This window comes from Pirellulales bacterium, from assembly GCA_036267355.1.
In the GTDB taxonomy this organism is placed as follows: Bacteria; Planctomycetota; Planctomycetia; order Pirellulales; family DATAWG01; genus DATAWG01.
In genome coordinates this window covers 57,672-147,800 of the sequence record DATAWG010000025.1, presented here as the reverse complement: position 1 = coordinate 147,800, position 90,129 = coordinate 57,672, and the positions used below count along the sequence as shown (strand labels likewise).

Sequence of the window (90,129 nt, the reverse complement as noted above, 5' to 3'; positions counted from 1 at the left end):
AGGACAGGTAGGCTCGATCCTCGTCGATGAACAGGATCATTTTTTCTTTCCAAGTCTTGCGGCAATCTTGTTCTTCGCCATCTTCTTCTGCATCTTCGGCGATTTCGTCGCTGGTTGCCGCACCATGCCTCGACCTTTGTTGGCCATCAGTTTTCTCCCTCAGTCAGACGCCCGATCCTTTCCGCAACTGCCTGGCCCATAGCGTGAGCCAAACGACCACCAGGGCCATCAGCCAAATGCACATCTTGAATATCGAGACGATCCAAAATCCAACATTCTGAACGTACTCCCAACTGACGCCAGGCCCAAGGAGCGATTGAAACCAAGGCGGTCGAGCTGACATGAGGCCGAGAAATACGAACCAAACCAGGGTTAGAAACCCAATGGCGATCAGCACCGTCCACCATCCGGCGACGGCTGCTGCTCTGACCCTCTTTTGAAAAGCGTCATTCATGGTGATGCCTCTTCTGCCGGTCAATCACCGATGGCCTGCAAATAACGCTCCGCGGAGCGCAGAATCGCCGCCTTGCCATCCCGTTCGATCACTGTATCCCAAAATGCTCCATAGACCGTGTCGTAGTCGAATGGCTCGACCGCCTTGACGATCCGGTCGACTGCTGACGCCGACAGCGGCACGTAATTGGGATAAGAGTACATAAAGCTGACGTGTGTTCGATTGGGAGCAACTTGGATGATATCGCCCGTCAAGAGTGATCCTTTGCCGCCAGCGCCGCCTTGCCAATGAAGAACGGTGCCGCCGTCGAAGTGCCCGCCGCAGCGGATCAACGTCAGACCCGCACTCAACAGCTTCGTTTCGCCTGTCCAACATACGACGGCCTTATCGGGTCGCATTATCCACTGTTGATCGTCAGCATGAAGATAAATCGACACGTCGCCGAAAGCCCTACTCCATTCGACCATTGAGCAATAATAGTGCGGGTGCGAGATGGCAATCGCCGAAATGCCGCCGAGTGCGTTGATCATCTCGACGATAGCTGGATCGAGTAAGGAAACGCAGTCCCAAAGGATATTTCCGCCCGGCGTTCGCAAGAATAGCGCCCGCTGACCGATGGCGAAGTGAGGCTCGATGCCGATGCCAATCAGGCCGGACCGCTCGAATCGGATCGAGTTTCGATGGCTCAACCGCAAGCGGTCCAGCGTTGTCCACTGTTGGCCCGTCGCCTTCACGTACTGCCGGTCATCATCGCAGATAGCGCAGGCGTGCGGCGGATCAACGGTCTGGGCGTATTGTGTTCCGCATGTCGAGCAGATGAAGTTCGGCATGTTTCCGTGACGTGTTATCGGCGGCATGGTTCGATCGCACAATCTGGTGTTGCGACCATCCTACCATATCGCCGATGACGCAAGCGACCAGCCACACCGCCACGACTTTCCACCCTGGAAAATCCGGCAGAGTCGCGGCGGCCTGGTCCAATGTGCGGCCATGTCGCTTTGCTGGGGTGATTGGTGGTGGCGGTGCGGAGGACTGCTGCGCGGTGATCCACATCACAAAGGATGTAATGCTGGTTTTGACTGCCCGATGACAACTGGTTGAATCAGATTTTCCGCAGGCGGTCACTGGGCGTTGCCGCCATCGCGCCCTCGATACAAGCGGCATGGTGCCAGCTCGCCGGGGAGTTTTCCGCAGGTTTGGCAAAAATCTCTGTGAACCCACCGACACCCTGCTGCGTCTAAGTGGTTGAATAGCCTGCTGCCGGTTGCTGTCGCGGCCGGGTCGGATTGCAACAACTCTTTTGAATTTGGTGATTCCAATGGTTTGGTCACGGCCCAGTTCGATTCAGGAACGCATGGGGACGGGTTATTCCGCGCTCGCCGCGGATAATCTGCAATTCCCATTGCGCCTGTGACGCTCGGCCAAACCAAGTACGCGAACAAACTTGAAGGCCTGGTGTCAAAGCGACATCGGGCCTTTTTTCGTTGAATTGCTCGAAAACCCGGGTTGGTAGCTGAGACGGTATAGCGCCTGGTTGAAGCCCAGGAGACGAGGATTCGAGCGCCTCCCGACCCACTCGTAGAAAAAACATGCGGCTCGTTCGTCTATCGGCTTGAGGATTCCGTCCTTTCAAGATGGAGAGACGGGTTCGACTCCCATACGAGCTACTTGGTGCGGCTAAGACTTCGGGAGGTAGGGCAACGGCGGCCCGCCGGGCACCATGTCCTCATGGTCGTGGGAGCACGAGAGCGTGGGTTCGACTCCCACCCCTTCCGCTAGTGCTGACAACTATATGGTGTCTGTGGTGTAGCGGATTCTGCACGGGCTGGCTGTGAAGGGAGAAGATGGCGGTTCGACCCCGCCCAGATACCCTTACTTGAAAGGACGGATCAAAAATGGTCGCGAAGATGCTCGATCGCCCGACGCTGGTGCTCAACCGCAACTGGCAGCCAGTGAACGTGGCCACCGTGGCCCGGGCGCTCGTGCTGCTGTGGAATGAATCGGTCCGCGTGGTCGATTCCGACGACTATCGGCTCTACAGTTGGGCCGATTGGTCAGCGCTAAAGCCGCGCGATGGCGAACCGTTCATCCAGGCGATTCGCCAGCGGCTCCGTGTGCCGGAAGTAATCGCGCTAGCCAGTTACGACCGGGTGCCGAGCGCCGCGGTGAGCTTCAGCCGTCGCAATATCTTCAAGCGGGACCACTGGACCTGCCAATATTGCGGCGTGCAGCCGGGCGGCGACGAGTTGTCGATCGACCATGTTGTGCCGCGGTCACAGGGTGGAACCTCGACCTGGGAAAACTGCGTGCTGGCTTGCCTGGCGTGCAACAAGCGGAAGGCCGACCGCACGCCGCGGCAGGCTGGCCTCAAGCTGCGCAAGGAGCCGGTTCGCCCGACCTGGAAGCCGCTGTACGCCCGGCACGAGGCACGGATCGAAAGCTGGTCGAAGTTCGTCAGCGAGGCGTACTGGAACGTCGCGCTTGAGAGCTGATTGTTAGCGAGCCCCGGGGTCTTGTAACAGCAGAACCCCGGGCTTTACACGGGCGTGCTCCTGGGAGAGCAGCCAGCCTCCAAAACTGGCGGACGGGGTTCGACTCCTCGCGCTCGTGCTGATTGAAAAATGCCGACGTGGCTCGACTGAGAAAGACACCGGTTTTGTAAACCGGTCGATGCTGGCGCGAATCCAGTCGTCGGCTCTTGGTGTGGTGTGTCCCGATGGTGTACCGGATCGCATTGGACCCTCCGAAGGTCCAGGCCCTGGTTCGAGTCCAGGTCGGATATTGCGATTGATGGCCTTGCGAGTGTGCCGGACAGCACGGCAGTCTTCGAAACTGCAAGACGTGGTTCGATTCCTCGGCGGGGCATTGAAAAATTGCGAGTTTTTGTCCTCGGAGTGTGCCGGATTCGCACGCGACCCTGCGAAGGTCGAAGACAAGGTTCGATTCTTGGCGAGGACATACCCAACTCAGTCTACCGCCCTGCGCTCGGCTGCCGCCAAAGCAGCCGTGCTCGGTTGCTGGTCGAAGACCAGGTTCGATTCTTGGCGAGGACACTGAAGCACCTGACGCTGGAGCCAGACGGGCACGGCAACCGCCTGCAAACCGGTTTGAAGTGAGTTCGACTCTCACCGGCGTCTTTGATTGTGATTTGAAGAAAACGTCCGACGCGGCTGGGCCTATGGCGACGAGCTTTAGGGGACTTGAGTCGCGCGAAATTCCACGATCGCCATGCGGTTTGAACTCTGCGATCCAGAAACTCGAGCTTACGTTTTGCAGAATTCGCTCGACGATTGCAGACAGCGCTCGACCTCCTGGAACCTACAACGGCGGTTCCGCTGGGCGACCGAACGGTCTGCGACGAATCAAGCGCGCCAGCGCGCTGCGACGAATCGAGCGCGCCAGCGATTCGAAACTGCTGCAAACCGGCACAGATATTCCCGTGCGGCGCGACGAATGGCCGCTCGCCGGTCAATCCAAAATCTTGCTCGTGTCGGCAACGATTTTCTGGATCGTTTCATCGGTCAAACCACCGGCCGGCAAGGCGTAGTTGACCACGACTTTTCCTTGACGGTAGATGAGCACCGTCACATCGGCCTCGGGATTCAGCTTGTAGCTCTTCGGTCCGGCGGCGTGTTCGGCGGGAACGACGAAGGCGACATGCTCGACTTTGTTCGACTCGACGAATTTTTCGGCCGTGCCGGCCAACTCCTTCGGTTCCTGACCGAGCAGGCTCACGAACGAGCCCATCTTCTTTGCTTCATTCTTGGCCACGACGTCGTCGAGTTGCCTGACGAGCGCGGCGAGGGCCGCGTCGGCTTGGTGGGCAAAGATCATCACCATCGGCCGATTCCCCATCCGGCAGCGGTAGCAGAGCTTTTGGCCGACCGCGACGCCGTCGTTCGGAGCGCCGGCGGCTTTGGTGACCGTGAATGCACCGAGAGATTCACCCGGCTGCGGTCCGCTCTGCAATTCGGCCGCATGGCCGTTGCCCGCTAGCAAGCCCACGGCCAACAAACCAGCCAGCATTGGAACGAAAGCGAGATGGTTCAATCGCATTTTTGCAATTCCTTGGTAGATGAAGAAGGCGTCGAGCCCACCATGGGCACGACAACGAAGCACGTTCGCGCAAGCGGGGCAGAGGGAGCGGCGTGGCGAACCTGGCGGGAAAACGAGCCGACGTTGGTACGGCTATGCCCCATAGCGGTAATTGGCCGCAATCTGCGAAGGCATCGACAGCGCCTATCGTAGCGCGCCGGCGAGCAAATGCAAATAGCGATGGCCGGCGGTGGAACGGGATCAGCGTGTCGAAGGAGCGGCTATCTGCAACATCTAGGCTCGGCCGAAAACTAACTTCCGCTTTTCGAACCCCCCTCATCCTGGAACTCGGTCGCTGTGAGAAGAGGGGCCTATGGAGAAGTCGTTTTTTGGCCGAGCCTTAACCGCTTGAGAAAAAAGAAGCGCCCCCTGCGCTCGATGATATCGGTTGCTTCCACTGCCCCCATAGCCACATTGCCGGATCGCACATCGGCGCTGCAACTTGCCGGGACTAATGATTTTTCCGGATATCGGTCGAACGCGGGGGCGCAGGGGATTTGCGAATCGGCGACACGTGTCGTGCGCCGCATTGTCATCGGGAATTAGGAGAACGGGGAGCCCGATCCACGGATCGTTCCCCCCACGAATGTATGACGCTCTTCCGAGGTATAGCCGAATGGTTCCGCAAGTATATCGGGCCAGAATGGGGGTGTCAATGAAAATGTGACAATCGAGAAATTTTTGTCTTCATCGCGGATCCCGGGCCGATTGATGCAGTAAGCGCAGCGGTTATTTGGGCATTGGAAGCGCTACAATCGGATCATATTCGCGTCCGGCGTGGAGAGCAGGGCCCTGGAGGAAAAGGATGGCGTATCCGTTCACGATTTTAGCCGAAACGGCCGGTCACGTAGTCTTCCGTTTCCTTCAGGATCGGCTTCGTGAAGAGCTCGCCGGTCGGGCCGTATTCGATCAGCCGCCCGAGATACATGAAGGCCGTAAAATCGCTCGCTCGCGACGCCTGCTGCATGTTGTGCGTCACCATCAGCACCGAATACGAACCGCGCAATTCTTGGATTAGATCTTCGATCTTTCCGGTGGCAATCGGATCGAGCGCGGAGCAAGGTTCGTCGAGCAAGAGCACCTCGGGTTCGGCGGCAATTGCCCGGGCGATGCAAAGCCGCTGTTGCTGTCCTCCGGACATGCCGAGCGCGCTTTCATGCAGCCGGTCTTTGACTTCGTCCCACAGCGCGGCGCCGCGGAGGCTGCGCTCGCAAACTTCGTTGAGCACGCTGCGGTTGCGCTGGCCGTCGATGCGCAGCGAATAGACGACGTTTTCGAAAACGCTCATCGGAAACGGATTCGGCTTTTGAAAGACCATGCCCATCCGCTTCCGCAACTCGATCACGTCGACAGTGGTGCGATAAATCGAATCGCCGTTGAGGCGGATATCGCCGTCGATGCGCACCGTGGCCAAGAGATCGTTGAGCCGATTGACGCTGCGGAGCATCGTCGATTTGCCGCAGCCGCTCGGCCCGATCAGCGCGGTGACTTGGTTCTTGGGGATCCGCATCGAGATGTCGTAGAGCGCCTGCTTCGCGCCGTAGAACAAGTTGAAATGATCGACCTCGACGACCGCTTCCTCGCGCGCCATGGCGGGGTGCACTTCCGTGCCAACGATCTCTCCGCGCGTGATCGCGTTCAGCCGGCCCGCGGCGGGGGGCGACTTCGCGGCCGCAGCCGGCGGCAACAAATTTGGCGGCTCGGCGAGACTCGCGGTCCCGGCGGTCGGCAGCACGGGCTGCGTTGGATCCGCCGGCGCGGAATCGGGTGTTTGCAACGGCTTTTGCGTTTTCAAAATGGCGTTCATGGCAACCGCTTCGCAAGCGGAAGCTCACTTTCTTGTTGATCGAAGGTGCCCGGTCGCTTTCCGGCAGTTTTCGTGCCGCGGGTTCAAAACTGATCCGTCATGAATTTTCGCCGCAGCCTGCGGCGCAATCCGATCGCGCCCAGATTCAGGACCGCCACGATAGCGATCAGCAGCAGCGTCGTAGTATAAACCATCGGCTTGGCGGCCTCGCTATCCGGACTCTGAAACCCGACATCGTAAATCATATACGCGAGGTGCATAAAACTGCGATCGGGATGAAGATACGGAAACACCGAATCCAGCGGCAGATCGGGCGACCACTTCTTCACGCCGACCAACATCAGCGGCGCCACTTCGCCCGCCCCCCGCGCCATCGCCAAAATCATGCCCGTCATGATCCCCGGCATCGCTCGCGGCAGAACGATCCGGCGAATCGTTTGCCAATGGCTTGCTCCGCAGGCATACGACCCCTCGCGCATTGAATTTGGCACTGCGGCGAGCGCTTCTTCGGTGGCCACGATCACGACCGGCACGGTCAATAGTGCCAGGGTGAGCGCTGCCCAGAGCAATCCCCCCTTGCCGAATGTCGGATCGTTACTCACCAGGCTAGCGCGGTAGAACCCATGGAAGAATGGCGAGGTGACGATCATCGTCACCACCAACCCGAGCGACGCGAGCCACAGCGCCACTGACACTCGGCGCAAGCGTGGGCGTCCGGCGGCGAGCGATTCGGCCATCGCCGGACGGCTCGCGAGGCCGATGAAAAATGCCGCGACCCCGGCGGCGACTGCAATGGCCAATAGCATGAACCATGTTCCCTCTGGCCAGGGATCCTCTGGCCCGCCGTCGATGAATTTTCCGACGCCGTAGCAGAAGAACCCCAAGCCGAACGCACCGAACACGATGCTCGGCACTCCCGCGAGGTTGTTGATCGCGATGCGCACGGCGCTGGTGATCGGGCCGGGCTTGGCGTATTCCCGCAGATAGAGCGCCGCCAACACGCCGAACGGCACGGCGAAGAGCGTCATGATGAGCGTCATGGCGACCGTGCCCCAAATCGCCGGAAAATATCCGCCGGCGCGATTCGATTGCAGCGGATCGTCGAGCAAGAATTCTCGCCAGCGCGAGGCGTAAATGCCGAGTTTGCTCCACAAGCCGAGTTGATTGGCCGGATAAGCGCGAACGATGTCTTCGAGCGCGATGTCTTGCGCCGGCCCCTGCACCGGTTTGACGCGCAACCGGTAGCGAGCGTTTTCCGCCTTTAGCCGATCGATTCGGCCCAGGATTTCCTTGAATTGCGATTGCCCCCAGGCTTCCATCTCGGTGCGGCCCGTGACAGCGGCGGCATAGTGGGGCGAATCCTTGCCGTAATCCAGCTCGGCTTGCACTTGCTCGAGCGTGGCTTGTTTCATTTTCCGGCGAACAGCCCCATTCTCATCCTTGTCGATCGCCACGCGCTGGCGCCAGCGTGCGCGCACCTCCGGATGCGCCTGTCGGAATTGTTTCCAGGCATCGGCCGGCGACGCCGAAACGACCTTGCCGTCGACCAATAGCGCCTCAAGCCGGCCGTAGAATCTACCGATTTCGAGCCGTTCGATCGTCAATGCCCAATCGGGCCGAGTTTCTTCCGCCACGCGAAAATCGTCGGCCCATCGAAATGGAGCATGCGTCAGCTCGAAATTGCCGACGCGAACCAGCCGTCGTGTGGCCCAGCCTCCGTCCGCCGCGATCCCATGCCGAGCCATGGCGGCCATCGGCGACGGCAGCTTGTCGAGCGCATCGGCCTCGGGTCGATACCGCTCCGATCGCGCGGTCTCGCCGAGCAGCACGCTGCCGTCGGCCAGTTTCAATTCCACCAGCGGCCGCGGCCAAAACGTGCCGATCCCTTGATAGACCACAAGGACCAGCAATCCGACGATCAGCAGGATCGCGATGGCCAGCGCTCCGCCGGTGAGCCATAACTGCGGTTCGCCGTGCGCCAGAAGTGTTGCATGGGATGAGCCACGTCGGCGCGGCCGCGGCGACGTCGGCGCGGCGGAGAATCCGGAGCCGGCAGCAGTCGGAGACCCGGAGCCAAGCGGAGGCGATGTTTTCGAGCTCATGCGGCCTCCGCGGATCGCTTAGAGTTCATAGGCCCTCCGGCGGAATCGCTGCCGAACCACTTCCGCCACCGTGTTGACGACGAAGGTGATGATGAACAGCGCCAACGCGGCTACATACAACGTGCGCAGGTGGGTCGTGCCCACCGCCGCTTCGGGCATTTGCGTGGCAATCGCGGCAGAAAGCGTTTGGAAGCCGTTGAAAATATTGATATCCATGAGCGGCTGGCCACCGGCGGCCATCAAGATGATCATCGTCTCGCCCACGGCGCGGCCCAGCCCGATCATCACGGCCGAGAACAGCCCGCTCATGGCGGTCGGAATGACGACGTGCATTGCCGTCTGCCAATGCGTGGCTCCGGCGCCCAGCGATGCCGAACGCAAACTGGCCGGCACGGAGGAAAGAGCGTCGTCGGCCAGCGTGTAGATCAACGGGATGATGGCAAAGCCCATTGCCAGCCCGACGATCAGCGCGTTGCGCTCGTCGTATCGTCCGACGAAAGTTCCACGCGGATCGATCTTCACCGCGTCGAGAATCCATGCCACGCCGAACACAAGCACCACGGTTGCCGCGATGCCGAAAATGAATTTCAACAACTCGGCGACGGCGCTGCGAGTTCGGCTCCATGATGCGGAGATGCCGCGCAGCCAAGGATCGATCGTGCGATTGATGAGCACCGCGACCAGTAGGGCCGTGAACGGCAACAGCAGCATGATCCAGCCCGGCAATCCGCTGCCCAGCCGCCCGGTAAGCCAGGCTTTGATATCGCCGTCGAACAAATAAGTTTGAACGAGCGGGCCCAAGGCCGCGGCCGCCACGACGCCTGCCGGGATCGCCAGCAGCAGCATCGCTGCGAATCGCCAGCGGGCAAAACGGAGCGTCAAGCCATGCGGCAGGAGTTGCCACACATAGGCCCCCGCTAGCAACGCGAGGGGTACTGTCACCAGTCCGGCCAGAACCTCCGGCACGATTCCGGAAACAATCGGCGCTACGACCAGCCCGGCCAAGAACCCGAGCACGACACTTGGCAAGCTCGCCATCAGTTCGACGGTGGGTTTGATTCGAGCCTTGGTGCGCGGATGAAGAAACTCGCTCGTGAAGAGGGCCGCCAGAAGGGCCAACGGCGCGGCAAAGATCATCGAATAAAACGTCGCCTTGAAGGTGCCGAACACGAGCGGCATCAGCCCCAATTTCGGCTCGAAGCCGCTGCCGCCCGACGTTTGCCAGATTTGCTTCGGCGCCGGCTCTCCCTCGTACCAAACCGGCAAGAACAGCGCGGAGAACGAGCCATCCGGATAACCGGGGTCGAATTTCCAAACCGTGGCCCTAGCGCCCGACACCGCCAGCAGCCGGTCTCCCTTGGGCGAGATCGCGACGCTTTCGACCGGCGCCGGCGCTTCCGCACGCAAATCGAGGATCGTTTTCTCCGTGGTGATGAACAGCAGTCGCGTCCGCCCGTCGCCAAACCCCACCGCCGCTTCGCGGTCGCTGCTCGAAGAGGCGATGCAAGCGACCGGGCTTCCCTCGGCAGGGAACCGGGGGCCATCGATCAGCCGCGTGGTATCTTGGGTATGCCCTGCCTTTTGCCCGCTGCCGAACTTCCGCGCTTCGGGCGGCTGAACCGGAAACCAGGTCCGCACGCGGCCGCTCGAATCGCCCGCCAAAAACGTGGTGCCGCCCAAGAGCGGCGCAAGCGCCGTCAGCGTCATGCCCGATTCGCCGAGAAGATTGCGATCCTCCATCAAGCGTGGATGATCGAGATCTCGCGTTTCATAGCGCAGCAACCGGCCATTGCTCCACGCGATATAGAGATATTCGCCGAGGCCCCCTAGCCGCAGAAATTTCGGAGGCCCATCAATGTCGGCCGGCAGTGCCACTTCGACCGGAGTCGAAAGCGTGGAAACATCTTCGCCCGCGAGCAAGTCGTGCCGGGTTTCGACCGACGCAATCCGCAGCACGCCGGCGGTTCGTGAGTGGTCCGCCGCCTTTTCGCTTTCGGTAAACCAGCAAAACACGGATCCGCTCGCCGGCTCGACCTGGTCAACCAATTGCACGGCGGCTTTGCCTTCGCCGGGCTCGATCGGATCGTCCAATTTGACGACGAGCTTTTGCCGGCGATACTGCCCGGTCGGAGTGCGGGCGACGAGGCCTCCGTCCCATTCCGCGGTCGCGCCGACCGCCATCTCGCGCACCACGGCCGGAACGTCGGGCGGATCGACAAACCGCGTTTCGAAACCGATCCGGCCCGTTTGCAATTTGCCGTCACGAAATCCGAACACGGCCCGCTGGCCGTCGGTCGCCAGCGCAACGGCCGTCATACCGGCCAGACCGGTTTGCCGCGGCGAAAGATTGTCGAGCACGTGGCCGTTGTCGAGACGAAACGAGCGCACGCGGCCATCGGCGAACAATGCCCAGGCGAGCGAGCCGAACTCGTCGATACCGAGCCGAATCGGCGGCTCGCTGAAGTTCGCCGGCTTGGTTCCAGTCGCATTCGCGGGGGCTGCGGCGTCGATGGCCCCGGGCAATTCGCGCGTCGATTCGACCTTGGCCGGCAAAAAGAGCGGGATCACTTGCGACGCAAGAAACACGCACACAAGCAGCACCGCGCCGATCGTGCCGATGCCACCGACGGCAACCAGGCTTCGCGCAACGCGATCGCCGGCCGTGACCATCCACGACGTTTTCCGTCGGCGGCTCCGGCCGGTGAACGTCCGTTGTGGATCGCTTGGCACGTTTGCTATTCCGACAGCCCGACCATTTTCAATCCGCGGGCGGCCACTTTTTCCGTCAACGGCAGAAACCCCTCGCGGTCGACATCTTCCTGGCCATTGCGGCTCAACACGTATTTCAAGAATTCCGCCCGCAAAGGATCGAGCTGACTCCCCGGCTTGTAGTTGACGCTGATATACAAGAAGCGGGCCAGCGGGTATTGGCCGCGATAGGCATAATCCGGTTCGGCGGGAACGAATTTCTTCCCTTCCTTGAGCGCGAGGGGAATGGCCCGCACGTCGGCCGTTTTGTAGCCGATGCCGCTATAACCGATGCCGTATTTATCGCTCGCGACCCCCTGCACGACCGCCGAGCTTCCCGGTTGCTCCTTCACCGAATCTTTGAAGTCGCCCTTGAACATGGCATGTTCTTTGAAGAATGCGTAGGTGCCGGAGGCCGAATTGCGGCCGTAGAGATTAATCGGTTTGTCTTTCCATTCGCCGGTCATGCCGAGATCGCCCCACGTGAGGACGTCGTTGGGATATCCACCCTTGCGAGCCTTTGAGAAGACCGCGTCGATCTGCTGAAAGCTCAGGCCTTCAATTGGATTGTCTTTATTGACATAGACGGCGAGCATATCGATGGCCGCCGGCAAGGTGGTCGGCTTGTAGCCGTATTTCGCCTCGAACTTTTCGATTTCTTCTTTCTTCCAATCGCGGCTCATGGGGCCGAAATTGCCCGTGCCTTCGATCAATGCCGGCGGGGCGGTGGCCGAGCCCTTGCCCTCGATTTCCGCCCGCACATTGGGATAGATCTTCGTAAAGCTTGCCGACCAGTGGTCCATCAGATTGAGCATCGTGTCGGAACCGACGCTCTTGATCGAACCGGAAACTTCGGTCGATGCTTTTTCGTATCCGGGTAGCTTCGGATCGAGATCTCCTGCGCTGGCCTTCTTTTCTGGCGCCGATTCGTCGCCGGCCGCGCGGGCGACATTGGTCGTGCGGCAGGCAAGCGCGAATGCCAGCGCTGCCGCCGCGGCAACCAGCAAGGCCTTCCTTTTAGCGATCGCGGCAGCGAGCAAGCGCTGGATTCGGGCGCCGCAACGAGCGTTTCGCAACATCGGTTGGTCTCCAATTTTAAGTGCCGGCTCGGCGGATATTTCCGTCGTTTGCCGCCGCGCGAGTTATCACAGTCTAGGGCCCAATTGTTAGGGAAACATTAGCGGATGCGGGAAATCGCGATTGGACTGCACGCGGCCACGATTCGCGTGGCGTAAAGCAACACTTTCGAGCGGGTTGCCTCGGTCAACCCGCTCGCCCGCGACCGCCGAATCAAAGGGCGTTGGCCAGAATTTGATGCATCGCGGCGAGATACTCGCGGGCTTCATCCGGCGGCATAATAAGCGGCGGGGCGATGCGCACGACGGTGCCGGCCAACGGGCCGAGCAGATGGATCGCGCGACCCTGGTCGTCGCCCAAATAGCAGGCGGCCACGGCGGCACGGGCCGTTTCCGCGGCCGAGCGATTGCCGGTCGCGATGAATTCGATCCCCCACACCAATCCTTCGCCGCGCAAATGAGCGACCGCTGCAAGCCGGGCAATTCGTTCGAGGCCCTCCCTCAATACCCCGGCAAGTTCGGCGGAACGCTGCAGAACATCGGTCGACTCGAATTCATCCAGCGTCGCCAGCACGGCCGCCGCGGCCAAGGGATTGCCGCTGTAGGTGTCGCTCCCCTCGCCATAGTCGAGCGCGGCCAGAATATCGGCCCGCCCGGCGACGACCGCGACCGGCATTCCGTTGCCCAATCCTTTGCCGAGACACAGCAGGTCGGGCTCGAGGCCGTAGTGCGTGAAGGCGTACATCGGGCCGGTGCGGCCGAAGCCGGATTGGATTTCGTCGAGGATGAACGCGATGTCGTGTTCGCGACAAAACCGCTGAAGCAGCTGCAAATATTCAGGCTGCGGGTGAAACGAGCCGCCGCCTCCCAAATACGGCTCCGTTATCAGCGCGCGGATTCGCGATCCGTGTTGCCGCCACTCGTCGGCCAATTCGGCTGCGTAGCGGCTCAGGTCGAGCGGCTGGGCCCGGCGGGCGGTGTCGATGCATTCCTCGCTGGGGAAGCTGATGAACCGCACGCGCGGATCGCGCTCGGCGTCTTTTTCGCTGCCCGTGGTCGCCCCCGCCAATCCTTTTTTGCCGTGGAAGCCGAAGCGAGTGGCGAGGATGATTTTCTCGGAGCCGTTGTCGCCGGCGGTCTGCCTCTCGCCTTGAGTGCCGCGCCGTGCCAATGCCGCCCAAAGGGCCTTTTGCACCGCCTCGCTCCCGCTCGCGGCCCACAAAACCTGTTCGCACCGCTGGCCGCCAGGCTCGCCGCGCAGATTGTCGATCAGCCTTTCGGCCGCTTCAATTTCAAGCTCGCAAGTGGCGTTGTAGGTTGTCAGCGGCGTTGCGACCGTGAACCCGCTGCGCTCGGACGGAAGATGGTCGAGCCCCAAGTATCGCCACACCGCCCGCCACCACGCGATCGGATTATGACCGAGGTTGGCCACCAACACGCCGGAGGTGAAGTCCGCTAGTTTGCGCCCGTCGCAAGTCCAATGGTAGCAGCCGGCACTACGAGCGATCGCGGCCAGGCTCGGCGTGAACGTGCGTTGAGCTCGCGGCTCGACATCGGCCAGCCGGCGACGCAGGTCGTTCGACAGATCTTCGCTCGGATGTTCGATCACATGCGGTTCGGATGTTTTTGTCATGGGTAGAGTCGTTGGTGGCATCGATAACCCTGGAGCCCGCGGCGCTAGCAAAGGAGTGAGACGCCCGCCACTCGCTTGCTAGCGCGACGGGCTCCGAGGTGTTTTAACACGCGGCGTCTGCCATTCGCCTCACACCGGGCCGGCGTACAACAAGTCCGGCTCGCTCCTGCCCGGCGAAAAAAGCGCCAATCCGCCCGCGGGATGGTTGACGTACACCACCGCATCGGGCAATCCCGCGGCGCGGCGGGCCAAAATCGCTTCCATCGCCTGCACCGCCGCCACCACCTGCCGATCGGCCGACAGGTCGTTGTAATCCAGCGATCGTGCGGCTTCAAGGCGCCCCGGGCGCTCGGTCTGCGGGCCGCCGAATTCCACTCGGGCCACTTCGCGCACGAACCGCTCGATGGCTTCGAGCCCGTAGCCGCGCGCGGCCCGCTCACCCCACGGCTCGAGAACTTCGGCGTTGTAGTGATGGTTCGGCGTGATTTTGCGCGGCTGGGGCGTGCGGCCTTCGATCGTGCATTCGACACCGCGCCGCCGACCATGGGCGGTCCACACGCCATTGTCGAAGCGGAATTGCACTTCCTGCTCGACATGGCCGGGGAAATTGTCGGGCGTGACCCAGCTCGTGTGAATATCGAACGCCGCCTCGCGGCCGTCGGCGTATTCGTAGACCAATCGCAATTGGGTCGAATCCCAGGTCGGGCCATCCGTAGGGCCGATGATCCCGCGCTGCCCGGTGCAGGCCACGCTGCGCAGGTGGCCGCCGAACGTGAAATCGATCAATTTGATGTAATGCACGGCGACATACGTGCCGGGATTGCGGCCCCAAATCCATTCGACAAATTGCCCCTTCCCGATCGCTTTCGGCTCCAGCAGCGAACAGTAGCCGTGGTTGACATGCTGCAATTCGCCATCGGCCACGAGCGTGCGCATCCGCTTGTGATCGGGATCGAGCAACTTGTGATAGACGACTTTCGCCAGCACGCCATTCTGCCGCGCGAGGCGAACGAGCTCGTCTAGCTCCGCCAGCGACAACACCGACGGTTTTTCCACCAGCAAATGTTTTCCGGCAGCGAGGATCGCCCGGGCAGCCGCGAAATGGCGATCGTCGGGCGTGGCAACGCAGGCAAAATCGAGGGAACCGCCATCGTCGGACCGAGCATCCGATTTCTCAGCCAGGAGCATTTGTTCGATGGCATTCGGGCCATGAAAACTGACGAACGGGCCGATCCGATCACGGGCCGATTCGCGATAGGCTTCGGCCCGATTACCGGTGCGGGTCGCGACGGCCGCCAACTCGACGCCGCAAATGCCGCCGATCGACCGTTCGCACAAGCCGCCGCGATGCAGTGATTCGAAAACGGGGCGATACGTTTCGTCGAAAATCATCCCCATGCCGACCATGCCGGCGCGGAGCAATTTGCCGCATTGCGCGGAGGCGGAAGTTGGTGGTGTTTGCGTGGACATGGGCGCAAGGATATTCGACCGCCGGACGGAAAACCAGCGGCGACACGCGAAACCGCAAGCGCGGTGCAACGCCGTGCGGATGCGATCGGCGGAGAACTCGCCGCTATTCGCCGCAGGTGCGCGATAATTCGCGCAGATACTCGATCGCTTCGTCGAGGTCGGAGCATTCGACCGATCGCTGCCGGCCGCGGCGATCGCATTGGGCCAGCAGCACCAAGTCGTCGTAATTCTCGTCGGCTTCCAAGCGGCGGCGGGCACGGGCTCCCAAGGTGCCGTCGGCCAAGCCATGCCCTTCCATGTGATGCTCGATCAGCCAGGCGGTGCGCGGCGTGACGTGGCCGGCGAGCGCTTCCAGCCCGGCCGCCACATGGTCGTGCGGATCGATGCCTTTGCCGACGTCGTGCAGCAGCGCAGCCAGCAAAAACTCCTCGTCATACGGCTGGGCATCGCAGGCCAAGTCGAACACTTGCAGGCTATGATAGAGCGCATCGCCTTCGGGATGCCATTTCGGACTTTGCCGCACCCGCTCCAGCGGCAACAGCAGCATTCGATAAATCTGAAACCGATCCACCTTCGACTCGGCTTCGAGCACGGCCTGGTCCAAGATGATAGCGGGATATTCGGCCTGCAAAAGCTGCTCGAGTTCGGCGATGCTTGCTCGCTCGATCGGCTTGCCGGTGATGGAACTGGTGAAGGCGAAATTGGCCAGGTTCGTTGCGTAGACGGTTAGTTCGAAGGGGAAGCGATCGGGGATGTGCACGTGCGTGAAGATCCGCTCGTCGCCATGCTTGCGCACCCGCTTGCGTTCGACTTCGTACTCAAGTCCTTCGTCGTCGAGCAAGCCGCTGACGGCCTCGAGGTTGTCGGCGAAAACGTGCAAGTCGATGTCGGAGCCCTGTCGGACATGGCCCGTCAGCGTGCTGCCGATGAGCCGGGGACGATAGGCGCGGAGAATGCGCATTAGCCGCAGAGCCTCGACGCGCATTTCGCGCAGATTTTCGATGCGGCGGTCGCCTTCGTGCAGACGCGCGAAAGTTTGGATCTGGTCGCGGATTTCGCGATTGGTGGGCAGATCATGGGGCTTGACCCAACTGCCGCACAAGCGCCGGGCCGCCTTGAGCTTGGCCCGAAAGTATTCCGATTCCTGCCGACCGTACATGAGCCGGGCGGCTTCCCAGGCAATTTGGCGACGAAGACGATCAGACGGCATCGGCAAGGGTGCCCGGCCGGGTGCTGAAGAAAAGTCCGGTCCGGGGCGATTGCAAAAAGTATAGTGAGCCGCGCGGAGAAGGCAAGCCAGGGGGAGGCTGTGAGGCTTGAGACGGTGAGGCTTTGAGGTACGACAACGGACGACGAAGAGGGCTCACGCGAAGTCGCGGAGTCGCCGGGAAAGAGAGGAGAAGGGATTTGCAGCGATCACAGAAGAGGAAGCTACCTGAGGAAAAAACTCTTCTCTCAGTCGTCTCCGCGAACCCTGCGGCTCCGCGTGAGACTGCTTCGTCTGAACGCCAAGAGGGCTATTTCAGTTCGTCTTTGGCGAGATGGCGCCAGTGAATGTCGCGGATGGCGCCGGTCGTGTGCCAAGTGGCGATGCCGAGCGGCTTCGAGGCGGAAACTTCGCTGCGAATCGAAACCTTCACCTGATCGAGTGGTTGGTCGACCTTTTGCTCCTTGTCGATCCAACAAACAATGCGCACCTTATTGACGCGCACGCGGATCGTATACCAGCGATTGTCGTCGAACTTCATGTCGCTGCTGGTGTTGTTTTCCGAAGCATCGTCGCCATTGATCGAAGACAGGCCCACCAGCCCGCCTCCCCAACCGCCGACGATAAACGTGCACGGATCGTCGCCGACGGGAAAGGTCAGCCCGCAAAAGAAATCGGAGCCGTCGATGCGTTCGGCCTGGAGGCTAATTTCGTAATCGGTTTTCGGGAACGGGCCTTTCCAAGTGATCCCGCTGCAACCCTCGCCCGCGCCGATAATGATCGCGCCATCCTTGACCGAGATTTTGCCTTCGGTGCCGAAATCGCTTTCCTTCCAATCGCCAAGCGACTTGCCGTCGAAAAGCGAAGTCCCATGAACCACGTCGACCGCCGGAGCGGTCGAGTGGTTTTGGGTTGACTTCTGGTTTTGATCGGCCGGCGCCGGCTTTTTGGGCGGCGGAGGCGGCGGCGGCGGAGGCGCCGTGTTGCCTGGCGGTGGCGGCGGAGTCGGCGTGGCCGTCTTGGCCGGAGCCGATGTGCTGCCGTTGGCCGGAGCCTTTGGCGGCGCCGGTGGAGCTGGCGGGGTGGGGGTCTTTGGGGTCTCGGTCTTCGACGGCGCGCTCGTCTTCGGTGGCTCAGGTTTCTTTGGCGGTTCCGGTTTTTTCGGCGGCGGCGGAACGGCTCCCTGATCCGACGGCGATTTCGTCGAGTTGGGGGTCGGCTTCGGAGGAGGAGGAGTCGGCCTGGCGATCACGGGCGGTTTGATATTGGGCGGCAACGTGCTCGGTTCTTCCGTCGGAGGCGGCGGCATCATCGGCCCGGTTTCGGTGGTCGCTGGTCCGCTCGCGGCGGGTGCCGCGCAGTTCGTGCAGCCTGCCGCGCAGGATGTGCAACTAGGCGTGCAGCAGGTCTGGCACTCGTCGCAACAGCGATGCCGCCGACAACAACGCCGCCCGGCCGATGCGTCTTGCGCAATCGCCAGAAACAGCAGTGCCGCCAGCGGAATCGCAACAAGCATTTGTCGCATGTCGAGGTTCCTTCTGGGTTGAAGAAGTGGAAAAAAAGGGGTCAACAACCCAATGCTACGCCGCGGCGTTGGCCGACGCAACCTTTACGACTGCGCAAGATAGGCAATTTGCAGCTGCCTCCCCCGTTGAGGCTGGTCCCGAGAGTGAGCCACACGGAAACGATCCTTAGAACCGCCGAATCTGTTGCGAGAAGTCGGGGCTATTCGGATGGAGCTCGGCCATGTGGTTGATCCGAGCCGTCGATCGCGTTTCGGCAAATGTGCCCGCCTTTTGGATCAGGCCGCGGTCGTACAGCAATCGATCCGAGAGGCCGGGAAAAAGCACTTCGTAATTATAGGGAATTTTATCCGGCAAAACGTGGTTCAGATGGGCGATCAAATTGGTTTCGCAATTGTTGGTCAGCGTGTTGTAAAACTCCGGCTTAACGGAGAGCTGGTTCGCCCGTTGGAGCATATCGACGAATAGCGCTTGGCATTGGTTGGGCGAGAGCTTTGCCCGATAAACGTAGACATCGTCTTTGCGGAAATTCGATCGCAGGCGGATCAGATCGCGTTCGTCGCCGGCAATATAGATGATTTCGTTTTCGTTGATAAAGTTGTAGAGCGGCTGGAACGGCTGCCCGCGCAAACGGCGCACTTCGATCGAAATCGCCAGATAATCCTGACCGCGGAAACCGAAGCTGACGAACGTGTGTGCGACTTTCGGCAGACCCGAGAGCGGAACAAGGATATAGTCCACCGAATCGAGCTTCGTCAGGTCGTAGGTGCGTTCTTCGAAGCGGAGGTCAAAATCGGTGTCGCTGCGATAGTTCGAATCGCGAACGTTGTGAACATGCACCCACGGTCCGTCGAAATCGGCTCCAGCCATCCGCGCCAATTCAGGGGCCCAGTCGCGATCGGCCAGTGGCGTCAAGCGGCAGCCGGTGACGCCCAGGGCTCCGAGCACCGCTAAGATCGGCAGCCAAAATGCAGCGCGCCGCCCCCATGGCGCCGACAAATACGCCGACGAACGCGCCGCCGAATGCCTCGAATTAGGCGCACTGTCGGGCGGGCTAGCGTCCATGCTTGCCGTGGGTTAAAGGCGGGAGCGGGCTGCGGGCCCTGGGGGGACCAATTCTTACCGCGACCGCTTGAAATTGACAATGCAGATCGACAGTCGCGCGGGCGGAATGCGGTCGATTGTTAATTTCGAGAGCATCGGGGTTTTAGAAGATTTGTATCAATGGTGGGTGGAATCGTGTTTTGGCGATAATGCGCGGCATCCATTGTTTTCGACTCAATCGGGCATAGCGCACCACCTTTGACTGCAAATTCGGAGGGGTTGGTGCGGCGAGGGGCGTCGGCCGTGAATTTTTTTCCGTTCTTCGGCGCCATCAAATCGGAGCCACTCAACGACCACATCCGCCGCTATCCGCTTCGCCGAAATTGAGCCGCTTCGCCGCGCCCGAACCTGCTCATCCGCTGCGTTGACGAAATCTGGCTGGAGGGCTACGATCGTAATGGAGATGGTGGTTCGAAAAAGACGCCGCTGGCCATTGGCCGGCAACGACTTGCAACGACATCGCTTTGCCCCACATTGATCTACCGCGACCGCTCCAACCGCTGAATTAGGTCTCGCCAAAGAAAGCAAGGGGGATGATGCGTAGCATGAGCAATTCCCCCAAATCCGATTGATCCTGCGGGCCATTTTTTGTCCCGGCCAGTTTTTATCTCTTACCGTTCGTTTGGAGGGAAGTTGCCATGCCGCTTTTTGAAGTTGAAACCGAGGCTCATATCATCATCACCTGGGCAGCCGACGACGATGCCGCCACGGAAGTCGTCAATGAGGCCTATCCCGGTGAAAGGTTGATCCGGATGACCAAGCGTCCACGCGATACGTGGGTAATCTCCAAGTCGGCCCTTGGGCTGACCGGCCGATACGACCCCTGCAACACTGCCCGCGAATGCCTCTCGAAGGCGTCGGGCGATAAGGTGCATGCCATCCGGCTTTACATGCACGAGACGGGCACCGACCTGGAGCGGGCGCGCAAAGTGATCGAGTCGAACATGGTCATGGGTTGGTAACCCGAGACCGGCGACGATGTGCATCGCCGGCCCTTCGGCCGGCTGTCTAATTGCTGAAATTACCAAATCGATACAAACGGACACATGCCCATGCGCCCCGTGGTGTTGCGCTTCGTGGCAACGATTCTGGCGTTCGCGGCAGCCGGCGCGACGGCGATCTGCGCGGCTGATGCCGCGGGAAATGCACCCGCTGCGGCGCCATTGGTTCAAGCGAACTCGGCCCAACCGGTCCAACCCACGCGGGTCGAATCGCCTCTTAAAACGGTGCCGGGCCGGGATTGGCCCCTGGTGCGCGGCGATGCCCTGGCGACCGGAGTCGCAGTGTCGACACTTCCCGATTCGCTCGAATTGGTTTGGAAATACGCGGTTCCCAAAGGGGCTTTTGCCGCCACGCCGCTGATCGTCGACGGCACCGTGTACATCGGCGATCTCGACGGCGCCATGCGGGCCATCGACTTGGCCAACGGGGCCGAAAAATGGAAGTTCACCGCCCAAGCTGGCTTCAACGCCTCGGCCGCGTATCGTCGAGGCCGGCTTTATCTTGGCGATTCCGACGGCTTGTTTTATTGTCTCGATGCGGCCGATGGAAAAGTGGTCTGGACATTCAAGACGGAAGGAGAAATCGATTCCAGCGCGAATTTCTTTCACGACAATGTCCTCTTTGGCTCACAGGATTCGACGCTTTATTGCCTGGACGCTAAGAGCGGCAAGAAAGTTTGGACGCTGACGACCGCCGATCAAATCCGCTGCCCGCCGACGGTGGTCGACGATCGAGCGTTCGTGGCCGGCTGCGACGGCAAGCTGCATATCATCGACGTGACAAAAGGGGAGTCGGTGGCCACGGTCGATATCGAGTCGCCCACCGGTTGCACGCCGGCGGTGCAAGGATCGGTCGTCTATTTCGGGACCGAAGCGGGAACGTTTTTCGCCATCGATTGGAAGCAGGCAAAAATCCTCTGGCAATGGTCCGACAAGGTGCGCAGCGATGCGCTGCGCTCGAGCGCGGCCCTCACGCCCCAGGCAATCATCTTCGGCAGCCGCGATAAGCGCGTGCGGGCCCTCGACCCCGCCACCGGCAAAGTGATTTGGGAACACGCCACGCGCGGCCGGATCGATTCGTCGCCGGTGGTGGTCGGCGAGCGATTGTTTTTGGGCGCTTCCGACGGCCGCGTTTACGGCTTGGATCGCCGCACGGGAAAATCGGTTTGGCAATACGAGGCCGGCGGAGAATTCACCGGTTCGCCGGCCGTCGCCGACCACCGGCTGGTTATCGCCAGCGAGGACGGGATAGTATACTGTTTTGGAGCGAAGTGACGGTGGCGCTTGAATCGCACCGTGCTCCGCAACCCACCGCCGCGCCACGCACGCTCCCGTCACGTACCCTCCCGCCACGCACTCTCCCGCCACTGCGCAACCCTCCTGCGGTGCTTCCATGACAACCGAAGCGACAAAAACCGAAGTTGGCAGCTATTTCATCGCCAACTACCCGCCGTTCTCGCAATGGACGCCCGCCGCCCTGGCCGACGTCCGGCAAGCGATGCAATCGCCGCCGGCCGATTTGCCATCGGGCCCTGTGCCGCTCGGGCTATATTTGCATATCCCGTTCTGCCGCAAGCGCTGTAAGTTTTGCTACTTCCGCGTCTACACCGATAAAAACGCGCACGAAGTGGAACAGTATGTCGCGGCGCTTTCGCGCGAGATCGAACTAGTCAGCCGGCTGCCGGTGATGGGAGGCCGGCCGTTTCGCTTCGTCTACTTTGGCGGCGGAACGCCATCGTTCTTGAGCGCCAAGCAACTCACGTCGCTTGTGGATCGTCTGCGGGCCAACATCAATTGGAACCATGCCGAAGAAGTCACCTTCGAATGCGAGCCGGGCACGCTTTCCGAGCCGAAAGTGCACACGCTCAAGGATCTCGGCGTGACGCGGCTCAGCCTTGGTGTCGAGAATTTCAGCGACGCCGTGCTCAGCGAAAATGGCCGCGCCCACCTGTCGGGCGAAGTCTACAAATCGTGGAAATGGATCCAAGACGCCGGCTTTGCCAATGTGAATATCGACCTGATCTCGGGCATGGTCGGCGAGACGTGGGACAACTGGCGCGATTGCATCCGCCGCACCATCGAGCTCGGGCCTGACAGCGCGACGATTTACCAGATGGAGCTGCCGTTCAACACGCTCTATTCGCAAGACATCTTGGGCAACCGGATCGAAACGCCTGTGGCCGATTGGCCGACGAAGCGAGCTTGGTTCGACTATGCCCTCGACGAATTTTTGGCGGCCGGCTATTCGGTGTCGAGCGCCTACACGGTGGTGAAAGACAAGAGCAAGGTGAACTTCAGCTATCGCGACAATTTGTGGCGCGGCAGCGATTTGCTGGCCACCGGCGTGGCCAGCTTTGGGCACATCTCGGGCGTGCATTATCAAAATCTGCCCGATTGGCCGCAGTATGTGGGCGCCTTGGATCGGGGCGAACTGCCGCTGGGGCGCGGCATGCGTCCGTCGCCGCATCAACTATTGATCCGCGAAATGATCTTGCAGCTCAAAACCGGCCGCTTGGATGCCGGCTACTTCCGCGATAAATTCGGCGTTGAAATTCTCGACCAGTGGCGCGACGTGTGGGAGCAGCACCAGGCCGACGGCAATTTGGAAGTCGATGGCGACGAGATCCGGCTCACCCGCGCCGGCCTGCTCAACGCCGACGGCTTGCTCCCGCCATTCTTCGAACCGGAATTCCGCGGCGTGCGCTATACGTGATCCGCCGGCGCGTCGCTGCCGTATTCTATTGTTCGACATTCACCGTTGGCCTTGCTACGATCTTGGTTCGGTTGCTCGCGGTGTTTTTTTCTTATCGGCCGAGGCGACGAAGTATGATGGCACTCGATTTTTTCCGTAGCGCCCGCTCTTTGACCGTTGGCGCCGTCGGTTGCATTGCCCTCGTTTTTGCAACCGCCGAGATTGCCGCGGCGCAGGAGTGGACTCGCTTTCGCGGGCCGAACGGGTCGGGGCAAAGCGACGCCACGACGATTCCGGCCCAGTGGACCGAGAAGGATTACAACTGGAAAGTGGAATTGCCCGGCGCGGGGCATTCGTCTCCCGTGCTGTGGGGCGACACGATTTTCGTAACCTCCGCCGACCCGCAAAGCGGGACTCGCTATGCCTTGGCCCTGGCGGCCGCCGATGGCCACACGCTTTGGAAAAAATCATTCCCCGCCGCGCTCTACCATATCCACACGCAAAACAGTTTCGCCACCGGCACTCCGGCCGTCGATGCCAAGCACGTCTATATCGCCTGGGCGACGCCCGAGGACTACCTGGTTTTGGCGCTGGATCACGATGGCCGCGAGGCATGGCGGCATAGCCTCGGGGCGTTCGAAAGCCAACATGGGTTTGGCTGCTCGCCGATCGTCGTCGACGACATGGTCGTGATCAGCGACCAGCAAGACGGCACCGAGGCCCGCACCGGCCAAGCGCCGAAACCCAAACGGCACAAAGGGGGCAAGAACGGAGCAGGTGGCAGTTCCTCAGGCGACGCCGCGCTCGAACCCTCCGGCGACGAAGATGGCCGCAGTTGGATCGTGGCCCTCGATGCCGGCAGCGGCGCCGTGCGCTGGAAAACGCCGCGGCGATCGAGCGTTGTCAGCTACGCCACGCCGTGCGTTCGCCCGACGGCCAGCGGCGGATCGGAACTGATCTACGACAGCCGATCGCATGGCTTCAGCGGCATCGACGTCGCCACGGGCCATCTCAATTGGGAACTGCCTGTGTTCGATCGCCGGGCCGTCGATTCGCCGATTCTCGTTGGCGGCTTGGTGCTCGGGGCGTGCGGCGTGGGCAGCGGCAACAACACGCTGTTCGCCATCCAGCCGGGCGACGCGGGCCATGAACCCAAGATCGTCTATAAGATCGACAAGGCCTCGGCCGCGTATGTGCCTACGCCGGTGGCGAAGGGAAATCTGGTCTTCATTTGGAACGATCGCGGCATCGTCACGTGCATTGACGGCCTAAGCGGCGCAATGAAATGGCGGCAACGCGTCGGCGGCAATTATTCCGGCTCGCCGGTGCGGGCCGCCAACCGGCTCTATTGCATGTCGACCGAGGGCGAGGTGCTGGTGCTGGCCGCAGGCGACAAGTATGAGGAACTGGGCCGCAACCCGCTGGGCGAGGCGACCCGCGCCACCCCAGCCATCGCCGGCGGCCGCATGTATCTGCGAACCGATTCGCATCTGGTGTCGATCGGCGGAAAATAATTTTCCCCACGGCTCTCACCCCGCCACCGACAATCGGCAACGCCGACGGATTCCCTTGCTGCCGCTGCGGGCTCGGCTGCACGGCGGGATTTCTTATGCGGCCTATGCTTTTCGGCCGATAACAGGCGATGGACCGCAATAGGCGGCCGTTGTTGTCGCGCCAACCAAAAAAGTTCTCCAGCCGCCGGCCTGCGCCGATGCTCGTTATCGTCAGCGATCTTCGTCTTGGCGACGGTTCGCTGGCAGCGACGCTTCCTAGGGCGGCAATGGAATTGCTTGCCGCGAAATTAAGGGCGTTGGCGTTCGCCGCATCGTTTCGCCCCGGCGGCGACTATCGGCCGGTCGAGACCATCGACTTGGTGCTGCTCGGCGACATCCTCGATTTGATCGGTTCGGCCCACTGGCTCGCCGGCGACATACGGCCATGGCACGATCGGTCGAGCGCGGCGGCGTTCGACACCCTCTGCCGAATCGCCGCCGACGCGCTGGAGCACAATCGAGCCGCGCTGGAAATCTTGCGCCGGTTGGCCCATCGTCGCGCGATCAGCGTGCCGCGGCAGCGACCGGCGACGCACACCGCTTCAACCGCGGCGGTTCGCCAAACCGTGCCGGTGCGAATTCACTACATGGTCGGCGATCGCGATTGGCCGTTGCATTTGCCAGGAGCAAATTGCGCTCGGCTGAGAGCGGTTGTTGGCGAGCGGATGGGGATCGTCCAGCGGGCAACAGCGGTCTTCCCGCACGATCCGGGCGAAAGCGAATTTTTGTCACAGGCCCTCGCTCGGCATCGAGTGCTTGCCCGGCACGGCGATATTTACGATCCGCTGCATTTCGAAGTCGATCGCAATACCAGTAGCTTGGGCGACGCGCTGGCGATCGAGTTCTTGGGCCGCTTCCAACTGGCGCTGCGCGGGCGGCGCGGCGAATTATCGCCACTGGTGCTGGCGGGGCTCGAGCAGGTGGCCTCCGTCCGGCCGATGTTCCTCGCCTCGGCCTGGATCGACGCCGTGCTCGAACAAACTTGCGAAAGCGCGGATTTGCGGTCCCATGTGCGACTGTTGTGGAACCAACTCCTCGACGAGTTTTTGGAGTTGCCGGCGATCCGCTCGCGCCAAACTTGGAATCCGATTGATCTCGTTGACGCTTTGTCGACAGCGCTGCGATTCAGCCCGCGGCGGCAATCTGACAGCCGTCGTTCGATCGGCTCCCGCGACATCGATTGCTTCCGCGGCGGCGGAAATTCGGCTCAGGAATATTTGGGCCATGCGCGGGCCGAGGACGCCGTTCGCCACGATCGCGTGCGGCACGTTGTTTATGGGCATGCGGCGGAAACGAGCTGCGCGCCGCTCGACGCCGATTTTCCGGCCGAGCGCGCAGTTGCCCATGGCTTCAACGTCGGCTCGTGGCAACGAGCCATCTCGCCGGATGCCGCTTCGGTGACGAACGACACGCTTTCGCTAGTGGCGTTCTATCGCGAGGGCGAGTGCGGCGGGCTGCCGTTCGAAACCTGGAGCGGCAGTTGGCGGCGGCCCAGCGAACGAGTTTTGCGATTCGATCCGCCCCACGCGGCAGTGGATCAATCGTGCCGGCGGATTTGCAGCACGACGCTTTCCGATTCCGTGCCCGGCAGCGGATAGGTGGCCAGCTTCGAGAGCCGGAGGCCGTTCAACAGTCGCCGCTCGCGGGCATCGGCCCGCTCTTCGACCCAAGCCGGACCCTTGAGCACGAGTATTCGCTCGAAGCGGTCCCAATGCGGATTGAACCAAGTCAAGAGTTTCGAGAGCGGGGCAACGGCCCGGACCACGAGCGTGTCGAACCGCAGCCGCTGGATCACGTCTTGGGCCGGGGCGTGATGCACCAGTAGTTTCAGGCCAATCTCATCGACGATGGCCGCGACGGCCTTGGCCTTTTTGGCCACCGAATCGCACAGCGCGACATCCAGATCGGGGCGCAGCACTGCCAACACGATCCCCGGCACGCCCCCGCCGGTGCCCACGTCCAAAACCGATTCGCCTGACTCCAAAAACCGCTCCAGCCATTGGCTATCGACGACGTCGCGGGCCACGAATTTTTCGTAATCGGTGTGCCGCGTCAGGTTGAGCCGCGTGTTCCAATCCCAAAGTCGTTGGCAATATTTTTCCAACAGCGCGATCTGATCGTCGGTCAATTCGATCGCGTGCCGGGCAAGCGCGGCCGACAAGCTGTCGGGATTCGGTGTTTCGGCGTTCGAGGTGTCTAGCGATGACATGCTTCGCAGATCCAACGCGGTCGGTGGCGATTCGCAAACATGGCAAATTCACGAATTTCAACCCGCAACACAACCCCAAATCGGCTTTCCGAGCCACGAGCCACTAACCACGAGCCATTTTCAGACACTCCAACCGCGCCAAAATCTCTCTCAACCGTTCTGCCACCGCGGCCAGATCGGAAAACGTTCGCCCTTCGACGAAAATCCATTGCAACCAGTTGATGCCCGATAATAGTGTCGTGCTGCGGTCGAAAACGCCGACCAAACGGCGTTCGTCGGCCGATAGAGGTCGAACGGATTCGTAGGCGGCCAGACCGGCTTGCCAAACGCTGGCATCGTCGCCGGCCATGCTCCCCAGCAGCCGGGCAACGTCGCCGGCGACATTGCCGACCCGCATTGCGCCAAAATCCACCAGCCCGCTAACCCGGTCGTCTTCGAATAATACGTGATCGTGCCAGATATCGCGGATGCAGGCCTGGAGCGGGACACGTAGCGGTTCGGCCTCGGTGAGTCGATGTCGAACCATGGGCGCAACTTCCTCAAACAGCGGGAGCCAGCGGCGAGCGAGTTGGCCGATCGCGATTCGTGCTGCGTCGTTGCTTGGAACCCCAGCGAGCGACGCCGCATCCACTGCGGCCACGATCGTATGCCAGCGGCCCGCCCGCAAGGCATCGATCTGCTCGCTCCGCTGGCGAATGCCCGGCGACGGCCCCGAAGTCGCGGTGCCGCCGCCGAATTCCGCGGCGGCGATGTGAAAACGGGCCAGGGCAATAAGCGCCGCTTGGAGTTTTTCGGTCCGGCGGAGCGGAAAATAATCGGCCCGGCCGGGGAGCCAGGGCGACAGTTCCCATAGCCGTTGATCGTGCTCGACGAAACTGCTGCCCCGGCGGGTGCGAATCGGCGCCGGCACGATCGAAAAGCCGTGGCGAGCGACGTGTTCGAGCACCGCGTCGATCCATTTCAATCGCGCTGGCCACGCCGGATCGGCCTGCGGCGGCCAACTGCGCAGGCAAAGCACTCCCCGCTGGGTTGCAAGCCGCCAGAACTTCGCCCCGCTGAATCCGCCGGCCCCGCCAAGCGAATCCACGGCGAGCGGCCGGCAGTCGTCGCCATAGCTCTCGAGGATCCAGCGAACAAGCCGGTTCTCGCTCGAAAAAGCCTCGTTTTGTCCCGTGACCGTATCCGTTGCAAACCCCCCTCTTTTTTCGCTTGGCTCCGCCCCGCCAAAATTATAAGCTGATTCAGGGCCCCCATCGTCCGAAAACCTTTGGCGACGGCCTAACCCATCACGCTAACCCCTCACCCTATCCTTGGCCAACCGCGACAACCATTACGAAGCGGCCTTCGAGGAATTCTTGCGCGTGCGCCAGATTCCGTATGTCGCGGTCGACGAATCGCGGCGTACCTTGATGGCCGAAAGCTCGCTAAAAAGCCTCGATTTCATCGTCTCCATGCCGCAGGGAGGCTCTTGGCTGGTCGATGTCAAGGGCCGGCATTTTCCCTCCGGCGAGCAAAAGCAATATTGGAAGAATTGGTCGACACGCGACGATGTGCGGAGCCTGTCTGCCTGGCAGCGATTGTTCGGAGCGAATTTTCGGGCGATGTTCGTGTTCGCCTACGAAGTGCTCGGAGACCGATCGCCGCTGCCGGTCGAACAGTTGTTCGAATTCCGCGGCCGGCTGTACGGATTCGTGGGGCTGGGATTGGAAGAGTATGCATTTCATGCCCGTCCGCTGTCGAGCGCCTGGGACACGGTGGCGATGCCCGCCGCTCGCTTCCGGCAGCTTGCGATTCCCATTCCCGCGCTGCTCGCCGCCGGCTGATCCGCGTGGATGATCGGGGGCGGTGATCGCCGCAAATTTTCTTAACGATTCGCCTATCGCGGGCCGGTCAATAAACATCGACAAGGGGCTTTCCCAATACTTCCGCTCTCGGCGCGATGCCCAATCCCGGTGAGAGCGAGGCAGCCATGCGGCCGCCGGAGCGCTGCGGCGCGCCCTGGGCGGTGCTCACGGTGACGTAGCTGTTGAAATCGGTCGAGCTGAAGAGAAACTCCGGCGGCGTGCTATGGGCCAGGTGCGCAATCGCGGCGGTTACGATGTCGCCTCCCCAACTGTCTTCGATCGTCATCGCGATGCCCATCGCCACGCACAGATCGCGGGCCTGGCGGGCCTTGGTCAGCCCGCCGAATTTGCTGATCTTGATGTTGACGACATCCATCGCCCGATCCTGGATTGCCCGCAGCAGCGTCGACATGCCGTCGATACATTCGTCCAATACGAAGGGCTGCGGCGTTTTGTGCCGAACCGACAAACATTCTTCGTAGCTCACGCACGGCTGCTCGATATAAACATCGACATCCTGCACCGCGCGCACGACTCGCAGCGCCGCATGCGCCAGCCAGCCCGTATTGGCATCGGCCACCAGCACATCTCCTGTTTGTAGCCGGGCGGCGACGGCGTGGATGCGCTCGATATCGGTCTGCGGATCGCCGCCGACTTTCAATTGAAATTTGCGATACCCTTCCTGCCGATACCCGGCCACGCGGTCGGCCATTTCGTCAGGCGATTGTTGCGAAATCGCCCGATAGAGCGGAAAACTTTCTTCGTAGCGGCCACCGAGCAACATCGAGACCGGCAGTCCGGCCGCCTGGCCGAGCAGATCCCAGCAGGCCAGGTCGATCGCGGATTTGACGTAGGGATGGCCTTGCAGCGCCGCGTCCATGAGGCGGTTGAGCCGGGCAAGCTGCGTCGGATCGTGGCCGAGCAAATGCGGCCCCAATTCGGCGATCCCGGCCCGCGCGCCGCTCCCGTAGGCCGGCAAATAAAACGGCCCCAGCGGACAAACCTCCCCATGACCGATCCGTCCGTCCTCGGTTTCGATGCGGACGATGGTGCTGTCGAACACCGAAACCGATTTGCCCCCCGACCAATGGTAGCTTCCTTCGCGGAGCGGCAGATCGACCTGATACGCGGCGATGCGGCGGATTTTCATGGTTCAAGCGATCAGGTGTCGTGTCTGCGAAATAGCGTGCTTTATCAAAGACACTCGCCGGCTTCTTTTCTCACCACCGAGTCACAGAGAACACCGAGTCGACAAAGCCGAGTCGAAGGTGGCATAGGAGACACTACACTAGCGACGATCGGGTCGAGGTTGCCCAGGCCGGCTCGCGTCGAAATTGGCGCCGGTGGCAAGACCACGGCGTGGTTAAAATTAACCCGCAATGCGTGCGAACGCCAGCCCGCCGTTCTACAGGCAGATCCAGGTGATTTTGTTTGACGGCCGCGCGCGGGGCCAACTAGAATGGCCCACGTTCGACGACCCGCCGTCGATTGTCATCGCGCGTGCGGGTGGGGCGGCAAGCTTTCTGCGAGGCGGGTTATGGCTGGAACATTCGGCTCGAAATGCCGGCGCGTTTGCGGTTGCCGGCCCGCGCGCGCCGCCAATCGCATCGCAGAACGCGCATTCCTGTTCCGCGCCGCTCTCGCTGTCGCGGCCTTTGCGTCGATAGCGGTCGTCGTTGCGACGCGCAGCAGGGCCCAGCCGCTAGCCACCGTCGTGTCGAGCACCGACGAAGATTCGGATTCACCGCAGGCGGCGCCCAAAACGTTCGCCGTGCGCAAGGCCGACAGCAAGATCGTCGAGTCGCTCGAAGATTTCCAGCGTTACAGCGCCAAGCGATCGTGGGAACTCGCCTTCCATGCCATGAATTCGATCGATGACGCGGGAGACGCCGGGCTGGTTCCCGCCGGCGACGGTTTTTATGTCCCGCTGCGCAAGCGCGTCGAGCAGTTGCTCTGCAATTTGCCGCCGGAAGGCCGCGACGCCTATCGGCTGTTCAACGACGCCGGCGCCAAGAAGCTTTGGCAGCAATTGCAAGACGGGGGCCATGGCCTGCCGAGCGACGAAGTGGCGACGCTGCGCAAGCTCGTCGATCATTATTTCATGACCAGCGTGGGGGATCTGGCCGCCGATCGGTTTGGCGACGCGCTGTTCGAGCAGGGCAATTTCGCCGCTGCCGAACGGGCCTGGCGGCTGGTGGCCGAAAAATATCCCGACACGCATTTGCCGCTGGCCAAGTTGCAAGTGAAGCGCTGCATCGCTCTGAGCATGTCCGATCGACGCGAGGCGCTGGCCGCGCTCGTGGCGCAAGTGCGCGAAAAATATGCCGATCAGAACGTGACGCTCGGCGGGCGCGAAGTGAACGCGGCCGAATTCGCTGAATCGCTGCTGGCCAAGATGCCCGCCGCGGCGGCTGCGATTCCATCGCCGCAAATTTCGGGTATCGACGGCCAGGAAGCAAGCTTGCCCGCCGCCGCAGAGCCGGCGTGGCAAATTCCCTTCGGCGTCAACGATTTGGCCGGCCAGAACGATCCGCAAACGGGCATGCCGCTGGGGAAATCGATTTTTCGACCAGCGTGCTGCGTCGATCAAAGGCGGTTCTATGCGAATCGCTTCGGCACGGTTTTCGCCGCCGATCTGGCGAGCGGAAAGATGCTCTGGCGGACGGGAAAATTCTCCGATTTCGCCCAGCAGGCGATGCAAGGCCTGCAACAGGGCATTTCGCCCGAAAGCTTCTTTCTCGTGGCGACCGGCGATAAATTGTTGGCCGGCCGCATCGGGTCGAACAATTTGCTCGGCAATCTTTTCGGCGCGACGCCGGAACCATGGCATATCGAGTGCCTCGACCCGGCGACCGGCAAGCCGCTATGGAGCTATCGGCCGACCGAAGAAACGATCGTCTCGGCTCCGTCGATCGTCGGGGATGCCGCCTATTTGCTCGGCATCGAGGGAAACAACTCGATGTACCTTGTTTGCGTCGGTTTGGCCGACGGCAAGCAGCGCTGGACGACTCCGCTCGGCACGCCGCAAAACAACCGCAATTGGCGCGGCACGTACAACTTCGGCGGCCCGAAACTCTTGGCCATTGATGGCGAGCTCTATCTGGCGACCAACTACGGCGCGCTGTTTGCCATCGACCCGGCGACCCATGAAATCGATTGGGCCCTGCAACACGACACGCGACCGGCGTCGAGCAACCAAGGGATGTGGTGGGGCCAAATGACCACCGACACATCCGAATTCGGCAATGCCCTCGTGGGGACCGACGGCGCGTGTTATTTGAAAGACGGCGCATCCAGCATGCTTTATGCCATCGATCTCGCCGCGCCGGCAATCCGCTGGAAACGCCTTCTCGCGGCAGATGACTATTTGGCCTCGATCGATGGATCGACCGCCTATCTGCTCGCAGACGACCTGTCGGCCCTCGATCTGCACACCAAAAAGCTCCGCTGGAGCACCAAGCTGCCGGGCCAAACCGACGCGGCGCGGCTCCTCATTTGCCTGAACCATGTTTTCGTGCCGACCGAGCGCGGAATTTTCGACATCAATCCGGCCAATGGCGACGTGCAACGCATTTTTCGAGGGGCCGATCGCGAGGCGGGCGTGCGGCAATTGATGCCCGCCGGCGACAAGCTGATCGCCATCGGCAATGCCGCCGTGACGGCGTATCCGCTGCGGCGGAGCGCGGCGGCCAACAACCCATCGTCGGCGGCAAAATAGGCGCCGCGGCGCCAAACTCCGATTCCCTAGAAAAAATCACCCGGCAAAATATCCACAGCGCGTTCGGCGGCGGCCGATCCAAAACATCGCATTTTCGATCCGGAGCAAGCCATGAAAATTCCACGCGTGCGGTCGCTTCCCGTCCTTGCGGCCATGCCGTTCCCTTCGATTCGCACCGCAACCATGGGTGCGGCGTCGCTCGCCGTCGCGGCCTTTGCAATCGCAGCATTCGCGAGCGCGGCGCTCGCCGACGAGGGAATCGTCGTTCGCGGCGACGGTTCGGCCACGGCCCGGCCGACGCAAATTGAAATCTCGGCCACGCTCAACGGCGACGCCCCGCTTGCCGCCGACGCGCTCGTGAAATTCCGCGACGCCAAAAAACGGGCCTTCGCCGCCATCGCAGGCCTGAAGAATCCCGACCTGTCGATCGAGCCGGGGGGCGTTTCCGTGGGAGGCGGCGGAAGCGATGCCAACACGCAAATGATGATCATGCGCGGCATGACCCCGCCCAACAACTCGCAAAGCGTCCGCCTTTCCGAAACCAGCCGCATCGTGCTTGCCCACGCCGATAAGCTCGATCCCGACGAGCTGCTGGAAAAAGTGTTGAAGATTCTCGATGTGGCCAAAGATGCCGGCTTCCAAATGGGAACCCCGTCGGCCACCAATATCCTCGAAATGCAAATGATGGGGCGCGAGGGCGGCGGCAACAGCGCGACCGTTTCCTTCAAGCTCCCCGACAGTGTCGCGGTCCGCGAACGAGCCTACAAGGCCGCGATCGACGATGCCAAGGCCAAGGCCCAGCAATTGGCCCGGCTTTCCGGAGCGAAGCTGGGGCGGATCGTCTCCGTGCGCGACGACCCCTCGAGCAAAACCGAATCCAACACCTCGCTCGTGAACTTAATCTACGGAATAGGCAACACAAGCAAGGAATCACCGCCAACGGACAAATCGATCACCGGCTCGAATACCGGCGATCTGACGCTCCGCGTGAGCCTGGAAGTGCAATTCGAGATCGTGAAGTAGGCGGGAGCACCCGCGTCGTGAGTTCGCAGCTATGAAGTTGATCTTGAAATCGATCGCGAAGATTTTCTTGCTCGCCTTGCCGGCGACCCTGTGCGCAGCGCCGCTCCACGGGCAAGAAATTCTCCCCAAACACATCACCCCTCGCGCACAAATCGCCATCAAGCGCGGCCTCGATTTTCTCGCCAAATCGCAAAGCGACGACGGCTCGTTCTCCGCCGGCCAGGATGGCCGCGCCTATCCCGTGGCGATGACGGCGCTAGCGGGAATGGCCTTTTTGGCCAATGGCAACACGCCGTCGCGCGGCCCCTATGCCGAACGCGTCGCCAAAATCGTCGAATACCTCACCGGCAACGTGCAGCCCAGCGGCCTGATCACGGGGCCGACCCAAGAGCAGGGCTATTCGATGTATGGCCACGGCTTTTCGCTGATGTTCCTCTCCTCCTGCTACGGCATGGAAACCAACGACCGCACGCGCGAGCGGATGAAAAGAATCATCGACGGCGCGATCCGCCTTACGGCCAGCGCTTCGTCGAACGGCGGTTGGTGTTACACGCCCGGCAGCGGCGACGAAGGCTCGGTGACGGTGACGCAAATTCAAGGCCTGCGGGCCGCGAGCAATGCCGGCTTTACCGTTCCCAAGGGGGCCATCGAAGGGGGCGTGCATTATCTCGAAATGTGCAAATCGCCCGACGGCGGCATCTGCTATTCGCTCAGCACCGCCGGCTCGGAGGCCCACCTGCCGATTTCCGCCGCCGCCATCGCCACGCTCTACAACGCGGGGCAATACGATTCCAAATTGGCCGATTCATGCCTCGAATACGTAAAAAAGCAGTTCGACCTCGCCAAGAGCTCGTTTCGAAAAGGGGGCGCCTACGGCCATGCCTATTACACGCACCTCTACGCCGCCCAGGCTTTTTATCAGGCCGGCGATAAATATTGGGACGACTATTTTCCCGATGCCCGCGACCAATTGCTGCAAATGCAGTCGGGCGATGGCTCGTGGCCCGGCGACGGCATCGGTCAAACCTACGGCACGAGCATCGCGCTGGTAATCCTGCAACTCCCTTATAAATATCTCCCCATATATCAGCGATAGTGACCTCTACAGAAAGCGCCCACGTGACCACAGCGATTGAAACCGATGACCTTGCCGGCCTGGAGCGACTGCGCGCCGCCCGCGATTCGATCCGCCGGCAAATGGCCGGCGCCATCGTCGGGCAGGAAGATGTCGTCGAGCAGTTGCTCGTGTGCCTCTTCGCCCGCGGCCATTGCATTCTCGAGGGCGTGCCGGGACTGGCGAAGACTTTGATGATCCGCACGCTCGCCGAATGCTTGTCGCTCGATTTCAATCGTATCCAATTCACTCCCGACCTGATGCCGTCCGACATCACCGGCACCGATGTGATGTACGAGGACCGTGGCTCGGGGGATCGGACGTTCAAATTCATCCGCGGCCCGATCTTCGCCAATGTTCTCCTGGCCGATGAAATCAACCGCACGCCGCCCAAAACGCAGGCCGCGCTGTTGGAAGGCATGGCCGAGCGGCAGGTTTCCGTCGGCGGCGAGCGGCACCCCCTGCCGAACCCCTTTTTCGTCTTGGCAACGCAAAATCCGATCGAGCAGGAAGGCACGTATCCGTTGCCCGAGGCGCAGCTCGATCGGTTCCTGATGAAGATTTTGGTGCGCTATCCGAGCGAGGCCGAAGAGCGCAGCATCTACCGGCTCACTTCGACCGGAACTCCGATTTCGCCGACGCCACTTTTGAGCGCCGACGAAATGCTCGCCCTGCAGCGAATCGTCCACCGCGTGCCGGTGAGCGATTATTGCATCAACTATGTCGCGAACCTTGTTCGCTCGACGCGGGCCGGCGAGCCGCAATCGCCGCGGTTCATCAAGGAGTGGGTGCAATGGGGCGTCGGGCCACGCGGCGGGCAATCGCTGATCGCCGCCGCGCAAGCCCGGGCGGCCCTCGACGGCCGGCCCGAAGTCGACGTGAGCGACATTCGGGCGATGGTCGGCGCGGTGCTCCGCCATCGCATCGTGCTCAACTACAATGCCGAGGCCCAGGGCCAGACCGCCGAAACGATCATTCAAAAACTCGTCGATGCGATTCCGCTCGACCGCGCCGCGGAGCATGCCCATGAGCGAATCGGCCACGTTCTTAAAGCCTGAAGTGCTCGCCCGCATCGTGCCGCTCGGGCTGCGGGCGCAGCGCGTCGTCGAAGGCACGATGTCGGGCTTGCATCGCTCGCCGCTGCACGGCGTGAGCGTCGAGTTCGCCGATTATCGCGAATACGTCCCCGGCGACGATCTCAAGCGCCTCGACTGGCGGGCCTACGCCCGCTCGAACCGCTATTACATCAAGCGCTACGAGGAAGAGACCAACTTTCGCGCCACGCTGCTGGTCGATGCCTCCGCTTCGATGCGCTACGGCCGCGGCGCAGCGCGCTCCGCTCAGCCTGCCCAGCCGGCCGCCGGGTTCACGAAATTCTCCTACGCCGCCACGCTCGCCGCGTCGCTGGCGATGCTCTGCCTCAAGCAGCGCGACGCGGTGGGGCTGGCCCTGTTCGACGAATCCGAGCGATCGTGGCTGCGTCCGTCGGCGGCCCAATCGCAACTGCTTAAGATTCTCGACGTGCTCGAATCGGCCCAGCCAGATCGAACGACCGATCTCGGCTCGGTGCTCAATAAGGTCGCCGCGCAGATCAATGCTCGCGGACTGGTGATCCTCGTCAGCGATTTGCTGTGCGATCTCGATGCGCTGTATCACGGGCTCGGCCGCTTGCAGCGCCAGGGGCACGACATCCTGATCTTCCATGTGCTCGACAAGGAAGAAATCGAATTGCCGTTCAACGATTCGGTGCTGTTTCGCGATATCGAGGGGAGCGAAGAAATCTTTGCCGAGCCATGGGCCTTCCGCCAGGCTTACCGCCGCGCCATGGACGACTTCATTCTCGACGTGGGCAACCGCTGCCGCTCGGCCGGCATCGATTACACGCTGTTGACAACCTCCGACGATCTAGCCCATGGGCTGGCCCAATACCTTCATCGCCGCCAAACCGTCGCTGGCCGCCGCATCGGCAAAATCACCGCCCCCGCCCACGACCAACCGCACCCGCACGAACACGTCGCTCCCCTCTCCCCGCCGCTGGACAGCGTGTCGCATTCTCCCCTCTCCCCGCCGCGGGAGAGCGCGTCCCGTTCTCCCCTCTCCCCGCCGCGGGAGAGCGCGTCCCGTTCTCCCCTCTCCCCGCCGCGGGAGAGGGGCCGGGGGTGAGGGGGCGAACCTGCACGAAGATCAGCCAATGACCAAGAACATCAGTCTCGCCGCACGACTACGCCAAAACCAAACCGAAGCAGAAACGTTCGTTTGGCGGCGACCGCGATATTGGAGTCACGAGTTGTTTACCGACTGGGATGCAATCGAAAAAGGCGATCGGGTGGCAATTGCAAGCAAACCACGTCATTTGCACGCAGACCCCTCACCCCCAACCCCTCTCCCCCAAGGGGAGAGGGGAGAAGGCGCGGGCCGCGCAGGGACGCGGCGCTGGCGCTCAGGTGTGCGAAGCCAGCTCACGTCGCCACGAGGTCTGCCGGCTCCCCTCTCCCCGCCGCTGGACAGCGTGTCGCATTCTCCCCTCTCCCCGCCGCGGGAGAGCGCGTCCCGTTCTCCCCTCTCCCCGCCGCGGGAGAGGGGCCGGGGGTGAGGGGGCGAACCCACAAAGATCACCAAATGACCAAGAACATCAATCTCGCCGCACGACTACGCCAAAACCAAACCGAAGCAGAAACGTTCGTTTGGCAGCGGCTCCGAAACCGCCGTTTTGCAAACTTCAAATTTCGTCGCCAGGTGCCGCTTGGGTCATATGTCGTTGACTTCGTTTGTTTGCGGCATCGTGTCATCGTCGAGTTGGACGGCGGCCAGCACAACGAAGAGTCGCACAAGAGGCACGATTCTCGACGCGACGATTGGCTGCGCTCGCAAGGATTCGCGGTGCTCCGGTATTGGAACCACGAGGTGTTTACCGAATGGGATACAATCGAAGAAGCGATCTGGCGGCAACTGAATACGAACCCTTCACCTGCACGCAAACCCCTCACCCCCAACCCCTCTCCCGCAAGGGGAGAGGGGAGAAGGCGCGCGGGCCGCACAAGTAGTGCAAAACCAGATCGCGCCGCCGCAGGTAGTGCGAAGCGAACACGCGCCGCTGCACGATATCCCGATTCCGCTCTCCCCGCCGCGGGAGAGCGCGTCCCATTCTCCCCTCTCCCCGCCGCGGGAGAGGGGCCGGGGGTGAGGGGGACATGACATTCCTCGCCGCTCCGCTCCTGGCTGCAATGGCGTTGGCCTCCGTGCCGATCATCATCCACATTCTCAATCGGCGCCGGTTTCAGATCATCGACTGGCCGCCGATGAAATATCTGAAGCTGACGCTGAAGCGCAATCGCCGCCGGATTCGCATCGAGCAGATGCTCCTGCTGGCCATGCGCACGCTCGCCGTGATCCTGCTGATTCTGGCCGTGGCCCGGCCGGTGATTCCGCAGAATGGGCTGGCCTCGCTATTGCCCGGCCGGAGCCGCGCCAGCCATCTGATCGTGATCGACGATTCGCTTTCGATGGGCTACACCACGGCCGGCCGCACCGCGTTTCAAGTCGCACAAAATGCGGCAGCCGATTTGATCAAAGCGGCCGGGGCTCAAGACAGCGTGACGATATTGCTCACCTCGCAACCGAATCGCCCGCTGGTGCGCGACGGCAGCCTGCAAGACGCCGCGAAGTTTGCCGACATCGTGGCCGCCGCGACGCTCACCGACACGCCGAGCAATTGGGCCGCCACATTCGACGGCGCGATCGCCGCGCTTTCCACGGCCGTGTACTCGAACAAAGAGCTGGTGCTGATTACTGACTTGCGCCGCAACGGCTGGTCGAAGGATGTGACCCGCGCGGCCGATGATTTGGCCGCGATGCGCGTTCCGCTCCGAATTCTCGACGTCGGCGACCGGCGGACCGAAAACGTGGCGGTCGTGAAATTCGAACTGGAAGACGCAATCGCCCTCCCCGACCAGCCGATCCACCTCGCGGCCGACATCCGCAACCAAACCGCCGTGTCGATCACCGGCGCCCAAGCCACGCTCAGCGTCGACGGCGACAGTCGGCCGGTGCTGCTGCCCGATCTGGCGGTGGGCGCGAGCACCCACGTGCCTTTGTCGTTGATCCTCGATTCGCCGGGGCCGCACGCCGTTTCGCTTTCGCTCGGGCACGATGCGCTGCCGCAAGACGACGTGCGTTATCTCAATCTGGACGTGCGGCCCACGGTGTCGGTCATGCTGGTCGACGGAGCGCCGTCGGCGCAGAAATTCGAATCGGAAACCGATTTCTTGGCGTTGGCCTATTCGGTGGGCGCGCGGCCTTGGAATGTCGAGCGAACCACGCAATTCGATCCTCGCCGCCTCGCGCCCGGCGCCGCCGACGTTCCCGATGTTCTCGTGCTGGCAAACGTGCCGTCGCTATCGGCCGAGCAGGCCGTGGCCGTCGAGCGGCTCGTGCGGCGTGGCATGGGCCTGATGATTTTCACCGGCGATCTGGTCGATGCCGATCTCTACAACGGCCGGCTCTACCACGAGGGCCACGGCCTGTTGCCCGCCAAGCTCGACCGTCCGGTCGAGGTGCCGACCACGGGCATTGCGATCGAGAAAGAGGCGCAATCGCCGCTTGCGCCGCTGGCCAAGCTGTTGCCGGAAGCGCTGGCGCGAATTCATGTCAAGCAATATACGTCGGTGCGGTTGCCGTCGCGTCCGGAGGAGGACGTGAGCATTCTGGCCCGCTGGAACAATTCGGAAAATCCGCCCGCGGTGCTGCAAAAGACGCTGGGCAAGGGCCGTGTGCTGCTCTTCACCTGCACGGCCGGAAAGAAATGGACCGATTGGCCCTTGGACCCCACCTATCTGCTTGCCGTCCGCTCGGCGGCGCTGGCGATCGCGCGCGGCCAGGATTCCGGCGGCTCGATCACGGCCGGCGAGCCGATCCAGGTGCCACTCGACCGCAATCAAGCCGCGCTCGACGCGAAAATGGCGATGCCCGGCAAGAATCCGCTCGATACGGTCGAAATTGAAAAACCGTCGCCCGATTCCACCATGCTGCGCTACGGCAAGACCTATCGCTCCGGAATCTACACGCTATCGTGGCGCGACGAGAAATCGAATCCCCGTTCGCTCCGTTTCGCGGTGAATCCGCCTCCCAGCGAAAGCGATCTGGAGCCGCTCGCGCGGAGCGAATTGACCGAGCTGCTCGGCCATCTCAAGCCGGAAGTCGAGCGTTACGATACCGCCGGCGCAAGCCTAGGCACCCCGCCGCGAGAGATTTGGCGCCCGCTGGCGACGATGCTGTTGGCTCTATTGGGTTTGGAAGCGGTCTTCGCCGTGTGGGTCGGCCGCGAGCGGTGAGACAAGGAAAATCTCACGCGATGAGAACGAGGAATTGCCTCACGCGGAGTCGCGGAGATGCGGAGACGAGGAGAAGAGGAGAAGAGTAATGACGAGAAAAGAAGAAGACGATGGCAGAGAATTCTCAGACACGCCAATCAACTTTGACGAGTCGGAAAAGCGAGTCCTTCTCCCCTCTCCCCTTGCGGGGGAGAGGCCGTGGGTCCGGGGTAATCCAAAAAAGACACGGTCCTTCGCAAAACATCACCTTCCCCCGCGTCTCCGCGCCTCCGCGTGAGAAAAAACTCGTAAACAAGACGCCACAATGCAGCAAAACCTGCTTCGCTATTTGCTGAATGTCGAGCCGGCCCCTTGGACCGAAGGGGGCGACATGCGCCTGGGCTGGCTCAACCTGCCGCAGCACGATGCCGCGCTGTTCTTGTTGCTCGGCGTCGTTGCGGCGGTGGCCGTGGTCGCATATCTCTATCGCCGCGAAGGGAAGATGCTGCCGCGATGGAAGCGTGCCATGCTCGCCGCGCTGCGTCTGCTGACCATGGCCGGCGTGCTGGCGATGCTCCTCGAACCGGCGATCATCTTCACCAAGCGGGAAATGATCCCCTCGCGGTTGCTGGTGTTGGTCGACGATTCAGAAAGCCTCGACTTCAACGATGCCTACGTCGACGCCGCGCAAGCCAAACGGATCATCGCCGCGCTCGATCTGAAATCGATCGACCAACTCCGCGAATTATCGCGGCTAAAGCTCGCCGAACGCGCCTTGGCAAGCGGATTGATCACGCAACTCGCGGAATCGGGCGACCGCATCGTGACTCGCCGCGATTTCTCCGGCCAGCTTTTCGACAATCCGCGGAGCGACATGCGCCATGGCGTTACCGACAGCGTGCCCTTCAAATCGCCCGGCGATCTTCCGCTGCCGACGGTCGATCGCAGCACGACCGGCATCGGCACCGCCGTGAAGCAAGCCCTGGCCGCGTATCGTGGCCAACCGCTCGCCGGGATGCTCATCGTGAGCGATGGCCAGTCGAATTCCGGCGAGCCCGCGCAAAAGGCCGCCGCGGCCGCCGCGGCCGAGGGCGTGCCACTCGTGGCGCTTGCGGTGGGCACTCCCGAGGGCCCGCGCAATGCCGCCATCGCCAAGATTGATGTCAGCCCCGTGGTGTTCGTCCGCGACGCGAACCAAGCGCATGTGATCGTCAACTCTCGCGGCCTCGCCGGCCAACCCGCCACGGTCGTCATGGAGCAGCAGGTCGATGGCGGAGCTTGGGAAGAAATCGGCCGCAAGCCGATTCAATTGGAAGAATCTGGCACGGTGCAAACCGTGTCGTTCGAATTCAAGCAAGACCGGCCGGCGAAGCTCGTGCTGCGGGCGACGATTCAAGATGTCGGCCCGGAACTGACCACGGCCGACAACGTGCAGCTTGCCGAAGTGCGCGTGATCCGGCAAAAAATAAAAGTGCTGTTCGTCGCCGGACATCCGTTTCCGGAATTCGAATTTATTCGCAACATGCTCTTGCGCGACAACGGCCTATCGGCCGCCATCTGGCTGCAAACCGCCGAAAAAGACTACACGCAGGCCGGCACGCCCGGCATCAAGCGGCTGCCGGCCAATAGCGAGGAAATGAACGATTACGATTGCGTCGTGCTCTACGATCCGAATCCGGCGCTATGGCCCGAGGCTTTTCCGCAGATGCTCTCCGATTTCGTCGGCAAGGCGGGAGGCGGCTTGATTTACGTGGCCGGGGAACGATTCACCAAGGACTTCTTCGATCGTCCCGACGATCCCAGCTCCGCTTGGGTGCCGCTATTGCCGGTCGTCAGCGAGCCGGGATTGTTCCACACCGACGTCACCGCGCAGCTTAGCGCCAAGAATGCGTGGAAATTGGAAATCACTCCCGAAGGACATACCGATCCGATCTTCCAATTTTCCGAAAAGCCGGAAGAAAACGATCGTATTCTCGCCAGCCTGCCCGGCATGTTCTGGCACTACCCGGTCACGCGGGCAAAAGCCGGCGCGACGGTGCTCGCCCGGCATGCCGATCCGCGGATGCGAAATGAATACGGCAACCACGTGTTGCTGGCGACACAACTGGTCGGGCCGGGACGGAGTTTTTTCGTCGGCTTCGATTCCACCTACCGCTGGCGCTACGTCGCCGAGCAAACGTTCGACGGTTTTTGGGCCCGCATGATCGATCGCGCCGGCCGATCGAAGCAACTCGGCGGCCGCTATCCTTATTCGCTTTCGACGGATCGGGCCAGCTACCGCCCGGGTTCGCCGGTAATGCTGACCGCGCGGTTCGAGAACCCCAACGACAAGGACGCGGGGCTCGAGCAGATGCACGGCGAAGTCGAAATGCCCGACGCTCCTCCGATCGCGATCACGCTTTCGCCGCGCAAAAGCGATCCATCGGTTTTCGAGGCCACGTTTGCGGTGAGCAAAGCGGGAACGCATTTCGTCAAGGTCTGGGCCGGCGATGCCGACGCGAAGCAGGCCGTCCGCCCGGCGACGCTCGAATTCCCTGTCGAACTGCCGAACCTGGAATACGACCAGCCGACGCTGAACAGGCCGGTCCTGCAGGCGATGGCCAAGGCGACCGGCGGCGCGGTGTTCGATCTGTCGGAGGCGGATCGGATTCCGCAGGCCTTTACGATCCGCCGCATCGCGCACATGCTCGAAGACCGCCAACGGATTTTTAACGCCCCGCTGCTCTTCGGCTTCGTGCTCGCCTGCCTGTTCGCCGAATGGATCTTGCGCAAAAAATGCCGATTGATTTAATGCTTGGTCCCTTACCCTTTGCGAGAGAGGGTTTAGGATTGGTCCCCCTCTCCCCGTTGCGGGAGAGGGGTGAGGGTGGTTCCCCTCTCCCCCTTGCGGGAGAGGGGTTAGGGGTGAGGGGGATGCCCCCACGAACATTCCCCTCACCACCGGCCCCTCTCCCGAAAAGGGCGAGGGGAGAAATAAGAAAAGCCGCGGAGGAAATAACCGATGGCCACGCTCGACTCATCTTCGCTCGCCGATCTCGCGCGCATGCAGCGGCAGCTTGTCGCCCGGCTCGCGCAGGTGCGCCGCCGCGTGCGGCTGTGGCTATGGATCGAAGGAACGGCAATCGTGCTGGCCGAAGCGGTCGGGTTAGGCCTGTTTTCATTCTGGGCCGACCATACGCTTCGGCTGGGCATCGCGGTGCGCATCGGCCTGCTGGCTGCTTCGGTATTGGTCCTTGCGGTGGAAGCCGTGCGGCGGATCGCGATTCCGTTGCTGACGCCGCTTGGCCTCGTGGCCCTAGCGGGGGCGATCGGCAAAAAATCAGGCGGTGGGGAAAACGGCGATTTCGCCGGCCGTGTCGCGTCGGTGCTTGAATTGCCGGCCTTATTGAATCGCCCCTCGGGTCCGAGCCCGGCGATGATCGACCACGCGATCCGCCGCCGCCACGAAGCGCTCGCGGGAACCGATTTCCGTGCGGCCCTCGATCGAGCCCGGCTGCGAAACATGCTCCTGCTGCTGGCGATGGGGATTCTGGTTCCTGCGGCGCTGGTGGCCCGCTTTCCGGAAACGGCTGGCCTTTGGGCGCGGCGATTGTTTCTCGCCTCTCGCGAACCCTGGCCGCAAAACACCTATCTGCGCGTGGCCGACGAGCGCGATGGCCGCATTCAAGTGCCGCGCGGCGAGCCGTATGTTCTCCGCGCCGGCGCTCGCGACGGCAGCATCGCGCCGCAGCGGATCTTTCTCACCATCCACGGCGAACAACGAACCAATGTGCTCATGAAGCAATTCGGCGAGAACGATTTTCGGCACGATTTCGCGGTCGTCGATGATCCGCTCCGGCTCGAATTGGAAGGGGGCGACGACGACTACGGACCCCTGCTGCTGGCGCCAGTCGATCGGCCCCGCGTGGTCGGCCTCGAGCTAGAGGCCCAGCATCCGCGGCAAGCCATTGCCGAGAAGCACGATTTCAACGGCGGCGACGCCGATCTCAGCTTCCTCGTCAAAACGCGGATTTGGCTGCACATCGCAGCGAATGTTCCGCTCCGCGAATTGCGATTGAAATCGCAATCCGCGCATCCGAAGCCGGCAGAATTGCGGCGAATCGACGACACGCATTTCGCGGTCGATTGGGTGCAATCCGGGCCTGCGAAGTTCGATCTCGAACTAGTGGCCGCCGAGTCGGGATTGGTTTCGCTGCCGGTGCCAGTGAGCATCGGTTTGAAAGTCGATCAGTCGCCGCGAGTGACGATGTCGTACGGCGGCGTCCGCCAACGAGTCACGCCGCAAGCGAAGATTCCACTGGCGATCGATGCCCGCGACGACTACGGCCTGACCGCCGTCGGTCTGACGATCAAAGACGAAACGCCCGACCCGGCCGATTCCGCAAAGCTCGTTGCCCGTAGCGTGCCGCAACCGATCTTTCCCGCGAACGCGAATCCGAAAGTGCCGCCGAACGAAGACCCGCTGCCGCTCCAATTGCCGCTCAAGCAGACGCTCGACGTGGCGGCGCAAAAACTCGCTCCCGGCTCGTTCCTCTCGATTACTGCCGTTGCGACCGACAATTGCTACACCGGGCCGCAGACAAGCCGATCGCGAACGATCGTGTTCGGCATCGTGGCGTCGGAAGAATTGTTTCGCGAAATCCTGTTGCGGCAGCAGGCCGAGCGAATCAAGTTCCGCAAGCAGACCGAAGAGGCCGAAACAATTCGCGGCCTGATCGAAGCCTCACTAAGCGGCACGTCCGTCGCCAAGCAGCCCCCGCCGAAACAATTGGCCGAGATCGCTCGCCGCCACCGAGCACTGCAACTCGAAACCTTGCGGATCGCCACCGTGCTCGGTGAAGCGCTGACGGAAATCAAGCTGAACGGCCTGGGCTCGCCCGAGTCGCACGCGCTGATGGAGCAGAAAGTGCTCTTGCCGCTCAAGGGGCTCGGCGAAGAATTGCTGAGCCCGCAAACGGCGGCCATCGATGCGATTGCCCCCGCCCCCGGCGCCGAATTCGACCCCGCCAGGCTTCGCCCGCTTCTCAGCCGGCAGGAAACGATCATCACGCGGATGAAGGAGATTTTGCAACAGATGGCCCAGTGGGACAGTTTTGTCGATGTGCTGAATCAACTCGATCAGATCATTAAGCTTGAAACCGACGTGAAAGCCGGCAGTCAGAAGCTGGAGAAAAAGGAAACCGACAGCTTGTTCGACAAGTAGTTTGACAGATAACCCGCCGCGGGGGGACAATGCATTCGCGTTGGTCTGATTTTCGGCGAAGGAGGTGTCGAATGAACGCAGTTGCGTATCGAGCGGGCATGCATCGGTATGCCGGCCGGATGGGATCGATCGTGCTGGCGCTCGTGTTTGTCGCCGGCAGCCGGGCATCGGCGGACGACAAAACCGTTTCCGAGGCCGATAAGCTGCAGTTCACGCAAAAGCAGGTGCAAGCCCTCATGCAGGAACTGCAGGAGCGGATGTTCCACCTCTCGGAACTGACCAAGCAGGCCGAGCCCGACAATTCGACGCGCCTTGTGCTCGCGCTGCGCAAAGCGCGCGAGGAATTGATCGTCGAACAGATGCGCGAGATTCTCGACAAACTCAGCCAGCGCGATCTCTCGAAAGCGACCGACGACACCAAGCAGGTGTTGGTGAAACTCGACGCACTGAAAAAACTGCTGATCGCCGCCGATCTGGAATTGGAATTGCAACTCGAGCGATTGCGGCAATTACAAGCTGCGATCCGCAAAGTCGACGAAGCGATCAAAGTCGAGACACAGCAAAAATCGGAATCCGCGCGGCTCGACGGACTACAAAAGAAAAAGCAGGATGTCAAACAAGCGGCCCTCGATCGAGCCAAGCAAGCCGAAGCAGCCAATCGCCAGCGGACGGCCGATGCCGCCACGGCCACGAAAACGCTCGGGCAGCTCGATCCGGCCGTGCAATCGCTATCGGCCGCCGGCAAGTCGATGTCGTCCGCCGAAGCAAAGCTTGGCGGCGGAAGCCCGGGCGATGCCGAAGGCGAGCAATCCGACGCGCTGAAGAAACTGGCCGACGCGCGATCGATGCTGGAAAAAGACCGGCAGCGCGTGCTGCAGGAATTGCAGCAGCAGGTCAAGCGGGTAGTCGTCGAGAATTTGCAGGAAATGCTCGACCGGCAAGTGGCGATTCGCCGCGCGACCGAAGCTCTTTCGCCGCAGCTCGCCCGAAAGCGCGAGGCGGTCGTCGAACTGCAAAAACTGGCGATCCCCGAGCAGCGCATCGCCACGCTCTGCCAGCAGACGCGCGAATTGGTCGAGGAAACGGAATTCAGCGTCACGCTCGGTCCGGCCTTGGAATCGCTCGAAAAGGATATGCTGATCGTGAGCGGCGATCTTACCGGCGGGCGCGGCAACCGGCATGTCGTCGAGTCGGAACAAGCCATTGAGGCCGATCTCAAGGACCTGCTCGACACGTTCAAGGAATTGCCGACCGCGGCCGGCCAGTGCGATTCGCAATGCTCCGGCTGCAAGGGAAACATGAACAAGCTTCTGGCCGAGCTTAAAGTCGTGCGGATGATGCAAATGCGGGTGAACAAGGGCACCATCGATGCCGACGAAGCGGCCCGCCGGCGTGCGGCCATTGCCGAATTGCCCGCCGATGTGCGCGAGATAATCGGCAAGCTTCGCGACCGCCAGGCGACGATCCGCGATGCGATGGACCAACTGCATGCCCGATTCGCGCAATAAACGCACTGTAGAATGCGCGCGGTAAATCCGAGCGGCCGATGGCCGCCGCGTCTCGTGCGAACGATGAACCGAGGAGAAATCATGAGGACGCATCGCATAGCGCCGGTCGCAGCATTATCGCTTCTTGTTGGAATTGCGTTCGGCGCTCATGCGACTCCGCCCGATTCGCCCCTTGACCGGCCTCAGCCAAAGCTATCGGACGAATTCGATCTGATTCCCAAGATGCTTTCCGCGGCCAAAGGGCATGCCGACAGTGATCCGCTGAAAACGATTTCCCGCCGCATGACCGTGATCCATGGCGACCTGAGCCAATGCGAAACCGACGAACCGGTGCAAACGCGCGAGCGGCAAGTTGTGCGATCGCTCGATGAATTGATTGCCGCGCTCGAGCGGCATTGCAGCGGGCTGGGCCGTGGAAATCGGCCGAATGGCGGCCGCCGCGATTCGGTGATCGCTAGCGGCGACCCGACAGCGGGCGAAGCGCACGGCGTGAATCCGAATGCCTGGCAGTCGGCCCAGCTTCCACCGAAGCTGCGAAAGGAAATCTTGCAATCGAAAACCGACGGATTCCCGCCGGGATATGAGTCGCTTTTGCAGAGCTACTACCAACAGCTCGCCGAAGAGAAATCGGCCGAAGATCAATCGACCGATGCCAAGACGGTGCCGTTGCAACCGGATGCACAGGCTAGACCGGCAAGCTCCAAGGCAGCATCGCCATGATGCGGAGAGTGAGTCAATGAATCTATTGCCAGAGCGGCGGGGCTTGCTTGCGATCGCGTTTGCGCTGGCTATTGCCATGGGCCGCGCCCAAGCTGAAACCGTGCGCACGGTCGACGACAAAGCCATTTCCGGCACGATCGCGGGATTCGATTCCGACGCAATTCTTGTGCAGCAAAAGACGGACAATTCAAAACCCGTCCGGATTCCGCTCGCCGAGATCGTAGACGTTTCTTTCGGTGAAGGACACACCGTAGCGGCGCCCGCCATGTCGAAGCCAAAACCGAGCCCACTAAGCGCGATTGGCGGTTTGTTCGGGATTTCGTCGGCGCAGACTACGGAAGCGTATTCGACCCCGTATGCTGCCGCCAACGGCACATCGGCGTACGCTCGCTCGACATATGCGCAGCCGCCGGCCATCACGATTCCACATGATGCATCGCCGGTTCTGCCAGCGCCGCGAATATCGCGTCGCGGCGTCGTCATCTGGCAATTCGAATTCGCCGGCGGCGATGCCGCCTACGCTTCGCTCGACAAGTGGGCCGCCGATTCTGTGCGTCTCACGTTCGATTCCTTCGCCGGTTCGCCGATCGCCGTGCCGGTGGATCGGATCCGGGCCATCTGGTCGTCGTCGCCGGCGATGGTCAAGAAGGCGAAAGACCTGAATCAATCCGCCGAGGGACAAGATGTCGCCTTTATCGAGAAAGCTGGCGATGTCAAAGCGGTGCCCGGGCTCGCGGAAGGCCTCGACGGCGGATTCCTCAAATTCAAATTCGAGGGCGAAAGTCGCCGCATCAAGCTCGACCGGCTGGCGGGCATTTTGCTTTCGCAACGAGAAATCGCTGCGGACAAATCGCTTTATGAAGCGTTTGCGTTGCCGGATGGCGACCGGCTTTTCGGCCGGATCGAAGCCATCGAAAGCGGCGTGCTGCGATTCAAACCGATATGCTCAGCGGGCGCCGACGCCGCCCGGGTCGAAATTCCGCTCAAGCAATTGAAGTCGATCGAGGTGCGGAATGGCCGGCTTGCCTGGCTGGGCGATCTGCGGCCCTCGGCCGTCGTGCAGGTTCCCTATTTCGATCGGTTGATGCCGTACCGGGTCAACCAAAGTCTCACCGGCGGTGCGTTGGTGCTGGCCGATGGCCCGGTTGCCAAGGGGATTGCCGTACACACCCGCTGCACGCTCACCTACGACATCGCCGGAGCATTCGGGCGGTTTCGCGCGAAAGTCGGGTTTCAGCAGCCCGAAGGCAAGATCGGCCGGGCCTCGGTCCGCGTCATGGGCGACGGCAAAATGCTTTGGCAGCAGGCCGATCTGCGCGGCGATGCCTCCAAGCCGGCCGCCATCGATGTCGACGTGGCAAACATCAAGTCGCTTTCGCTCGAGGCCGATTATGGCCCCAATTTCGACGTGGCCGGGCGAATCGTGTGGGGCGAGGCGCGGCTGATTCGGCAGTAGAGTGAGGGGTTAGGACGCGGCATCGGAGCCCGCAGCGCTAGCAAGGGAGAGAGGTCCGACGATGGCATGCTCGAGCACGCTTCCAACACGAACGATTCTGCTCGCTCTGTGTTTTGCGGTTTGCGGTTCTGCTGCTCTCGCTGCGGAAACGGGCAATCCTCGGGCCGGCAAATCGTCTGACAATGCTTCGGCGAACGCCGCCGCAAAGGCCCTGCCGAATCCGACGGTGAATGTCGAGGTGACCGAGTGGGCGGTGTTTGTGGCCGATGTGGTGAACCCGACGCTGAATGCACGCAACTTGTTTTCCGATCCGTTGCCGTCGTTCGCGGAGGACCTGCGTACGGCGAGTTCCGACGATCATGCAAAGCCGGGCGATCCTGCTCCGCTTGGTTTGATCCGGCTTTCGGCCGACGGCCCGATCGACAAGACGGAAACGGTCGACGTGCAGCTTAGCTTCAACAGCGGGCGACTGCTCGGCCATTGGCCGACCGCCAAGACGCGCTCCGCCGCGGTGCTTTGGAAAGACCTCGGCCTTGCGACCGACACGACGGCAACCGAGCGCCGTCTGCCGGAAGGCTCGTGGTTGGCGCCGCTGCGCAGCGGCAGCTTGCCGCTATTGGCCGGCGGGACGCGCGAATCGTTTTTGCTCTACGACCTAGAATTGCCGTATCAAATCCAAATGCACGTCAGCCGTAGGTCCGCCGAAACATATTCGGTTTCGCAGAGCAGCAGCGCGGCGCTGCTCGATGTCACGTTTTACAAGCCCGACACCGGCCACTGGCGCACGGCAATGGTTTCGAGCCTAGCCTCGAGCGGCGCCGGTGCGATGCCGGCCGCGCCGGACCTGCCTGCTGCCGTCGCCACATCGAATTCGGCGTACTCGGCCGTTCAGATCGTCCGAGCGAATGGCGCGGTTGTAACGATGACGAAAATTCAGCCGGCCCTGTCGGCAGCGTCTGCTCCGGCGGCGACGGGTGCGAAGAAGGCGAGTGCCGCGCCGAAGCCGGCGATCGCCGCGAAGCCGACCGAGTTCGTGCTTGGCCCAGCCACCGAGACCGACGACACGGTTCTCGCGCCATGGCGCGGCAAGCTGGCGGCGGCTGGCCTTGCCGCGGCGGATCAAGATGCGATTCTGAAAATCCTCGCCCGGCATGCGCTCGATCCCAAACGCCTGACGGCCGTCTGCCGGCTCGATCCGGCGGAGCTCGACCGAATCGTGCCGCTCGAAGTCGTGCCGCAGCCGAAGAAGATCACGCGGGTCGCGCTCGTGATCGTGCGCGGAATCGATCCTGCGATCGACGACGATTTGGACCGCTTAATTAAAAAACTTGGCGATCCGTCCTGGAAAGTGCGCGATGCCGCAACGAAGGAAATCCACAAATTCGGCGTGCGAGCGAAATCGCGGCTCGAAACGGCCGCCAACGACAAAGATGTCGAAATCTCCTATCGCGCCGAAATGCTGCTGGCGGGAATCGGGAAAGAATAGGGGATAGGGTGAGGGATTAGGGTGAGAGGATAGGGTGAGGCGGTAGGAAATACGGTGGACGCGCGAAACCGCAAGCGCGGTTCTATATCCGGTTGTGGCCCGACACCGCGCTTGCGGTTTCGCGCGTTCTCTAACCCCTCACCCTAACCCCTCACCCTATTTTTTCTCTCCGAGCAGGCTTTCGATCTTTGCGGCGGTGTCTTCGCGGGCGTCGATGAATCGGAGCACGCCCCTCTTGTCGATGAGAAACATCGTCGGTATTCCGTTGACGCCCCAAGCGCTCGCCAGCGGATGCCACGGCTCGCTTTCGCTTTGCGCTGCCTCGCGCATTTGCGGCCAGGGCATTTCCTTCTGCTTGACGAACGAATTGACCGTGTCGTCGCTGCCATCGCAATCGAGGCCGACGATTTCGAGTCCTTTACCGTGGTAGGTTTTGTAGAGTTCTTTCATACGGGGAATTTCCGCGTTGCACGGGCCGCACCAGGTGGCCCAGAAGTCGAGCAGAACGACTTTGCCCTTCCAATCGTCGGTGGAAAAGTTCTTGCCGCTTGCGGTGCGGCCGGCGGCCACGAGCCCTTTATGGACGAGATCGCGCTGAGCGCCGCTCGGATCGAGTTGGGCGGCGAGCTTTTTGGCCCGCTCCCCCTTCATCACTTTGCGAAGCACTTCGGCAATCTTGACGGGCATATCGTCGGTGGCGGGTCCGATGCCGGCCATCACGGCGAGGGTCAGGGCGACGTTGTTGCTCTCCGGATTGCTGCGTGCGATCGCGGTGTAGTCGGTTAGAATCTTCTGCTGCGCGGCGGCGTCTTTCGAGGCTTGCCACCATTTGCGGAGCGCGATTGCCGATTGGGCGGCAAGTGCGTTGGCCCCGTCTCCGCCGGCGGTTTTTTCGAGCGACGCTTCGGCCTCGTCGTCTCCCAACGCTGCGAGGATGGCCAGATATTGGCAGCGATCGCGCTGGAGCGCTTCGCGTTCGGTGTTGTCCGTTTGCGATTGGGCCAGTTCATCGAGCAGAGCGGCGGCGTTCTGCAGCAATGGCCGCACCTTGGGGCCATCTTCCTTGCGGAACAGCGGATCGGCCACTGCCGATAGGGCCGGCATCGCGGTGTCGAGCTGTTCCTTCGCGGCTCGTAAATCGGCGAGGATTTCGTTCTCGGTGCGCTTCGCCGGGGCGGCGGCGGGTTTTGGCTCAGATTTCGGCGTCGATGTTGCCGCTGGCCCGGCGGCGCGAGCGGCGATTGGCTTGCTGGTGGAGAGCGTTGCGACGAACGCGGACACCAAGAAGATTGCCCATACCGCCGACGGTTGCTTCCTGTTCATGGTTCAACCTTTCGTTGGGAGATGGAGCGGCGCTCATGCTAGCGAATACATCCCGTGGCTGGCGCTTTTCAGCTTGCCCTGTTTTACCAACTCGTCCCAAACCGCGCGCGGATATTGGTTGGGCGGAGTGATTGCCGTGATCGAGGATTTCTGGCCGCCGCTCATCGGCCCATGGCCGACGCGCGATTCGTCGTCGAGTTGGGTGAATTTCATCCGCTTCTTGAAGGCTTTTAGGGCCGCTTTGAGGATCTCGGGCGATGGCGGAGCATCGGCAGCCTGTGAAGCGGCGGTAGCGGGCGGCGCGCCCGCCGCGGCGGGTGTCGTGGAGGGTGGCGTGTTCGACTGATTCTCGGCCATGGCAGAGGTCGTCCTGTCCAGAAGAAGTGGCGCTCGGGCGATGCCCCGAATCGGCCGCGATGCCGTTATGTTAAATTGCCCTCGCGGCTTGGGCAAGCACTTGGCTGATCTTGGATCGATCTCGACAAGATGCTAAACTTCGCGGCCCATCGGACTGCTGTCTTGCAGGGTGTGCCGGTCGGAGCGATCGCCTTTCTCGCACGGCGGGAAACGTTCGCCGCCGGGGTGCGCGATCTTCGTCTCGCCGCCAAATGCCGCGATCGGAATTGCCCAAAGCGACATGGAGGTCGCCATGCTGGCTAAATGGCCCATTCGCAATAAATTGCTCGTCGGGGTGGGGCTGCTGACCGTGCTTGTGGCCACGCTGTCGACCAGCGGGTTCTTGGGCTTGTATGCCTATCGCAGCCTGGTGCGCAGCCTGCACAATCGGGCGGCCGAATTGCCGCTGGCCACCGAGTTGGCGCAAAAGGTAAGCGACCTGCGCGTGAGCGTGACGGCGAATCCTTCCGAGGGCGCCGCGGCGTCGGCCGATCAGCCGCAGCCATCGGATGCCGACACGGTCCGCGACCGCTTTCGGACGAATTTCGATGCCGTGCAATCCGCCTTCGAAGACTATAGCAGCCAATTGGCCCAAAACGATCAAGACGATTTTCTGATCAACGACCGCAGCAGCGAACGAGCGGTGGTCGCGCAAATGCAAGAAACGATCGCCCGACTGGCCGATCTGGCGGAATCGTCGGCATGGCCACTCGACGCCAAGCGGCTCGAGCAGCTCAATTCGCAGCTTGATTCGGCACAGGGATTGTCGGGCAAACTGCCTAGTTTTTTGTACCGCCGAATTCACGATTTAGCCGGCGAGGTGCGCGGCCGCTACCGCACGCTGATCATCCTCACGTGGCTGACGACGATCTTGGCATTGGTGACGTTCGTCTTGCTCGTGCATCTATTCTACCGCTGGGTGTTCCGCCCATTGCAGGTGCTGCTCGAAGGATCGCGCGTGGTGGCGGCGGGCAATTTCGGCTACCGGATTCAGCTCGACAGCCAAGACGAGATGGCGGAGCTGGCCCGTTCGCTCAACGACATGACCTCGCGCTTCCAGGCGATTCGCGACGATCTGGATCATCAGGTGCAACTGCGCACGCGGCAAGTCGTGCGCAGCGAACAATTGGCGAGCGTCGGGTTTTTGGCGGCGGGCGTGTCGCATGAGATCAACAACCCGCTGGCCTCGATCGCCATGTGCGCCGAATCGTTGGAAGGCCGGCTCGCGGAAATCGCGCCCGGCGACGACCCACAATCCGAGCTTGTGCGCCGCTATTTGCGGATGATTCAAACCGAGGCCTTCCGCTGCAAGGAGATCACTGAAAAGCTGCTCGATTTTTCGCGCTTGGGCGACGTGCAGCATCAGCCGACCGATCTGAGCGAATTGATCCAAGGCGTGATCGACATGGTGCGGCATTTGGGCAAGTATCAGAAAAAGCAGATTAACTTTTCGCCCGCAGGCCCCGTCGTCGCCGAAGTGAACGGCCAGGAGATCAAGCAGGTCGTGCTGAACATGATCACCAACGCGCTGGACGCCGTCGATTCCGGCGGGGTGCTCACGATCGATTTGCACACCACCGGCGAATTCGCCGAAATGGTTTTCACCGACAACGGCTGCGGCATGACCCAAGAAGTGCTCGAACATCTCTTCGAGCCCTTTTTCACGCGCAAACGCGGCGGCCAGGGCACCGGCTTGGGACTGTCGATCGTGTATCGCATCGTCAGCGAACATGGCGGGCAAATCGAAGCCACCAGCGCCGGGCCCGCCAAAGGCTCGCAGCTTCGCATCACGTTGCCGCTCGCCGAATCCACACCTACCGATTCGCACAAGGAGAACACCCATCACTACCAAGCCGCGTAAAGGGCTGAAACTGCTCTTCGCCGACGACGAGCCTTCGTTGCAAGAGTTGATGCGCATCGAGCTGGCCCGGATGGGACACGAAGTGACCGTTTGCCCGGATGGCGCCACTGCCGTCGCGGCGCTCGAGCGGCATACGTTCGATTGCTTGCTCGTAGACCTCGACATGCCGGGCTACAACGGCATTCAAGTGATCACCCGGGCCAAACAACTTTCGCCCGACGTCGATGCCGTCGTGCTCACGGGCAAATCGTCGCTCGATACGGCCGTGGCTGCGTTGCGGCAAGGAGCGTTCGACTATCTCACCAAGCCTTGCAAGCTCTCCTCGCTGGAAACGCTGCTTTCGCGGATCCGCGAGAAGCGCGAGCTGACGCAAAAATTCCGCGCGCTCCAGCGCCGGCTCGAACGGGCCGAAGGGCCGAGCGACCTGGTCGGCCAATCCTCGGCCATGGAACGCGTACGCCAGCGGATCGCGAAAGTCGCCCCCACCAATTCCAGCGTGCTCATCCTCGGCGAAACGGGCACGGGCAAGGAACTCGTCGCCCGCGCGCTGCATGCCCAAAGCCATCGGACGGCCGAACCGATGGTGGCCATCAACTGCGGAGCGCTGCCCGAAAATCTGATCGAAAGCGAACTCTTCGGCCACCGCAAAGGAAGCTTCACCGGCGCCGACGAGCATCGCGTCGGGCTATTCGAAGTCGCCGATGGCGGCACGCTGTTTCTCGACGAGATCGGTGAATTGCCCAAGGCGATGCAAGCCAAGTTGCTGCGCGTGCTCGAAAGCGGCGAGATCCGGCGAGTCGGTGAAAACGAACCGCAGACGGTCGATGTGCGCGTGGTGTGCGCGACGCATCGGCGGCTCGACGAAATGGTCGGCGCCGGCGAGTTTCGCGAAGACTTGTTGTTCCGCATCAACACGTTCGAAATTCCGCTGCCGCCGCTGCGGCAACGGATCGACGACATCCCGGCGCTGGCCCGGCATCTGTTGGCCCGATCGCGGCCGCACATCCGGCCCGGCGACGAAGTGTTTTCGCCCGAGGCGATGGATCTGCTCAAATCGCACACCTGGCCTGGCAATATTCGCGAGCTTGCGAACGTCGTCGAGCATGCCGCGATCCTGTGCGATGCGCTGCCGATCACGGTCGACGATCTGCCCGACCGGCTTTGCAACGGCCGGCCGCGGCAACCACAGTTCAACGCGTCGCAACCCCTTTCGCTGCGCGAGATCGAAATGCAAGCGATCCGCAATTCGCTCGACCGCAACGCCGGCAGCAAACCGAAAACGGCCGAGGAACTCGGCATCAGCTTGAAGACGCTCTATAACAAGCTGCATCAGGAAGCGGAACTGGAACGAACGGCGTGACTGGGAAGGTGAGGGTGCGGGTGAGGGGACAGGGCAGACGCGCGCGGCCGCAAGCGCAATTCACAGCGCCGTTTGATATCGGGCCGTTTGATATTCGGCCGTTTGAGCTTGTAGCTCGCTTGCGGTTTCGTGCGTTCGAAATTTGCTAGCGCGCCGCGGTTGCGTTCGCGACCGCCGTCATCTGGCGGCGCACGCGGTGAAAATATTCGCTGGTGAGCACCGTGCCGTGGTCGGCGCCGGGCACGATCGTGATCTCGGCATCGCTGCCCAATCGCTTTAGCGAGTCGGCAAGCCGGAGCACGGCGCCGTCCAGATAAAAGGTGTCGAGCGAGCCGACGGTGATGTGCAGCTTACCGCGCAGCAGCGGCTCGAGCGTTTTCCAATTGCGCTCGAGTTGCAGCCGAATGTCGTATTTTTCCCAAGCCCGGGCCACTTCCGGGTCGATCCGCCCGGTGCTGCGGTTCCAGAGCTTGCGCGGCAGGCCATCTGCGTCTAGGGGGCTGAACACGGCCTCGAATGAGCGAAGCTGCCCGCCGCGCCCCAGCACGTCGTCCATGCGGCCGAACGACGGGTAAAACAACACCGGGGTTTCGCCGCGGCGGGCGATCGGCCGCGGTCTGCCTGGCTCGTCGTAGTACATGCTCAGCGGCGGATTGGCGTACAGATCGATTCGCTGAAAATCGCGGAAATCGACGGGATCGGGCGAGCTGCTCCAGACGCCGCCGAAAAATTCCGGATGCGACACCTGCAACCACAAGCTCGACCAGCCCCCCGAGCTATGCCCCGCCAACAGCCGGCCACGCGGCGCGGCGATCGTGCGGAATCGCCGGTCGATTTCGGGAACCAGTTCTTCGACGAGCGCCCGGCCGCGCGGACCGTTGGTCGCGCTATCCGCATACACATGGTGCCCCCAATCGCATTGGCCATCGAGCAGCACGCGGATGAAATCCGTTTCGCCCGCCGCGGCCGTCGGCGGCGAGCGCTGATGCAACGCGTCCCAATAGCTGCCGCCGAAACCAGTGACTTCATAAATCACCGGATATCGCTGCTGCGGATGATCGTCGTATCCGGCCGGTAACGTGACCGCCGCTTTTTCCAGCACCTCGCGCTTGAGGAACTGGCTAAGCAGCCCGCTGCGGATGCTGACTTCCTTGACCCATGGCACATCCGGAAATGGCTTCTCCGGCTGCAGCTGATCGAGCACCAGCGAAACCGTTTGCACCGGTCCGGCGGCGACCTCCACGTCGACCACGCGGCTATATTGGTTGCCGGGCGCGCGGCTTTGGCTCAAGCGATCGGGATTGTGCCCCAACAGGGCTTGGGCCCGATACCGGCCTGGGCGCAGCTTGGATAGCCGATCGGGAAAGCCGTCGGCTGCATCGTTCAGAAGGCGATCGGTGCCCGGCTGAAAATCTTTGACATCCATGCCAAAAAATGGTTCCGGAGCGAACCAATCGGGCCCGTCGCGTGGTTCGCCCGACGGTCGCCGCGAAAGAAACACGTACAGTCGGCCGCTCACTGCGTGTGTAGCCGTCGCCGGATCGAGCCGCACATCGAATTCAACCGCTGCCCGTGCCGCGGCGGCGCGGCCCATCGCAACAACTAGCGCCACGGCAATTGCCGCCGCGACGTGGTAAATCGCCGGCCGCGGTTGATTTGAATCGGTCATCAGTTTATCTCTAAGAGCTTCGTTGCGAATCGTAGCGGCTCTTGTCATGCTACACGGGTCGTTCGGCGAAACAAAGCTGTTTTTGGAACTGTTCACTTCGCACTTCAAACCCCACGCCATTTCCGCCATGAGCTACCGCAGAATCCGATTCGGGCTAGCCACATTGCTGGCCGTTGCCTTTGCGTCGTCGACCGTGATTACTTCGCAGGCGGTTGAAAATCCTGCCGGCAAGCCGGCGAAATCGCCGAGCCTGCGTTGGGAACGCGAGATCCGTGCTTTCGAGGCAGCCGACAAAAAATCGCCGCCACCCCAAGGAGCCGTGCTGTTCATCGGCTCGTCGAGCATTCGGATGTGGAAGACGCTGGCCCAAGATTTTCCCGATTACAAGGTGATCAATCGCGGTTTCGGCGGTTCGGAGTTGGCCGACAGCGTGTATTACGCCGATCGGATCGTGATTCCCTACAAGCCGCGGCTGATCGTACTATTCGCCGGCACGAACGACATCAACGCGGGCAAGAGTCCGCAAACCGTTTTCGACGATTTCAAGGCATTCGTGGCCCGGGTTCGCGGCGCATTGCCAGATACGCGGATCGCCTATCTTTCGATCTCGCCCGCCCCTTCGCGTTGGTCGCAGGCAGACAAGCAGAAGGAAGCGAACCGCTTGATTCGCGACTATATCGCCACTGAGAAGAAGAACCTCGACTACATCGATCTTTGGGACCAATTCCTGGGGCCGGACGGCAAACCGCGCGAAGATCTTTTCCTGCTCGATCGCCTGCACAACAATGCGGCGGGTTACAAGATTCGGGCCGCCGCCGTGCGCCCCCATCTCGCCCCCGCGAGCCCGTAGCCTCAGTAAGCACGAACTGGTCAGTAAATTTTGACTTGCTGCTTGTTTGGCGGCTCGCGGCAAGTTATTTCTAATGTCTGGTGCGCAAGCGCGAACATTCCGCGACAGCGTGTCGCACCCTCCCCCACATCGAGCCATCCCACCTCTTTTTTGGAAAGCCCACCGATGAATCCCACCCACCAACCCGCTGCCGAGGCCGCGCTCCCCGCCGCGCCCTCCCGCCGCCAGTTTATCAAGAATACCGGAACAGTCGCCGCCGCGACGGCCTTGGCCAGCATGGCTGCGCCGCATGTTCACGCCGCGGAAGACAACACGATCCGCATCGTGCTCATCGGTTGCGGCGGCCGCGGCACCGGTGCGGCAACCGATGCACTGAATGTCAAAGGAGCGCCGATCAAGTTGGTGGCCATGGCCGACGTGTTCCAAGACCGCCTCAGCGATAGCCACGGCTTTTTGAAGCGGACGTTCCACGATCGGGTCGACGTGCCGCAAGAGCGGCAGTTCGTCGGCTTCGACGGCTATCAGAAAGCGATGGATTGCCTGAAGCCGGGCGACATCGCCATTTTCACCACGCCGTTGGCCTTCCGCTGGGTGCATTTCACCTATGCCATCAAGAAGGGCCTGAACGTCTTCATGGAGAAGCCGCTCACGGCCGATGGCCCCACCTCGCGAAAGATGCTCAAGCTGGCCGAGGAAGCCGAGGCAAAGAATCTCAAAGTGGGCGTCGGGCTGATGTCGCGCCATAGCCGGGCCATGCAACAATTGGCCGATCGCATCCACGGCGGCGAAATCGGCGACATCGTGTTGATGCGGGCCTACCGCATGCACGGGCCGCTGGCTGCCAGCCAAGTGCTCCGCAAGCCCGAGAGCCAGACCGAAGTGGCTTTCCAGATTCGGAATTTTCACAGCTTCTTGTGGGCCAGCGGCGGCTGCTACAGCGATTTCTATATCCACCACATCGACCATTGCTGCTGGATGAAAAACGCGTGGCCCGTGTCGGCCCAAGCGGTTGGTGGCCGTCATTATCGCGGCGACTATGTCGATCAGAACTTCGACCTCTACGCCGTCGAATACATCTTCGCCGACAACACCCGCTTCCTCATGGATGGCCGGTGCATCAACGGCTGCGCCCAAATCTACAACAGCTCGGCCCACGGCACGAAAGGCACCGCCGTGATTTCTCGCGGCGGCGATATCGGCGGCCCCTCGGCGACCTACAAGGGATTGGACACCTCGAATCTGATCTGGGAATCGAAGCTCGCGGCCGACGAGCGAAATCCGTATCAGAACGAATGGAACGACCTCGTCGACGCCATCCGCCACGACAAGCCCTACAACGAAGTGAAGCGGGGTGTCGAAGCCTCGTTGGTCACTTCGATGGGACGCATGGCCGCCCACACCGGCCAGATCATCACCTTCGACCAGATTCTCAATTCAAAGCACGAGTTTGCTCCGACGGTCGACAAACTCACGATGAACGGCCCGGCGCCCCTGACAAGCGACGCGAACGGCAAATACCCCGTGCCCCAGCCCGGCATCGTCATTGACCGCGAATACGCCTAGGCCACGCTGCACTACTCGTCGAGTCGGTCGCATTGCAAGGTGCGGCGAGCGGGTTCGTCTGGAGCAGGCACACGCCGTGTGCCGTCTGCGCCGCTCAATGCGCAATGCATCGCGGCGCGCAGACGGCACACACATTTTGCCTGCTACATTTTTGCCTGCGACAGTGTGCCTGCGACAATGACGCAGCCGCACCCAACGTCGCCCGCGCGCGGCGTGTTCAGCCTTCCGTCCAACGCCATCCCATCCGAACCGCTGCCACGCTACGCTTCGCGTTTGATAAATTCATCGCCGCACGAGCGGCAGCGTTCGCCGCCGTGCTGTTCGCGATCGGTTCGCTCGTATTCTCCGCCGCAGCGGGCCAAGCCGTCGCCGCGGCCGAATATCGTGTTCATCTTCGCCGAGATAATTCTGAGCCACGGCCGCCTGAATGCAGTTTGTGCCGGGAAATCGCGGATTATTCCGTTCCGCGATCCGAATTGCGCTTTGAAGTATCTGACTCGGTACACGCGTCGGGTGGCGATTTCCAACAGCCGTCTGCTCAGTTACCCCGACGGGCAACTCATGCCCGAACTGCGTTCGTATCGCCCGTCTGATCGCCGGACCGATGGGATGACTTGCTGTCGCCCAAAGTTTAGAATGCACCCATGTTCACAGCAGGAACCGAGAGCTCGGCAGAATCGATGTCGCAGAATTATAGCCAAAACGGGAATGCAACGAATCATATCGCGAAAGGAGTCGATCCGCATTGCAGGGATCCATTTGAGTGCTTCAGCTATTTGACGGTCGAAAAAACGCTGCTTTACCGATCGATTGTTGAAATCTTCCTCGAGGCCAAGGCCGGGTTTCATTTGCATTTACGACCGGCCGACGTGGTTCTGCGCCTGTCCGACAAAGGCGAACATGTCGCGCAGGATGAGACGGAAATTGCCTTGGACGCCTTGGTCGGTTGGGGCAATCTGCAGTCCTACCACGATACGGCGGACGTCGCCACGGTCGCCGATTTCCATCGCCGCCGCCTGTTGTATCAACTCACGGCAACGGGTGAGGCCGCGGGACGTGCGGCCACGTCATTTCTGGAAACACTCGATCAGTCCGTCGTGTTGGAAGCAGCGGCCTTGGCGCGAATCCGCGATCACCTGGCCGAGTTGCTGACGCTCGTTGACGATTCGCAACCGGATGCGGGCAAGCTTCTGACGATTTTGCGGGCCATCTCGATCGATACCGAACAACTGACCGAACACGCACAGTCCTTCTTCCGGTGGCTGCACGAGCAAACCGAGGGTCCGAGCGCGGATCTCGATGCGTTTCTGCTCTACAAAGAGCGGCTCATCGATTACTTGCGGCGGTTTTTAGCGGAGTTGACCTGTCAGGCCGGAGCCATTGCCGCCCGGCTTGAAATGCTGCAACCGAAGGCGGAACCATTGTTGCAGGCGGCCGCCGGACAAGAAGCGAGCGCTGCTTTCGCCAAAGACGAGGCCGATCGAGCCGCGATCTCGGCGGCCAGCGAGCGACGGTGGCGGCAGCGTTGGCATGGCCTGCGCCATTGGTTCGTGGGTGTGGAGGGCGATCCGCAGGTCAAGCAGTTACGCGCCGCGGCCGGCGCGGCGATTCCGCGGTTGCTCGCCCTGGCGGCGCAATTGCACGATCGCCGAGCGACGCGGAGCGACCGCCGAGCCGATCTCGTCGAATTGGCGACATGGTTTGTCGAAGCCGCGGACGATCGCCAGGCGCACACCCTGTGGCGCGCGGCGTTTGGAATTTCGCCCGCACGGCATTTGACAGTGAACCAAACCGCGCTCGACCAAGAGGATGCCCGGCCGATTCGATCCGGCACGAGTTGGCTCGATGCTCCCGGAGTCTATATCTCGCCTCGGCTGCGCCAGGCAGGCCTGCAACCTGCGGCGGTTGTCCGACGGGTCGTTAGCCGTGCGGCGGAACTTGCCGAACTGCGCAACCGAGCCGAAATCGAGAATCGGCGGGCATCCCTCGCGCGGTCGTCGTTGGTCGCCTTGGGGCCTCGGCGATTGGCTGAAGTTGGCCAACTGCACCACGAAGCGTTGCTGATCTTGCTCGATCTGCTCGATCGCGCGGCCGCGGTTTCGAACTGCAGCGCCGGTCCGATAGCGGCGTACAGCGAGGATGGCTCGCTACGGATTCAGGTCGATCGGAACGTGGCGCGGCGCGTAGCAACGATCGAAACGTCCGAGGGATACTTGCACCTGCGCGATGCGTTGATCTGCGTCGAACACGCGGGCACGGACTAGTTAGCGTTGGGCGGGAGAATCGCGAAATGATTGACTCAGCGGTTCGCGTCGAAAAATTGCCGTCGCCGGAGCCCGTTCGCTCGACGAACACTCGCGGCGCACAACGCCTGCCGGCCGACGGGCAATTGCGCAGCGCATCTGCGGAGACGGAATCGACCGAGCGGCAAACGGCGTTGCGAGCCCTCCTCATGCACGCGATCCTCCCCGCCGGCGGAGCGCATGCCGACGAATATCGGCTCGTGCAACGACACGCCGCCTATCTCCACGATTGGCTGGCACGCATGGCGGGCTGGACGTTGGTGTTTCAAACCGATCTAGTTCGACTGCGAAAAACTCCGGCCACCTTAGACGACTGCACTCGCGGGGCGATCGAGTGTTCGAGCGGTCAGCCACTGCCTCGCCGACGTTACGCATTGCTTTGCCTGGTGCTAGCCATCCTCGAAAACGAGGATCGACAGACAACCCTGGAGCAAGTGGCGCGTCGCACGCAGTTGGCGGCCAGTGCCGAGCCGCGACTGAAAGCCGGCGGTTTTGAATTCGACCTGGCCGAGCAAGACTGTCGCCGTGACATGGTGAGCGTTATTCGCCTGCTCGAATCCTTGCACGTCATGGTTCGCGACGATGGCGACGATCAGCAGTTCGTGCGCGGAACCGGCGATGCGCTGTATCGCATCAATCGCGCGGTGTTGACGTCGCTGCTGTGCGTCACTCACCCTCCTTCGACGTTGTCTCGCTTGTCCTGGAAAGAACGGCTGAGCGCGCTGCACGAGACGGAAATGCCGGATTCCGATGACGTTCGCAATCGTCAAATCCGCCACCAATTAGTGCGACGCTTGCTGGATAACCCAGTGCTCTATTTCGACCTGCTCACCGAGCAAGAACTCGACTACCTGACCAGCCAGCGGAGCTATTTGTTGAACGAAATCGCGAGCGAAACCGGACTGGTGCCCGAAGTGCGAAAAGAGGGAATTGCGCTGCTGGATCCCGAGGGGGATCTGACGGACACCGGCCTGCCCGAGACTGGCACCCGCGGGCATGCCACGCTGCTGATGGCCGAATGGTTGGCGAATCGGCTGCGGTCGGGCGCCGAGCCAGGCGTTTCTTGGAGCGAACTTCACGCGCGGATGGCCGAGCTGACCGTTGAGCACGCCGGTCGTTGGAGAAGGGGAATCGAGCAACCCGCGGCGCGGCAATCGCTTGCCTACGACGTCATCGCGCGATTGGAGGCCCTGGGACTATTGGAGATCCGTGGCGACCAAATCTTGCCCAGGCCGGCCATCGCACGATATGCCATCGGAGGCGACCAATGAGCGCCCCGCGAGAAGTCGCGCCGTTGCCGAGCCAGGGTGAGCCAGCCGTTCGAAACGACGACTCCACGATCCGCGAAGAACTAATCGGGTTGAACTCCATTGACTGGAGCCGCCAATTGCTCGAGGGACAACTTCCCCAACCGCGTCGCGAGCGATGGCAGCCGTTGCGGGCCGGCTTGCTGAACATCTATCTCTTTCAAGACGAGCGGTTTCCGTTTGCCGACGGTCGCCTGTTGCTGCGCGGCGTCAATGCGACGGGCAAGAGCCGTGTTTTGGCCTTCCTCTTGCCATTCTTGCTCGAAGGCGATCTGCGTTCGACACGATTCGAACCGGATCGCGATTCGACGAGGCAAGTCGCCTGGAATTTGCTGATGGGCGAACATCACGACCGGCTCGGTTACACCTGGTTGGAATTGGGGCGATGCGATCCGGCCGAAGGCCCTCAATTTCTCACGCTCGGTTGCGGGCTGCGTGCGGTTGAAGACCGAGGAATCGTCGACCATTGGTTTTTCATCACATCTCAACGCGTCGACCGAGATTTGCGCCTGGTCACGCCGCAGGAGACGGCGTTGACGCAACGCCAGTTGAGCGAGGCGCTGGCCGACAAGGGCGAGATCTTCGAAAGAGCCGGCGATTACCAGCGCGCCGTTGACGATAAGTTATTTCGCTTGGGCGATCGTTTTGCGCCGCTGATCGATCTGCTGCTTCAATTGCGTCAGCCGCAGTTGGCGAAGAAGCTGGACTTGGAGCATCTGGAATCGGCGCTACGGGAATCGCTTCCTCCTATGTCCGGCGGCTTGATGGCAAACGCCGCCGAAGCATTTCGTTCGTTGGACGCCGACCGGCAGCGGTTGCAGGCTTCGCGCGACTCTCTGGCGCACACCCAATCCTTCCTCGCGCACTATCGGCAACACGTGCGAATCGGATTGCGGCGAGCCGCCGACGGTATTCGCAACGCCAACAGCAGTTATGAATCCGCGAGTCGGCGCTTGCGCGACAATGTCCGCCAACTCGATGATCTCGAGGTCGCACAACAGCGTCAAATGGCGGAAGGCGCTGCGGTTGAAGCGCAAATCGAGGCCCTCGATGCTCGGATTCACGCATTGGTGCAGAGCGACGACGCGCGGGCGGCCAACCGGCTCGACGACAAACGACGCATGGTCGATGACGACAAGGCCACGGTCGAGCGTTTCAAACGCGCCTACGACCAATCTCAGCGTCAATTTCACCAGCGACAAAATACGGTCGCGGATGGAGAACATCGCGTTGCCGCCAGCCTTGAGGGCCTGCCGTCCGCCGTATCCGCGGCCTCTCTAATCGCCGCGCCGGCGGAACTGGCGGCGGAACACCAACGTCGGTTCGATGGCCTTGCCGGCCGCCCTGGTTTGACTTCCCCGGAGGTGCGGCAGGCAATGGATATCCTCCGCAAAGAGACTCGCCGCTGGCGGACGCTCGCCGAGCAGCTATCCGCCGCGGAGACGGCAATCGCCGAGCAGCGCACCCGCTGGCGTGATGCGCGCCGTAGTCTGGAGGATCGAGAGCGCGACCACGACAGCGCCGCCAGTCGCGTGATCGACGAATCATCGGTTATCGATGCGACCCGTGCGTCGTTATGGACGGGCATCTTGCAATGGCACGGCGCTTCGACGGAATTGGGATGCGACTTTTTCGATTTGCCGGCGATCGAGATTTCCTGGATGAAGTGGGCCGAGGAAGCCAGCGGGGCAAGCCCTCTGACGAACGTGGTGGACGAAGCCCTGCGCCGTTCGTTCGCCACGATCGCCACGGACGAGGCGGAAGCCATGCACCGCCGCACAATGCTCCAGCAGCAACAACGGGAATGGCAATACCAATTGGCGGAACTTCGCGCGGGCGTTGAACTATGTCCGCCCGCTCCTCCGACGCGTGACCCGGTGGCACGGCAGGCCCAACCGGGAGCACCGCTGTGGCGGATGGTCGACTTTGCCGAATCCGTTCCAACATCAGAACATGCAGGCTGGGAAGCGGCACTCGAAGCGTCGGGCCTGCTCGACGCTTGGATCGAATCGGAGGGGCGCCTGCGCGATGCGGATAGGAATGATACGATTCTTGACGTGTCCGAGTCGCAAGATCTTCCGTTCGAACGCCAGCTTTCGCGGGTGCTCGCGCCGGCCGGAGGTTTTTCGGAATCGGGGATCGCGCGCGAAACCGTCGATGCGATCCTTCGGCGAATCGGCGTGGGAACGGACGCCGGCCGGGTGTGGGTCGACAAGACGGGCCACTGGCGGAATGGCGCGCTGACCGGCTGCTGGCAAAAGGAGGATTCGCAATATATCGGGACCTCCGCGCGCGGACGGCATCGCCGGAGGAAGATCGAGGAAATCGAAGTGGCCGTGAATGCCGGCATGATCGAAGACGATTCGCTCTCCGATCGTTTGGAAGAATTGAGCGCGAGGCGAAAGCGGTTGAACGACGAGCAACGCAATCTGCCAATCGAATTGCCGCTTCGCGAGGCGTTGGCGCATTGGCGTGAGGTCGAGCGCCAAGCGGCGATGGCCGAGTTGCGCCGGCGGGAAGCGGCAGAGCTCGAGCAGCGAGAACAATGCGGGCTCAATTCGCTCGTGAGCCGGCGCGATCAGGATGCGTCCGATATGGGTTTGGCCGACTGGTCGGACCGGGCGAACGAACTATTGGCGACGTTGGACCGTTATGAGCAGGAACTCCGAATCCTGGAGCAATTATTTCACACGTTGACGCTCGAATTGGAGCGGCTGAATCAGGCCCGCTCGGAACATCAACAGGCCGGCGAAGCTCATGGCGAAGCTCACCGAAATTTGGAGTTGAGCCGCCAGACCGCCCATCAGCGCGAAGTCGAGTTGCAGACCCTTTTGGAAACTTGCGGCGCCGCAGCCAAGGAGATAATCGCCAGACTCGCGGACTCGCGTAGCGAACTGAGCAAGGAAAAGGAGCGACAGAAATCCTTGCAAAACGAACTCGCGGAGCTTGGCGAGCAACTGGCCGTCTTAAGAAACCAGCGCCTGCAATATGCTGACGAAATAAGTCGGCAAGACCGCGCACGACGAGAAGCCGTCGAGTTCTTGCAAGCGAGGGCCGAGCGAGGATTGTTGAAGGTGGCCGCGCTCGGCCTTGCTTCACCAGACATTCCCTGGTCGATGACGGATGGAATCGATTTGGCCCGCCTCATCGAGCGCGAAAGCCAAACGGTCAAGCACGATGACGACGCCTGGCAACGCTCGCAAACGCGCGTGCATACGGAGCGCGAGGCGTTGCGATCGCGCCTCGCGGCCCGCGATATTACTCCCGAACCTGAATTCCTGGCCGATGGAATGCAATTGGTCCACGTCCCATTTCGGGGCACGATCGTGCGCATCGATCAGCTTGCCGAGCAATTGGAGGAAGAGGTCAATGCCCACGAGCGGGTATTGAGCGAGAAGGAACGCCGCGTCTTTGAAGATTTTTTACTGGGCGAAGTTGGTTCGGAACTACACCGTCGACTACACGAGGCCGCCGAGCTAGTCGAATTGATGAATCGCGAGGTGGCCCGGCGCCCGATGAGCACCGGAATGCAGATGCGGTTTCGGCTGGAATTAACCGAGGACGCGTCGCCGGAGTTGCATGCCGCTCGTGGCGTGATGATCCGCATGCAGGAAACTTGGTCGGCCGAGGAGCGCGAGTCCTTGATCCACTTTCTGCAGAGGCAGATTCAGGCCGAACGAATCCACAACGATGTCGGATCTCATTACGAGCAATTGCGGGCGGCCCTGGACTATCGACGTTGGCACGTCCTGCGGATCGAACGTCGATCGGGGCCCGAGCAACCATGGCGTCTGCTGACGCGTCGCACTTACGGTCCAGGCAGCGGCGGCGAGAAGGCAATCGCGCTCACCTTGCCTCAGCTTGCCGCGGCGGCCGCGTACTATCGATCGGCCCATCCACATGCCCCGCGGTTCATCCTCCTGGACGAGGCATTTGCCGGCATCAGCAGCGACAATCGGGGAAGTTGCATGGAACTGCTCGTATCGTTCGACCTGGACGTGCTGATGACCAGTGAAAACGAGCGCGGCTGCTATCCATCGGTGCCCGCATTGGCGATCTGCCGTTTGTCGCGAGCCCCCGATCTGGCGGCCGTCTTGAACGAGGTCTTTATTTGGAATGGAAAACGGCAACTCGGTCCCGCGATTATGTTGCCCGCGGACGCATCGGCGGCGGATTTCGCGACGCATGCGAACGGGCAGAGTGCCGCCGAGGTAATGTCGGGCGCCGATTCCGTAAAACGTGCGGATGGCGAAAATGGAACTTGATCCGCTGGCCAGCCGATTTCGTCAGCCAGATCTCAGGCGATTGCTAGATCGCCTGGTGGAGCGACTTCGCCGAGGCCGGCCGCTTACCGGCCGCATCCGGCTCCACGATGCCGACGACTCGGAACGCCGCGCCATCGCCGCATTGATGGGTGGACGGGCCACCAGCGGCCGCTCGATCGACCTGGATATATTGACGCAAATCGCCATCCGCGACGAACGATTCGGATCGCTCCGTCATCTTGTCGAAGCGGCCCACGGCAATTCCGTCGAAGACGAGCGCGGCCGTCGCCGTTGCGAACAAGACGCGTGGAAGTCCCTTTGGAGCGAGGCCTTCGATCGCTGCGCCCACTCGGATTCGCTGCGCGGCTGGCTCGTCGATCTTCAGGGCGGTGGTTGGATTCGTCGCCGTTGCGGCGATGATCCGACAATCGCTCGCAAGCTGATCGACGACATGTTTGTGGTCCTCGACCGGCTGCCAAGCCAGCCTCCGATTCCGCTTGCGCAATTGTCGGCCGACCTGTTTGGCGACAGCCATGCGCTCGATTCCGATACGGATCGTGGGCGATTGTCGGTCCGCGCCGCTGCGGCCCTTGCGGCGGTTGATCCTCCTCGCAACGCAACCACGACGCGTGCCGCATGGTCGGCGGTCGGTGTTGTCCCGGATCAACTGTGCGCCACGGTGCTGGTTCTGAATCTGCCGGCGCTCAGCGGAACACCATTGGGCGACGCCCTGCACATGTACCGTCGCCAAGGTGAACCGTGCCGCGTTACGTTTCGTCAACTCCGGCACGTGCCGAGCTGCCAATTCGATCCAACGGCCGGCCGCAAGGTGTTCGTCTGCGAGAATCCCAGCATCGTCTCCGCGGCCGCCGATCGGCTTGGACTCCGCTGCCGTCCGCTTGTCAGCGTCGAAGGACAGCCCAATCTGGCGGCGGAGACTCTCCTGGGTCTACTGCGCGGGCAGGGCTTTTCGCTTCATTATCATGGCGATTTTGACTGGGGCGGCATTCGGATCGCAAGGCGACTATGGAACCTTTCCCAGTTCGTCCCCTGGCGTTTTGCCGCCGGCGATTACAGATCGGTCGCGTGCGGCCGACCTCTGAAGGGAAAGCCCAGCGACACTCCTTGGGACTTCGAACTTCGGCAGGCGATGTTTGCGTCCGGCAAAGCCGTCCATGAAGAATCGGTTCTGCACGCTTTGCTAAAAGATCTGCATGAGGGCGATTAGAGGGGTCCGATATTTCCGGGGCGCCGTTGAGCGCAAGGCCGCGACACGAGGATCACATTGGCGAGCCTCGCGGACGGAATGTGCGGTTCTTGAGCAACGAGAATCTGCTCGGCGAGTCTATATCAATGAAACGGAATTCAAAATACGTGACGATCGCGCCGCTGACTCTCGCAGCGATCCCACGGGGTGCCTGGTGGCGTTCGACGCTTCGCGGTGGACAGCGCACGGAGCAGGGCAGACGGCACACGGAGTGTGCCTGCTACGTTGGGGCGAGTTCGCTTGCCGGCCGGGGCATTTGCTGGACGATGACTGCGGCGGCGGCTTACAATCGGTCGAGGGGAAACGCTTTCTCGGAGGATCGATCGATGTTCGCGCGGCGATTGGCGATTGCAATCTCGCGATTTGCGGCCGTGCCGATCGTGCTTGGGGCAATCCTGGCCACGCTTTGGCTCGTGGGCGATCCATCGCCACGGACCGCTGCGGCGGCGGAGCCGGGGAGTACGGCGGCGCTTAGCGAAGGGAAGGCGACGCTCCTCGGCGTCGAAGGAAAAGGCACCAAATTCGTCTATGTCTTCGATCGCTCCGGAAGCATGGGCGTGCCGGGCAATAAGCCCCTCAATCGGGCCAAAGCCGAGCTGCTGCGGAGCATCGACGCGCTCAGCGATCTGCAGCAGTTCTACATCATCTTCTACAACCATGCGCAGAAGATGTTTCAAATCGATCCGACCGGCAAACGGCTGATCTTCGCCAGCGATGCCAACAAACGGGCGGCCAAGCAATGGGTCGATGGCATCGAAGCCGGCGGAGGCACCAAGCATGCCGATGCACTGCTCATGGCCCTGCGGATGCATCCCGACGCGATCTTCATGCTCACCGACGGCGATCCGCCCGACGATCTGACGGCCGATGAATTGGCCCGCGTGCAACGGGCCAACACCGCCGCGACCGTGATCAACGTAATCCAGATCTCGCCCCCCGACACCACGCACGAAAACATGCTCATCCGGCTGGCCAACCACAGCGGCGGGCAGCATGTGTATGTGGATTTCGACAAGAAGTAGTGGTTAGTGGTTAGTGGTTAGGATTGCGGCGGGGGGCGGTTAGGAGGGTGGTGCGGTAGGGGACGGGGAGAGATTGGTCGCGCTCGAGGTGGCGGGTCCACAGAGACTCGATTTCGGATTCGATCGCAGATTGGCTCGACGCTTCGATCGCGCGATGGATATACGTGGTCGAAAGGCACATGCCGAAGAATTCGGCGCAGGTCATCGGCCGAATCCAATCGACGTGCGACTGCGCGGCCGGTCCGAAATCGTTTTGGGCTTGTAGTTCCGCAAGAAACGCGAAATCGCGATACGAGCGCGAATAGCCTGGGCTAATTCGCTCCAGCAACGTTTCGAAATCCTCTTGAAACGCATCGTCTTGCCAGCGGCGATTGTTGAACACCAGCGCCACGATTCCGCCCGGCGCGAGCACTCGCGCCGCTTCGGCGTAAAATCGCTCGCGATCGAACCAATGGGCCGCCTGCGCCGCCATCGCCAGCGCCGCCGAGCCGTCGGCAAACGGCAGCGACTCGGCAACGCCCGAGCGAAATTCGATCCGGTCTGCGGCCGGCGTTCCTTCCGTGGCTTGCTTTCGCATTTCGTCGGATGGCTCGAGGCCGACGAGTTGGAATTTCGCAGCATCGCCGAACGCGGCCCGCAATCGGCGGGTCGAAATGCCCGTTCCGCAGCCGACATCAATCAATAGCGGCGTGTGCTCGAGCACGTCGGCGGCAATCCATGCGCGGAGCTGCTCGAAGATCGCGAGCGGATAGCCGGGGCGAAATTGCGCGTAGTGCTCGGCGAGCGCGTTGAAGTTCGACGTGTTCGACATGCATTCGGCTCCGAATAGTCGGCGGGCGGGGCTGGTGAATCGCCCGATGCAAGGCGGCTGCTTTGTGTATAGTATTGTCGAACCGCCGGTTTGATGCCTACCCGTGAATGCGCCAACCAGAACAATGTCATCCGATTCGCCGCTTAGGCCGGGCGATGCTTGCCGCACTCTCTCGGTGGGCGGCCTCGAGCGGCGCTATTGGATTCACGTGCCGCCGCAGTACGACGGAGCGACGGCCATGCCTGTGGTTTTGGCGTTTCACGGCGGGGCCTCGAATGGCGAGCAGATGGCCCGATTTTGCGGCCTGAGCGAAACGGCCGACGCGGCCGGATTTCTTTGCGTCTATCCCAACGGCAGCGGCCGGCTGCCGCGCGTGCTCACCTGGAACGGCGGCAATTGTTGCGGCTATGCCCGGCAGCAGCAGATCGACGATGTGGCGTTCGTTCGCGGGCTGTTGAGCGACCTGGCGACCGTCGCGGCGATCGATCGCCGGCGGGTGTTTGCGACCGGCATGTCGAACGGGGCGATTTTCAGCTACCGCCTGGCGTCGGAATTGTCAGACCAGATTGCGGCGATCGCTCCCGTGGCCGGTTCCATGGGGACCGCGACATGCGCGCCGATACGGCCGGTGCCGGTCATTCATTTTCATGGCAGCGACGACGATTTCTGCCCGATCGGCGGCGGGCGCGGGCGAAAGAGCGTGAGCGGGACCGAACATTTTTCGGTCGAACACGCGATCCAAGCCTGGATCAAGGCCGACGGCTGCCCAACGGAGCCGGACATATGGCGATTGGAATCGGACGTTCGCTGGCCGGATGGCGGGGTCGAGGCCGTGGTTCGCAAGACGTATGGCCCGGGCCGCGATTGCGCGGAGGTGGTGTTGTACATCGTCGAAGGGGGCGGCCACACGTGGCCCGGCCGCCATCCGCGTTTGTTTTTCCTGGGCCGATCGACGCACCTGATTTCGGCAAACGATCGGATGTGGGATTTCTTTAGTCGCCACCCGATGGAGGAAATGACGAATGAAGCTCGAATGTCTAAAGAATGACGAAGCTCGAATGAGGAACTAACGCCGAACCCTATTTCCTCACCCTGACCTGTCCCCTCACCCTCACCCTTGCTTTCCGATGCTCGCCTGGCTTACCGACATTCATTTCGATTTCATGGAGCCACCGCAGGTGCAGGCGTTTCTGGCGGAGGTGCGCAAGAGGGGGGCCGACGCGGTGATGCTGACCGGCGATATTTCCGACGCTCCGCACGTCGTCGAGCGGCTCGCGGAAATGGATTCGGCCCTCGATCGGCCGATCTATTTCGTGTTGGGGAATCACGATTTCTACTACGGCTCGATTCTAGGGGTGCGGCAGGCGGTCGTCGATTTGTGCCGCGGCCGGCCGAATTTGCATTATCTGACCGCGCAGCCCGAAGCAATCGAATTGTCGCCCGATCTGGGCTTGATCGGCCACGACGGCTGGGCCGACGCGCGGCTTGGCGACTACGAACGGTCGATGGTCATGATGTACGACTATCGGTTGATTGCCGAGCTGGCGCACATGACGAAGTCGCAGCGCTGGCCTGTGCTCATGGCGTTGGGCGACGCTGCGGCGGAGGCGGTTCGCGAGCGGCTGGAAGTCGCGCTGGCGCGATATCCGCGCGTCTGGCTGGCGACGCATCTACCGCCGCTGCGCGAAGCCTGTTGGCACGAGGGCCAGATTTCCGACGACGAATGGGCCCCGCATTTCACCTGCAAAGCGATGGGGGACGTGCTGCTGGCAACGATGCGCCGGCACGCCGATCGGCAGCTCACGGTCTTTTGCGGCCATACGCACAGCCCCGGCGTTGCCCAGCCGTTGCCGAATCTGACGATTCATACTGGCGGCGCGAAATATGGCCATCCGGTGATCCAATCGCTGCTGGAAACGGATTGCTAGCAGCGGGGGGCGACGCGCGAAACCGCGGGCGAGCCCCAAACCGAAACGGCACGGAAGCTCGCTTGCGGTTTCGCGCGTGCGTCGCCCCTAGCCCCTCGGGCCTGTCGCCGAGTACCATGCTGAAAAGCGATTTCCAATAACTCCGGCCGGGCTGCTCGACGATGGGCATTTACGATCGCGACTACTACCGCAGCGAAACGCGCCGCTCGCCATTCGGCAATTGGTCGGCGGTGACCACGTTGATCGTGATCAATGTCGCGATTTTCGTGGTCGACCAGTTTACGGACCGCGTCGGCCGCGACGAACATTGGCTGGACGCGCACATGGCGCTCTGGCCCGATTTGATCAGCCATCCATGGGATTTTTGGACGCTGTTGACCTACGGGTTTGCCCACGATCCGTCGAGCATCATGCACATCGGCGGCAACATGTTCGTGTTGTGGGTGTTTGGACCCGATGTCGAACGGCTCTACGGCCGCGACAATTTTATGCGGCTGTACCTCAGCCTGGTGATTTGCTCGGGGTTGGCCTGGGTTTGCCTGCAATTTTTTTCGAAGAGCGATATTCCGGTGATCGGCGCCTCGGGGGCCATCATGGGAATCATGGTCGTCTATATTATCAACTATCCGAAGCGGATGTTTCTGTTCTATTTCGTGTTGCCGGTTCCGGCATGGGCGCTCGGCATCTTTTACGTCGGGCTCGATTTTTTCGGCGTCGTATCGAAGAATCCGCACGACAACACGGCCCATGCCGCGCATATCGCGGGCGCACTCTTAGGATTGCTTTACGTGCAGACCGGTTGGTGCCTGGCGTCGCTCGTGCCGCGGCGCTGGCCGAAATGGGCCAAGATCGGCGGGCCGAAATTGCGCGTCCGCTCCGAACAGGATGAGCCGCAGACGCAGCGCGAAGTGCAAAAGCGCGTTGATGAGATCTTGGAAAAGATCAGCCGCGAGGGAGAAACCAGCCTGACGCCCGACGAACGCCGCGAACTCGAAGAACTCAGCCGCCGCTTCCGGCATGGGCGATGATTGCCGCGGAACCAAAGTAGCAGGCACACGGCGCGTGCCTTCGGCGCTACATGAGGGGCAAAGCGCAGTGCGGCGCAGACGGCACACGGCGCGTGCCTGCTACTTTGCCGGTTTCGCGTGCTCTTGCGATTGGTCGCGTGCTTTGCGGAATTCGTCGAGCGAACGGCGAATCTGCGACGAACTCGGATCCAGCTCGACCGCCTTGGTTTGATACTTCACCGCGTTTTCGAAATCTCTTTTCGCGGCGTAGCAATGGCCGAGCGTGTCCAAGAGTTCGCCTTCGCCGGGGGATAGTTCCACCGATTTCTTGGAATAGTCGAGCGCCCGGTCAAAATCTCCCTCGGTGTTGGAGACCAGCCAGGCGTATTCGTTGTAGTAGGTTCGCGAACGCTCGGAATCGGATTGGCCGGTGAGGCTGATTTCGTACGACTGGATCGCGCGATGGATCAAGTCGAGCGTTTGCTTGTGTTGCTGCGGAGTTTGATTGGGCAAGTGATAGAGGGCGATGAGCACGTCGGGATCGGGATCGGCCGGGTCGCCTTTGTCGATCGCGTCGTCGAGTTCGTCGGTTTCTTTGCCGGTGTCGTGCTTCGCGTGGAATTGGCACGCGAGATAATAGTGCCATTGCGCTCGGATCGCGCCGGGGCGCATTTCATATTCGCCGACCATTTTTTGGGCCAGCTCGCCGTTTCGCTTCAACTGATCGACGAGCGGTTTCAATATGTCGGCCGCTTCCTTGTCGCGCTGCTGGTCGTGGAACATTTCGGCCAGGATCGTGCGGCTTTTTAACACTTCCCGGCTCTCCGGCGGATCGCTATCGACGATGCGGCGATATTCCTTCTCGCACCATTCCACCATCCCGTGCATGTAAAGCCGTTGGGCAATTTCAAATCGGGCCAGCTCGTCTTCCGGCTCAGTCGAGGAGATCTTGAACGCCTGATCGGCATATTTCTCGGCCGCCGCTTCATCTCCCCGGGCTTTGAACGATTGGGCTTCGGCATAGAGCAACGTCCGGTCGGCGGCAAACGTGCGGTCGAATTGCCGGGCCGTTTCGTCGACCACCTCCCACGCCTTCTCCTCGACGAGCCAATCGACGAAGCTGACGAGCGAGTCGACGTTGTCGTTCACGCGGCCGACCATCTTGCGCATGACGGCGATCGCCCGTTCGCGATGGTGATGGGCCATCAGCATTTGGGCATAGTTGCGCATGAGCAGATTTTGCACCTGCGTTTCGCCTTGTTGATCGCCGCCGTCGGTGACGGTCGATTCTTCCGCCACGAGATTGTCCCATTCGGCAAGCGCTCCTTCGGGATCATCGTGCCCGCGCACGTAGTTGCGCAGCCAGCGGGCCGGGGCGCGGTCGCTGCCGGTAAGGGCGCGCAGGATCAGTTTGGCTTGCTGAGGCCAAGCGGTGTCGGCCGGTTCGTGCTGCAGGATGATGCACAAGGCCCCTTCCTTGGCCACGACCGCCGCCTTTTCAAAGCGAATCAACCGGCACAGCGCCTCGAGCGCTTCGCTGCGCGGCATCTGGCAGAGCCGCAACATGACGGCCTTCCGATCGCGCAAGTTTTTCGTGTCGTAGTCCTGCAGGGCTTCTTTCACCTGCGGAGAGTCGGTGTCGTGAATCCAATCGATGCGAATCAGATGCACGAGATAACGGGCCCGAGCCGCGATCTCCAAGTCGTCGTTTTCTTGGGCCGCCACGAGCGCATCGAACGCTTCCGGGCCGAGCTTAGCCAATTGCTCTTGCGCTTCTTGACGAACGGCGTATTGAGGATCACCCAATTTGGCGATGAACCCGTTGATCCGCTGATCGGTGACGGGAACTGTGCTCGTTGCCGTGGCGGGGCGACCGGCGGCGCCGGCAGGGCCTGCCAGCACGATGCCTGTGCCAGCGCCAAACACACCGGCCGATAATGGTAAGGCGAACGCTAGAAAGAACTTGGCCTTCCGGAATTTGACCATCGTCGTGCTGCCTCATTTTTTTGCGAAGAGGTTTTTGCGGCCGATGCGTCCGTCTCGTCACCGCAAACTCAAGCATACTATTCCCGCCGCGTGAATGGCAAGCATAGGGAGAGATTCGGTTTTTGGATCGTGGCTGACAGCCTCCCCGACGTGCAGTCTCGATCCTTCAATGGGACACTCTCTAAAATCCCCCACGCCGTTCGATGCCCTGCGGCTGCACGAAGATTGGCAGACCTCGCTCGTAGAAAACCGGCCCGTCGAGCCGCGTTGAGCCAGCCCATCCCGGCAAGTCGGCCGCCGGCCGCAGTGAGCACCAGAGCCCGCATCGCCGGCAAGGAGAGAGCGTCCTATCGCGGCGGGAACCCGCGGAGCGCGTGCTGCGTAAATCGCGACTCGGTCGCGGATGCATTTCGCCGCGCGTCGGCCTCCGACAGGGCCGCCAAACGAACCTCGATTTTCGAGAGGCGGGCCTATTTCCTATTCGCCGCCGGCCGTCCGCCGAGGTCGACGAATTCGACGAGGTAGCGGATCGCGAGCGGTTTGCCGGCAGGGTCCGTCGCTCCTTTTAGTTCGACGCCGTAGCGCCGCCCCGGCGTCATGTCGAGCGATTTCGGTTTGAAGATCACGGCCGGGCCGCCGCCGAATCCGCTCGTTTCCACGTTCTTATAGGCCAGTTCCAAATGCTCGCCCGGATGCAGCGCGTCGTCGAGGCGGCGGATCGAAATCTCGGCATCCTTGGCGACCAATTTGACGTGGGCCGAATTCCAAATCAGCGACCAGGCGTGGTCGGGCGAAAAATACTCCACCGGCATATAACCGCGAGCCGGATAGGCGACGATGTCCCAGGCGCCCGCGTTCGGCCGCCGATTGTCGAAGCTCCACATCGCCGAAAATCCTTCGTATTTGCCGAAGCCCGTCGTTTGCATCGCCGGATTCAAACACCAGCGGCGGTGCCCCACGCGATCGATATTGCTCGGATCGGAATCGTTCATGTAGGCATCGACGGTGCTGGCCAGGGGCGTATTCGGGCTGCCTTGATAGATGTTCGAATGGCTGGTTCCGTTGTAGCCGTCTTTGTATTCTGCTTCGGGCAGGCCGGGATTGGCCGGCGTGTGGTCGAGCTTGCCGACGGCCTTGAGCAGCTTCGCGCCGGCCTGGGCGTAATAGGTTTGCTCCGCATCGAGCGTGACGTTGGCTGGCAGCCCGCACACGAAGCGGTAAGCGTTCAGGCGGCGGACGGCGGCAACGGCATCGGCATCGGCCGCGGGATCGATCGTCGCGGCGCTTTTTGGTTGCGAAGCCGCGGCATTCGACGCCGCGGGAGCGAACGGGGGTGGAACCGTTGTGTAAATCGCTTGCAATCCGCGGCGGAGATCGTCGAGCGTGCGTGGATAGCTGGGCACGCCCTCGAGTGCCAGCGCGGCCCCATCTTCCGGATGCACCGAAATGAAATCGACCAGATATTGCAGCGGATATGCCGCTCCGCCGGAAGCTTTGAGGCCCCAAATCTCGACCCAATAATGCCGCCCGGCCGCGACTTCCGCTCCCGCCGGCTTGAACACCAGCGCCGTCGGCAGCCCTTGCGGCGAAGTAAGCACCCGGCGGTCGACGATCTTTAGCGGCTTTCCCGGATGCGCGTCGTTGTCGATGGGGCGGACAATCACGTCGAACTTCTTGGGATCGAGCGTGATGCGGCCCGGATTGATCAAGGCCATCCACGGCTGATCGGCCGAAAAGAATTCGACCGGCATGAATCCGCGGCAAGGAAACAAAGCCGGCTGCCAATCGGCTCCGATCTTGCGGCGATCGTCGTGGCTAAAGAGCGCCACGACGTCGCCGGAGCGGGACATGCCGATCGTGCGCATGGCCGGATTCAGGCACCAGCGGCGATCGTCGAAGCCGCCGGACGTTTCGGTCGTCGAGCCGCGCAAGAACTCGTCGATCGCGTCGGGCATTCGCTCACGGCCGGAAAAAATCGAGCAATTCGCGATGGCCTTGCGGACGGCATCGTTTCGAGCCGCCGACAAGCCGGGATTGGCCGACTCGGTGGGCGGTTGCGCCGCGGTGCCCGAATCGACGGCCGATTTGGCCGCCAATTCCGCGGCGGCGTTCTGCGCCGCATCGATGCCGACGTCGGCCGGAAGCTCCGCCAGATAACGATACGCATTGAGCCGCCGCACGGCGAGCAGGCGGTCGGTGTCGGACGCGGAAGCCGCGGCCGAGGTTGTCTTGCCGCCCATGGAGCGCGTCGCGCTTTCGCCGCGCGCGATCGCCTGCAGCGAATGCCAAAGTTCGTCTTGCGATCGCGGATAAACCGGCAGCCCGTTGATCTTGGCGGCTTGGCCATCGACCCACTTGACTTGCCACAGCGGCAATTCGTCTTCGTAGAGAATTTCCGGGCCGTTCAGCAGGCCGTCGCGATAGGTCGCCTCGCGCTGGAGATGGCCGAGCTTGTCGAACTCCGTCAGTTTGCCTTGCAGCTTTCCGGCGTGGTAGGCGGCCGTGAGTTGCGGTTTGCCGTTGCGATAGAAGGTCGCGTATTTGCCGGTGAGCAGATTGTCTTTGTAGAAGGCTTTGACCTTCGGAGCGCCGTTTTCATAGAACTCCGTCAGCGGGCCTTCGCGGAGGCCATTTTTGACGCTGTAGGTGAGATGGGTTTGGCCGGCGGGGTATTGTTCTTCGACTTCCTTTGCGGCCGCCCGCTGCTGAATTGCCGGCTGACAGACAATCGCGATCGCACACAGAATCAAGAACGCTGTCCGAGAACGATGTTTGAATTCGTCGTTCACTCCTTTGCCTGGCCTTTCTGCGCTGCCGGGATTTTTTCTGCGGGCTTCGCGGGTACCTCGCCGCTTAGTCTTTCTCGAAACGGCTTTCCGGCTTTGTAGAGCGCGAGGCGCCCTTGCATTTTCGGCACATCGGGATCCTCGGCGGCCAGGTGGATTGCCTGCTCTTCTGTCTTGACGGCATTGGCAAAATCAGCGGTTTCCGCATAGGCGGCAGCGAGCGTGTCGAGATCGGCCCACTCTTGCGATTTGGTCACTTCGCAGGCGTGCCGCGCGTATTCGAGCGCCTTGGCGCCATCGCGAAAGCGGGCGTCGGGGCAGGTGGCATAGAGCCAAGCAAACGAATTGTAGGCCGCCGCGGAATGCTTCGATTCCAATCGCATCGCCTCGTTCAAATCTTTCGCCGCCGCGGCGTAGTCCCCCTTTTTCTCGAACACATTCCCACGGAGATTGTATGCCGGCGACAGCTTCGGGTCGATTTGAATCGCGTCGGCCAGATCCTTCAATGCGTCGTCGAGCTTGTGCATTTTCTCCCAAACACTGGCCCGCACCACCAGAATCCGGGCGTCGCGCGGAGCGAGCCGAAGGCCGTTGGAAATGTCTTTGATCGCGTCGTCGAAGCGGCCTTTTTTGCTCAGCGAATATCCCCGGCCGACATAGGGCCGGGCATATTTTGGATCGATGCGAATCGCGGTGTTGAAGTCTTCGATGGCGCTGTCTGTGCTGTGCTTTTTCTGCCAGGCGTAGCCGCGCTCGTAATACGGCAGTGGGCTATTGGGATCGATGAGGATCGCTTCGGTGAGGTCTTTTAGCGCCGCCTCGCAATCCCCTTTTTGCAACCATGCGGCTCCGCGAGCGGTGTAGCCGTATGCCGAATTCGGCTCGAGCTTGATCAATTCGTTGAGGTCGTCGATGGCCGCGTCGAAGTCTTCCTGCTTCATTCGCATCCCGGCGCGAAAATAGCGGACGAGCGTGTTCTTGGGGTCGATCTGGAGCGCCTTTTCGAAATCGCGCGTGGCCTTATCGTAGTCTCCCTTTTCCGCGAAGAATTCCCCCCGCTGGCCATAGGCAGCCGCGGAATTCGGATCGAGCTTGATCGCCTGATCCGCGTCGGCTAGGGCGTGATCGTAGTCGTGCTTGCGTTGAAAGGCCCGGCCGCGGCGGACGTAGCCGTACGCGTCTTTCGGCTGCAGCCGGATCGCTTCGGACATGTCTTTGATGGCGCTGTCGTAGTCGCGCTTTGCCTCGAAGGCATACGCCCGGGAGACATAGTCCGCCGCGATCTTGTCGTCGAGCTTGATGGCTGTGGAAAAATCGGTGATCGCCTTGTCGTAATCGCCGAGCATCTCGAACCCGCGAGCACGTTGGGCATAAGCCTTCGAATTCTTCGGGTTTGTCTGAATGGCATCGTTGGCCCGCCGGATCTGGGCCTCGGCAGCGGCGATGATTTCCGGCGAAGGTTTCGGCCGCCCGACGTTATCGGATTCATCGGCTTGCGCCGATTTCCGGCCGGCATCCGCGGCCCAAACCGGCGGAATCGACGCAGCGAGAACCACGATGCATCCGGCGGCTAAAATAGCGATTGCGCGAATTGAAAGCCCCATGGTCCGTCACCCCCAGCGACGAGAAAGCGGCGAGAAGAACGAACCCTCAATATAAGAGCCCGATTTCGCCGGAGTCAAGAAAACGGGCTAAACGGTGGTGGGCAAGTTTGAGTCAGGGATCTTTGCGGCTGGCCAATCGCGGCAGAAGTCTTGGCACATGCCGGGCATCGACATGATGCAATGGGTCGCGGAGTATTCGAGGATCCAGCCAAGATGAAAGAGCGGCTCTACAACTTCATCGCCTGGCAGGTGCTCGACGAGATACCATTCGAGCATGCGACTGAAGCCGTCGAACTGATCGTCGACAAGTGCAAGGGGAAGCGACAAATCGCCTTCAATCAATACATGGTCGGCCAACTAAAAGGCCGTTTGGATCCTCGCGGCTCATTGCGTATTTAGCACCGCCAGTCCCACATGGACCACGCTTTGAGTGCCGTGGACTTGTTCTGTTGGGGAATCGCCCGCCATCACCAGCCGGGATACAATGGCCGCTGATTGGCTCAGAACTTACACAATCATTCGCTAGCAATCGTATTCCGCGGGGGTTATTCTAAGATTTGGGGGTCACGCGGCAGCGAAGGCTCATTTCACGCAATCGGAATCAGAGGAGCGATGCAATGCGAACCCGATCTCGGCAGCTCGCGGCGTGCACGATTTCTTGTACGGCGTTTTTGCTATTCGCTCCGGCCGCCCGGGCGCAACTCCAGCCCGGGCTTCAGCCGGGCCAGCGGGTGATCAATCTGCCCACGTTCAAGACGACCGGCGAATACGTCGGCATGTCGGGCGGATACATGAAGGCCATCCTCGACGGAACGCAAGTGATCGTGCAGTTCGACGCTCAAAAGTCGAAAGTTAAAGTGACCGGCAGGGCGACTGCTGATTTCCTCGCCCCCGGCATGTACGTTCAATTCAAAGGTACATTCGACCGGTTTGGAAAAGGAACCGAGCCGATCAAAGACTTCGTGATCTTCTCGCCGGATGCGAACAATCAACCCGGCGCCTACGAAGCCGGCGGCGGCAACGCGTTCGACGAACCGGCGCCGAGGAAGAAAGGCCCGCACCCGAAGACGACCGAGTATTCCTGCGCAGGCCGCATCACGGCCGCCCACAAAAACATCATCAACGTCAACTGCGGCAATTTGAAAGTGAAAGCCGAAGTCGCTCCCGACGCCAAGGTGAAGCTCGACGCAAGCGATCCGTCGTGGGCATCGCCCGGCGACAAGCTCACGATCTCCGGCGCGAAGCTCGGCGGCGACCGTGTGCTCGGCATCGACGTGGCGATCGAATTGGCCAGGCCGCTCGAACCGAAAAAGAAGCACGGCACTCATCTGGCCGCTACCTCGACGGAAGAAAAGTCGACCGAGAAAACGACCGACAAAAACGCTAAGCCAGCCGACAAAACTGACAAAGACAAGCCGAAGACGGACAAAGCCGCGGGCGACAAAGCCGGCGACGCCAAAAGCGGCGATGCCAAGGGCGCCGACACAAAAGCCGGCGATGCCAAAAATCCCAACGCCAAGAAGCCGGCCGACAACGCCGACGCTGGAAAGTAGTCGCCGCCCGCGGTCTGCCTGCGCTGGCAAGACAAATTTGCTGAGCGGCGCTTAGCGCGCTGCTTTCGCGACGGAGTCGCGGTCTCCGTAGTCCGCCACTCCGCGGCGGCCCAGGTGCCGCGCTCGATTTGGCAAATCGCAATCGAATCGGGCAATTCGACGCGGGCGAGCCGCGGTCGAATTGCCCGATGGGGAAACAGCTATTGCCGGCGACTGCCCCTCTCCGTCCTAATAGCCCGCAGTCTCACGGTCTTCTTCCTACCACGGCCCACGAATGTAGTAGACTCCGAATTGCGTCGTGTCGCTGGGCCATTCCGGAGTTGGCAGGAAGCCCCTGCCCACATAGCCCGCGCCGGGGCCTGGATAGGGCCGGGCAAACTGGTGGTAGATCGGCGTGATCCGCGTGCCGCAAACGCCCCATCCGTATTGGGCCTGCAGGCCCACGGTCGGCGGCACGACCAGTGCGATCGGCTGCCCATAGGTCTCATCGGCATAGGCCGTGTGCCATGGCATCCGCAGGCTGTGCCAATAGATATACGGATACGGTGTCGCGGCCGCCGCATGGCTGGCCAAGCCGAGCGCCAGTCCGATCGCGGCCAAGCCGCTAAGAAGCAGTTTGTTCATTGCAGAGTCCTTTGCGGGGGGGGATTGATCGGTCGCGGCGGCGATGAGGCCGCGCCCAGATTTTCGATGGCTCGGTGGCCTCGCAAAATAGCGTCGGCGCTTGTCCTCGCGTGACTCGCCAATGCTTCGCGCCTCGCATTTGCGGAACACTGGCCCGAAGCGTTCGCGAGGGAGGACCGCAACGTCGAAGTTATCCTTCGATCCGCCTTTAGTGCCAAATTACGTGTGTCGTTGTCCCTGCTCCGTACGGGCCGTTCGGCTTCCAATAGTGTCGCTCGTGCTTGTACAGAAATTCTTGCGGCAATAGCGGCTGATACGTGATATATGTCCAACCGACGCGCGGCGGCACCGGCAGCGGCGACACATACAACTGCGCCCCGAGGGCTCCGTGGTCGCAGCACGCGACCGGGCCGACGTAGTAGTTGTAGAACACGTCGGGGACGAATCCGGGGCAGCAGTAGTCCTGGGCCTTTGCCGTTCGGGCCCCGAACAAACTTGCCGCTAGCGTCAAGACCGCAATCGCGGCCGGAAATCGCAACCATCTCATGGCGTTGGCTCCTCCTCTGAGCGACGGTGAAAGAATGGGGACTGGCTCCGAATCCGATTCGGACAACGCCACAGAAAACGATCGTCGCGAGGTGCCTGTCCCCATTCGTTCACAGCCTCGCAGCGACCGGGCACTCGGGCGACCGGACCGGCTCCGCAGACGATTGTCGTGCGGCGGGGCCGGGCGTATTGAGACTTTCGGCCAGGGGGGGCGGCAGCGGTGAATCTTTGGATGACGGATATGCCAGATCGTCGCAGAATGCCGGGTTTAGCGCCAAACCCGGCTGGGACCGCAGCCCATCGACCGATATAATCCGCAAAGTCGATGCAAACGGAACAGACGAGAATGCGGTCGCCCCTCTGGCCGCAACGAACGTCTCGCCAAAAAATACCGGCGGCTAGCGCCTTGCCGCTCGCGGGGATGGTTGGTGACTGAGCGGCCAGGCGCTAGCCGCCGGTGAATTGAAGATCACGATCGCCGGAGCGCTAGTCCGGATTATTCATAGTCGCCCGGAATTCGCGACACGCTGCGGGATAGTAGCCCGAAGCCTTAGCGAGGGCAGGCCACGGTGGCTCCCTCACTTACGCTTCGGGCTAGTGTGGCGCGATGAATAATCCGGGCTAGCCCGCCTTCGCACTGGCAGAGCCCGTGGGACACGGCCATCCCACCGAACCAAGTCTCGCGACAACAACACGGAGTTTCCCACCTTGATCCGAGTTCGCCCGAAGGAACCAAAGTCGGCGAAAGTGCCGGTCCAATCCACGTCCAACGGCCATGCAAAGAAGGCCCTCGCCGTGCAGCCGAGCGAATCGGCCGTGGAGGATGACGCGTCTCAAAACGGCGCGAGCGCAACCGCTGACGGCGCCGATGTGGCCGAGCAAGCGGATGATGCCGTCGAGCCGGCCGCAGAGGATTCTTCCCCGCGCGGCTCGGGCCCGAAGCAGCATGCCCCCGCCCACCGCCGTCGGCGAGCGACCGCCCAATCGATGGCGGCCGCGCAGCGCGATATCAGCGTTAGCGAGTTTTTCGCCAAGAACCGCCATCTGCTCGGGTTCGACAACCCCCGCAAGGCGCTGCTCACAACGGTGAAAGAAGCGGTCGACAATTCGCTCGACGCTTGCGAAGAAGCCGGCATCCTGCCCGAAATTTGGGTCCATATCCAACCGTCGGGCAACAACCGGTTCAAGATCGGCGTGCAAGACAATGGGCCGGGCATTCTGAAGAAGCAAATTCCGTTGATCTTCGGAAAGCTGCTTTATGGTTCGAAGTTTCATCGCTTGCGAATGAGCCGTGGGCAGCAGGGCATCGGCATCAGCGCTGCGGGAATGTATGGCGTGCTGACCACCGGCAAACCGGTGAAGATTATTTCCAAGGTGTCGCCGCGCACCCCGGCCCACTACTACGAAATCCAGATCGACACCAAGGTGAACCGCCCCGAGATTCTCAACGGCCGCGGCGAAGGGGTCGATATTCCTCCGGGCGAAAAAGGGGCCAAATACATCGCCGAGCACGGCATCGAATGGATCGCCGTCAACGACCGCAACGAAGACACGGCCCACGGCACGCGAGTGACCATCGAGCTCGAAGGGCGGTTCATTCGCGGCCGTGGCAGCGTCGACGAATATCTCGAGCAGACGGCGATCGCCAATCCACACGTTCGCCTGCACTATCTCGACCCCGAAAACCAGACGCGCACGTTCGAACGCTCGACCGAGCATCTGCCCCCCGAGCCGACGGAAATCAAGCCGCATCCCTACGGCGTCGAACTGGGCCGGCTGATGACGATGCTCAAAGACGCGAAGGCCTCGACGATGTCGCAATTTCTCACCACCAGTTTTTCCCGGGTCAGTCCGGCGGTGGCGCGGAAGATCTGCGAATCGGCGAAAGTCAGCCCGCGGGCCAACACGGTGAAGATCGGCCGGCACGAAGCCGATGCGATTTTTCAGGCCATCCAGCAAACCAAGATCAGCCCGCCCGCGACCGATTGCATCGCGCCGATCGGCGAAGAGCTCTTACTCAAGGGCTTGCACGAGGTGGTGCCCGGCGAATTTTATGTCGCCGCCACGCGCCCGCCGGCCGTGTATCGCGGCAATCCGTTCGTGATCGAAGCGGCGCTAGCCTACGGCGGCAGCCCGGCAACGCAACGAGTGCCGCTCGATACGCTCAGCGAGCTGCTGGGGCAAAGCGACGCCCGCACGCTCCGCCAATTTCTCACCAACACCTTCGCGGGCCTCGGCGTCGCCGGCGCCGACAAGATTTTGGAAGAAGCGAAATCGGCCCCGCGCCAATCGCCCGGGCGGCTCAAGAAGGCCGAAATCGCCGCGCTCCATGCCGCATTGCACAGCGTCAATCTCGACGAAGGGCAGACGATGAACGTGCTGCGGTATGCCAACCGCGTGCCGCTGCAATTCCAGCACGGAGCCTGCGCGATCACGCAAATGATCGTCCAAACCAATTGGCGGGCCTATGGCTTGAGCCAATCGCGCGGCGCGTTGCCGTCGGCGCCGATCACGGTGATGGTGCACATGGCAAGCGTTTGGGTGCCGTTCACCAGCGAATCGAAAGAGGCGATCGCCTCGTATCCGGAAATCCAAAAAGAGCTGCGGCTGGCATTGCAATCCGTCGGGCGGAAGCTCGGCATGTATCTCCGCCGCCGCTTGCGCGTGAAGCAGGAAGGCGAGCGTCGCACCGTGTTTCTCCGCTATTTGGGCGAGGTGGCCAATGCCGTCAGCGGCATCAACCAATCCGACCGCGACGAACTGTATAACCAACTGCTGACGGTGGCCAAAAAGAAAACGGCCCAGGCCGACCTGGAATTTGACGAAGACGGCAAGCCGATCGAAGACGAAGAGCTCGATCTGGGCAAAAACGTGCTGATCGTCGACCGCAACGCACCGCCGCCAACGCCTGTGGCTCCGCCCAAGCCGACTCAGGCCGTGGCCGGAAAACCCTAATTATCTCCAGTCGTGTCGCCGGCGAAGTCGACTGCCGTGCCCCGCCATCCCATCTGAAAAGCAATTCGTGCAATGAGCAAAAAACGAGCGAAACCGCCTGCCGAGAAGTCTTCTTCCGATAAAGCGTCCGTCGATCCGGCGTCGCTCAATCCGCGCGATCAAAAAACGTTGGCAAGCATCGTCGGGCTGGCCGATGAAGTGGTCGTGTCGGCGGAGAAGAAGCGCGATCCGCATCTCGATATCCCCGCCCGCAGCCTCTCGAATATCCGCTTCAACAAGCAGCGGCGATTCATCGAGATGGGCAGCGCCAAGAACCGCCGGCACTTGTTCAACCTGTCGCAAGCCAAGAGCTACATGCAAACGCTGCTCGTGGCCAGCGGCTGCAAGGCGCTCATCGATCAGAGCAAGACGACCAGCATCCGAGGTCTGTTCTACCTGCTCAAACACACGATCGAAGGCACGAAGGAAGAAACCTTTGCCGATCAGAACGAATGCGATCCCGTGATCGAAGATTTGGAAGTGACGCTCGACGCGCTGCGCGAAGAGCTGCACGTGTACGCCTCCAATCGAGGCGGAATGGTCGGACCGCTCACACTCATCGATAGCGGCGACACGATCGATTGCTCGCGAATGGGCTCGGGCGGATATAGCATCCCGTCGATTTGCGAGCCGGAAATCGTGCAGTTCGACAAGTGCGACGCGAAATTCGTGTTGCACGTCGAAAAAGACACGGTATGGCGGCGGTTCAATGAAGACAAGTTCTGGCGCAAGCATGGCTGCCTGCTCACGCATGGCGGCGGCCAGCCCTCGCGCGGCGTGCGGCGGTTGCTCTACCGGCTGCACAACGAGCTGAAATTGCCCGTCTACTGCCTGCTCGATAACGACCCTTGGGGGTATTACATTTACAGCGTTCTCAAGCAGGGCTCGATCAATCTGGCCTATGAGTCGAAACGGATGGCCCTGCCCGACGCGAAATTCATCGGCCTGCGGTCGATCGATTTCGAGCGCTGTACGCTGTCGAACAGCGTGAAAATCATGCTCAACGACAGCGACATCAAACGGGCCAAGCAGATCGCCGCCTATCCATGGTTCAAGGACAAGAAAGCGTGGCAGAAAGAAATCGATCTGATGCTGCGAAACGGCTTCAAACTGGAAGTCGAATCGCTGATCTCCAAAGACATCAGCTACGTGACCGAAACGTATGCCCCCGACCGGCTAGGCGCCCAGGATTGGCTCGATTGAACCGCCGCCGCCCGCTGGCCCGCGACGGCGAAACCGGATCGGCGTATAATTCTCTTGGCGCGGCAGCGCCAGTGGGCGTTGCGGCATGCACATCCACACCAGCCCGAAGCGTTAGCGAGGGTGCGCCACGTGGCGGGGCTTCCTCGCTAACGCTTCGGGCTAGTATCAGGGGTTTACGATGATCACGATCAAGCGAGTATTGGTGCCGACCGATTTCAGCGAGCCGTCGGAAGTCGCGCTACACTATGGCAAGGCTTTTTCCGAAACGTTCGGAGCCCGGCTGCATCTGGTGCACGTGCTCGATGAAAACGCGCTCGTCTATCCCTGGGCCACACCGGAAGGCGAAACGTTTGCCATGGGCACGGCCAGGGCCGACATCGAAAACGCCGTCCGCAATCGCCTGGAACACGTGCTCACCGACGCCGAGCGGCAAAAATATTCCGCCGAAATCGTGACGCTCGTCGGCAGCCCGTTCTTGGAAATCGTCACCTACGCCAAATCGCAGGAAATCGACCTGATCGTGATGGGCACCCACGGCCGTGGCCCGATCGCTCACATGCTGATGGGCAGCGTTGCGGAAAAAGTGGTTCGCAAAGCTCCCTGCCCCGTCCTCACCGTCCGCCATCCCGAGCACGAATTCGTCTGAAGAAGGCTGAAGGCTACAGGCTACAGGAAGCAGCCTTTTACGCTCTAAATCGCGGGAACATTTTCACCATCGCTTCCTACCCCCTCTCACCCTCACCCTTTCCCGCGATGCTTCGCGTTATTCAATATCCGCATCCGACGTTGCGCCGCGTTTCCAAACCGCTCAAGCGGGTCGATCCCGAACTGCGGGAAATCGTCCGGCAGATGTTCGAGTTGATGTATCAACACCGCGGCGTCGGCTTGGCTGCCAATCAAGTCGATTTGCCGTATCGGTTGTTTATCACGAATCCCACGGGCGATGCGAAGACGGGCGAGGAGCGTGTGTTCTTGAACCCGGTGCTGCGGCGGCCGCGCGGACTGGTCGAGGCGGAAGAAGGCTGCCTGAGCATTCCCGAGGTGTATGCCCCGGTGAAGCGGGCCGAAAAAATCGATATCGACGCCTACGACCTCAATGGCCAGCCGGTGCATCTCGAGCTAGACGGCCTGTTTGCCCGCGTCGTGCAACACGAGACCGACCATATCGACGGCCGGCTGTTTATCGATCGTCTGAGCACGACCGCGGCGCTCGATATTCGCGATTCGTTGCGCGAGTTTGAAGATGAGTTTGCGGCCGGCCGCGAGCGCGGCCACATCCCCAGCGACGCCGATATTGCCGCCCGCTGGCAGGAATTGGAAAAGCTGCGCACCTGATCGCTCGACAGCCGACGAAGTAGATCCCCATGAATGCTGTCGAAGATCGCTCATTACGGATATTGGTCATGGGCACAGGGCCGTTCGCCGTGCCCATGTTCGAAGGGCTGTTGGCGGCCGAGCGAACCGTTCTCGGATTAGTGACACGGCCTGATCGGCCGGTGCATGGTCGCGCGGGGGCGGTGCAGAATCCGATGCGGGCCGCGGCCCAAAAGCATGGCGTGCCGGTGTTCGCGCCGGATGACGTGAACTCGGCCGATTCGCACCAGCGGCTGGCTTGCTACGCCGCGGACCTGTTCGTTGTCTGCGATTTCGGCCAAATTCTCTCGCGCGATGTGTTGGGCTTGGCGCGGCTCGGCGGCATCAATTTGCACGGCTCGCTGTTGCCGAAATATCGCGGCGCCGCCCCGATCCAATGGGCCATTTATCACGGCGAAACGCAGACCGGCGTTAGCGTGATTCACATGACGCCGCAGCTCGACGCGGGACCGGTGCTCGTGCAGCGCTGGCTTGTGATCGGTCCGAGCGAAACGGCAGCCGAACTAGAGCCACGGCTCGCCGCCTTGGGGACCGAGGCCATCGAGGAGGCGATTGCGATACTCACGGGCGGCCGGCCGAACGCGGGAATCGTGCAAGATCCGGCCCTGGCCTCGAAGGCCCCGCGGTTGAAAACGAGCGATGGCTTGATCGACTGGCATCGCCCAGCGGCGGCCATTTTCAATCAGTTTCGCGCCATGCAGCCTTGGCCGAAAGTTTATTCCTTTTGGCACCCAACCGATGGTTCCTCGATGCGGATTGTGCTCCACGAAATTGCCGTTCGACCGGGCCACGCGGTCGCTGGCGCTGCGCCGGGCGCCGTGATCGCCACCACGCCGGAACTCATCGTTGCCTGCGGCGATGGTTCGATCGCAATCGAGCGGCTGCAAGCCGCGGGCAGAAAATCGATGCCCGCGGTTGAATTCCTGCGCGGGCATGCGATTCGCCCCGGCGATCGATTCGGCGAAGAAACGTAGGCCGTGCACTCGCCAATCGGCACACTAGCCCGAAGCGTTAGTGAGGAAATCGTTGACAGACGTCGCGGCCTCTTCCTCGCTCACGCTTCGGGCTACTGTTTTGAGGAGTCGCCGAGGCATGGCGGCCGCGATCGGCTGCCTATCCGGTGGTCGGCGCGACCCATGGCACGCGCTTCGCGCTGCACCACAATTGCTCGAGATCGTAGTATTCGCGCGATTGTTCGTCGAACAGATGCACGACCACGTCGCCGTAGTCGAGCAGGATCCAGCGGCCATCGACATAGCCCTCGATGCCGAGGCGATGATCGCCGAGCGTGTCCTGGAGAACCCGGTCGATCTCTTCACTGATGGAGTGAAGCTGCCGGCGGCTGGTACCGGTGGCCAGCACGAAATAGTCGAAGATGGCGGTTTGCTGCCGCATGTCGAGGATGACGATGTCGCGACCTCGGTTTTCCTCGGCGATTCCGGCGACGGTCAAGGCCAGTTGCAGGCTGCCGTCGGGACGTTCCGCCTGGGCGGCCGTCCGATGAATGATGGAGCTAGCCAAATGTGGCCCTCTCAACGGTTTGACGAGTCCCTGGTTCCAACCACTCGCTTTATTGTACCCTCCCCAGAAGCCGAGGGAAGGCTGCGCGAGCATCTGCCATTAGAACCGACGCCGCCAGCCTTCCCTGGGTTCGCGCGGCCCAAACGCGTTTTCCACCCGCACCATGCCTCACACGCTATTTCCCATAACGCCGCGAAAACCGCACCGCTTGGGCGGCGATATCGAGGCCGACCAATCCGTTCCACGCCTCCGAAATTTTTCTGAACACCGGCCCCGGATGGCCGTCGCCAATCGCTCGGCCCGCAAACCGAACCACCGGTAGCAGGCAATTGGGCGTGCTGGTGAGAAAAACTTCGCCCGCGGTGGCCACATCGGCCGGCAGCAAGCGGCGTTCGGAATACGGGATCGACAACCCGCGCGCCAACTCGATCGCCACCTCGAGGCTCACTCCCGGCAGCACGTCGCTGCGTGGCGGGCCCACCAAGCCTTGGCCGGACACGTAGATGACAAGGTTCGCGGTCGAACTTTCTGTCACGTTTCCTTGTGCATCAAGCAGCAGCGCCCGCGCCCCGCGCTCGATTGCCTCGGCCTGCCGATCGGCCAGATAGTAGTGCATCCGACTGCGGCACTTCAGCTCGGCGGGCCAGCAATGCTGCGACACCTGCTCGACCGCAGTGACCACGAGACTCACGCCTTCCGCATAGCGCGCCGCCCATAGTTCGAACGCGAGCGGAAACGTATGCAGGCCGACCGTCGGACCGCTGCGCCGGCCGGACGAAATGGCCGCATAGGCGCCCGGCGTAACGAAAACACAGAGTCCCAAATCATCTCCGAGCTCGACGAGCGGATAATTGCGTTCCACCAGTTCCTGCGCGATGCGGCCGAAATCTTCACGCTTCAACCCGGCTTCGATACCGCAGATGGCAAGCGAATTCGCCAGCCGCTCGAAAT

General features: G+C 61.7%; 66 protein-coding genes, 7 tRNA genes and 1 pseudogene (1 of these 74 cut by a window edge). 46 read left to right on the top strand and 28 right to left on the bottom strand.

Features of this window, described 5'->3' with window-relative positions:
* Nucleotides 1–163 precede the first annotated feature (163 nt).
* Nucleotides 164–454: a hypothetical protein gene (locus tag VHX65_04390; GenBank protein HEX3997766.1), complete on the bottom strand. Its 291-nt coding sequence runs from the start codon at nt 452–454 to the stop codon at nt 164–166.
* A 20-nt stretch (nt 455–474) separates the two neighbouring features.
* Nucleotides 475–984 (bottom strand): hypothetical protein, encoded by a 510-nt coding sequence (locus tag VHX65_04385; GenBank protein ID HEX3997765.1) that lies wholly within the window; start codon nt 982–984, stop codon nt 475–477.
* A gap of 973 nt (nt 985–1,957) precedes the next feature.
* Between VHX65_04385 and VHX65_04380 the strand changes: the two genes are divergently transcribed.
* The 9 genes and pseudogenes from VHX65_04380 (at nt 1,958) to VHX65_04340 (ending at nt 3,591) form a co-directional block, all read left to right on the top strand.
* A tRNA-Phe gene (locus VHX65_04380) sits at nt 1,958–2,029 on the top strand.
* Between the two features lie 18 nt (nt 2,030–2,047).
* Nucleotides 2,048–2,121, top strand: a tRNA-Glu gene (locus VHX65_04375).
* 20 nt (nt 2,122–2,141) lie between these two features.
* Nucleotides 2,142–2,229, top strand: a pseudogene (locus VHX65_04370).
* Nucleotides 2,230–2,249: 20 nt separating this feature from the next.
* A tRNA-OTHER gene (locus VHX65_04365) sits at nt 2,250–2,325 on the top strand.
* A gap of 24 nt (nt 2,326–2,349) precedes the next feature.
* On the top strand, nt 2,350–2,946 hold the full coding sequence (locus tag VHX65_04360) for an HNH endonuclease (protein ID HEX3997764.1): 597 nt from the start codon (nt 2,350–2,352) through the stop codon (nt 2,944–2,946).
* Nucleotides 2,947–2,994: 48 nt separating this feature from the next.
* Nucleotides 2,995–3,064, top strand: a tRNA-Trp gene (locus VHX65_04355).
* Between the two features lie 13 nt (nt 3,065–3,077).
* Nucleotides 3,078–3,151 (top strand) — tRNA-Thr (locus tag VHX65_04350).
* A gap of 96 nt (nt 3,152–3,247) precedes the next feature.
* Nucleotides 3,248–3,319: transfer RNA gene (locus VHX65_04345), tRNA-Arg, on the top strand.
* 199 nt (nt 3,320–3,518) lie between these two features.
* Nucleotides 3,519–3,591, top strand: a tRNA-Cys gene (locus tag VHX65_04340).
* A 331-nt stretch (nt 3,592–3,922) separates the two neighbouring features.
* Here VHX65_04340 and VHX65_04335 read toward each other — a convergent pair.
* The 10 genes from VHX65_04335 to VHX65_04290 form a co-directional block, all read right to left on the bottom strand.
* Complete coding sequence (locus tag VHX65_04335) at nt 3,923–4,510, bottom strand: hypothetical protein (GenBank protein ID HEX3997763.1); 588 nt, start codon at nt 4,508–4,510, stop codon at nt 3,923–3,925.
* Between the two features lie 865 nt (nt 4,511–5,375).
* Nucleotides 5,376–6,356 (bottom strand): phosphate ABC transporter ATP-binding protein PstB, encoded by a 981-nt coding sequence (pstB, locus tag VHX65_04330; protein ID HEX3997762.1) that lies wholly within the window; start codon nt 6,354–6,356, stop codon nt 5,376–5,378.
* 83 nt (nt 6,357–6,439) lie between these two features.
* Nucleotides 6,440–8,458 (bottom strand): ABC transporter permease subunit, encoded by a 2,019-nt coding sequence (locus VHX65_04325; protein ID HEX3997761.1) that lies wholly within the window; start codon nt 8,456–8,458, stop codon nt 6,440–6,442.
* A gap of 18 nt (nt 8,459–8,476) precedes the next feature.
* Entirely contained in the window at nt 8,477–11,128 is a 2,652-nt protein-coding gene (locus VHX65_04320; protein HEX3997760.1) for an ABC transporter permease subunit, read from the bottom strand.
* Between the two features lie 65 nt (nt 11,129–11,193).
* Entirely contained in the window at nt 11,194–12,285 is a 1,092-nt protein-coding gene (locus VHX65_04315) for a PstS family phosphate ABC transporter substrate-binding protein (GenBank protein ID HEX3997759.1), read from the bottom strand.
* 211 nt (nt 12,286–12,496) lie between these two features.
* Nucleotides 12,497–13,915 (bottom strand): aminotransferase class III-fold pyridoxal phosphate-dependent enzyme, encoded by a 1,419-nt coding sequence (locus VHX65_04310; GenBank protein ID HEX3997758.1) that lies wholly within the window; start codon nt 13,913–13,915, stop codon nt 12,497–12,499.
* Nucleotides 13,916–14,044: 129 nt separating this feature from the next.
* Nucleotides 14,045–15,385, bottom strand: coding sequence for a Gfo/Idh/MocA family oxidoreductase (locus VHX65_04305; GenBank protein ID HEX3997757.1), 1,341 nt, complete (start codon nt 15,383–15,385; stop codon nt 14,045–14,047).
* Nucleotides 15,386–15,488: 103 nt separating this feature from the next.
* On the bottom strand, nt 15,489–16,595 hold the full coding sequence (locus tag VHX65_04300; protein ID HEX3997756.1) for an HD domain-containing protein: 1,107 nt from the start codon (nt 16,593–16,595) through the stop codon (nt 15,489–15,491).
* 307 nt (nt 16,596–16,902) lie between these two features.
* The gene (locus tag VHX65_04295; GenBank protein ID HEX3997755.1) at nt 16,903–18,117 is read right to left on the bottom strand and encodes a DUF1080 domain-containing protein; all 1,215 of its coding nucleotides are present in this window, start codon (nt 18,115–18,117) and stop codon (nt 16,903–16,905) included.
* A 166-nt stretch (nt 18,118–18,283) separates the two neighbouring features.
* Nucleotides 18,284–19,063, bottom strand: coding sequence for a DUF4105 domain-containing protein (locus tag VHX65_04290; protein ID HEX3997754.1), 780 nt, complete (start codon nt 19,061–19,063; stop codon nt 18,284–18,286).
* 794 nt (nt 19,064–19,857) lie between these two features.
* Between VHX65_04290 and VHX65_04285 the strand changes: the two genes are divergently transcribed.
* The 5 genes from VHX65_04285 (at nt 19,858) to VHX65_04265 (ending at nt 26,063) form a co-directional block, all read left to right on the top strand.
* A complete protein-coding gene (locus VHX65_04285) occupies nt 19,858–20,181 on the top strand; it encodes a DUF6793 family protein (protein HEX3997753.1) in 324 nt (107 codons plus the stop codon).
* An 84-nt stretch (nt 20,182–20,265) separates the two neighbouring features.
* On the top strand, nt 20,266–21,495 hold the full coding sequence (locus VHX65_04280; protein HEX3997752.1) for a PQQ-binding-like beta-propeller repeat protein: 1,230 nt from the start codon (nt 20,266–20,268) through the stop codon (nt 21,493–21,495).
* Between the two features lie 118 nt (nt 21,496–21,613).
* Nucleotides 21,614–22,933: a coproporphyrinogen-III oxidase family protein gene (locus VHX65_04275; protein HEX3997751.1), complete on the top strand. Its 1,320-nt coding sequence runs from the start codon at nt 21,614–21,616 to the stop codon at nt 22,931–22,933.
* A gap of 113 nt (nt 22,934–23,046) precedes the next feature.
* The gene (locus VHX65_04270; protein ID HEX3997750.1) at nt 23,047–24,426 is read left to right on the top strand and encodes a PQQ-binding-like beta-propeller repeat protein; all 1,380 of its coding nucleotides are present in this window, start codon (nt 23,047–23,049) and stop codon (nt 24,424–24,426) included.
* A 152-nt stretch (nt 24,427–24,578) separates the two neighbouring features.
* Complete coding sequence (locus VHX65_04265; GenBank protein HEX3997749.1) at nt 24,579–26,063, top strand: hypothetical protein; 1,485 nt, start codon at nt 24,579–24,581, stop codon at nt 26,061–26,063.
* Here VHX65_04265 and rsmG read toward each other — a convergent pair.
* Both rsmG and VHX65_04255 read right to left on the bottom strand, forming a co-directional pair.
* Nucleotides 26,003–26,674: a 16S rRNA (guanine(527)-N(7))-methyltransferase RsmG gene (gene rsmG, locus VHX65_04260; protein HEX3997748.1), complete on the bottom strand. Its 672-nt coding sequence runs from the start codon at nt 26,672–26,674 to the stop codon at nt 26,003–26,005. The two genes, VHX65_04265 and rsmG, sit on opposite strands and share 61 nt — an antisense overlap.
* Before the next feature lie 103 nt (nt 26,675–26,777).
* Nucleotides 26,778–27,761: a phosphotransferase gene (locus tag VHX65_04255; GenBank protein HEX3997747.1), complete on the bottom strand. Its 984-nt coding sequence runs from the start codon at nt 27,759–27,761 to the stop codon at nt 26,778–26,780.
* Between the two features lie 223 nt (nt 27,762–27,984).
* Between VHX65_04255 and VHX65_04250 the strand changes: the two genes are divergently transcribed.
* A complete protein-coding gene (locus VHX65_04250; GenBank protein ID HEX3997746.1) occupies nt 27,985–28,497 on the top strand; it encodes an HYExAFE family protein in 513 nt (170 codons plus the stop codon).
* A 67-nt stretch (nt 28,498–28,564) separates the two neighbouring features.
* Here VHX65_04250 and VHX65_04245 read toward each other — a convergent pair whose 3' ends face one another.
* A complete protein-coding gene (locus VHX65_04245; GenBank protein ID HEX3997745.1) occupies nt 28,565–29,668 on the bottom strand; it encodes a cis-3-hydroxy-L-proline dehydratase in 1,104 nt (367 codons plus the stop codon).
* Between the two features lie 387 nt (nt 29,669–30,055).
* Between VHX65_04245 and VHX65_04240 the strand changes: the two genes are divergently transcribed.
* From VHX65_04240 to VHX65_04185, 12 genes are all read left to right on the top strand, one after another.
* The gene (locus tag VHX65_04240) at nt 30,056–32,236 is read left to right on the top strand and encodes a PQQ-binding-like beta-propeller repeat protein (protein HEX3997744.1); all 2,181 of its coding nucleotides are present in this window, start codon (nt 30,056–30,058) and stop codon (nt 32,234–32,236) included.
* A gap of 111 nt (nt 32,237–32,347) precedes the next feature.
* Nucleotides 32,348–33,259 carry an SIMPL domain-containing protein gene (locus tag VHX65_04235; protein HEX3997743.1) on the top strand — a complete coding sequence of 304 codons (912 nt, stop codon included), beginning with the start codon at nt 32,348–32,350 and terminating at the stop codon, nt 33,257–33,259.
* A 31-nt stretch (nt 33,260–33,290) separates the two neighbouring features.
* The gene (locus VHX65_04230) at nt 33,291–34,355 is read left to right on the top strand and encodes a prenyltransferase/squalene oxidase repeat-containing protein (GenBank protein ID HEX3997742.1); all 1,065 of its coding nucleotides are present in this window, start codon (nt 33,291–33,293) and stop codon (nt 34,353–34,355) included.
* 23 nt (nt 34,356–34,378) lie between these two features.
* Nucleotides 34,379–35,431 carry an AAA family ATPase gene (locus VHX65_04225; GenBank protein ID HEX3997741.1) on the top strand — a complete coding sequence of 351 codons (1,053 nt, stop codon included), beginning with the start codon at nt 34,379–34,381 and terminating at the stop codon, nt 35,429–35,431.
* On the top strand, nt 35,400–36,536 hold the full coding sequence (locus VHX65_04220; GenBank protein ID HEX3997740.1) for a DUF58 domain-containing protein: 1,137 nt from the start codon (nt 35,400–35,402) through the stop codon (nt 36,534–36,536). The genes VHX65_04225 and VHX65_04220 overlap by 32 nt, the downstream gene beginning before the upstream one ends.
* A gap of 1,028 nt (nt 36,537–37,564) precedes the next feature.
* Nucleotides 37,565–39,703 (top strand): BatA domain-containing protein, encoded by a 2,139-nt coding sequence (locus VHX65_04215; GenBank protein HEX3997739.1) that lies wholly within the window; start codon nt 37,565–37,567, stop codon nt 39,701–39,703.
* Between the two features lie 304 nt (nt 39,704–40,007).
* Nucleotides 40,008–42,473 (top strand): hypothetical protein, encoded by a 2,466-nt coding sequence (locus tag VHX65_04210; GenBank protein HEX3997738.1) that lies wholly within the window; start codon nt 40,008–40,010, stop codon nt 42,471–42,473.
* 210 nt (nt 42,474–42,683) lie between these two features.
* Nucleotides 42,684–44,885 (top strand): hypothetical protein, encoded by a 2,202-nt coding sequence (locus tag VHX65_04205; protein ID HEX3997737.1) that lies wholly within the window; start codon nt 42,684–42,686, stop codon nt 44,883–44,885.
* 71 nt (nt 44,886–44,956) lie between these two features.
* Nucleotides 44,957–46,393 (top strand): hypothetical protein, encoded by a 1,437-nt coding sequence (locus VHX65_04200; protein HEX3997736.1) that lies wholly within the window; start codon nt 44,957–44,959, stop codon nt 46,391–46,393.
* Between the two features lie 81 nt (nt 46,394–46,474).
* Nucleotides 46,475–47,113, top strand: coding sequence for a hypothetical protein (locus VHX65_04195; protein HEX3997735.1), 639 nt, complete (start codon nt 46,475–46,477; stop codon nt 47,111–47,113).
* Between the two features lie 16 nt (nt 47,114–47,129).
* Nucleotides 47,130–48,569 (top strand): NPCBM/NEW2 domain-containing protein, encoded by a 1,440-nt coding sequence (locus VHX65_04190; GenBank protein ID HEX3997734.1) that lies wholly within the window; start codon nt 47,130–47,132, stop codon nt 48,567–48,569.
* Between the two features lie 61 nt (nt 48,570–48,630).
* A complete protein-coding gene (locus tag VHX65_04185) occupies nt 48,631–50,055 on the top strand; it encodes a hypothetical protein (protein ID HEX3997733.1) in 1,425 nt (474 codons plus the stop codon).
* 156 nt (nt 50,056–50,211) lie between these two features.
* Here the strand turns inward: VHX65_04185 and VHX65_04180 are convergent, their stop codons facing one another.
* The 3 genes from VHX65_04180 to VHX65_04170 all read right to left on the bottom strand — a co-directional run bounded on the left by VHX65_04180 (nt 50,212) and on the right by VHX65_04170 (nt 52,017).
* On the bottom strand, nt 50,212–51,378 hold the full coding sequence (locus VHX65_04180) for a TlpA disulfide reductase family protein (GenBank protein HEX3997732.1): 1,167 nt from the start codon (nt 51,376–51,378) through the stop codon (nt 50,212–50,214).
* A gap of 33 nt (nt 51,379–51,411) precedes the next feature.
* Complete coding sequence (locus VHX65_04175; protein HEX3997731.1) at nt 51,412–51,735, bottom strand: hypothetical protein; 324 nt, start codon at nt 51,733–51,735, stop codon at nt 51,412–51,414.
* A 132-nt stretch (nt 51,736–51,867) separates the two neighbouring features.
* The gene (locus VHX65_04170; protein HEX3997730.1) at nt 51,868–52,017 is read right to left on the bottom strand and encodes a hypothetical protein; all 150 of its coding nucleotides are present in this window, start codon (nt 52,015–52,017) and stop codon (nt 51,868–51,870) included.
* A 10-nt stretch (nt 52,018–52,027) separates the two neighbouring features.
* Here VHX65_04170 and VHX65_04165 point away from each other — a divergent pair, with 10 nt between their 5' ends.
* Both VHX65_04165 and VHX65_04160 read left to right on the top strand, forming a co-directional pair.
* On the top strand, nt 52,028–53,635 hold the full coding sequence (locus VHX65_04165) for a HAMP domain-containing sensor histidine kinase (GenBank protein HEX3997729.1): 1,608 nt from the start codon (nt 52,028–52,030) through the stop codon (nt 53,633–53,635).
* 4 nt (nt 53,636–53,639) lie between these two features.
* The gene (locus tag VHX65_04160) at nt 53,640–54,995 is read left to right on the top strand and encodes a sigma-54 dependent transcriptional regulator (GenBank protein HEX3997728.1); all 1,356 of its coding nucleotides are present in this window, start codon (nt 53,640–53,642) and stop codon (nt 54,993–54,995) included.
* Between the two features lie 145 nt (nt 54,996–55,140).
* Here the strand turns inward: VHX65_04160 and VHX65_04155 are convergent, their stop codons facing one another.
* Entirely contained in the window at nt 55,141–56,664 is a 1,524-nt protein-coding gene (locus VHX65_04155; protein HEX3997727.1) for an alpha/beta hydrolase, read from the bottom strand.
* Between the two features lie 127 nt (nt 56,665–56,791).
* Here VHX65_04155 and VHX65_04150 point away from each other — a divergent pair, with 127 nt between their 5' ends.
* Complete coding sequence (locus VHX65_04150; protein ID HEX3997726.1) at nt 56,792–57,514, top strand: SGNH/GDSL hydrolase family protein; 723 nt, start codon at nt 56,792–56,794, stop codon at nt 57,512–57,514.
* A gap of 165 nt (nt 57,515–57,679) precedes the next feature.
* Nucleotides 57,680–59,077 (top strand): Gfo/Idh/MocA family oxidoreductase, encoded by a 1,398-nt coding sequence (locus VHX65_04145; protein ID HEX3997725.1) that lies wholly within the window; start codon nt 57,680–57,682, stop codon nt 59,075–59,077.
* 260 nt (nt 59,078–59,337) lie between these two features.
* Here VHX65_04145 and VHX65_04140 read toward each other — a convergent pair whose 3' ends face one another.
* Nucleotides 59,338–59,469 carry a hypothetical protein gene (locus tag VHX65_04140; protein HEX3997724.1) on the bottom strand — a complete coding sequence of 44 codons (132 nt, stop codon included), beginning with the start codon at nt 59,467–59,469 and terminating at the stop codon, nt 59,338–59,340.
* Nucleotides 59,470–59,757: 288 nt separating this feature from the next.
* Here VHX65_04140 and VHX65_04135 point away from each other — a divergent pair, with 288 nt between their 5' ends.
* The 5 genes from VHX65_04135 to VHX65_04115 all read left to right on the top strand — a co-directional run bounded on the left by VHX65_04135 (nt 59,758) and on the right by VHX65_04115 (nt 69,241).
* Complete coding sequence (locus tag VHX65_04135) at nt 59,758–61,341, top strand: TIGR02677 family protein (protein HEX3997723.1); 1,584 nt, start codon at nt 59,758–59,760, stop codon at nt 61,339–61,341.
* A 26-nt stretch (nt 61,342–61,367) separates the two neighbouring features.
* Nucleotides 61,368–62,651, top strand: coding sequence for a TIGR02678 family protein (locus tag VHX65_04130; protein HEX3997722.1), 1,284 nt, complete (start codon nt 61,368–61,370; stop codon nt 62,649–62,651).
* Nucleotides 62,648–66,952 carry a TIGR02680 family protein gene (locus VHX65_04125; protein ID HEX3997721.1) on the top strand — a complete coding sequence of 1,435 codons (4,305 nt, stop codon included), beginning with the start codon at nt 62,648–62,650 and terminating at the stop codon, nt 66,950–66,952. Before VHX65_04130 ends, VHX65_04125 begins: the two co-directional genes overlap by 4 nt.
* The gene (locus VHX65_04120; protein HEX3997720.1) at nt 66,942–68,180 is read left to right on the top strand and encodes a TIGR02679 family protein; all 1,239 of its coding nucleotides are present in this window, start codon (nt 66,942–66,944) and stop codon (nt 68,178–68,180) included. Before VHX65_04125 ends, VHX65_04120 begins: the two co-directional genes overlap by 11 nt.
* A gap of 365 nt (nt 68,181–68,545) precedes the next feature.
* Nucleotides 68,546–69,241, top strand: coding sequence for a VWA domain-containing protein (locus tag VHX65_04115; protein ID HEX3997719.1), 696 nt, complete (start codon nt 68,546–68,548; stop codon nt 69,239–69,241).
* 10 nt (nt 69,242–69,251) lie between these two features.
* Here the strand turns inward: VHX65_04115 and VHX65_04110 are convergent, their stop codons facing one another.
* A complete protein-coding gene (locus VHX65_04110; GenBank protein HEX3997718.1) occupies nt 69,252–70,052 on the bottom strand; it encodes a methyltransferase domain-containing protein in 801 nt (266 codons plus the stop codon).
* A gap of 124 nt (nt 70,053–70,176) precedes the next feature.
* On the opposite strand from VHX65_04110, the gene VHX65_04105 reads away from it, so the two are divergent.
* From VHX65_04105 to VHX65_04095, 3 genes are all read left to right on the top strand, one after another.
* Complete coding sequence (locus VHX65_04105) at nt 70,177–71,100, top strand: PHB depolymerase family esterase (protein ID HEX3997717.1); 924 nt, start codon at nt 70,177–70,179, stop codon at nt 71,098–71,100.
* A gap of 79 nt (nt 71,101–71,179) precedes the next feature.
* Nucleotides 71,180–71,980, top strand: a complete 801-nt coding sequence (locus VHX65_04100) for a metallophosphoesterase (protein HEX3997716.1) — start codon at nt 71,180–71,182, stop codon at nt 71,978–71,980.
* 161 nt (nt 71,981–72,141) lie between these two features.
* Nucleotides 72,142–73,008 carry a rhomboid family intramembrane serine protease gene (locus tag VHX65_04095; GenBank protein ID HEX3997715.1) on the top strand — a complete coding sequence of 289 codons (867 nt, stop codon included), beginning with the start codon at nt 72,142–72,144 and terminating at the stop codon, nt 73,006–73,008.
* Between the two features lie 99 nt (nt 73,009–73,107).
* On the opposite strand, the gene VHX65_04090 is transcribed toward VHX65_04095, so the two are convergent.
* From VHX65_04090 to VHX65_04080, 3 genes are all read right to left on the bottom strand, one after another.
* The gene (locus VHX65_04090; GenBank protein ID HEX3997714.1) at nt 73,108–74,973 is read right to left on the bottom strand and encodes a hypothetical protein; all 1,866 of its coding nucleotides are present in this window, start codon (nt 74,971–74,973) and stop codon (nt 73,108–73,110) included.
* 470 nt (nt 74,974–75,443) lie between these two features.
* On the bottom strand, nt 75,444–77,762 hold the full coding sequence (locus VHX65_04085; GenBank protein HEX3997713.1) for a hypothetical protein: 2,319 nt from the start codon (nt 77,760–77,762) through the stop codon (nt 75,444–75,446).
* Nucleotides 77,759–79,315 (bottom strand): tetratricopeptide repeat protein, encoded by a 1,557-nt coding sequence (locus VHX65_04080; GenBank protein ID HEX3997712.1) that lies wholly within the window; start codon nt 79,313–79,315, stop codon nt 77,759–77,761. Before VHX65_04080 ends, VHX65_04085 begins: the two co-directional genes overlap by 4 nt.
* Nucleotides 79,316–79,576: 261 nt before the next feature.
* On the opposite strand from VHX65_04080, the gene VHX65_04075 reads away from it, so the two are divergent.
* Together VHX65_04075 and VHX65_04070 are read left to right on the top strand one after the other, a co-directional pair.
* Nucleotides 79,577–79,762 carry a hypothetical protein gene (locus VHX65_04075; protein HEX3997711.1) on the top strand — a complete coding sequence of 62 codons (186 nt, stop codon included), beginning with the start codon at nt 79,577–79,579 and terminating at the stop codon, nt 79,760–79,762.
* Between the two features lie 218 nt (nt 79,763–79,980).
* Entirely contained in the window at nt 79,981–80,916 is a 936-nt protein-coding gene (locus VHX65_04070) for a hypothetical protein (GenBank protein ID HEX3997710.1), read from the top strand.
* Nucleotides 80,917–81,174: 258 nt separating this feature from the next.
* On the opposite strand, the gene VHX65_04065 is transcribed toward VHX65_04070, so the two are convergent.
* Complete coding sequence (locus VHX65_04065; GenBank protein HEX3997709.1) at nt 81,175–81,540, bottom strand: hypothetical protein; 366 nt, start codon at nt 81,538–81,540, stop codon at nt 81,175–81,177.
* Nucleotides 81,541–81,748: 208 nt separating this feature from the next.
* Nucleotides 81,749–82,087, bottom strand: a complete 339-nt coding sequence (locus VHX65_04060) for a hypothetical protein (protein ID HEX3997708.1) — start codon at nt 82,085–82,087, stop codon at nt 81,749–81,751.
* Between the two features lie 707 nt (nt 82,088–82,794).
* Between VHX65_04060 and VHX65_04055 the strand changes: the two genes are divergently transcribed.
* From VHX65_04055 to fmt, 5 genes are all read left to right on the top strand, one after another.
* A complete protein-coding gene (locus VHX65_04055; protein ID HEX3997707.1) occupies nt 82,795–85,041 on the top strand; it encodes a DNA topoisomerase VI subunit B in 2,247 nt (748 codons plus the stop codon).
* 72 nt (nt 85,042–85,113) lie between these two features.
* Nucleotides 85,114–86,283: a DNA topoisomerase IV subunit A gene (locus VHX65_04050; GenBank protein ID HEX3997706.1), complete on the top strand. Its 1,170-nt coding sequence runs from the start codon at nt 85,114–85,116 to the stop codon at nt 86,281–86,283.
* A gap of 178 nt (nt 86,284–86,461) precedes the next feature.
* Entirely contained in the window at nt 86,462–86,929 is a 468-nt protein-coding gene (locus VHX65_04045; protein HEX3997705.1) for a universal stress protein, read from the top strand.
* Nucleotides 86,930–87,036: 107 nt separating this feature from the next.
* Entirely contained in the window at nt 87,037–87,618 is a 582-nt protein-coding gene (def, locus tag VHX65_04040) for a peptide deformylase (GenBank protein ID HEX3997704.1), read from the top strand.
* A gap of 29 nt (nt 87,619–87,647) precedes the next feature.
* Complete coding sequence (gene fmt, locus VHX65_04035) at nt 87,648–88,631, top strand: methionyl-tRNA formyltransferase (GenBank protein ID HEX3997703.1); 984 nt, start codon at nt 87,648–87,650, stop codon at nt 88,629–88,631.
* A gap of 139 nt (nt 88,632–88,770) precedes the next feature.
* Here the strand turns inward: fmt and rsfS are convergent, their stop codons facing one another.
* On the bottom strand, nt 88,771–89,178 hold the full coding sequence (gene rsfS, locus VHX65_04030) for a ribosome silencing factor (GenBank protein ID HEX3997702.1): 408 nt from the start codon (nt 89,176–89,178) through the stop codon (nt 88,771–88,773).
* 175 nt (nt 89,179–89,353) lie between these two features.
* Nucleotides 89,354–90,129, bottom strand: partial view of an aminotransferase class IV gene (locus tag VHX65_04025; protein HEX3997701.1) — the 3' portion only. Its footprint extends 148 nt past the window's final position; the window shows 776 of its 924 coding nt (coding positions 149–924); the start codon falls outside the window, past its right edge; it ends in the stop codon at nt 89,354–89,356.

Coding starts and splice junctions, on each gene's coding strand:
- VHX65_04390 (HEX3997766.1), bottom strand. CDS start 454: ATGAATGACGCTTTTCAAAAGAGGGTCAGAGCAGCAGCCGTCGCCGGA.
- VHX65_04385 (HEX3997765.1), bottom strand. CDS start 984: ATGATCAACGCACTCGGCGGCATTTCGGCGATTGCCATCTCGCACCCG.
- VHX65_04360 (HEX3997764.1), top strand. CDS start 2,350: ATGGTCGCGAAGATGCTCGATCGCCCGACGCTGGTGCTCAACCGCAAC.
- VHX65_04335 (HEX3997763.1), bottom strand. CDS start 4,510: ATGCGATTGAACCATCTCGCTTTCGTTCCAATGCTGGCTGGTTTGTTG.
- pstB (HEX3997762.1), bottom strand. CDS start 6,356: ATGAACGCCATTTTGAAAACGCAAAAGCCGTTGCAAACACCCGATTCC.
- VHX65_04325 (HEX3997761.1), bottom strand. CDS start 8,458: ATGAGCTCGAAAACATCGCCTCCGCTTGGCTCCGGGTCTCCGACTGCT.
- VHX65_04320 (HEX3997760.1), bottom strand. CDS start 11,128: ATGGTCACGGCCGGCGATCGCGTTGCGCGAAGCCTGGTTGCCGTCGGT.
- VHX65_04315 (HEX3997759.1), bottom strand. CDS start 12,285: ATGTTGCGAAACGCTCGTTGCGGCGCCCGAATCCAGCGCTTGCTCGCT.
- VHX65_04310 (HEX3997758.1), bottom strand. CDS start 13,915: ATGACAAAAACATCCGAACCGCATGTGATCGAACATCCGAGCGAAGAT.
- VHX65_04305 (HEX3997757.1), bottom strand. CDS start 15,385: ATGTCCACGCAAACACCACCAACTTCCGCCTCCGCGCAATGCGGCAAA.
- VHX65_04300 (HEX3997756.1), bottom strand. CDS start 16,595: ATGCCGTCTGATCGTCTTCGTCGCCAAATTGCCTGGGAAGCCGCCCGG.
- VHX65_04295 (HEX3997755.1), bottom strand. CDS start 18,117: ATGCGACAAATGCTTGTTGCGATTCCGCTGGCGGCACTGCTGTTTCTG.
- VHX65_04285 (HEX3997753.1), top strand. CDS start 19,858: ATGCCGCTTTTTGAAGTTGAAACCGAGGCTCATATCATCATCACCTGG.
- VHX65_04280 (HEX3997752.1), top strand. CDS start 20,266: ATGCCCATGCGCCCCGTGGTGTTGCGCTTCGTGGCAACGATTCTGGCG.
- VHX65_04275 (HEX3997751.1), top strand. CDS start 21,614: ATGACAACCGAAGCGACAAAAACCGAAGTTGGCAGCTATTTCATCGCC.
- VHX65_04270 (HEX3997750.1), top strand. CDS start 23,047: ATGATGGCACTCGATTTTTTCCGTAGCGCCCGCTCTTTGACCGTTGGC.
- rsmG (HEX3997748.1), bottom strand. CDS start 26,674: ATGTCATCGCTAGACACCTCGAACGCCGAAACACCGAATCCCGACAGC.
- VHX65_04245 (HEX3997745.1), bottom strand. CDS start 29,668: ATGAAAATCCGCCGCATCGCCGCGTATCAGGTCGATCTGCCGCTCCGC.
- VHX65_04240 (HEX3997744.1), top strand. CDS start 30,056: ATGGCTGGAACATTCGGCTCGAAATGCCGGCGCGTTTGCGGTTGCCGG.
- VHX65_04235 (HEX3997743.1), top strand. CDS start 32,348: ATGAAAATTCCACGCGTGCGGTCGCTTCCCGTCCTTGCGGCCATGCCG.
- VHX65_04230 (HEX3997742.1), top strand. CDS start 33,291: ATGAAGTTGATCTTGAAATCGATCGCGAAGATTTTCTTGCTCGCCTTG.
- VHX65_04220 (HEX3997740.1), top strand. CDS start 35,400: ATGAGCGAATCGGCCACGTTCTTAAAGCCTGAAGTGCTCGCCCGCATC.
- VHX65_04215 (HEX3997739.1), top strand. CDS start 37,565: ATGACATTCCTCGCCGCTCCGCTCCTGGCTGCAATGGCGTTGGCCTCC.
- VHX65_04210 (HEX3997738.1), top strand. CDS start 40,008: ATGCAGCAAAACCTGCTTCGCTATTTGCTGAATGTCGAGCCGGCCCCT.
- VHX65_04205 (HEX3997737.1), top strand. CDS start 42,684: ATGGCCACGCTCGACTCATCTTCGCTCGCCGATCTCGCGCGCATGCAG.
- VHX65_04200 (HEX3997736.1), top strand. CDS start 44,957: ATGAACGCAGTTGCGTATCGAGCGGGCATGCATCGGTATGCCGGCCGG.
- VHX65_04195 (HEX3997735.1), top strand. CDS start 46,475: ATGAGGACGCATCGCATAGCGCCGGTCGCAGCATTATCGCTTCTTGTT.
- VHX65_04190 (HEX3997734.1), top strand. CDS start 47,130: ATGAATCTATTGCCAGAGCGGCGGGGCTTGCTTGCGATCGCGTTTGCG.
- VHX65_04185 (HEX3997733.1), top strand. CDS start 48,631: ATGGCATGCTCGAGCACGCTTCCAACACGAACGATTCTGCTCGCTCTG.
- VHX65_04180 (HEX3997732.1), bottom strand. CDS start 51,378: ATGAACAGGAAGCAACCGTCGGCGGTATGGGCAATCTTCTTGGTGTCC.
- VHX65_04175 (HEX3997731.1), bottom strand. CDS start 51,735: ATGGCCGAGAATCAGTCGAACACGCCACCCTCCACGACACCCGCCGCG.
- VHX65_04170 (HEX3997730.1), bottom strand. CDS start 52,017: ATGTCGCTTTGGGCAATTCCGATCGCGGCATTTGGCGGCGAGACGAAG.
- VHX65_04165 (HEX3997729.1), top strand. CDS start 52,028: ATGCTGGCTAAATGGCCCATTCGCAATAAATTGCTCGTCGGGGTGGGG.
- VHX65_04155 (HEX3997727.1), bottom strand. CDS start 56,664: ATGACCGATTCAAATCAACCGCGGCCGGCGATTTACCACGTCGCGGCG.
- VHX65_04150 (HEX3997726.1), top strand. CDS start 56,792: ATGAGCTACCGCAGAATCCGATTCGGGCTAGCCACATTGCTGGCCGTT.
- VHX65_04145 (HEX3997725.1), top strand. CDS start 57,680: ATGAATCCCACCCACCAACCCGCTGCCGAGGCCGCGCTCCCCGCCGCG.
- VHX65_04140 (HEX3997724.1), bottom strand. CDS start 59,469: ATGAACACGATATTCGGCCGCGGCGACGGCTTGGCCCGCTGCGGCGGA.
- VHX65_04135 (HEX3997723.1), top strand. CDS start 59,758: ATGTCGCAGAATTATAGCCAAAACGGGAATGCAACGAATCATATCGCG.
- VHX65_04130 (HEX3997722.1), top strand. CDS start 61,368: ATGATTGACTCAGCGGTTCGCGTCGAAAAATTGCCGTCGCCGGAGCCC.
- VHX65_04125 (HEX3997721.1), top strand. CDS start 62,648: ATGAGCGCCCCGCGAGAAGTCGCGCCGTTGCCGAGCCAGGGTGAGCCA.
- VHX65_04120 (HEX3997720.1), top strand. CDS start 66,942: ATGGAACTTGATCCGCTGGCCAGCCGATTTCGTCAGCCAGATCTCAGG.
- VHX65_04115 (HEX3997719.1), top strand. CDS start 68,546: ATGTTCGCGCGGCGATTGGCGATTGCAATCTCGCGATTTGCGGCCGTG.
- VHX65_04110 (HEX3997718.1), bottom strand. CDS start 70,052: ATGTCGAACACGTCGAACTTCAACGCGCTCGCCGAGCACTACGCGCAA.
- VHX65_04105 (HEX3997717.1), top strand. CDS start 70,177: ATGTCATCCGATTCGCCGCTTAGGCCGGGCGATGCTTGCCGCACTCTC.
- VHX65_04100 (HEX3997716.1), top strand. CDS start 71,180: ATGCTCGCCTGGCTTACCGACATTCATTTCGATTTCATGGAGCCACCG.
- VHX65_04095 (HEX3997715.1), top strand. CDS start 72,142: ATGGGCATTTACGATCGCGACTACTACCGCAGCGAAACGCGCCGCTCG.
- VHX65_04090 (HEX3997714.1), bottom strand. CDS start 74,973: ATGGTCAAATTCCGGAAGGCCAAGTTCTTTCTAGCGTTCGCCTTACCA.
- VHX65_04075 (HEX3997711.1), top strand. CDS start 79,577: ATGAAAGAGCGGCTCTACAACTTCATCGCCTGGCAGGTGCTCGACGAG.
- VHX65_04070 (HEX3997710.1), top strand. CDS start 79,981: ATGCGAACCCGATCTCGGCAGCTCGCGGCGTGCACGATTTCTTGTACG.
- VHX65_04065 (HEX3997709.1), bottom strand. CDS start 81,540: ATGAACAAACTGCTTCTTAGCGGCTTGGCCGCGATCGGACTGGCGCTC.
- VHX65_04060 (HEX3997708.1), bottom strand. CDS start 82,087: ATGAGATGGTTGCGATTTCCGGCCGCGATTGCGGTCTTGACGCTAGCG.
- VHX65_04050 (HEX3997706.1), top strand. CDS start 85,114: ATGAGCAAAAAACGAGCGAAACCGCCTGCCGAGAAGTCTTCTTCCGAT.
- VHX65_04045 (HEX3997705.1), top strand. CDS start 86,462: ATGATCACGATCAAGCGAGTATTGGTGCCGACCGATTTCAGCGAGCCG.
- def (HEX3997704.1), top strand. CDS start 87,037: ATGCTTCGCGTTATTCAATATCCGCATCCGACGTTGCGCCGCGTTTCC.
- fmt (HEX3997703.1), top strand. CDS start 87,648: ATGAATGCTGTCGAAGATCGCTCATTACGGATATTGGTCATGGGCACA.